112 protein-coding genes and 7 tRNA genes (1 of these 119 only partly in view) are annotated in these 110,235 nt (G+C 67.9%); 45 read left to right on the top strand and 74 right to left on the bottom strand.

Annotated features, from left to right (window positions below; translation table 11 throughout):
• Window positions 1-99: 99 nt before the first annotated feature.
• The 11 genes from Tfont_RS01980 to Tfont_RS01930 form a co-directional block, all read right to left on the bottom strand.
• Window positions 100-594 (bottom strand): JAB domain-containing protein, encoded by a 495-nt coding sequence (locus Tfont_RS01980; RefSeq protein WP_003821118.1) that lies wholly within the window; start codon window positions 592-594, stop codon window positions 100-102.
• A 182-nt stretch (window positions 595-776) separates the two neighbouring features.
• Window positions 777-1,562, bottom strand: a complete 786-nt coding sequence (locus Tfont_RS01975) for a DsbA family protein (RefSeq protein ID WP_012614069.1) — start codon at window positions 1,560-1,562, stop codon at window positions 777-779.
• Between the two features lie 13 nt (window positions 1,563-1,575).
• A complete protein-coding gene (locus Tfont_RS01970) occupies window positions 1,576-4,452 on the bottom strand; it encodes a conjugative transfer ATPase (RefSeq protein WP_003821116.1) in 2,877 nt (958 codons plus the stop codon).
• A complete protein-coding gene (locus tag Tfont_RS01965; protein ID WP_003821115.1) occupies window positions 4,452-4,892 on the bottom strand; it encodes a TIGR03751 family conjugal transfer lipoprotein in 441 nt (146 codons plus the stop codon). The genes Tfont_RS01970 and Tfont_RS01965 overlap by 1 nt, the downstream gene beginning before the upstream one ends.
• On the bottom strand, window positions 4,873-6,291 hold the full coding sequence (locus tag Tfont_RS01960) for a TIGR03752 family integrating conjugative element protein (protein WP_003821113.1): 1,419 nt from the start codon (window positions 6,289-6,291) through the stop codon (window positions 4,873-4,875). The genes Tfont_RS01965 and Tfont_RS01960 overlap by 20 nt, the downstream gene beginning before the upstream one ends.
• On the bottom strand, window positions 6,281-7,198 hold the full coding sequence (locus Tfont_RS01955; RefSeq protein ID WP_003821112.1) for a TIGR03749 family integrating conjugative element protein: 918 nt from the start codon (window positions 7,196-7,198) through the stop codon (window positions 6,281-6,283). The genes Tfont_RS01960 and Tfont_RS01955 overlap by 11 nt, the downstream gene beginning before the upstream one ends.
• Window positions 7,195-7,887, bottom strand: coding sequence for a PFL_4703 family integrating conjugative element protein (locus tag Tfont_RS01950; protein ID WP_003821110.1), 693 nt, complete (start codon window positions 7,885-7,887; stop codon window positions 7,195-7,197). The genes Tfont_RS01955 and Tfont_RS01950 overlap by 4 nt, the downstream gene beginning before the upstream one ends.
• The gene (locus Tfont_RS01945) at window positions 7,884-8,294 is read right to left on the bottom strand and encodes a TIGR03750 family conjugal transfer protein (RefSeq protein ID WP_003821108.1); all 411 of its coding nucleotides are present in this window, start codon (window positions 8,292-8,294) and stop codon (window positions 7,884-7,886) included. Before Tfont_RS01945 ends, Tfont_RS01950 begins: the two co-directional genes overlap by 4 nt.
• Window positions 8,295-8,306: 12 nt before the next feature.
• Window positions 8,307-8,666 carry a TIGR03745 family integrating conjugative element membrane protein gene (locus tag Tfont_RS01940; RefSeq protein ID WP_003821107.1) on the bottom strand — a complete coding sequence of 120 codons (360 nt, stop codon included), beginning with the start codon at window positions 8,664-8,666 and terminating at the stop codon, window positions 8,307-8,309.
• Between the two features lie 16 nt (window positions 8,667-8,682).
• On the bottom strand, window positions 8,683-8,916 hold the full coding sequence (locus Tfont_RS01935) for a TIGR03758 family integrating conjugative element protein (protein WP_003821106.1): 234 nt from the start codon (window positions 8,914-8,916) through the stop codon (window positions 8,683-8,685).
• Complete coding sequence (locus Tfont_RS01930) at window positions 8,913-9,293, bottom strand: integrative conjugative element protein, RAQPRD family (RefSeq protein WP_003821105.1); 381 nt, start codon at window positions 9,291-9,293, stop codon at window positions 8,913-8,915. Before Tfont_RS01930 ends, Tfont_RS01935 begins: the two co-directional genes overlap by 4 nt.
• Window positions 9,294-9,501: 208 nt before the next feature.
• Between Tfont_RS01930 and Tfont_RS01925 the strand changes: the two genes are divergently transcribed.
• Window positions 9,502-10,431, top strand: coding sequence for a hypothetical protein (locus tag Tfont_RS01925; protein WP_003821104.1), 930 nt, complete (start codon window positions 9,502-9,504; stop codon window positions 10,429-10,431).
• 46 nt (window positions 10,432-10,477) lie between these two features.
• Here the strand turns inward: Tfont_RS01925 and Tfont_RS01920 are convergent, their stop codons facing one another.
• The 37 genes from Tfont_RS01920 to Tfont_RS01735 all read right to left on the bottom strand — a co-directional run bounded on the left by Tfont_RS01920 (window position 10,478) and on the right by Tfont_RS01735 (window position 43,171).
• A complete protein-coding gene (locus tag Tfont_RS01920; RefSeq protein ID WP_003821103.1) occupies window positions 10,478-11,239 on the bottom strand; it encodes a TIGR03747 family integrating conjugative element membrane protein in 762 nt (253 codons plus the stop codon).
• Complete coding sequence (gene traD, locus Tfont_RS01915; RefSeq protein WP_003821101.1) at window positions 11,236-13,428, bottom strand: type IV conjugative transfer system coupling protein TraD; 2,193 nt, start codon at window positions 13,426-13,428, stop codon at window positions 11,236-11,238. Before traD ends, Tfont_RS01920 begins: the two co-directional genes overlap by 4 nt.
• Window positions 13,429-13,432: 4 nt before the next feature.
• A complete protein-coding gene (locus Tfont_RS01910) occupies window positions 13,433-13,972 on the bottom strand; it encodes an integrating conjugative element protein (protein WP_003821097.1) in 540 nt (179 codons plus the stop codon).
• Window positions 13,969-14,559, bottom strand: a complete 591-nt coding sequence (locus Tfont_RS01905) for a transglycosylase SLT domain-containing protein (protein WP_003821096.1) — start codon at window positions 14,557-14,559, stop codon at window positions 13,969-13,971. The genes Tfont_RS01910 and Tfont_RS01905 overlap by 4 nt, the downstream gene beginning before the upstream one ends.
• Window positions 14,541-15,266 carry a TIGR03759 family integrating conjugative element protein gene (locus Tfont_RS01900; protein ID WP_003821095.1) on the bottom strand — a complete coding sequence of 242 codons (726 nt, stop codon included), beginning with the start codon at window positions 15,264-15,266 and terminating at the stop codon, window positions 14,541-14,543. Before Tfont_RS01900 ends, Tfont_RS01905 begins: the two co-directional genes overlap by 19 nt.
• A 14-nt stretch (window positions 15,267-15,280) precedes the next feature.
• A complete protein-coding gene (locus Tfont_RS01895) occupies window positions 15,281-15,922 on the bottom strand; it encodes a hypothetical protein (RefSeq protein WP_003821094.1) in 642 nt (213 codons plus the stop codon).
• Complete coding sequence (gene pilL2, locus Tfont_RS01890) at window positions 15,919-16,518, bottom strand: PFGI-1 class ICE element type IV pilus protein PilL2 (RefSeq protein WP_003821093.1); 600 nt, start codon at window positions 16,516-16,518, stop codon at window positions 15,919-15,921. The genes Tfont_RS01895 and pilL2 overlap by 4 nt, the downstream gene beginning before the upstream one ends.
• A 158-nt stretch (window positions 16,519-16,676) precedes the next feature.
• Complete coding sequence (locus tag Tfont_RS01885) at window positions 16,677-17,546, bottom strand: hypothetical protein (protein WP_003821092.1); 870 nt, start codon at window positions 17,544-17,546, stop codon at window positions 16,677-16,679.
• A gap of 113 nt (window positions 17,547-17,659) precedes the next feature.
• Window positions 17,660-19,939, bottom strand: coding sequence for a helicase-related protein (locus Tfont_RS01880; protein WP_021205692.1), 2,280 nt, complete (start codon window positions 19,937-19,939; stop codon window positions 17,660-17,662).
• Window positions 19,940-20,041: 102 nt separating this feature from the next.
• The gene (locus Tfont_RS01875) at window positions 20,042-20,353 is read right to left on the bottom strand and encodes a hypothetical protein (protein WP_003821089.1); all 312 of its coding nucleotides are present in this window, start codon (window positions 20,351-20,353) and stop codon (window positions 20,042-20,044) included.
• A 103-nt stretch (window positions 20,354-20,456) separates the two neighbouring features.
• Window positions 20,457-21,590, bottom strand: a complete 1,134-nt coding sequence (locus Tfont_RS01870) for a DUF6094 domain-containing protein (RefSeq protein WP_255632234.1) — start codon at window positions 21,588-21,590, stop codon at window positions 20,457-20,459.
• 40 nt (window positions 21,591-21,630) lie between these two features.
• On the bottom strand, window positions 21,631-22,281 hold the full coding sequence (locus Tfont_RS01865; RefSeq protein ID WP_003821087.1) for a hypothetical protein: 651 nt from the start codon (window positions 22,279-22,281) through the stop codon (window positions 21,631-21,633).
• Between the two features lie 76 nt (window positions 22,282-22,357).
• A complete protein-coding gene (locus Tfont_RS01860) occupies window positions 22,358-22,618 on the bottom strand; it encodes a hypothetical protein (RefSeq protein ID WP_003821086.1) in 261 nt (86 codons plus the stop codon).
• Window positions 22,619-22,634: 16 nt separating this feature from the next.
• On the bottom strand, window positions 22,635-23,042 hold the full coding sequence (locus tag Tfont_RS01855; RefSeq protein WP_003821084.1) for a hypothetical protein: 408 nt from the start codon (window positions 23,040-23,042) through the stop codon (window positions 22,635-22,637).
• 100 nt (window positions 23,043-23,142) lie between these two features.
• Entirely contained in the window at window positions 23,143-23,466 is a 324-nt protein-coding gene (locus Tfont_RS01850; protein ID WP_003821078.1) for a hypothetical protein, read from the bottom strand.
• A 94-nt stretch (window positions 23,467-23,560) separates the two neighbouring features.
• Window positions 23,561-24,250, bottom strand: coding sequence for a DUF3275 family protein (locus tag Tfont_RS01845; protein ID WP_003821074.1), 690 nt, complete (start codon window positions 24,248-24,250; stop codon window positions 23,561-23,563).
• Between the two features lie 57 nt (window positions 24,251-24,307).
• Window positions 24,308-25,225, bottom strand: a complete 918-nt coding sequence (locus Tfont_RS01840; RefSeq protein ID WP_031692692.1) for a DUF3577 domain-containing protein — start codon at window positions 25,223-25,225, stop codon at window positions 24,308-24,310.
• A 361-nt stretch (window positions 25,226-25,586) separates the two neighbouring features.
• Window positions 25,587-25,940 carry a DUF3085 domain-containing protein gene (locus tag Tfont_RS01830; protein WP_003821070.1) on the bottom strand — a complete coding sequence of 118 codons (354 nt, stop codon included), beginning with the start codon at window positions 25,938-25,940 and terminating at the stop codon, window positions 25,587-25,589.
• Window positions 25,941-26,018: 78 nt separating this feature from the next.
• Entirely contained in the window at window positions 26,019-26,822 is an 804-nt protein-coding gene (locus Tfont_RS01825) for a hypothetical protein (protein WP_003821069.1), read from the bottom strand.
• Window positions 26,823-27,106: 284 nt separating this feature from the next.
• Entirely contained in the window at window positions 27,107-27,385 is a 279-nt protein-coding gene (locus Tfont_RS01820; RefSeq protein ID WP_003821068.1) for a hypothetical protein, read from the bottom strand.
• A 94-nt stretch (window positions 27,386-27,479) separates the two neighbouring features.
• On the bottom strand, window positions 27,480-28,217 hold the full coding sequence (locus tag Tfont_RS01815; protein ID WP_003821067.1) for a DUF5983 family protein: 738 nt from the start codon (window positions 28,215-28,217) through the stop codon (window positions 27,480-27,482).
• A gap of 80 nt (window positions 28,218-28,297) precedes the next feature.
• Window positions 28,298-29,065 carry a hypothetical protein gene (locus tag Tfont_RS01810; RefSeq protein WP_425517689.1) on the bottom strand — a complete coding sequence of 256 codons (768 nt, stop codon included), beginning with the start codon at window positions 29,063-29,065 and terminating at the stop codon, window positions 28,298-28,300.
• 62 nt (window positions 29,066-29,127) lie between these two features.
• Window positions 29,128-29,520: a hypothetical protein gene (locus Tfont_RS01805; protein WP_003821065.1), complete on the bottom strand. Its 393-nt coding sequence runs from the start codon at window positions 29,518-29,520 to the stop codon at window positions 29,128-29,130.
• A gap of 22 nt (window positions 29,521-29,542) precedes the next feature.
• Window positions 29,543-29,767: a hypothetical protein gene (locus tag Tfont_RS01800; protein WP_033470933.1), complete on the bottom strand. Its 225-nt coding sequence runs from the start codon at window positions 29,765-29,767 to the stop codon at window positions 29,543-29,545.
• A gap of 330 nt (window positions 29,768-30,097) precedes the next feature.
• Window positions 30,098-30,655 (bottom strand): hypothetical protein, encoded by a 558-nt coding sequence (locus tag Tfont_RS01795; protein WP_033470935.1) that lies wholly within the window; start codon window positions 30,653-30,655, stop codon window positions 30,098-30,100.
• A gap of 243 nt (window positions 30,656-30,898) precedes the next feature.
• A complete protein-coding gene (locus Tfont_RS01790) occupies window positions 30,899-32,497 on the bottom strand; it encodes a DNA cytosine methyltransferase (protein ID WP_003821062.1) in 1,599 nt (532 codons plus the stop codon).
• Window positions 32,498-33,034: 537 nt separating this feature from the next.
• Window positions 33,035-35,059, bottom strand: a complete 2,025-nt coding sequence (locus Tfont_RS01785) for a DNA topoisomerase III (protein ID WP_003821061.1) — start codon at window positions 35,057-35,059, stop codon at window positions 33,035-33,037.
• A 274-nt stretch (window positions 35,060-35,333) separates the two neighbouring features.
• Window positions 35,334-35,786, bottom strand: coding sequence for a single-stranded DNA-binding protein (locus Tfont_RS01780; protein ID WP_003821059.1), 453 nt, complete (start codon window positions 35,784-35,786; stop codon window positions 35,334-35,336).
• Window positions 35,787-35,859: 73 nt separating this feature from the next.
• Window positions 35,860-36,387 carry a DUF3158 family protein gene (locus tag Tfont_RS01775; RefSeq protein ID WP_003821057.1) on the bottom strand — a complete coding sequence of 176 codons (528 nt, stop codon included), beginning with the start codon at window positions 36,385-36,387 and terminating at the stop codon, window positions 35,860-35,862.
• Window positions 36,384-37,157 (bottom strand): PFL_4669 family integrating conjugative element protein, encoded by a 774-nt coding sequence (locus Tfont_RS01770; RefSeq protein ID WP_003821056.1) that lies wholly within the window; start codon window positions 37,155-37,157, stop codon window positions 36,384-36,386. Before Tfont_RS01770 ends, Tfont_RS01775 begins: the two co-directional genes overlap by 4 nt.
• Window positions 37,158-37,472: 315 nt before the next feature.
• Window positions 37,473-38,735, bottom strand: a complete 1,263-nt coding sequence (locus Tfont_RS01765; RefSeq protein WP_003821055.1) for an STY4528 family pathogenicity island replication protein — start codon at window positions 38,733-38,735, stop codon at window positions 37,473-37,475.
• A gap of 2 nt (window positions 38,736-38,737) precedes the next feature.
• Window positions 38,738-39,298: a DUF2857 domain-containing protein gene (locus Tfont_RS01760; RefSeq protein ID WP_003821054.1), complete on the bottom strand. Its 561-nt coding sequence runs from the start codon at window positions 39,296-39,298 to the stop codon at window positions 38,738-38,740.
• A gap of 15 nt (window positions 39,299-39,313) precedes the next feature.
• Window positions 39,314-40,951, bottom strand: coding sequence for a ParB family protein (locus Tfont_RS01755; protein WP_033470938.1), 1,638 nt, complete (start codon window positions 40,949-40,951; stop codon window positions 39,314-39,316).
• Window positions 40,944-41,192 (bottom strand): hypothetical protein, encoded by a 249-nt coding sequence (locus Tfont_RS01750; protein WP_003821044.1) that lies wholly within the window; start codon window positions 41,190-41,192, stop codon window positions 40,944-40,946. The genes Tfont_RS01755 and Tfont_RS01750 overlap by 8 nt, the downstream gene beginning before the upstream one ends.
• Window positions 41,176-42,051, bottom strand: coding sequence for a ParA family protein (locus tag Tfont_RS01745; protein WP_003821043.1), 876 nt, complete (start codon window positions 42,049-42,051; stop codon window positions 41,176-41,178). Before Tfont_RS01745 ends, Tfont_RS01750 begins: the two co-directional genes overlap by 17 nt.
• A gap of 42 nt (window positions 42,052-42,093) precedes the next feature.
• Window positions 42,094-42,306, bottom strand: a complete 213-nt coding sequence (locus tag Tfont_RS01740; protein WP_003821041.1) for an AlpA family transcriptional regulator — start codon at window positions 42,304-42,306, stop codon at window positions 42,094-42,096.
• Between the two features lie 118 nt (window positions 42,307-42,424).
• On the bottom strand, window positions 42,425-43,171 hold the full coding sequence (locus tag Tfont_RS01735; RefSeq protein WP_003821040.1) for a hypothetical protein: 747 nt from the start codon (window positions 43,169-43,171) through the stop codon (window positions 42,425-42,427).
• Window positions 43,172-43,198: 27 nt separating this feature from the next.
• On the opposite strand from Tfont_RS01735, the gene Tfont_RS14455 reads away from it, so the two are divergent.
• A complete protein-coding gene (locus Tfont_RS14455; protein WP_153573857.1) occupies window positions 43,199-43,339 on the top strand; it encodes a hypothetical protein in 141 nt (46 codons plus the stop codon).
• Between the two features lie 300 nt (window positions 43,340-43,639).
• A complete protein-coding gene (locus Tfont_RS01730; RefSeq protein WP_074167576.1) occupies window positions 43,640-43,960 on the top strand; it encodes an IS66 family transposase in 321 nt (106 codons plus the stop codon).
• 259 nt (window positions 43,961-44,219) lie between these two features.
• On the opposite strand, the gene Tfont_RS01725 is transcribed toward Tfont_RS01730, so the two are convergent.
• Window positions 44,220-45,776, bottom strand: a complete 1,557-nt coding sequence (locus Tfont_RS01725) for a transglycosylase SLT domain-containing protein (RefSeq protein WP_143968208.1) — start codon at window positions 45,774-45,776, stop codon at window positions 44,220-44,222.
• A 47-nt stretch (window positions 45,777-45,823) separates the two neighbouring features.
• On the bottom strand, window positions 45,824-46,633 hold the full coding sequence (gene gloB, locus Tfont_RS01720) for a hydroxyacylglutathione hydrolase (RefSeq protein WP_143968220.1): 810 nt from the start codon (window positions 46,631-46,633) through the stop codon (window positions 45,824-45,826).
• A 12-nt stretch (window positions 46,634-46,645) separates the two neighbouring features.
• On the opposite strand from gloB, the gene xerD reads away from it, so the two are divergent.
• Window positions 46,646-47,548, top strand: coding sequence for a site-specific tyrosine recombinase XerD (xerD, locus tag Tfont_RS01715; RefSeq protein WP_143968219.1), 903 nt, complete (start codon window positions 46,646-46,648; stop codon window positions 47,546-47,548).
• A 117-nt stretch (window positions 47,549-47,665) separates the two neighbouring features.
• Window positions 47,666-49,246 carry a methyl-accepting chemotaxis protein gene (locus Tfont_RS01710; protein ID WP_185974449.1) on the top strand — a complete coding sequence of 527 codons (1,581 nt, stop codon included), beginning with the start codon at window positions 47,666-47,668 and terminating at the stop codon, window positions 49,244-49,246.
• Here Tfont_RS01710 and Tfont_RS01705 read toward each other — a convergent pair.
• Window positions 49,230-50,120 (bottom strand): ferritin-like domain-containing protein, encoded by an 891-nt coding sequence (locus Tfont_RS01705; protein WP_143968206.1) that lies wholly within the window; start codon window positions 50,118-50,120, stop codon window positions 49,230-49,232. The genes Tfont_RS01710 and Tfont_RS01705 overlap by 17 nt on opposite strands.
• A gap of 16 nt (window positions 50,121-50,136) precedes the next feature.
• Here Tfont_RS01705 and Tfont_RS01700 point away from each other — a divergent pair, with 16 nt between their 5' ends.
• Together Tfont_RS01700 and hslO are read left to right on the top strand one after the other, a co-directional pair.
• Window positions 50,137-50,661, top strand: a complete 525-nt coding sequence (locus Tfont_RS01700; protein WP_068609082.1) for a gamma carbonic anhydrase family protein — start codon at window positions 50,137-50,139, stop codon at window positions 50,659-50,661.
• 9 nt (window positions 50,662-50,670) lie between these two features.
• Window positions 50,671-51,654, top strand: coding sequence for an Hsp33 family molecular chaperone HslO (gene hslO / locus Tfont_RS01695; protein ID WP_068609083.1), 984 nt, complete (start codon window positions 50,671-50,673; stop codon window positions 51,652-51,654).
• Between the two features lie 45 nt (window positions 51,655-51,699).
• Here the strand turns inward: hslO and ftsB are convergent, their stop codons facing one another.
• The 6 genes from ftsB to Tfont_RS01665 all read right to left on the bottom strand — a co-directional run bounded on the left by ftsB (window position 51,700) and on the right by Tfont_RS01665 (window position 56,475).
• Complete coding sequence (ftsB, locus tag Tfont_RS01690) at window positions 51,700-52,017, bottom strand: cell division protein FtsB (protein WP_068609085.1); 318 nt, start codon at window positions 52,015-52,017, stop codon at window positions 51,700-51,702.
• Window positions 52,018-52,028: 11 nt separating this feature from the next.
• On the bottom strand, window positions 52,029-53,327 hold the full coding sequence (gene eno / locus Tfont_RS01685) for a phosphopyruvate hydratase (RefSeq protein WP_143968205.1): 1,299 nt from the start codon (window positions 53,325-53,327) through the stop codon (window positions 52,029-52,031).
• 68 nt (window positions 53,328-53,395) lie between these two features.
• Window positions 53,396-53,689, bottom strand: a complete 294-nt coding sequence (locus tag Tfont_RS01680; RefSeq protein ID WP_143968204.1) for a DUF1330 domain-containing protein — start codon at window positions 53,687-53,689, stop codon at window positions 53,396-53,398.
• Between the two features lie 73 nt (window positions 53,690-53,762).
• Window positions 53,763-53,978 (bottom strand): hypothetical protein, encoded by a 216-nt coding sequence (locus tag Tfont_RS01675; protein WP_143968203.1) that lies wholly within the window; start codon window positions 53,976-53,978, stop codon window positions 53,763-53,765.
• Entirely contained in the window at window positions 53,975-54,835 is an 861-nt protein-coding gene (kdsA, locus tag Tfont_RS01670; protein WP_143968202.1) for a 3-deoxy-8-phosphooctulonate synthase, read from the bottom strand. Before kdsA ends, Tfont_RS01675 begins: the two co-directional genes overlap by 4 nt.
• The gene (locus Tfont_RS01665; RefSeq protein ID WP_143968201.1) at window positions 54,832-56,475 is read right to left on the bottom strand and encodes a CTP synthase; all 1,644 of its coding nucleotides are present in this window, start codon (window positions 56,473-56,475) and stop codon (window positions 54,832-54,834) included. Before Tfont_RS01665 ends, kdsA begins: the two co-directional genes overlap by 4 nt.
• 96 nt (window positions 56,476-56,571) lie before the next feature.
• On the opposite strand from Tfont_RS01665, the gene coaBC reads away from it, so the two are divergent.
• Together coaBC and Tfont_RS01655 are read left to right on the top strand one after the other, a co-directional pair.
• On the top strand, window positions 56,572-57,789 hold the full coding sequence (coaBC, locus tag Tfont_RS01660; protein ID WP_143968200.1) for a bifunctional phosphopantothenoylcysteine decarboxylase/phosphopantothenate--cysteine ligase CoaBC: 1,218 nt from the start codon (window positions 56,572-56,574) through the stop codon (window positions 57,787-57,789).
• 71 nt (window positions 57,790-57,860) lie between these two features.
• The gene (locus Tfont_RS01655; protein WP_143968199.1) at window positions 57,861-58,433 is read left to right on the top strand and encodes a type II toxin-antitoxin system HicA family toxin; all 573 of its coding nucleotides are present in this window, start codon (window positions 57,861-57,863) and stop codon (window positions 58,431-58,433) included.
• A gap of 1 nt (window position 58,434) precedes the next feature.
• On the opposite strand, the gene Tfont_RS01650 is transcribed toward Tfont_RS01655, so the two are convergent.
• Both Tfont_RS01650 and Tfont_RS01645 read right to left on the bottom strand, forming a co-directional pair.
• A complete protein-coding gene (locus Tfont_RS01650) occupies window positions 58,435-61,497 on the bottom strand; it encodes an efflux RND transporter permease subunit (protein ID WP_143968198.1) in 3,063 nt (1,020 codons plus the stop codon).
• Window positions 61,494-62,591: an efflux RND transporter periplasmic adaptor subunit gene (locus Tfont_RS01645; protein WP_221934255.1), complete on the bottom strand. Its 1,098-nt coding sequence runs from the start codon at window positions 62,589-62,591 to the stop codon at window positions 61,494-61,496. The genes Tfont_RS01650 and Tfont_RS01645 overlap by 4 nt, the downstream gene beginning before the upstream one ends.
• A gap of 57 nt (window positions 62,592-62,648) precedes the next feature.
• On the opposite strand from Tfont_RS01645, the gene Tfont_RS01640 reads away from it, so the two are divergent.
• On the top strand, window positions 62,649-63,326 hold the full coding sequence (locus Tfont_RS01640) for a TetR/AcrR family transcriptional regulator (protein ID WP_143968197.1): 678 nt from the start codon (window positions 62,649-62,651) through the stop codon (window positions 63,324-63,326).
• 3 nt (window positions 63,327-63,329) lie between these two features.
• On the opposite strand, the gene Tfont_RS01635 is transcribed toward Tfont_RS01640, so the two are convergent.
• Window positions 63,330-63,593 (bottom strand): DUF167 domain-containing protein, encoded by a 264-nt coding sequence (locus Tfont_RS01635; RefSeq protein ID WP_068609103.1) that lies wholly within the window; start codon window positions 63,591-63,593, stop codon window positions 63,330-63,332.
• Between the two features lie 32 nt (window positions 63,594-63,625).
• Between Tfont_RS01635 and Tfont_RS01630 the strand changes: the two genes are divergently transcribed.
• Window positions 63,626-64,801 (top strand): GGDEF domain-containing protein, encoded by a 1,176-nt coding sequence (locus Tfont_RS01630; RefSeq protein WP_143968196.1) that lies wholly within the window; start codon window positions 63,626-63,628, stop codon window positions 64,799-64,801.
• A 56-nt stretch (window positions 64,802-64,857) separates the two neighbouring features.
• On the opposite strand, the gene Tfont_RS01625 is transcribed toward Tfont_RS01630, so the two are convergent.
• The 6 genes from Tfont_RS01625 to Tfont_RS01600 form a co-directional block, all read right to left on the bottom strand.
• Window positions 64,858-64,933 (bottom strand) — tRNA-Thr (locus Tfont_RS01625).
• Between the two features lie 47 nt (window positions 64,934-64,980).
• Window positions 64,981-66,033: a class 1 fructose-bisphosphatase gene (locus Tfont_RS01620; RefSeq protein WP_143968195.1), complete on the bottom strand. Its 1,053-nt coding sequence runs from the start codon at window positions 66,031-66,033 to the stop codon at window positions 64,981-64,983.
• Between the two features lie 18 nt (window positions 66,034-66,051).
• Window positions 66,052-68,706 carry an aminopeptidase N gene (pepN, locus tag Tfont_RS01615; protein ID WP_143968217.1) on the bottom strand — a complete coding sequence of 885 codons (2,655 nt, stop codon included), beginning with the start codon at window positions 68,704-68,706 and terminating at the stop codon, window positions 66,052-66,054.
• A gap of 35 nt (window positions 68,707-68,741) precedes the next feature.
• Window positions 68,742-69,846, bottom strand: a protein-coding gene (gene prfB / locus Tfont_RS01610) for a peptide chain release factor 2 (RefSeq protein ID WP_132961292.1) whose coding sequence is annotated in 2 segments (ribosomal slippage) — window positions 68,742-69,764 and window positions 69,766-69,846 — 1,104 coding nt in all. Because the reading frame shifts where the segments join, the coding sequence is not laid out codon by codon here.
• Between the two features lie 87 nt (window positions 69,847-69,933).
• A complete protein-coding gene (locus Tfont_RS01605) occupies window positions 69,934-70,812 on the bottom strand; it encodes a DMT family transporter (protein WP_068609111.1) in 879 nt (292 codons plus the stop codon).
• Window position 70,813: 1 nt separating this feature from the next.
• On the bottom strand, window positions 70,814-71,830 hold the full coding sequence (locus Tfont_RS01600; protein ID WP_068609113.1) for an alpha/beta fold hydrolase: 1,017 nt from the start codon (window positions 71,828-71,830) through the stop codon (window positions 70,814-70,816).
• A gap of 29 nt (window positions 71,831-71,859) precedes the next feature.
• Here Tfont_RS01600 and Tfont_RS01595 point away from each other — a divergent pair, with 29 nt between their 5' ends.
• The 3 genes from Tfont_RS01595 (at window position 71,860) to plsY (ending at window position 74,413) form a co-directional block, all read left to right on the top strand.
• Window positions 71,860-72,564 (top strand): AMP-binding protein, encoded by a 705-nt coding sequence (locus tag Tfont_RS01595; protein ID WP_143968194.1) that lies wholly within the window; start codon window positions 71,860-71,862, stop codon window positions 72,562-72,564.
• 48 nt (window positions 72,565-72,612) lie between these two features.
• On the top strand, window positions 72,613-73,674 hold the full coding sequence (locus tag Tfont_RS01590) for an aldo/keto reductase (protein ID WP_143968193.1): 1,062 nt from the start codon (window positions 72,613-72,615) through the stop codon (window positions 73,672-73,674).
• A 97-nt stretch (window positions 73,675-73,771) separates the two neighbouring features.
• A complete protein-coding gene (plsY, locus tag Tfont_RS01585; RefSeq protein ID WP_068609874.1) occupies window positions 73,772-74,413 on the top strand; it encodes a glycerol-3-phosphate 1-O-acyltransferase PlsY in 642 nt (213 codons plus the stop codon).
• Window positions 74,414-74,422: 9 nt separating this feature from the next.
• Here plsY and Tfont_RS01580 read toward each other — a convergent pair whose 3' ends face one another.
• Both Tfont_RS01580 and Tfont_RS01575 read right to left on the bottom strand, forming a co-directional pair.
• Window positions 74,423-75,364: an HD-GYP domain-containing protein gene (locus Tfont_RS01580; RefSeq protein ID WP_068609121.1), complete on the bottom strand. Its 942-nt coding sequence runs from the start codon at window positions 75,362-75,364 to the stop codon at window positions 74,423-74,425.
• 57 nt (window positions 75,365-75,421) lie between these two features.
• On the bottom strand, window positions 75,422-75,907 hold the full coding sequence (locus Tfont_RS01575; protein WP_068609123.1) for a YajQ family cyclic di-GMP-binding protein: 486 nt from the start codon (window positions 75,905-75,907) through the stop codon (window positions 75,422-75,424).
• A gap of 44 nt (window positions 75,908-75,951) precedes the next feature.
• On the opposite strand from Tfont_RS01575, the gene murB reads away from it, so the two are divergent.
• Window positions 75,952-77,004, top strand: coding sequence for a UDP-N-acetylmuramate dehydrogenase (gene murB, locus Tfont_RS01570; protein WP_068609126.1), 1,053 nt, complete (start codon window positions 75,952-75,954; stop codon window positions 77,002-77,004).
• Window positions 77,005-77,067: 63 nt separating this feature from the next.
• Here murB and Tfont_RS01565 read toward each other — a convergent pair whose 3' ends face one another.
• Window positions 77,068-77,520, bottom strand: a complete 453-nt coding sequence (locus tag Tfont_RS01565; RefSeq protein WP_068609128.1) for a hypothetical protein — start codon at window positions 77,518-77,520, stop codon at window positions 77,068-77,070.
• Window positions 77,521-77,697: 177 nt separating this feature from the next.
• Between Tfont_RS01565 and Tfont_RS01560 the strand changes: the two genes are divergently transcribed.
• The gene (locus Tfont_RS01560) at window positions 77,698-78,747 is read left to right on the top strand and encodes an alpha/beta hydrolase (RefSeq protein ID WP_082955452.1); all 1,050 of its coding nucleotides are present in this window, start codon (window positions 77,698-77,700) and stop codon (window positions 78,745-78,747) included.
• Between the two features lie 33 nt (window positions 78,748-78,780).
• On the opposite strand, the gene argG is transcribed toward Tfont_RS01560, so the two are convergent.
• The 3 genes from argG to Tfont_RS01545 all read right to left on the bottom strand — a co-directional run bounded on the left by argG (window position 78,781) and on the right by Tfont_RS01545 (window position 80,892).
• Window positions 78,781-80,106, bottom strand: a complete 1,326-nt coding sequence (gene argG, locus Tfont_RS01555) for an argininosuccinate synthase (RefSeq protein ID WP_143968191.1) — start codon at window positions 80,104-80,106, stop codon at window positions 78,781-78,783.
• 32 nt (window positions 80,107-80,138) lie between these two features.
• The gene (ppnP, locus tag Tfont_RS01550) at window positions 80,139-80,465 is read right to left on the bottom strand and encodes a pyrimidine/purine nucleoside phosphorylase (protein WP_068609132.1); all 327 of its coding nucleotides are present in this window, start codon (window positions 80,463-80,465) and stop codon (window positions 80,139-80,141) included.
• Between the two features lie 82 nt (window positions 80,466-80,547).
• Window positions 80,548-80,892, bottom strand: coding sequence for an ArsC family reductase (locus tag Tfont_RS01545; protein ID WP_143968190.1), 345 nt, complete (start codon window positions 80,890-80,892; stop codon window positions 80,548-80,550).
• 129 nt (window positions 80,893-81,021) lie between these two features.
• Here Tfont_RS01545 and folC point away from each other — a divergent pair, with 129 nt between their 5' ends.
• The 11 genes from folC to Tfont_RS01490 all read left to right on the top strand — a co-directional run bounded on the left by folC (window position 81,022) and on the right by Tfont_RS01490 (window position 88,318).
• Window positions 81,022-82,371: a bifunctional tetrahydrofolate synthase/dihydrofolate synthase gene (gene folC, locus Tfont_RS01540; protein WP_143968215.1), complete on the top strand. Its 1,350-nt coding sequence runs from the start codon at window positions 81,022-81,024 to the stop codon at window positions 82,369-82,371.
• Window positions 82,372-82,374: 3 nt separating this feature from the next.
• Window positions 82,375-83,082 (top strand): SPOR domain-containing protein, encoded by a 708-nt coding sequence (locus Tfont_RS01535; RefSeq protein ID WP_143968189.1) that lies wholly within the window; start codon window positions 82,375-82,377, stop codon window positions 83,080-83,082.
• A 3-nt stretch (window positions 83,083-83,085) separates the two neighbouring features.
• Window positions 83,086-83,574: a CvpA family protein gene (locus Tfont_RS01530; RefSeq protein WP_143968188.1), complete on the top strand. Its 489-nt coding sequence runs from the start codon at window positions 83,086-83,088 to the stop codon at window positions 83,572-83,574.
• Window positions 83,575-83,589: 15 nt separating this feature from the next.
• Window positions 83,590-85,131 carry an amidophosphoribosyltransferase gene (gene purF / locus Tfont_RS01525; protein WP_143968187.1) on the top strand — a complete coding sequence of 514 codons (1,542 nt, stop codon included), beginning with the start codon at window positions 83,590-83,592 and terminating at the stop codon, window positions 85,129-85,131.
• The gene (locus Tfont_RS01520; protein ID WP_068609142.1) at window positions 85,115-86,329 is read left to right on the top strand and encodes an O-succinylhomoserine sulfhydrylase; all 1,215 of its coding nucleotides are present in this window, start codon (window positions 85,115-85,117) and stop codon (window positions 86,327-86,329) included. The genes purF and Tfont_RS01520 overlap by 17 nt, the downstream gene beginning before the upstream one ends.
• 33 nt (window positions 86,330-86,362) lie before the next feature.
• On the top strand, window positions 86,363-87,766 hold the full coding sequence (gltX, locus tag Tfont_RS01515) for a glutamate--tRNA ligase (RefSeq protein WP_143968186.1): 1,404 nt from the start codon (window positions 86,363-86,365) through the stop codon (window positions 87,764-87,766).
• Window positions 87,767-87,893: 127 nt separating this feature from the next.
• Window positions 87,894-87,969, top strand: a tRNA-Ala gene (locus Tfont_RS01510).
• A gap of 8 nt (window positions 87,970-87,977) precedes the next feature.
• Window positions 87,978-88,053, top strand: a tRNA-Glu gene (locus tag Tfont_RS01505).
• A gap of 4 nt (window positions 88,054-88,057) precedes the next feature.
• Window positions 88,058-88,134: transfer RNA gene (locus Tfont_RS01500), tRNA-Asp, on the top strand.
• Window positions 88,135-88,151: 17 nt separating this feature from the next.
• A tRNA-Glu gene (locus Tfont_RS01495) sits at window positions 88,152-88,227 on the top strand.
• Between the two features lie 14 nt (window positions 88,228-88,241).
• Window positions 88,242-88,318, top strand: a tRNA-Asp gene (locus Tfont_RS01490).
• Between the two features lie 53 nt (window positions 88,319-88,371).
• Here the strand turns inward: Tfont_RS01490 and Tfont_RS01485 are convergent.
• Both Tfont_RS01485 and Tfont_RS01480 read right to left on the bottom strand, forming a co-directional pair.
• The gene (locus tag Tfont_RS01485) at window positions 88,372-91,992 is read right to left on the bottom strand and encodes an EAL domain-containing protein (protein ID WP_185974447.1); all 3,621 of its coding nucleotides are present in this window, start codon (window positions 91,990-91,992) and stop codon (window positions 88,372-88,374) included.
• Window positions 91,880-92,923, bottom strand: coding sequence for a chemotaxis protein CheB (locus Tfont_RS01480; RefSeq protein WP_143968184.1), 1,044 nt, complete (start codon window positions 92,921-92,923; stop codon window positions 91,880-91,882). Before Tfont_RS01480 ends, Tfont_RS01485 begins: the two co-directional genes overlap by 113 nt.
• 52 nt (window positions 92,924-92,975) lie before the next feature.
• Between Tfont_RS01480 and tsaD the strand changes: the two genes are divergently transcribed.
• From tsaD to nuoI, 18 genes are all read left to right on the top strand, one after another.
• Entirely contained in the window at window positions 92,976-94,034 is a 1,059-nt protein-coding gene (tsaD, locus tag Tfont_RS01475) for a tRNA (adenosine(37)-N6)-threonylcarbamoyltransferase complex transferase subunit TsaD (protein ID WP_143968183.1), read from the top strand.
• A 202-nt stretch (window positions 94,035-94,236) separates the two neighbouring features.
• A complete protein-coding gene (locus tag Tfont_RS01470) occupies window positions 94,237-95,571 on the top strand; it encodes a branched-chain amino acid ABC transporter substrate-binding protein (protein ID WP_390612162.1) in 1,335 nt (444 codons plus the stop codon).
• 37 nt (window positions 95,572-95,608) lie between these two features.
• A complete protein-coding gene (locus Tfont_RS01465) occupies window positions 95,609-96,799 on the top strand; it encodes a pyridoxal phosphate-dependent aminotransferase (RefSeq protein ID WP_143968182.1) in 1,191 nt (396 codons plus the stop codon).
• A 127-nt stretch (window positions 96,800-96,926) separates the two neighbouring features.
• The gene (rpsO, locus tag Tfont_RS01460; RefSeq protein ID WP_068609165.1) at window positions 96,927-97,193 is read left to right on the top strand and encodes a 30S ribosomal protein S15; all 267 of its coding nucleotides are present in this window, start codon (window positions 96,927-96,929) and stop codon (window positions 97,191-97,193) included.
• A gap of 255 nt (window positions 97,194-97,448) precedes the next feature.
• Window positions 97,449-99,575, top strand: a complete 2,127-nt coding sequence (gene pnp / locus Tfont_RS01455) for a polyribonucleotide nucleotidyltransferase (protein WP_068609166.1) — start codon at window positions 97,449-97,451, stop codon at window positions 99,573-99,575.
• Between the two features lie 40 nt (window positions 99,576-99,615).
• Window positions 99,616-100,617, top strand: coding sequence for an NAD(P)H-quinone oxidoreductase (locus Tfont_RS01450; protein ID WP_068609886.1), 1,002 nt, complete (start codon window positions 99,616-99,618; stop codon window positions 100,615-100,617).
• Between the two features lie 14 nt (window positions 100,618-100,631).
• Window positions 100,632-101,381, top strand: a complete 750-nt coding sequence (gene tpiA / locus Tfont_RS01445) for a triose-phosphate isomerase (RefSeq protein WP_082955455.1) — start codon at window positions 100,632-100,634, stop codon at window positions 101,379-101,381.
• A gap of 45 nt (window positions 101,382-101,426) precedes the next feature.
• Window positions 101,427-101,810 (top strand): preprotein translocase subunit SecG, encoded by a 384-nt coding sequence (gene secG / locus Tfont_RS01440; RefSeq protein WP_068609168.1) that lies wholly within the window; start codon window positions 101,427-101,429, stop codon window positions 101,808-101,810.
• Between the two features lie 134 nt (window positions 101,811-101,944).
• Window positions 101,945-102,029: transfer RNA gene (locus tag Tfont_RS01435), tRNA-Leu, on the top strand.
• A 50-nt stretch (window positions 102,030-102,079) separates the two neighbouring features.
• On the top strand, window positions 102,080-102,439 hold the full coding sequence (locus Tfont_RS01430) for an NADH-quinone oxidoreductase subunit A (protein WP_143968181.1): 360 nt from the start codon (window positions 102,080-102,082) through the stop codon (window positions 102,437-102,439).
• A 57-nt stretch (window positions 102,440-102,496) separates the two neighbouring features.
• Complete coding sequence (locus Tfont_RS01425; RefSeq protein ID WP_068609170.1) at window positions 102,497-102,976, top strand: NuoB/complex I 20 kDa subunit family protein; 480 nt, start codon at window positions 102,497-102,499, stop codon at window positions 102,974-102,976.
• A 49-nt stretch (window positions 102,977-103,025) separates the two neighbouring features.
• Complete coding sequence (locus Tfont_RS01420; RefSeq protein WP_068609172.1) at window positions 103,026-103,664, top strand: NADH-quinone oxidoreductase subunit C; 639 nt, start codon at window positions 103,026-103,028, stop codon at window positions 103,662-103,664.
• 30 nt (window positions 103,665-103,694) lie between these two features.
• On the top strand, window positions 103,695-104,948 hold the full coding sequence (locus tag Tfont_RS01415) for an NADH-quinone oxidoreductase subunit D (protein WP_068609174.1): 1,254 nt from the start codon (window positions 103,695-103,697) through the stop codon (window positions 104,946-104,948).
• Window positions 104,945-105,475, top strand: coding sequence for an NADH-quinone oxidoreductase subunit NuoE (gene nuoE / locus Tfont_RS01410; protein WP_068609176.1), 531 nt, complete (start codon window positions 104,945-104,947; stop codon window positions 105,473-105,475). The genes Tfont_RS01415 and nuoE overlap by 4 nt, the downstream gene beginning before the upstream one ends.
• The gene (gene nuoF / locus Tfont_RS01405; RefSeq protein ID WP_143968180.1) at window positions 105,472-106,824 is read left to right on the top strand and encodes an NADH-quinone oxidoreductase subunit NuoF; all 1,353 of its coding nucleotides are present in this window, start codon (window positions 105,472-105,474) and stop codon (window positions 106,822-106,824) included. The genes nuoE and nuoF overlap by 4 nt, the downstream gene beginning before the upstream one ends.
• A gap of 13 nt (window positions 106,825-106,837) precedes the next feature.
• Window positions 106,838-108,985, top strand: a complete 2,148-nt coding sequence (nuoG, locus tag Tfont_RS01400; protein WP_143968179.1) for an NADH-quinone oxidoreductase subunit NuoG — start codon at window positions 106,838-106,840, stop codon at window positions 108,983-108,985.
• Window positions 108,982-110,064 (top strand): NADH-quinone oxidoreductase subunit NuoH, encoded by a 1,083-nt coding sequence (nuoH, locus tag Tfont_RS01395; protein ID WP_068609892.1) that lies wholly within the window; start codon window positions 108,982-108,984, stop codon window positions 110,062-110,064. Before nuoG ends, nuoH begins: the two co-directional genes overlap by 4 nt.
• A 14-nt stretch (window positions 110,065-110,078) precedes the next feature.
• Window positions 110,079-110,235: the beginning of an NADH-quinone oxidoreductase subunit NuoI gene (gene nuoI / locus Tfont_RS01390; protein ID WP_068609894.1), read on the top strand. 353 nt of this gene lie beyond the right edge of the window; 157 of the gene's 510 nt are visible here — the first part of the coding sequence; its start codon is at window positions 110,079-110,081; the stop codon falls past the right edge of the window.

Below are 110,235 nucleotides of genomic sequence, written 5' to 3'. Positions count from 1 at the left end.
ACAATGCGCATCGCGCACTGCCCGCATACCTGCTTGTCTCGCGCCCATGAAAAAGCGGAGGCCGAAGCCTCCGCGTGGATCAGGGAGCCGATGCCGTCGCTACAGCAGGCCGGATTCCGCGAACGAGTACGGCGTGCCCTGGCCGACGATGAGGTGATCCAGCACCCTCACGTCGATCAGCGACAACGCGGCCCTCAGCGTTTGGGTCAACGCACGGTCCGCGCTCGACGGCTCCGTGCAGCCCGAAGGGTGTTGGTGAGAAAAAATGACCGCTGCCGCATTCAGTTCCAAGGCACGCTGCACGATCGGACGCGCATGCACCGAGGTCGAATGGATCGTGCCTCTGAACATCGGCTCGTAGGCCAGCACCTCGTGCATGCTGTTGAGGAACACGATGGCGAAGACTTCATTGGGCTCGGCGGCCAGTTTCAGGCGCAGGTAGTCCTTGACGGCGGCAGGCCTCTCCAGGGATGGCCCCTTCTTGAAGACCCGCTGCTCCAGCAGCGCGATGGCTTGCCGGATGATCCAGTCATCGGATTGGGACATGGGGGCAAAACGTGGCTCCACGCAGGAGTCGTTGGCGACGAGAGACATGGCGGACCTCCAGAAAGTGAGCGGAGGGCGCCACCCTGGGAGGGCAAGCCCTCCTGGGGATGGAAACAGCGGAACAAGGTGCATCCATCACCGCGCGGCGGTGATTGTTCGCGGCCAGGATGCGAAAGCGAACGGGTAGCGGTCAGCGCGGCGAGCCGCGCCGTAGCCTTCAAGACCGAGGGCTACCTGGGCATGTCGCCGACAACGTCGGCAGGCATTTCGGATGTGGGGGTGGCGGGCGAACCCGGCGCGTCGCTGGCCATTTCCCCGGCCGCCAGCAGGTCCATGGCCGAGAGCAAGGCATCGCCCTCGATCGGCCCCTGCAACAGGATGGCCTGGCCCGTCTGGCGATCGAGCAGTCGCAGCGACGGCGTGGCGGTCACGCCGCTCTTGGTGGCTTCCGCGGCCTGCGCGCGGATGGCCACGTTGGGGCGCTCGCTAGCCATGCACTGTTCGATGGCTGACGTTGTTTCGGGGTAACGCAAGCCATCGGGCAAGCCCTGGCCGTCGCTGCGCGTGTGGGCATAGACCCATTCGACCGCCTGCCAGAACGCCGCATGCCCGCCCGCTTCGGCGGCGCACTCGGCCAGACGTGCCTCGGCCGACGCGGCAGGCTCGTGCGCGGCCAGCGGCTGGTGATGCCATTGCAGCGCCACGTCGGTGTTGTTGCCGACCCAGCGCTTGAGCTGCGGGAAATACTCCCGGCAGAACGGGCATTCCAGGTCGGCATAGAGCGTCAGCGTGAAACGGCCTTCCGGGTTGCCCATCTGCCAGGGTGGCCCAGCGACCTGCGCCGTGCTGACCGGCGCGCGCGACGGCGCTGAGGATTCGCCGGGCGTCCGGGACACCAGCCAGATCAGCAGCAGCGCGACCAGCGCAGCAGCCAATACCCAGGGCCAGCGAGGCCGCCAGCGGCGACGGCGGAACGCCTGGACCTGCATCGGAATGGAAGGACGTTTCTGTTCCATGGCGTTCTCCGGTTTACGACAGTTCCAGGGCCGGCGACTCGATGCCGCGGGCCTGGTCGATCTTCTCGGCCACCTTGAAAGCCGCTTCCAGTTCGGTGCAGCCGTACTGCTGCATGAGCTGGTAGCGTTCGGCCTTCTCCTCGGGTTCTGTCTGCGCGAGGGCGAGGTACAGGGACGGCGGCACGGCGCGGAACAGCACTTCCATGCTCTTGGAGAGGATGACGCCTTCGGTGAATTTCCCCGCTTCCTTGCGCGCCGAAAGCATCAGCGCCTTCTGCGCGGGCGAGAGTTCGCGGAACCGCGCGATCTTCTCAACTTCATCGGGCGGCATGCTGAGACAGATCCACCACTCGATCATGTTGAGCATGGGCTCCGCGGCGCGCGGCAGGTCGTCGATGTTCTGCGTCGCGAGCCAGAACCAGGCCCCCAATTTCCTCCACATCTTTGTAATTTTCACGACGTAGGGCGCGAGCAGCGGGTTCTTCGTGATGATGTGGCCTTCGTCGGTGACGTTGATGATCGGGCGTCCCAGGTATTGGTCGCGCTCGGCGATGTTGTTCACCGTGCTGATCAGGCTGATGTAAGCGATGGAGAGCTGCGCGTTGTAGCCCTCGCGGGCGTATGTCGCGAGGTCAACCAAGGTGATGTCGGCTTCGGGCCACGGCGTGCCGTCGCGGTCGAACATTTCGCCGTCCGTGCCTTGACAGAACATGTCCATCGCATCCGCCATCTCCAGCAGCCGCACGCGGCGCATTTCGGGCAGCGTCGGGTCCTGGCCGCGGGCGCGCAACGCGTTGCGCACGTCGCGCGTAAGCACCGTGCGTTTGTCGGCCACGCAGTGCTCGGCGGCGTCGAGGATGCACTGACGGATCAGCGAGCGGTCAGCCCGCGTCATCCGGGCTTCCTCCTTGTCCTCTCCGCCCGTGATCATCAGCCGCGCCGTGATCTCCAGTTCGCCGAGCACGTCGCGCTGCTCGTCCGCCTCCATGGCCGAGGCATCTGGTGGCGGGTCTTCATCCAGCGCGTCGGCGTCGAGCGTCTGCACGTCGCTGGGCGTCTCGATCAGCCGACGCGCGTCTGCGAATGGCGCGAGGCTGATGCCCGAACCTGGGGCCAGCTTGACCCGGTTTACCGTCAGCCCGAGCATGCGTGCGAAGTCGCTGAACAGGCCGAAGCTGTTGCCAGCCTCCACGATGAACAGCCGCGGTCGGTAGATGGCCGTGACCTGATTCAAGAGGTTGTTGAGCGTGGCGCTCTTGCCGGAGCCGGTGGGGCCGAACAGGAACAGATGGGCGTTCATCTGCCGATCCAGGCGGCTGAGCGGGTCGAAGGTGATCGGCCCGCCACCGCGGTTGAACATCGTGATGCCCGGGTGCCCCGTACCTTGAGCGCGGCCCCACACCGGCGACAGGTTCGCCGCGTGCTGAGCGAACATCAGTTGGGTGTACCACTTGCGCCGATCCTGGCCGGGGTTGTAGCAGCATGGCAGCCACCGCAAGTAGCTGTTGAGCGGCGCCACCTCGTCGTCCTCGCGCACCGGCTGCAAGCCAGCATTGAGCATCACGTTCGCCAGGTCCAGGCCGCGCCGGTCCAGTTCCGCTTCGTCGCGTCCGCGCAGGTAGAATGCCAGCGTCCCCCGGTAGAGCTTGTGTGCGCTGCCGATGAGGGAGCGGGCTTCCTGCACGTCCTTCAACGTCTGCTCCGACGCCAGCGTCTCGCCCACGGCCTTCTTCGCCAGGTGGTTGAGATCCGCTTCCAGGACATCCTGCGGCGTGGCGACCATCGTGAGACACAGCAAGGTGTCTTCCGGCATCTGGTCGAACAGCGTGTTGATGGCATCCCCTTTGCGGGTCTCGCCGGTCAGGTGTCCGGTGCCGGGCGGCATGCGCAGCCGGTCGGTGATCAGCACGCGGTGCGGCATGCCGTCGAAATACCAGGTGCCGTGCTCCACGTCGGAGCGTGGCTGGCCGAAGAACAGCCGCTGGCTGAAATCCCGCCCGCTCGCCAGCTCGATTTCGCCGGCCTCGCTTTCTTCGGTGCTGTCGGGGTAGCGCGCCAGCGCGTAGAAGCGCTCCCGGTCCTCTGCACTCGGTCCAAGCATCGCCGGGCGCGGATTGAACCACCGCAGCAGCCAGTCGTGGACGTCGGCTGCGACCATGCGCCGTGCCTGGATGCCGGCGTTCGCCAGGCCGCCGCACAGGCGGTCGCAGACGATGTTCAGCATCTGCTCGGGCGTCTGGCCGCGGCGGCTTGCCTGCCCAGTTGCACGGCGATAGATCACCATGCGCACCCGCCGCGTCTGGCCGCGCCAGCGCAGCCGCGTGACCACCGTGTCCTCGAACAGGCCGCCCGGCTTGGCGACCGCGCGCAGGTGGTGGCCGAAGAAGCGCAAGTAGAACTCGGTGAAAGCGGTGCCGCGGGCACGCGGCTGCACGTAGTCGCGCAGGGTCTGCATGTACTGGTCGAAGCTGGGCTCGTCCTGGGCATAGAGCTGGAGTACCCAGGGGTTTTCGTCCAGCTCATCGAACGAGTCCTGGAGCGCGTTCTCCAAGGCATCGCGGGCATGCGCGAGCCAGCCGGGCTCCCGCCCCTCGGTGCCCAGCGGCACCAGCTCGTAGAAGGCAGCGACCGACTGCCCATCCTCCAGCAGCATGGACTTCGACTGCGGCAAGAACTCCACCCAAGGCAGCAGTTCCGCGAACGACGGCGCGACGTCGTACAGCGCCTGCTCGTCGGCTACCGTCGCCGGCCTGCGGCCCTGGACCGCTGCGCCGGGTTCAGGGACGCCGGCCTGGCGCAAGGCCTCGACGTGGCGCTGCCAGCCGTCCGGCTTCTCTTCGTCGCCGGTGCCGGATGCGGCCAGCTTCGGCCAGGGAAGTTCCCAGCGCATCAATAGTCCTCCAGCCGTTCACCGGGCATGGCGTACTGCACGCGCTGGTACAGGGGGAAGACCGTCGTGTAGCCCGGAACCGGCACGGGGTCCGTGCCCGCCAGGTGCGGGTACACATACATGACGAGATCGGGGTTGGGCAGGCGCTGGAACTGGCGATAAACCTCGTTGCGCGCCGTGCGCGTGTAGCGCATCTGCTCGACGGGCGCAGCCTGCACATCGGCGTCGGTCAGCGGCCGGCGCAGGCTCTGGCGCGCGTCGAGCAACTGCCGGCGCGCGACCTGGCCGGTGCCACTGCCGCCGCCACCCGTTTCCTGCTGCCAGATGTCCATCATGGTGCGGTCGCTATGGGTCAGCAGTTCTTCCTTGCTGGTGGCGCAACCGCTGAGCACGGCGACGGCCGCGGCCAGCGCGAGGCCCTTAATCGAGTTCGAGCGCATGGCTTTCTCCTGCACGGTGATCGACGCGCCGGCCTTCGGGGTCGTGATCGATGGCCAGCGGCTTTTCGAGGTGGACGGCGACCTTGGCGCCTGGCTGCACATAGACGGCGGCGAAAGCCTGTCCGTAGAGCTTGTTGACCCAGGTCGACATGTCCCGGACGCCGCCCGCGAGGATCTGGCCGACTGCTTCCTTGCCGCTGATGCCCACGGTGCCGATGGCGCCGTCCGAGCCGACGTAGGACATGCGGCCGCTGTCGCTCTCGATGAGCGAGGCCACGCCGGCTCCGGCCGCGGTGATCAGAGCTTGCGACCCGAGGTACTGCTGGGCGTTGCTGCGCCGTTCGCCGCTGACGCACGGGATGCCGTGCGGGTCGCTGATCCAGCCCAGGCCGTCGCGCTGCTGGTTGTTCTGCTGGTTGCCTTCGCGGTCTTCGGGAATCGTGCGGATCGTGCCGTCGTTGAAGACGAAGGTGATGCTGCGAACCTGGCCGCGCACGCACGAGAGCGTCCAGTCGCCCGATGCGGTTCCGGAGAACACCGCGCCGGCCACGTCGGGAATGTCGATGCCGTTGGCAGTCAGATTGTCCGGCCCGACCAGCACCTTGAAGGGGTACGGATCGTTCACCGTCCCGTCGATCGGCACGCGCCCAATCAGCGCCGTCATCGCCACGGAGCCCATCAGTGTCGAGTTGGTCGGCACGGTATAGACCGGCTTGGCGCTCTTGACGCCTGCCGCACCTGCGCCGGCGTTCGCCACGGTTTCCGCGGTGGTTTCCAGTGTGCTTTGTGCCGGGCCGAAGCTCGTCGGGAAGCTCATGCCGCTGCCTGCGCCACGACTGCCATTGCGGCCCTCGGCCTTCTTCGCGTCGTCCGGTTCGACCCAGCGCATGCCGCCTTCCATGCCGGCCTCGTCGCCGCCGCGCAGCCCCAGGCCCACCGGCAGATCAGCGTGACCGCCGCCGCGCCCGCCAATGCTGTCCAGGCGCCGCTGCAGGTCGGCGAGCAGCCCCTCGGTCTGCTGGCGCGCGCTGGCCGCCTGTTCCTGGTCGCGGCGCAGGTTGGAGCGCTCGGATTCGAGGGCCGAATTGATGCGCTGATCAATGGAGTTCTCCCGCTGGCGCAGCCGCTGGTTTTCCTCGCGCTGCGACTTGTTGTCGGTCAGCGCGGTCTGAAGCTCGGTGCGCAACTGTTTCACCTGGGCGACGAGCGTTGCCACGGTATCGCGCGGGGTATCGCCTTCGATGCCCAACGCCTTCATTTCCTCGGGCGTGAGCTTGGAGCCAGCATCCGCGGCGGGCGGTGCCGACGTGCTTCCACCGGAGAACAGCCGGATAGCAACGAACAGCACCAGCAAGGCGACCGGGATCATCAGCCACTTGAGCAAGCCGTTACTGCGCATGGCGGGCCTCCTTGCCATCGTCGGCTTCAGCTTCCCGCTGCGGCAGATGCACGGCCGGGTCGAAGCGGTGGATCGCCGGCAGCAGCGATTGCGCGAGGCCGTGCCCGCGCGTCACCAGGTACAGGACGGTCGTGTCCTCGGGCGTCCCGCGCGGTCCGAGCGCTTCGTGCTGGAAGGTGGCGGTGAGGAAATCGCCTTGCAGCACGCGCGGGTCGAGCGTGACCCAGCCGCTGCTGCTGTTGGTCAGGCGCACGGCCGTGACCCACTGGTCTTCCAGACGCCACGACGCGAGCGCGACCGCGCGCACCGGCAGCGTCGGCATCAGCGTGCCGAGGTCGAGGTCACGGCGCAGGTTCACCCGCATGACGCCAGGCAGCGACTCCACAGTGCGCAGCGGCGCGTAGAGGTTCTGCGCGGCGAAGCGCGTCAGGACGACCGGAACCGGGGTTTCGCGCCGGGTCGCCCGCGTACCTGCTTGGTCCTGGGCGCGTGCCGGGGCCTCATCGGCACCGCCTGGCTGATCGCCGTAGCGCGCAGGGGTGCTGCTGCCCTCGACGATGCGCACCGGCTCCAGCTCGGCTTCGCCGTCTTTGGGCGGCTCGGCCGCAATGTCGAGCAGGATCAGCGCGCCCGTGTCGGCGTCCTGCAATTGCAGCCGCGTGGGCTCGATCGGCTCGCTGGCGCGCAGGTACACCGCGCCACCTGCGCTCTGCACGCGCAGGCGTTCGCCCACGCCTGCGGGCACGCCCACGCGGACGTTCCGGTCGATGAACACGATGCGCTCCTGGCCGACCTTCAGCGGCACCGCCAGCGGCATGCGTTCCCACCGCAGAATCTCCACAGCATGGGAGACGGGTGCCGCGGCCACGGCCAGCAGCCCCAGCAGCACGAGTACAGGATGCTTCATGGGGTGTTTCCTCCTTGGGGCGCTTGCGGAGACAGGCCGCCAGGTGCCGGGCGAGTCGGCTCCGGTGCGCTGATGCGCTGGGGCGCGCCGTCGTAGCAGTCCAGCGCCAGGCCGAAGGGGTTGCGGGCGGGATCGACGTCCACCCGCGTGACCTTCACCGGGTAGCGCACGAGCGCGCGCTTGACCTGCTCGGCGCCGTAGTACTCGTCGGCGGTGATGTCGAGCGTCACCACCCAGTCGCGGTCGGAGACCACGCGCACGCGCGCCGTGGGGTCGTCGCCGTAGCCGCGGCCGGGGATCTCATAAATCCCGCGCACGCGCTGGCGCAGCTCGCCCGTGGAACGGCGGTAGTCGTAGTCCGCGCGCAGGAAGGCCTGGCAGGACGGGGTAAGGTACGGCGAGAGCGTGTGGAGGTTGCGCGGATAGTCCTCTTCGCCGTTCGTCGGCCAGCGGTTGAGGGTCTGGAACACGTAGAACGTGAACGCATAGACCGATTCGGGCGGCACTTCCCACCACTTGCGGGTACTGCCCGAGCGCAGGTCGGGCGGGACGTGGATGGTCAGGTCGCGCGGCGCGCTCCACCAGCCACCGCCCATGACCAGGGCGACGATGACCAGCGCACCAGCACCCAGGCGAAGCGTCTTGATGTGCGCCTGCAGGTGGGTGATCTCGTTCTTGAAGCGGCTCATCGTGCCCCCCTTGCAACGGACCTTCGGGTGGACCAGAAGCCGGAGCGCGAGATCAGCACGTGGCCGCCTACCCATCCCGCCATCAGTGGATGGCGCGTGGCGATGCGCCATTGCAGTTGCCGGTACAGCCAGGTGTCGGGGCGCCCGCGCTTGAGCCGGCGCAGGATGCCGCCGCCGATGAAGACGCCCAGGGCCACGCCCAGGACGACGAACGTCGGCGCGATGGCGATCGTGCGGAACACCCAGGACAGCGGCGCGCCGACCAGCAGGCCGGCGGCGCCGGACAGGCCGCAGCAGATCCACAGTTCGTCGGCGGTGAGGCCGCGCACGACAACAGGGTGGCGGTTGAGCCGATGCGGAAGGAACGTGACCGTCCCGTCCGCACGGACGTGCTGCTGCTCGGACATACCGGCCTCGCCTTACAGGATGCCGGTGGCTTCGGTGAGCAGCCAGATGCCGATCACGAGCAGCACGGCACCGATCGCGACGGTGAGGCCAAACTGGCCCCAGGTCTTGCGGCCGGTGTGGATTTCCGCGTAGGTGCCGTAGGCGTGGTAGCAGACGCCGATGAACATCGACGCCACGACCAGGAGGGCTACGAGCATGATGATGTCGTAGCCGTAGTTCCTGATCGTTTCCATGATGCCGTTGCCGGTGCCGCGGGTCGGGTTTTCCAACTGCGGCAAGCCTTGCGCGAACGACAGCGCGGGCAGCGCGGCGGAGCCCAGTGCCACAGCGGCGCGCTGGGCAAGGCGGGAATGGAGGATGCGGTTTTGCATGGTCGTGCCTTTCAGGTCAGGAGAGGAGGAAGAAGCTCAGGACGAGGTACATCGCGACGAAGCGGATGCAGACGCCGAGGAACTGGCGCTGGTTGAGGCGGCTCTCGGACCACCCCACGTAGGCCGTTCGGATGGCCCAGACGCCCCAGACGAGGAGCACCGCGAACACGGCGCCGACCAGGACGGTCGCCATCGCCGAAGGCGCGATGCCGCTGTTGGCTTGAAATGCCGAGACCTGGGCGCCGTTCATGGCTTGGCTTCCGTAGTCGTCGGCGATGGCGAAGCGGACCGCTCGGTGCGGTAGTCGCTGGCCAGTTCGGAGGGGTCGCGCGGCTGGGCACGCGACGGTGTGAGATGGGCCTGGATGCCGGCGCGCACGCGCGCCAAGTCAGCCAGCAACCGCGGGTAATCGAAGTGGTAGCGCTCGCCCGGCTGGATGGGGGCACGCGCGGCGCTGTCGGCGACGGTGCGCTCCAGCGCGTCGAGTTGGCGCAGCGCGGCGACCAGCTCCTGGCGCTGTGCGGGGGACTCGGCCAACGCCATCGGGGACTGACCCAGCAGCAGGGCCGTCACGAGAAAAATGGGCACGCCGCGATGCGCGGCGCGCTGCCAGATCGGAGCCAACATCGCGCCATTCCTGTGTGATCAGAATAGTGCGATGGTGGAGTTCAGGGTGACTGCAGGCAGCAAACAATAGGAAACTGCGCTGATCGGTTTGATTGGCAGCGTGCGTCCAGTTCGCTCAGGGAGTGGTCGTCAGGCCAGAATTCAAGAAGGGAATTTCCACCGGCCGCGTGGCAAAATATCAACGCTCTTACAAAGATCCAGGATAAAAATGCAAGGACTGACCTTTAGAACTGATCAAGATTTTGAGGAAATTTGCTGCTACCTCATGAGGGACTGGGTCGCGCGGAATATGAGGTATGACGTGCAATTCAGAAGATACGGCGGAAATGGGCAAAGGCAGCATGGCATTGACATTTTTCCTGCCGTTGGCGGCTACTCAGTGTTTGGGCAGGCAAAATTTGTTAATCAACTAAACTCTACAGACGTTACGGCTGAGTTGAGTAAGACCGATTCCTTCCCTGAGCCGATTGGTTGTTATGTGATTTTCACAACGGCAAATCGCCATACCAGCATAAATCATCATCAGTTCCATGGCACTCAACACAAAAGGCTGGATGGATCGATTTTTCCGGTTCACGTGGTCTATTGGGGTGAAATTTCTGATATTAGTTTTATCCCACAAGATGTCTGTAAGAGAATTTTCCCATCAGCATTTCAAGTTGCCAGGAGCGCATTAACGCCTCAGCAGATGGCGGATTCCATAGCCACACTTCAAAATATTGTTCCTTCATATTTCAGGTCTGACTTTCTCGACTGGCTCGAAACATGGGACTTTTCATGTGGTTACATTCCATCTGTGCATTATGACGCCGTGGACAATCTTTACATTGAGTTGGATCGGGTAGGATGGGGAATGAAGGGTGTCAATGATTTTTTATATGCCCAAGGTCGCATTGACTTATCTCGTGCGCTTCCGGCTGGCGATGCCTTCTTTTATGCTCTCACTGAATTTCGAGATTCAATATATAACTACATAGCTTTTGTACGCGGACAGGATGGGCAGGGCTACGTTACATTGCAAGGAATGGATGGGCGCGGCGCAACAGATTTCCCAAAGATTACAGAGCAGTGGAGCATGAGGGCGCGCCATTTGGCCAATATGTATCGCGAGAAAATCCTTGGTCAGCAAATTCAATAAATAAGAAATACTGAATGAGTTGCCTAATGATCTGGTTTCTCTGTCATCACAAGTATTTTTTGAAGCTGCCCGCAGTCAGGCTCACGGCCAGTCCCAGCAAGGCTGCGCTGGGCAGCAGGATCAGCAGTGGATGCACAGAGATCGGCAAGGCCAGGTACGTGACCCACGGCAGCACGGCCAGCGGCATCAGGCTCGCCTTCGCGCGGTGGTAGATGAAGCCGGATTCCCGGCCTGCGCCGAACCGGCGCACGTCCCGCCGCACAAGACCGTCGATCAGGCCGACGAACGCCGCGGTGCAGATCAGCGGCAACGTGAGCACCAGAACCAGCAGGCGCACCAGAAACGTGAGGGTGGTGAAGGCCGCGGCAATCAGGTAGTTCTCGGTCCAGACATAGACCTGGCTGATGTAGTAGCGAAAGTTGCGCCCCCCGTCCTGGATCCTCCCGTGGCTCGGCGCGCGGGCGCGCTCGGCGGTCTGGCTCATGCGCTCCAGCAGCCCGGAGCGAACGAATACCCATTCGTAGCCGGTATCCACCAGTTCGTGCGCGGTGCGCCCCGGCTCCTGCACGACGACGCTGCGCGTGAAGTGGCTGGACAGGTGCCCCAGTTCGTACTGCAACATCTGCTGCGAGTGCCGCCAGCCCTGGTCCTTCCAGAACAGGTGCATGCCGACGCACTCCACGACGATCGAGAACAGCAGCGAGCCGATCAGCACCCCGAGCAGCCGGAACGGCAAGGTGATGGTGCCGACGATCAGGCCCTGGCGCTGGTTCTGCTCCCGTTGTGCAGTCGAGGCGGCGTCCTTCATGGCGAGGCCTTGTTGCCGGTGTCCTCGTCGGTGGCAATGGCCACCGCGGGAGGTTCGGCCGCAGCGGCGTCATCCAGCAGGTCGTCGGGCAGGCCCGTGTCCTGCAAGGCGGGGGAACTGGTGAACTCCCACCACTGCGTCGCTTCGCTGTAGCTCTGGCGCATGTACCCGGCCAGTTGCTGCAAGTCTGCCGGCATCACTTCGTCCGGGTCCGGCGCCGGCAGCGGCATGCGCACTTTCCAAAGCTGGCCGCCCTGCAGCAACGCGAAGCACTGGCCTTTCGGCAGGCCGACGACGTGCGACGGCTCGATCATCGGCACGCTGGACATGCTGATGCGGTCCTGAGTGTTCGACGTGAAATCCGTCGCCCCGCGAATGTCCGAGCTGTCGGTCGCGCCGCTGACGATGGTGGTCGTATAGACCTCGACCTTCGGCAATTGCCGGGTCAGCAGTTCGGCGGTCGCGGTCTCGCGCACGCGCAGCATGAACAGGTTGTTGAAATTCCCGATCACCTGGCCTGCCTTCGCGCGGTTGCCGATGCGGGCCTCGATGTCCGACAGGGTCTGCGTGTACGCAGTGACTTGCAGGCCGGCACCGCCGCCCTTGTTGATCAGCGGGATGAACTCGTCGCCCATCAATTCGTTGAACTCGTCGGCATGGACGTTGATCGGCACGCGCGCACCGGCCGATGCGCCCGGCAGGCCATCGTCGATCCCATGCTTGTAGATATGCCCGGCGACCGACACGAGATCGCTGAACATCGAGTTGCCGACCGCGGTGGCGACCTCGGCGTCGGAGAGCGCATCCAGGCCCACATAGACGATGGCCCTCTTACGGATGATCTGCATCCAGTCGAAGATCGGGCGCGGGTCGGCCAGGTCGGAGTAGTTCGGGGCCAGGAGCTGCGCGATCTTGCCGCTAGTGAGCTTCTCCAGCAGCGGCAGCAGCGATGCGACGATCTTGTCGAAGTACGTCTTGTCGTAGCGAACCGCCGAGCGCAGGCCATCCAGCACCGGGTCGTAGTTGCGCGCCTGCGAGAGGTACTGCTCCAGCGCCACCACGCGCTTCTCGCGCCCGATCATGTTGCGCGGGATGTTCTTCTCGTTGAGCTTGGCCTCGATCTGGACGATCACCTCCCAGGCCCTGGGCTCGGTCTTGGCGAAGTAATGCTGGGCGTACTCGATGAACAGCGCGTCGATGTTGATGACGTGCCGTTGGATCAGCATGTAGTCGGGCCGCTGTCCCAGCTCCACCAGGGCGCGGGCAATGATGTTGACGAACCGCCACGCAAACTCTCGGAAGGCGGCCGAGTTGCCTTCACCGGAAAGCTGCCCCGCAACGCGGGTGGCGACTTCCGATATACGCCCGAATCGCCCCACGGCGTTGTAGCGCGCGGAGATGTCCGGCCATCCCAGGTGGAAGACGTAGAACTCGCCTTCGCGGCCGGCGCGCTTAGCCTCGACGTACATCCGCTTCAGGAGATCGGCATCGCCCTTGGGGTCAATGACGATCACCACCTCGTGCTCGCCCGCGGCGTTCACGCGCCGGATGTCCTGGGTCACGAATAGTTCGGCCAGCCGGGTCTTGCCGACGCGCGTCGTGCCCAGCACCAGCGAGTGGCCGACGCGCTCGCCCAGCGGCAGGCTGACGTCCATCTCCTCGGGTTCGATGCCGTGCAGGCGCGGCAGGCCGCCCACAGGCGGCAACGGCCGCACCGGGTTGAAAGGTACGTCCCAGCCGGTGAGTTTCGACAGCCGGGACAGCGGGAACGGCGCGTACTCCAGCCGTTCTTCCAGCCGTCGCGCCAGCCGGTAGGCTGGTGTGGGCTCGACGTAGCGGCGGAACTCCGGCCGGTACGTTTGCATGAGCCTATGGGTGTGCTTCTGCTCCCACAGGAACCCGCGCCCCACGAACAGCCGCTGCTGGCTGACCGGCACGTCCTTGCTGGTCATCACGTAGCGCGGCAGGCGGCGGATGTTGCGCCGGTAGCGCAGGATGACGCGGGCATCGCGGTAGCGGATGGCACCGTAGGCGCCGAACGCCAGCGCGCTGCCGACGCCCATGGACGGGCTCAGCGCGAGCGACCATGGGGCCACCAGGGACAGAAACGCGGCGCCCGCGCATGCGGCAACGGTGTATAGCTCCACCGCTGGGCGAAGCAGTACCTCGACCGGCTGTTTCCCCGACATGGCTTCATTGCTCGATGCCGGTGGCTGTGATCAGCACCGGGTAGTGCCGCAGGCCCAGGCGCTCGGCCAGGTCGTCGCCGGACATGGGCGCGAGGGGTACGCCGGGCACCAGGGTGCGCAGCCGCGCCAGGCCCTGCACGGTCTCGACGTTGACCACCAGACCGACCGCGCCGCGCTCGCGCAGCGCGGCTGCCTGGCTGCGCAGCCAGGCCCGAGATGCCTCGTCGTCGCCGACGACAACGAAAGGCCGCAGACCCGGAGCCTCGATGACACGCCGCGGGACGGTGCCGGGGGTGAGCTTGGCGCTGCGCACCGGCAGCATCGCGGCCTCGTCCGCCGGCGTGGCGGGAACCTGGGGCGTCGGGATCGGCGGCCGGGCCGGTGCGTTGGTGCGCGGCTGGAGGTTCAGGGCTTCGTAGTACGGCAGCGCCGACGCGCCGCCGCGGTCTTCGACCACGATCAGCGGCTCGCCGGCAAGCGAGGCCAGCGGCAGACCCGCCAGCAGTACGAGCAGGCCACGCAAGGCCAGATGGGATGTCGTCATGGGGATGTCTCCTTGCGTGCGGCGAGAACCGCGGCGGTTGGGCGTGCGCCCTGCACCCGGGCGAGGTGGCGCGACACGCTGCGCCGGTAGCGGGCGGCGGGCTCGCCACCCGCGGGGCGGTGGTAGCGGCCCATCGCCAGCAACCAGTCCTCGCCGGGGGCGTGTTGCTCGCGCAGGATCTCGGCAGCGATGGCGAGATTCCGGTACGGGTCGAGCAGGTCGCAGGCGCTGGCGTAGCGCTGCTGGTGGTAGCCGAGGTTGATCTGGCCCAGGCCCGCGTCGATGCGCGTGTGCGGCGTGGAGCGCATCGCCTGCTGCAAACCCGCGCAGGCATCGGCGCGGGTCGCATAGCGGCGTGATTGGCCGGCGACGTTGAGGGACCACGGCCACGGGACGATGCGTCCGTTACGGCGGATGCCACTCTCCTGCAAGGCCACGGCGTAGAGCACCGTCGAGGGGATGCCTGCGCGCTGCGCGGCGAGCTGGTAGGCCGGTGGCGGAACCTCCTGGGCTTGGGCGACGCAGGCGCATAGGCCAGCGGCGAGCACCAGTGTGCGCAGGGGGGCGGCTATGGCTGGCGCTGCCATTGGCCGTTCACCTCGCGCACGACCGCCGGCAGGTCGCCGGGTACCCCCAAGGTCAACCAGCGGCCGCCGTCGTGGTTGAGCGTGATGCTGCCGCTGCGCACGCGCGCCGGATCGACGTTCGCGCGCTTGGCCCAATCGCGGATGCGCGCGTCGTCCTGGCGGCTGCCGACCATGTACAGGTCGAATTCGGCGCCCGAGGATTGCAGGCGCTGCACGAGCTGGCCGCAGGCCACGCAGTTATCTTTCACGAACACTGCCGTGCGGCCGGAGCCGCGCGTGGCCCCGGCGACCGGCTTGTCGTCCGGCAGGTTCACCCGCTGCATCCCGGGGTTCAGGCGCTGCCAGGCCTCGTCATAGGCCCGCTGATAAGCGAGCAGTTTCTCCACGCGGCGCGCTTCGACCTGCACCTGCAGCTCGGCGTAGCGTCGCCGTTCCTCTTCGGTACGCGCCTCGATGCCCAGGGCCGACAGCGGGTCCAGGTTGGGCGAATAGATGCCCAGTGGACCGTCCATCAGTTCGCGATAGCGCGCCCACTCCTGAGGTTGAAGGCCCCAGTCGCTCGCCACCCGGTCGTCCAGAATGCGGGCGACCAGCGGGCGTTCCTGACTCTGCGCATTGCGGGCGGGAGCCGTGGCGGATTGCTGCGCCCACGCGGGCAACTGGGTGGACGCCAGCAGAAGCGCGGAAAGGATGATCGACGGCTTCATGTGGTGTGCTCCGTTCAGGGGATCGCCACGTGGCGGGTCTGGTCGCCGGCCTGGAACACCGCAGTGCTGCCCTCGACGGCCTGCAAGCGCCACGGGCCGACCGCATCGCCGGGTAGCAGCACCTGAAGCTGGTCGGGCGTGAAGTCGCCATTGCTCGGCGCGACGGACACGCTGCGCTCGCCGGCACGCAGTTCGGCACCGACGATGCGGAACGGGAGCGGCGTCGGTTCGGGCTTGGCGGTGGGCTTGTTCCTGGTGCGCGGCTGGGCGGGTGCAGCGGCGCGCGCAGCGGTCTGCCGCGCCTTGATTTGCTCGACTTCGGCGCGCAGTGCCTGAAGGTCGTCGGCGGAGGCATAGGCGCTCAGCGATTTCTCGACCTGGGCCGCGCGTGCTTCCAGGATTTGGCGGGTGTCTTTGAGGTCTGCCGCCGTGGCGACGGCTGGACGCTGCTGGATGGCCTCGACGGTCTCGGCCAGGCCTGTTGCCTGCGCTTCGAGGCGTTGCAGGCGGGAATCGAGGCGCTCCTGGTCGGCCTGGTCGTTCATCGTCTGGTAGCCGAGGGCAACGAGGACACTGAGGCCGATCAGCCAGAGCCACATCAGGCTCTGCACCACCACGGCGGCCGTTGAACGATGGGCGGGCTGCGGGGCGTTCATGGCTGGCCTCCCGATGCCGCGGGCGCCAGCGGGAACGTCTGCACCGCCTCGGTGGCAGGCGGCGCGGGTACGTTGTCGGCGGTCATGCTGTCGCCGGGCCGCTCGAAGCAGATTTGCCGCGCGCGGTCATCCGCGTGCAGTTCCCAGGCCGAACCAGCCAGGGTGAGCAGCGCATCCCGCAGGGTCATGGGGCCGAGGTGCAGGTGGGCCGCCGGCAGCGGCAGTGCGTACAGCTCGATCACCGCGTGCGTCGTCTGGCACAAGCCGTAACCGCTGCGCTTGAGCACATGCCGTAGCCCGTCGCCGACCGTAGCGCGTGCATCCTCGGGCATCGACACGTCGATGGTCTGCAACAGCAGGTCGCGCTGCGCTGCTGTCGGTGCCAGTTCCACGAGGGTGTAGCGGCCGTAGCGCACAACGGGGATGTATTCGGGCGCCTCGGGTACGGGTGCGGCCGAGACTTCCTCGATGGTGTCGGGCGCGACCGGCGCGCTCGTCGTCGCGCAGCCGCCAGCCAGCACCGACCAAAGCAGGCCGAGAAAACCCGCCAGCAGACGGCGTTCGGGATGGTGAAACCAAGGTGGAGAGGGGCACATGGCGCGTCGTCCTGAAACATCGAGCCCTCACCATCGCCGCTCGGGCCACGAGCGGCAGCAAACAATGCGAACCAGGCAGCGCCCGATTTCCCGGCAGCCTCCCTCCAAAGGAAAAGGCCCCCGAAGGGGCCTGTGAAAACGCATCGGGCTTCGCCCGATCAATCCCGAGCCAGCTTCAGGCCGGGATCGACCCGTGCCAGTTGGGTGTGCGACCAGCAGCGCACGAACTGCCCGTTCTCGCCGAGCGGCCGGTTCGCCACCGCCGCCGAATACTCGTCAGTGTCGCTGGTGTCGTAGCAGATGACCTTGATCTCGCCGCTGTCGCAGCGGATGGAGTGGATCTGGCCGTCGGTCATATCGACCACGACGACCTGCGGAACGAGGCCAAGTTCGCGGGCGGCCGACAGGATGGGGCCATATTCGGCGGCGTCGAAGCAGATGAACGGCCCTTCGTACCGGGCCTCTTCGGCCAGGTCCCTGGCCTTGTCGTAGTGGATACCCAGGTCGTATTCCTCCTGGGTGATCCTGACCTTGAAGACCGGCACGTTGGGGCTACCGGAGGCACCGATGCAGACGACCGCGACTTGCATCTCGATCTCACCGCCGTCGGCAGGTTCGGTCGAGGGGATGACGGCTCGGCCCGTGGGGGCGTCGTCTTCCATGCCCATGCGCTCGCGCATTTCGTCGATGAAATCCTCGGGGGCCATCAGGCCATAGCTCGCCAGGCGCAAGGGAATGTCCTCTGCACAGAGGTTGCCGTCCCCGATGCGTTGCTGCATGAAGGCGGCGATCTCGGCTTCGAGCGCATCGCTGTTAGTCGCCGAGGGCAACTCGGTCACCTCGATCGACCAAACATCCACCTTCGCGGCGGTCTCATCGATTAGCAACCTCTCGCCGATGGCGCGGACCCACATGCGTTGCAGCCGTGCCAGTATTTCCGACGCGGCCTCGCCGTTGAGCAAACAGGTCACGTCCAGCGTCAGGCGGGCCTTCACGTTTTCGGGCGTGGATTGGGTATGGGTGTTCATGGAAATCTCCTTGGAATGAAAAATGCGCAGCCACGTCCACGGAGACCGTGGGCGTGGCTGCAAGGTGGGAACAATGGAAAGCCGGCGGCGCGAGGCCGGCGTTGGCGTGGGGATCAGGCGGCGACCAGTTGCCGGGCCAGCGCGACCTCGACGGAATCACCGTCCTGGTTGAGCACATCCAGGCCCGATTCGGGCACGTCGCCCGAGGTGGACTGCGAGACCATGATCTTCTTGGCCATCAGCTCCAGGCAGGTCATCTGCGAGGAACCGGCGTAGCCGAGGTAGATCACGCGCACCGGCTGTTTCTGTCCGATGCGCCAGGAGCGGCGTGCCGCCTGCTGGAGCGAGTACACGTTGTAGCCCGACTGCATGAAAACGATCGTCGGGAAGTCCAACAGGTCCAAGCCCGTCTTGACCAGCTCGGGGTTGGTGATGAGCACGTCGATGCCACGGTCCAGTTGCTCGGCGATCCAGTCCTCGCGGCGGCTGGCGTCCACGCTTGCGCGCAGCACCGCCACCCGAAAACCTTCCTGCTCCAGCAGCACCTTCAAGCGCGACGTGGTGTCGCGCGTGCCGGTATAGACCGTGTAGGCCAGGACCTTGCGGCCCTGCGCCTTCTCTTCTTTGCAGATGTCGATCAGCTCGCGCTCTTTCGGCGTCACCTCAAACTCGTTGAACTGAGCCGGGACGAACGCCAAGGTGTTGCGCGTGCGCGGATGCACCACGGTTTCCGACCGGAAGCAGCAGTCCGGCCAGGCCAGCAGCACGTTGAGCACCACACCCAGCAGCGTCGTATCGCGTCGCGCCAGAGCCTGTTTCAGCTCCGCGGTCAGCCGACCCGCCAGGTCGCGGTAGGCCGCGGCTTGCGCCGTGTCCATTGCGACTTCACGGAACTCCTCGTCATACGGCGGCAGGACGTTGCCGCCGATGTCCTTGAGCTTGAGGAAGATCGTGAACGGCAGGATGCACCGCAAGACCCCTTTCGGCCCGAAGCCGGGAGCCTTGACCGTGCGCACCGATACCTTGGTGCCCCTGGCCGTCTTGTGCGCCGTGCCGGTGCTTTCGGAGTAGATGTCCTTGAGGACCCCGTGGTCCCTCATGAACGCCATGGCCGCCGAGGTCATGCTGCCGCTCGTGGTCGGGCGGTAGCCGTCTTCGATCATCCGCCCAGGCAGGGCTCGGAACAGCAGGTAGAACAGGTCGTCCCCGTAGCCGCCCATCAGCGTGCCTGTCAGCAGCAAGGTCTTGCGAGCCTTCGCCGCCAGCACGCCCATGGCCTGGCCCTGGGCACTGCCACCGTTCTTGTACTCGTGGGCCTCGTCCGCGATGCACAGGTCGAACGTGCCTTGAGGCAGGTAGCGCTTGATGAACTCGGACGGCTGGTAGCCGCCTTCGCCGAAGCCGAACTCCATGTTCGCCATCGCTCTTTCCATGCGATGCGCCTGGCGGTCAGAGAAGACCAGTTCGCCGTTGCCGTCCATGAGGTTGATGAACTCATGGATGTTGTCGCCCAGCATCGACGCGAGGAAGCCTTCGCCGAACTTCTGCATCAGCTTCTGCGCGGTGACTTCCCCGATCGTCGGGATGCGCTTGAGGGCTTTCAGCACGGCCGAGGACTGGTCGCTGCCGGACAGGCTGCGCGGGCGGATCAGCGTCCACAGGGGGGCGGCGCAATGGCTGCACTTCCTGCGGTATTCCTCGGCTTGGAGCGCGACCGGATTGACCGGCTCGCCGTCGAGGTCGGTGATGACCGTGCCGCAGTCCGGGCACGCCGCCACGTTGCCGTGACGGGTGCGCCGCTGGGTGAAGACGGGCTTCCAGTGGAACCCCATCCGCATCCTGACCCGGCCCAAGACGAAGAACTCCTGGCCCGTGGGCTGGACATTCAACTGCTCGCGCAGCTTGATGAGCTTGATGAGCGTGTCCGGCCCGTTGAGCACCCACACCTTGGCGCCTGCCACCGTCTCCTGGATCTCGCGCCGCCACTTGTAAACAAGGTGCGGCGGCGAAAGAACCAGGGTGCGGCGATAGCCTTCGGCGTTGAGCACGGCGGCCGTGGCGATGCCGACGGTCGTCTTGCCGCAGCCCATTTCGCCATTGACGATCGCGGCGCGTTCGCCACGGTCGATCAGCAGCTCGGCGGCGGCGTGGACGACTTCGGCCTGGGCCGGAAACAGCTTGCGCTTGAGGCTGGCGACGACGAGTTGCCGGTGCGCCTGCGGCTGGCCGTTATAGACCGGCGGGTTCGCGCTGTTGAGGGCGTCGAGCAGTTCGTCGCCGAACTCGCCGACGAAATCCTGAAGGCTCAGGGTCAGAGGGGAAGATTCCGCATCGAGCAGTTCGCCCTGTACGGGCGCGGCTTCAGCGGCAGTGGTTTCGAGATCGAGGGACATGGTGATGCTCCAAAGAAAATGGGGCATGCACCACCCCCGCGGGGCGATGGCATGCCCCGTGGTGGGATGAAGAGACGGCAGGCGGCCGTCGTCTGGGAGAGATCAGTACTCGCTGGGCAGTAGCAGCGTGGTCACGCTGCGATCCCATTCGGTGATAATCCAAAGCTGCAGGCCGGGTGCGACCTGGTAGGAAGAGAAAAGGCGGTCCTCGCCGGACTCCAGCGCGGCATCGTTCTGCCGCTTGTCGTAGTCGTCGAGGTCGCCCCAGTCGCCATTGAGGTGGCGGTGCAGATACGGCACCGGGTTGAGCCGGCCCTGCTGGACCAGGGCGTCAACGCCACAGGTCACGACGGTCTCGCCAGGGAAGAAGCGCCGGCTCGATGCTTGGCCGATGGGAAGTGCTTGGGCTGCCATGGAAAGGCTCCTTGAAGATGAAGGGGCCACGGCGCCCCCTCGGGGCGACTGGACCCCGGTGGGTGGAGGAAGCCGACGGTGACCGTCAGCGGTAGAGAAGCGATCAGCGGATGGTCAACACCTCGCCCCGCGTGGCGGAGCCGGGCGTCATGTCCCACGCGCGGATGACGGGCACGAACTTGTCGGTGAGGATGCGGGTCTCGGCGATGGAGCCGTCTTCGCGTTCGGTGAATTCCCGCTGGAGCGTCTTGTCCTTGTGGGTGTCACCTTTGACGACGAGCACGCGCCCGGTCTTGGAGCGCACAACCCCCGAGATCGCGCCCGCGGCCAGAGCCAGGGCGAGATGCCAGTGGGACAAGGCACGCGCCGGTGGACGCAGCGACTGCTGCGCGGCCCCCAGGTGCGTGTCCTGCGACGGCCAGAGGCCTTGCAGCCGGCCGACTTCATCGGCGAACTGCTCTGGCTCCATCGTCACGCGGAAGAAATGCTCCGGCTCGGCCGGACTGGCGGGGACGATGTACGGCAGGAACGGCCATTCGCTCGGCAGTTCCTCGGCTTCGACTTCACCAAGCCCGATCTGCAGCAGCAGATTGCGCACGGCCTTGAGACCATCGGGTGCCAGCTCGCGCTGGCGCACCCTGCGGCCGAAGATCACCACCTGCTTGAACTGCGTTTCCACCGCTCGGTAGATGCGTAGGTCCGTGTAGTGGCGTGTCAGCCAGCCGACCAGCTCGGCGTCGAGCACGTAGCCAGGGACGATGAAGACCAGCACGCCGCCATACTGCAATAGCGAGAGGCTGCGCTGATAGAAGAGCTTCTCGAAGCGGGCACGGCCCTGGCCCTGATAGCCGATGTTGCCGTTGACGTCCTTGGACAGATCGCCATACGGTGGGTTGAGCCAGAGCAGCCCGAACGACTGCTTTGAGATCATCGTGTCCATCAGGTCCGCGTGCAGGCAATGATCGACCAGGCCGCGGGCATGGCGTGCCCGCTCCGCGTCGAACTCGACGGCGAACGCCTTGGCTTGCTCGCGCCCGAGAGCATGAGCGGCTTCGGCGATCGCCACGCCTTCGCCGGCGCAGGGATCGAGGATGCACATCGGGCCATCGCTGGGCATCAGTGCGTTGAGGGCTCTTTCGAGCGTGGGTTCGTCGGTCGGGTAGTACCCGTTCTTGGAGAAATTGCGGGCGAGCCGCGGGAACATGAGGGCCATGGAAGTCTCCTGGTTGGCGGGGATGAAGTGCGAAAGCACGCCTTGGCGTGCTCTCGCGGGCGGGTCAAGCCGCTACCGCTTCCGGCGTCCAAATCTTGGCCGGATACGGATAGGCGGTGAGCACGTCACTGCGGATCAGGGAGCCCAGCGCCAGGGTCAGCGCCGGCACGTCGATGGCGAGCCGATGGCCTTCCAGCGACCCGAGGGCGAACGGAAGACGGGCCAGCATCTCGCGGGTCTGTAGCAGCTCCAGCACGGTTTCGCGCCAGTGGTCGAGCAGCGGCAGTGGGCAGGTGTCCCGCACCAGCATCCACAGGCGGTCAAGCCGGTGGGCGCTGCCCTTGGGCAGCAATGCCAGTGCGCTGGCGTTGGCCTTGTCGGGCTTGACGCAGCGGCGGTCGAACAGCCACACGTTGGACAGCGAACCGAACAGCGTTCGCCGGTAGGCGCGGGTCATGCGCTTTTCCAGACGATCGACGTTGCTGACGAACACCGGGACGCTGCCGCCCTGGTCGGTGATGACGTGGAACTGGTCCAGGCCCTGTTCGTCGCGCCCGAGGGTCAGACGAGCGAGGAACTGCTGGACGGCGGTGTCGCGCGCCCAGATCGACAGGAAGATCAGATTGCCCTGGTCATCGCCGACGCAAGCATCGGCCATCACGTCGGAGCATTCGTCGATGCGATACAGCGTGGTGGAAGAAGTGTTTTCGGGCATGGTGGTGTCCTCGGATGAACGGGAACAGCACCGCCCGCTGGGGCAAGTACTGCCCCAGGGGGTGGAAGAAAGCCGCTCAGTCCGGCTCGAACTGCCGGGTGTGCGGGTTGAAGTGAAGCGCCTCATCTACCGAAGTGATTGGCGTGAAGCCCTCCAGGTAGATGTTGTTGAGGTACTGGTCGCGGTGGGTCAGTGCCTGCCGTGCCTGTGCCTCGGTGAGGCCGTTGCTGATGAAGTACTCCAGCATTTCCTCGTCGGAAGAAACTTCGTCGTTGGACAAACTCCCTTCAACGAGCTTCAACAGCGAGGGCGGAAGCGCAGCCAGGATCGGGTCCATGTCGGTTCCTCCTGGCTCAGGCCATCAGCGCTGCGGTGGGTGCCGCAGGTGCCGTGGGTGTGCGCCGCCGCGCGTGGTAGGCGCGAACGCCTGCACGCCAGTCGGCGGACTGCTCTGGTGCGAGGTCCAGATAGGACAGCGGGCACGTGTAGTAGTACGGGTGCATGGACTCGTCCAGTGGCTTGTAGCCCCACTGGTCGCCGCTGCGTTCGAGAAGATCGCAGCGGATGTAGCGCAGGGATTGGCCTGGCGCCAGATGACGATGCACGCCTTCGACCTTGGCCGTCACTTCCGTGACGGACCACAGGACGTTGCCGCGCAGCGCGTGGGCGATGACCTTGACGCTGGCGCGCTCGGTCTCTTGCGGTGCGATCAGTTCCGCGATCAGTTCAGACCGCGATTGGGGGGAGAAATACCAGCCCATGAAAGGCCTCCTGAAGAATCGAGCCGGAGGCCTCCCCGTGGGGGAGAGCCCCCAGCGGGTGATGGAATGCCGCGCGTGCGGCGATGGAGTCCGGTGCGGACTAGGAGCCGCAACCGGCTGGGCAGTAGCCCAGTTCGATGCCATGGGAGCAGTAGCCGTTCGCAGCGTTCCACTCCTGCGTTTCCTGCCGTTCGGCAGGGGTTGCGTAGTCCCATTCCTGGGTCGCGATTTCCAGGGCCTGAGCCCGCTGGGTTTCCGGCAACCGACTGGCTTGCGCGTCGATCTCCGAACTGAAAAGCGTGACCCAGTGATCCCAGGACAGGCCGCAACCACGCTGGGCGTGCTCGGCGGCCGTCTTGCAGACAGCGCGCCACGCGGGTTCGTCCAGCGTGCAATGAGGTGCATCGCAAGCGATGGTGGACATGATGGAGACCTCCAGAAGAAAGTCGGAGCCTCCCCCGCATGGGGAAGGAACCCCGGCGGATGGATCAAGAACACCGCGGATGCGGCGTCTGCGATCACGCAGGTTGCAGTTCGGCCTGGCGGCTCCACTCCTGCGTCTTGAAGTCCAGCGCGTAGCCCAGTTCACCCAGGCGGGCGATCTGCGCGCGCAGGGTGCGGCGGTCGATGGTCGAATCCAGTTTCACGGACTCTCCCAGCGGCCAGAGCAGCCCGAACAGCGCGGCGTCGCCATCTTCGGTGCTGCCGGGGGCAGCAGCCGCAGCGGGCGGCGGGGCATCCACACCAAAAGGCGTGGTATCGATCAGCGGGTCCGCGGACGCCTGCACGGATGCGGGCTTGGCGGGTCTGGATGCCTTGGCGGGCTTGGCCGGCGTTGACGCAGGCTGCGCGCCCAGTTCTTCATCGAGCGGATCGACTTCCTGGGTGGTGAAGCTGCGTGCCTCGTCACGGCTCAGTTTGTCGATGCCGTTGAGCGTCATCCCGTCCAGGTTGGCACGGATCTCGAACCGCATGCCGTCGCCGACGGGATAGGACTTCGGGAAGATGTAGCGGATGACGAACTCCCCGTCGTACTTGCCTTCGGGGTACTGCTCCAGCTCCGCATCCTTCACCGCGAACTTGCCGATGGGGGTGACAAGTCGGCCGACGTTGAAAGGGCCGTTTCTTCCGCGGATCGTGCGCAGCGTGAGTTGGCCTGGGACGGTGATGGGCGAACCCGATTGGTCGGGCGCCGATGTGACTGCCATGATGGTTCTCCTTGGGGAATAGGAAAAAGGCAAGGCCCCGTGAGGGGCCATGCCGGATCAGAACGAAGCAGCCAATGCCGGCTCCTGCTCCTCGACTTCACCTGCGGGCTCGCGCACGGCGGGCTCGACAGGCTGGTCGGCAGCGGTGTCGGCGGCAACCTCGGCTTCGGGCGCGGGTGCGTCCTCGGCTTGCGGCGCCTCGGCTTGCGCCTGGCTCGTCGGATAGACCTGGGTGCCGTCGATCTTGATGAGACCGATGTGGACCAGCGTCGATTCCAGGCTCGCTCCCGGTTCCCCGGCGCGCTCGCCCTTGGTGCGGATGTACGGATCGATCTTCATGTCGTTCAGACGGAAGGCGATCAGCACCTTGCGGTCCCCTTCGATGGCCTGCACGCACCGGCGAACCAGGTGCTCGGCTTCAGGGGTGGCGACGATGGTGTCGAAGTACCGATATTCCGGTTCACCGACAGGTCCGGCCAGCGCCGCGACGCAGCACGACAGGAACGGATCGCCATCCTTGGGGGAGACGTCCTTCGGGCGGCTGAGGTAGCCGATGCCGCGGGTGATCAGCTCGTGCAGCTTGATCGAAGCCAGTTCGGCCCGGTCAAGCGGCTCGGCCTTCAGCAGTCGCGCCTTCAGAGACGCGGCGGCCTGGCCCTTGTGCTCACCCTTGTCGCGGATGTACGCATCGCCCCAGAGGTCGCCGAGGCGGAAGCGCACCAGCGGCCGCTGCTTGGGATCGTCAACGCCGATGTAGCGCTCGACCAGTTTCTTGGCCTCGGCACCCGAGACCTTGACGTCGAAGTAGCGGTAGCTGGGGTCCTTGGCGGAGCCGACCAGCGCGGCGATGGTGCATGCCAGGAAGGGCTGCGCACGGCGGCCGCCCCGGACGGGAACCTCGCGGACACGCTGGATGTAGCCGATGCCCGAGGTGTGGAGGTCGAAATACGATTTCTCGTTGGACGTGGTGCTCATGGTGAATCTCCATTGGGATGAAGCGGAGACACACCGGCCCCACGCATGCGGGGAAAGGTGCGTAACCCCGCGGTGGGTTGATAAGGCGAAAGCATCCGCCACCAGGACTGGTGGCCGCTCGCGGATGGATGCGGTGCGAGCTGGCTCGGTCACGCAGTGGAAACTGCGCGGCAACCTCGAAGACCGATGGTTGCCTGGCATGTCGCTGACAACGTCAGCAGGCATGGGGGCAGCATGGACGGGCTTCGCGCGCGCGGCAGTAATCAATCGGCATCCGGACGCTTCCCTTTGTCCATGCCGCCAGCGCCGCAAAAAAAGAAGCCCCCATGAAGGGGGCCGTGAGGGGACAGTGGTATTCGCACTACATCGATGGCACCACCTCCAGCGACAGGTGCGTCGTGGTGGCGGATAGCATCAGATCGTCCATGCCGCGCAGGATGCGGGCGAAGACGCCTTCCTTCGGATCGAAGAACTCGCCGAAGTCGTCGCCACCCAGCTCGGCACGCGCCAGTTCCCACCAGCCGTCAAACGGGTCGGTATCCGGGTTGCAGCCGACGGCATAGGCCAGCAGCTTCACGCGGCCATCGGGACGGCGCTCTCCCTGCTCGGCGAGGAAGTACACGCCCTGGTCCTTGGCGAGGACGACGCGGCATTGGTTGGCAACGGCCTCGGCCAGCACGGGGCGCAGGTCGGAACCTTTGAATCGCAGTGACATGGTTGATCTCCTGAAGAAAAAGGCCCTCCACCCGAATGGATGGAAGGCCTATGGGGGCAAGTCGCCGGTAGGCTGCGGTCAGCCGTAGCGCCGCTTGGTTGCCTTGGCGTCGATGACGCTCACGTCGATCAGACGCCAGTGCCCGTCGTCGATAAGCCGCTCCAGCACTTCACCGAGCATGTCGAAATACACCTCGTCGTGCCGATCGACCAGTTCGCCGTCGCGGCTCAGTTCCACCGCGTAGGTGTCGCCGCCGCGGTCGTAGAGGATCGTCACCTGGCCCTCGAACTTCGAGGTCGAAACCGAGAAGCTGATCGCCGGGGGTGTCTCGATGATCTTGGACGGCTTCGGATCGACCCAGGTGAAGTCGCGGGCACCCGCATCGACCAGCATGTGGGTGATGCGCCGGAACCCATCGGGAGCCGGCATTTCCTCCAACTGCTGGATGAGCTGTCCCAGTTCCATGCACTGCGGCTCGGGGATGGGCAGCTTGGCAGGCGCGGAGCCGAGGATGTGCCTGGTGATGGTGTAGGGAACACCGTCCGCGGTCTTCTCGGTGATTACTTCCGGGGTGTCCGCGCGCAGGCCGTCGAAGCGGCGGCGGGCATACGGTTGGACATGCACCTTGGCGCCTTCGCTGGGAAGGGTGGTCACCAGGTGGGGGTCGAGCACCGCGAACTCGCTGGGCTTGAGCTTGACGACGATGGCGTCGTCGCTGGCCGCGACCACCTTGCCGTCGAAGGGCTGGGGGTCGATGGCGAAGCCCAGCGTCGAGGACTGCGGCTGATCATCGAACACGCGATACTTGAACGACCGCACGTTGCGGGGCACATGGCCTGCGACAAGCGAAGGCATCATGGATTTGATGAGGGAACGGTCCATGGGAATCTCCTTGAGGAAGAACAAGGGATTCCCCGCCCGCAAGGGAGAGGTCCCTTGTGGGTGGATGGACGCGGTGCGTCCGTAGGAAGAAACAACCAGCGCGGTTTCCCGTGCTTGCAGCCTCGAAGGTCTCGGCTGCCTGGGCATGTGTCGGCAACGCCGACGAACATGGGGGCAAGGATGGCCCTGGGCCGGGCTACCCGCCCGCATGAAACGGCACTGCGCCGCACCCGGTTTCCCGCGCTGGGGACAAGAAAAAGGCCCCTCGAAAGGGGCTGGTTGGATCAGGCTTGGTACACGAAGTAGTGTTCGCGCTGACGCGGGAAGAACACATGCTTCCACGTGTCGCCGCCGGTGTTGCCACCGTCGAAGACGACCATCTCGTAGTCGTCAATGTCGGTGTCCACCAAGTCGGCGCCGGCGATATGGCGCATGTGCAGCGTGCCGTGCGTGCGCTCGAATACCAGGATCTGGCCGATGGCGTCGTCCTGGCTCATGGCGTTGACGCAGGCTCCGAGCTGGTGCTCGAAGTCCGGTGCGCGCGAAATGAGGTTGGGGAACATGAGGTTGCTCCTATGAAAATGGACCAGCCCGACTCTTGGGGGAGACGGGCTGGCATGAGGGGACAAAGAGGAAGACCCGCGTGTCGCGCGGCTGCTAGCCCTCGGCCAGCGGCAGGCCCAGCAACGCGGGTGCGTCTGCATCGAGGATGAGGATGCGCACATCGGCCTGGCCAGCCAGTTCAAGGATGTTCGCCAGGTCGTCCGGCATGCCCTTGTTCCGGTGCTCCTGTCGAAGCTGCTCGGCGGTGATGCCCTCGGCGTGCTCCAGGTTCTGGTCCGTCCAGGGCGTGGAAATCAGCTTGACGCCGATCGCCGGGCTGTACGGCACACGGAAGGCGATGAACAACATGGCCTCCGGCGTGGCGATGTCCGCCAGGCCGGCGAGGTAGTGCCAGCTATCGACCGTGATGTGCTCACGGCTGATTTCCCAGCACCGGCTGTAGTAGCCGGTCTCGAAACTCAGGCGCTGCATCGCTTCCCGCGCGGCCTCGGCCGAATAGGCGTCACCGACGTGGACTGGGCGGCCGTCGAAGTCCTCGCCATGGATGGCATAGACCACGGCACCGATCACACCTTCGCCGCTGACGCCTTCACCGGCATCGCATTCGGCCAGTACCTCGGCGTTCACGGCTTCGCGGCCATCGCTGACCACGGCGAAATCGTTGGCGACGATGCAGGACGATGAAACCAGTTCCTCGTCGGAGAGGTGTTGCTGGCTCGCGTGGATGTTGCGCCAGACATGCGGGCTTCCGTCCTCGTAGCTGATGCACAGCGTGCGGACGATTTTCAGATTCCAGTAGCCACGGTGAAAGGGATTGGGTTTCTGGGACATTGGGAACTCTCCAGATTGAATAATGGAGCCAATTCCCGCCACCGGGAATTGGACCCGGTGGGTTGAAAATGGAAAATGCGTCAGGCGGCGCTGATCGTTGGCATCTGGGCCAGTCGGTCGGCGACGCGACGGCGCACATTCAGGCGGAACTGCTCGTCGTTGATGCCTGCGAGCAGGTTGGCGGCCTCCAGCGCGATCAATGCCGAGGCCTCTTCGATGTCGGCGGACAGGATCGTCTTGCGCAGTTGGTCGCCGAGTTGGAGCGCCTGCGAGGACGTTCTGAAGACCTGGACCTCGCGGCTCAGGTAGCAGCCGTTGCCGCCGAACTCGAACAGCCTCGGCCTGCTGCAATGCCAGCAGCCTTCGAACTGGATGGCGGTCAGGCGATGGCCGTCATCGAAGCAGGAAGCGATCAGAAGCAAGGCTTCCAGGTCGGCGCTGTCCTCGAACTTGTGGTGCTCGATCAGGTTCTCCAGCTCCGCGTCCTGCTCGGCACCGAAGTGCGCGGCCAGCCGTTCGAGCAGAGGTGGAATCGACAACTCTTCGTCGTCGGGCATGGGGATGCCGAGTTGTGCGGCCAGGTCTTCCAGGCCGTCCAGCACATCCGTCCAGCGCGGATCATTGGTCTCGGCGATCTGGGCGATGTAGGCCTGCCCGTTGCCGGGATGGCCTTCGTTCAGCGCGAAGGCGCCGAACAGCGCCTTGATGACGGGGGTGACACGCTCCAGCACGAGAACGCCCGTGCCTTCGTAGTAGTTGTTCGCCATGGTGGCTCCTTTCGAGAAAGCGGAGCCAGCCCATGCGGACGATGGCATCCGCAGGGTGATGGAGAAGAAATTGAGGGACATGGCCTTTTGGGCGCATGTCCCTCTCGGGGGGAACGAAAGACAGTGGTGTGCCGGAGACCGGCTCACCAACCGTTGTAGTTCACGAGCAGGTCGGCGATGACCTTGCGGCGTTGCAGGTCGAGACCGTCGAAGTCCGACAGCCCGTGGAAGTGGCAGCGCTTGAGCATGGCACCGCCCTCACGCGCGTTGTAGAAGCTGACCATGGCAGACAGGAACATGCGTTCGCCGCTGCTCAGGACGCCGAGGGCGTCGTTGAGCCGCAGCATGTTGGGACGCAGATCCCACTTGCTCTTGGCCTGGTTCAGACCTTCACGGGTGCCGTCGCCGAACCACTCGGGGCCAGCAATCTCGACGCCACGCTTCCATGCCTCGAAAAAGGCTTGAGGCGCGGCGGCGAAATGCTGTTCTTCCCGCATGATCTGATCGACGACTTCCCGCGGCAGTAGCTGGTTCATGACGTGATTCCTCCAGTTTGGATCAAGGAACGGCGAGCTGGGACCAGCCGCCTCTTTCGAGGGCACGTTGAGCCGCGGCATAGCTGCGGAAGTACTCGCGGGATTCCCGCGAAACGGGGCCTTCGGTATCGCGCGTGCCGATGTAGTGGCCGGCGGCGCTTTGCAGGACTTCGAGCGGCAGGAACTTGCCGCAGTAGGTCGAGGCCAATTGCCCGAAGGTTTGGCCGAAAGAGGCTTGCTGGGACATGGATAGGCTCCTTGGAAAAGCGGGGCCTCGTCCCTCACGGGATGGCGGCTCCCGCACGCGGTTGATAAAAGGCATCGACGTCACGAGGACGCGCGTCCGCAGACTTGATGCGATGCGGACTGGTGGGTAACGCGGGAGAGACCCGCGACAGCCTAAAACCCTGGCTGCTGGCATGTGCTGACGAATCAGCGAACATGCGGGCAGCTTCGTGCGCGGACCGCGCTGCGTCAGTTGGAAAATGGCATCCAGCCCAGACCCGATTGATGGGGACCGAAAGAAAGAAGCCCCGCATCGAGTGCGGGGCTGTCAGGAGGGTGCGGTGACGCTGGGTCAGTCGGGCTTGTCGCCCAGGACATACTGCTTCCACAAATCGAATGCCTGCTCGGGTGGAAGCTCGGCCAGGATGACGATGGGCTGGGCCTGCCGGGCGCGCAGCGAAGCGAAGTACGCCTTCCGGTCGGCGATGGCCTTGAGCTTGATGCCCTTGATAAACAGCAGTTTGCCTTCCTTGATGAACAGCACCTTGTTGCCGATGTCGCGGTTGAATGCGGCTCGCACCTTGCGTTCCGCGTGCATGGCGTCGGCCAGCTCATCGACCAGGAAGTCGAGCGTCATGTCGATGTAGTGAGGGTCTTCACTCTCGTGGCCGAGGTCAAGCGGCGCAGGCGGCAGGCCCTTGGCGAAGGCTTCGGCCTGCGCCAGTAGCCCCGCCTTGCCGTTGAGCGCGTGGAGGAACGTCGAGCCACCGTGGCCGTCGTTGCGGGCCTCGGCGATGGGAGTACCGTCGAACACGACGGTTGCGTTGAAGCACAGTGTTTCCTCGCTGGCGAAGTCGGCCACCTTGAGGTTCTTCAGCGTAATGCGGTCTTGCTTGGTGATGTTGTCCATGGGGAAGTCCTGAGATCGACCGGGTGGCGACATGCTCCTGACGGGACGTGGCGGCCATCCCGTGGGTTGGAGAAATGAGGCATCGATGCCCAGTGGGCAGCGTTCGCCGGTGAGATGCCGAGGCGAACTGGCGGGTGGCGTGGGTGAAACCCGCGGCAGCCTTGACACCCTGGCTACGGGCTGTTGCCGAACCATCGGCAATGCAAGAGGGAGAATGGAGTGGCCCGCAGGCTGCGTCGCCGATCAATCCGAAGCGGTCGAGCCCGTCTTGTGCAGGTACTGCACCAGGCGCTGGCCCAGCCACGCCATGCACGGGACGGCCATGGAGTTGCCGATCGCCTTGTAGCGCGGAGCATCTGCAGCGGGCTTGCCGCGGTACGGGATCAGCGTGTAGTCGTCGGGCATGCCTTGCAGCCGCTCGCACTCCACGGGCATCAGCCGCCGCACCCGCCAATGCGACCAGTCGCCGGGGCCAGGGTCGTTCCAGTCGTAGCGGAAATGCGCCTCGAAGTCGGGAGCCAGGACATAGGGCTTGTCCGCGCCGCCGCCGCTGGTGCGCAGTGCGCCCGCTACGCTGCCGCCCAGCTCGGCGGCAAGACCCTGCTCGCGGCCGTGCAGAGACACGCAGGCCACCATAGGTACGCCGTAGCCCGGCTTGCCGTTGGACAGCACGGTGCAAGCGACCTGGCCATGGCCCGACTCGAAGCGCACTTCACCGCGGTTGTTCTGCGCGAACGCGATGGCGGGCACGACCCCGGCGTTCGCATGGCTGTTGCAATGGCCGCCAGCGCGCAACGTCGGTGTCAGGTCGAGCGTGGCATCGGCGCCGCTGCCCTGCGCGATGAAGGCGATGATCGGAACACCCTTGCCGGTGCCGTCCTCGCTGCTGCCCTTGCCGTTGTTGGCGGTGTCGAGGGTGTGGCTGATGTTGCCTGCGACGGATTGCACCAAGTAGGTCTCGGTGCAGATGTCGTGCTTCGGGCCGCCAGCCATCAAACTGGCTGCAAGATCGGTCGGGCCACGCCCATTGCTGAACCCAAACGTCGTCGTGACCTTGCCGCAGGGCTGCTTCAGTCCTGCATATCCGTCTGCTGGGTCAACACTAGGTTCAGCAGTGCAGGCAGCTTCTTGCCACGGCGCGCTGCCCGCACAAGAATCCCCGAGCAGGCCTGCGCGCTCAAAAAGTACTTCTGCGGGATCGAGGTCATCTCCACCACTTGCCACAAGAAACACACGCTTGCGGCGTTGGGCGACACCGAAATATTGAGCATCGAGCACGCGCCAGGCGATGCGGCGGCGGGGTCCAGACACACAACCAGCGTACGCCCATTTTTCCCCTGGCGGCTGGAGCGCACGGCTTTCTCCGGCCAGTGCGCCCAGGAAATGCCCGAAGGCATTGCTGCGGTCGTTGAGTACGCCTGGGACGTTTTCCCAGACGAGCGTGGCCGCCGGGCGGCTGTCTTGTTGGCGGGTTTGGTCGATGGCATTGGCAAGCTCCACATAGGCAAGGGAAAGGGCACCGCGCGGGTCATCCAGCCCGCGACGGCTACCTGCAACGCTGAACGACTGGCACGGCGTGCCGCCGACCAGGATGTCGGGCGCTGGCACAGTGCCGGCACGCACCTGGCGGGCGATCGCGGTCATGTCGCCCAGATTGGGCACGCGGGGGTAACGGTGGGCGAGCACGGCGCTCGGGAACGGCTCGATCTCGGCGAACCATGCGGCTTCGAGGCCGAGAGGTTGCCAGGCGAGGCTCACGGCCTCAATGCCGCTGCACACGCTGCCGTACAGCAGTGGCGCGGTTTGGGGCACACCGCGTGGGGGGCGAGGTTGCGGGTTCATGTCGGGTCTCCTGTTTGTGTGGCCTTGGACTGTGTGGCCGGGCCGGGACGTTGATCGGCAGGAGAAAGGCGCCGAAGGCCCAGTGGCCTCCGGCTCGGGATGACAGAACCACCCGTGGGCTGTTGCAGGCCCGGTTGTCGCTAGAACCGGCTGCTCATCAAGCAATCGCACCCGGCGCATGTCGTGGTTGGCGCCGGCATCTTCTGGCGCACATCCGCGCACAAAAGGAGCCCAGTTTTTCGCCGTTGGGCACGGCATCGAATACCGCTGACCACGAAGGGTCTCCGGGTGGCTCGCAGGCGGGCAAGCCATCGGGGGACCCTTCGCAGAAGCGGAAAAATGCAGATCAGTAGAACGCGCCGGGAAACCCCGGACATGGTTCGTGGAGAAGCTACCTTCAGGTCCCGCGGCCGGGGACGGCCGGGCGGGACGCGCACACGGACAAGAGAAGGCGTTGCGCGCTGGGCGTCCCGCAGGGCGTGCGGGACATGGGCCACGCCGCCGATGGCGGACACGGCTCTCGGGGAACGGGGTCGGTCAAGAGCCTTTGCGGCCGCTACTGCCATAAAGGCGTAGAGATCGCGAGGCTCCGCGTTTGGACGCGCCGGATTCGACCGGCAGCGTACCTTTGCAGTCGGGGTAGCGACTGCACGACCAGAAGGGGCCGGTCTTGCCGGTGCGCTGGCGCGTGGGTGCGCCGCACTGCGGGCAAGCGGGTCCCTGGGGAACCTTGATGGACAGCGAGGTGCTGCCGTACTGCGCGATCAGTTGCGAAATCCATGCGGCCTGCTTGCCGATAAACACATCCAGGGTGAGCTGACCAGCCTCGATCATGTCGAGCGCCTGTTCCCACACTGCCGTCGTGCCGGGGTCTGCAATCGCCGCGGGTACGGCGTCGATCAGGGTGAACGCTGCATCCGATGCGCGAATGGAGCGTCCTTTCTTCACAAGGTAGCTGCGGGCGATCAACCCGCTGATGATGTTGGCCCGCGTGGCCTCTGTGCCGATGCCGACCGTATCCTTGAGCTTCTGCTTCAGGCGCGGGTCCGTCACCAGCTTGGCGACCCCCTTCATGGATTTGACCAGCTCGCCCTGCGTGTAAGGCTTGGGCGGCATCGTCTTGAGCGCCTTGATCTCGGCCTCGGTCACCTGACACGCCATGCCTTCGCGCAGCACGGGGAGTACCTGGCTGCGTGCCGTGGCTTCACCGTCCTCGTCCGCTTGCGGCTCGGCCAGCACCAGGCGCCAGCCCTTGACGATCACCTGTTTTCCGGTGGCCACCAGCTTCTGCTGGTCGCAGGACAGCTTGGCGACAGTGCGGTCGAACTCGTGGTGAGGGAGGAACTGCGCCAGGTAGTGCGCGCGGATCAGCCGGTACACCGCCAGTTCCTTCTCGCTCATGGCCGAGAGGTTCGCGGGTTCCAAGGTGGGAATGATGCCATGGTGCGCCGTCACTTTGCCGTCGTTCCAGGCGCGCGAGCGCTGGGAGCGGTCGAGCTGGCCCATGATCGGGCGCAGCGAGGGATCGGTCTTGAGCAGGCTGTCCAGAACAGTGGGCACCTCGGCAAACATGCTTTCGGGCAGGTAGCCTGAATCGGAACGCGGGTACGTAGTGGCCTTGTGGGTCTCGTACAGGGACTGGGCGATCTCCAGGGTTTCTTGAACATCCAGCCCAAGCTGTTTGGAACAGACCTCCTGCAAGGTGCCCAGGTCGAACAGCAGCGGCGGGCCTTCACGCATGTGTTCGGTCTCGACAAACACCACCTGAGCGCTACCCGCAGCGCGGATCTGTTGCGCGGCTTGCTGGGCAACCGGCTGTTGCAGGCAGCGGCCAGCGTCGTCGGTGCAGCCATCGGGCGGAACCCACTGCGCGCTGAAAGCCTGTCCACCCGCAGACAGGGACACGTCGATGGCCCAGAACGGCACCGACTTGAAGGCCGCGATCTCGCGGTCGCGGTCCACGACGAGCTTCAGGGTCGGCGTCTGCACGCGCCCGACGGACAGCACGCCGTCGTAGCCGGCCTGACGCCCGAGCACCGTGAACAACCGGCTGAGGTTCATGCCCACGAGCCAGTCGGCGCGTGAGCGCGCAAGCGCCGAGTAGTACATCGGCAGCGTGTCGGATGAGGGCCGCAACTTGCCGAGCGCGGTGCGGATCGACGCATCGTTGAGCGCCGACAACCACAGCCGTTCGATGGGGCCGCGGTAACCGCACAGGTCGATGATCTCGCGGGCGATCAGCTCTCCCTCGCGGTCGGCATCGGTGGCGATGACCAAATGGGTCGCCTTCGCCAGAAGCGCTTTGACGACCTTGAATTGCGTGGCGGTCTTCGGTTTGACCTCGACCCGCCACTGCTGGGGAACGATGGGCAACTGCTCCAGCGACCAGCGCTTGAGCGCCGCGTCATAGACCTCGGGAGCTGCTGCTTCTACGAGATGGCCAATGCACCAGGTGACGGTGACGCCGGAGCCGCTGAGACAGCCTTCACCGCGCTGCGTCGCGCCGAGAATCCGGCCAATGTCTTTGCCCTGGGAGGGCTTCTCGCACAAGAACAGCCGCATGTCAGTCCATCCGATTTCCATGGTTCATTGAGTTGCGGGAATCGAGGATGCCGAACACCACCAAGGGCAGCAGCAAACAAGCCGCATGCGGTGGCGACCACTTTTACGGGATGGGATGGCGGGGACGGGAGTGGCGTTCGGCCGGGGATGTGCGGGCCGGGAGCCGCGATTTTTTGGAGCGCACGGACGCCGGTGGACGTTGATGGAGCTATCCCCTGGGGATAGCTCGCGAGGGCATGGGGGCGACGGACGACTGCCACCGCCCCATGCCGGATCACTTCCTGCGCTTCGGCTCCTTCGGCGCGGTCGGTTCCTGGGCGGCCGGGGGTTTCGGCTGCGCATCCTGCGCGGCCTCTTGCTGCCTGGGGCTGAGGGCTACGGACTCGATGCGGAACGGCAGGATGCCGACGCTGCGCGCGTTGATCTGCCAGGTCTCGCGCGGCTGATCCTCGTTGTCCGTCCAAGGTTCGCGCTCCATCCGGCCGACGACCAGCACGCGCATGCCCTTCTGGTAGAGGTCCTTCCAGTGCGCGGCGTCGCGGTGCCAGATTTCCACCGGCGCCCAGAAGCCGCCGCGATCCTCGAAGGTGCCATCCTTCTTGGGAATGGGGTTGTCGAAATAGACGTTCAGGCGCAGAAGGCGGCTGGGCTCGTCGTTGCCGTTGGGGAACTCCCGGTACTCGGGGGGCGAGCCGATGTTGCCCTCGCCAGAAAAATGCGTACTCATGTTGCAATCTCCGTGGTGGTTGAAATACCCGCACCTGGTCGGTGACGAGCGCGTGCTGGGTTGCCCGGCGCGATCACTGATCGCGCAGTGCGGGTGGGATGGACTTGAGCCGACGCAGGTAAGCGTCTTCCGCCTCGGTGGCCTTGCTGGCACACTCCTGGGCCAGCCTGCCCAAGGTGTGCAACAGGCTGATCTGCATGTTCAGCGTGATGCGCTGCAGCTCGATGGCGTGCAAGTCGGCCAGCAGGTTGACCGGCGTGCTGGTACTCGCCATCAGCTCCTGCCACAGTGCCACGCCCATGGCCGAGCGGTCGTGCTTGCGCCAGCGAAGAAACGCCGTGCCTGCGCCAGTTGTCTGCTGGGCCAGTTCGATGGGGAGCAGGTGGAAGGGATGCCCGAGGGCTTGTTGCAGCACCTGTCGCTGCGCCAAGCCAATCAACTCGTCGCGCATGGCGAAGCACTGGCTGGCCCAGGCCTCCAAGTCCCCTTTACCCTTAAAGGGCTTTAAAAGGCCTTTTTGAGAGGCTGCGTGTTCCAACTGCATGAAGGCTGTCTGTTGCAGAGGGCGGAAGTAGCGGGTGTCGCGGTTTGGGTCGCTCATGCCTGCGCGTCCTCGCCGGCCGTCGCTTCGGGGGCGGCGGCCTCGTCGCTGGGCGATGCGGCTGCGGCAGGACCGTCACCGCGCTGCTGCAGGCCACGGCGCATGATGGGCGGCGCGAACTTCGAGCGGCGCGTGCCCTCCAGCACGTCCGGCGGCATCTCGCCGAACTTTTCCAACGCCGCCCGCGCTGCGGCATTCTTGGCGGCGAAGTCGTCGCGGGTGCAGCCCGAGTAGCGGTACTGCTGGGCCAGCGAGAACAGGCTGCGCAGTGCATGCGCGCCTTCGTTGAGCCAGCGTTCGAGCGTCGAGCGATCGATCAGCGCGGTGTGGTGCGCGAGGATCAGCTTGCGGGCGATATCGTCGTAGTCGGCGAGCAGGTACACGGCGGCAAAGCCGAGCTGCGCATTGACGAACAGCGGCAGCTTGACCGGCTGGACGTTGAGGTTTTCGCCCAGGGTGAGTGCCGGCGGCACGCTCGCCAGGGCCTGGTCCACCTGTTCGCGCAGCGATTGCAGCGTGGCCTTGGTCTGGTCGAGCTTGTCCTCGATGCGGAGCATCCAGAAGTCGCTGTACGGGTCGTCCTGCTCCGAGCCGCGCCGCATCTTGTTCATCTGGGCGATGTAGCCGTTCAGGCCGACGATGCCCGGTCGCCCTTCGGCGGCGGCGCGGCCGTGCCAGATGCGCGAGGCGTGGTGCGTGTGCAGCGTCAGCGACATCGCGCTGCGCAAGGAGCCGAGATTCAGTTGCAGGGGTTCGTTGGTGGTTGCCATGGTGTCCGCTCGTTGTTGGAAAAGAGCGGACAGCTTCGGCAGGTAGCGGAAGGCAGTCAGTCAACAAACCGAAACCCGCCCGTCCCCGGTTCACGGCGCGGTGGGTGCATGCGTCGCGATCTATCCCCTGGGGATAGCGCCATGGAGCGCCAAGGAACGCTGCACACCCGGATCAGCGCGAACAAGGCCGATCCCGCTGCAGGCGATCGAGGCCTGGCGTGCAGCGGTTCGACGTGTAGCCGTCAGTGGAACTATCCCCAGGGGATAGCTCTACTGGAAGCCACCGGCATCCACTTCACCACCTTGCAGGCCCGCTCACTTGCTGGCGAGCAGGTTGCGCAGCCGCTCGATGTGCTGCCTGGCGACTTCTGGCGGCACAGGCTTGCCCTGCGGCTGGGATGGTGGCGGTGCTGGTGGTGGCGGCCGCTCGTTCGGCGCAACGGGCGCCGATGGCGCGTCCTTCTTGGCCCAGGCGTTGAACTCGCCATGGATGGCCCGCTGGATGATGCCGAACAGATACCCTGCAGGATTGCGGATGCCATGGTTGCTGCATCGTGCAGCCCATTCGTCCAGCACGGCCTGCCTCAGCGCAGCATCGACCTGCTGTAGTGCCACCCTCGCACCTGTCTGCTGCTCTGCCTTCAGTTCCGCGAAGCGTTTGGGCCATTGCAGGTCGCCCAGCGCGCGCGCATGCGCTTGTGCCTGCGCGGTAGTACGTACTTCATTAATACGACTACTACGTACTGTACGGGCCTGCTTCGGATTCCGAAGAGAGGCGTCTGGCGCGGGTTTCGACCCTGCTTCGGATTCCGAAGTGGGATCGTCAGGATTCCGAAGAAGGCTCGTCGCCCCTTCTTCGGATTCGTGCGTGGCGTCCTCCTGTGGATAACTTTCGTGCGCCCCGACGCCCTGGCTGGCGAGGCGTTCGGCCAGGACTTGCAGCCTCGATGGCAGGGTGCGCCCGGCCAGCATCGGGTCTTCGCCGATTTCCTTGAGGGTGTGCAGGCCTACGATCTGCACGGCTTTGGCCGAATGGCCGAGCGCTTGGCTGACGAGTTGCAGGTAGTCCGGGTCGAGCTGCATCGCTTCAAAGGGGGTCAGCGGCTCGTCGTGCAGGACATAGAGGTTGCCGAGGATGCGGCCGGTCTTGGCGTCGCGCCGTCGCCGCACCAGGCTCAGCCATCGAGTCAGCCGCAGCAGCGTCAGTGCTCGCGCCACGGTTTCGTGCGAGGCTTGCCCGGCGCAGGGCATCGACGCCAGCCAGGGCCGAAGCTGTTCATACGTCGGGAACGCCGTCACGCCATCGTCGTTGAGCATCAGCCGGAAGACCTGCCAGGCATTGCGCTCCAGCGGCGTCAGGCGGCGGTCGAGGAACAGCCGTCGCGGTACGGTCTCGTGCCGGTTGCCGCTGAACAGGAAGGCATCGCCAGACGCCGGACCAGTGGGCATCGCGACAGGTGTAGGTGTGGGCGGGGGCGCGTCGGCGTTGGGCTTGGGCACAAGGTCTTTCAGCGCAGCGTCGAACAGGTCTGCGAGTGCGATGGGGCCACGACGTGGTGCGGTGTCGTCCACGGCCATGGTTAACCCAATCCTTGATCGACCCAGCTCTTGATCGAAGCCCAGACCACCGACAGAGGCAGCGACATGCCTTCGGCGAGGTCCATGGCGGCATCGAGGATGGAGGTTTCGTCTTCGAGATCGACGTTCCTGCTGCTGGTCACGGCCTTCCATTGCCGCCACAGCTCCGTGTCCTGCTTCTCGTCCAGCACGGGATGGCGACCCTTGCGCTTGGGCAGGCCGAGGATTTCGCGGCGAAGCGCCACTTCCTGGTGGGTCAGGCCGTAGAAGCGGCTGACCATTTCGGTGCTCGCGCCGAGGCGCAGCATGCGATCGACCGTGGCGATCTCCTTCTCCACATCCTGCGCCTGCCTGAGCAGACGCCGGAGCACTTCGCGGTTGACCGTCACCGAGCACCACGAGACGTTGGCGTTGGCCAGCACGCTGATCAGCGCGGGATGCTTGAGGGCGTCCAGCTCTTCCTCGCCAAACCCCATCAGCTTGCAGCGGCGCAGTTGCCCATTGCGCAGGTCATAGAGGGCCTGGGCGATGACGGCCTGGTTGAGTGGGTGTGGTGCGGACATGCTGGTCTCCCTCGGTCACGTTCCAGGGTCCGCAGCGCCGGCGTCCAGGTCGAGCAGACGGCGGGCCAGCCGCAGCAGCCGGAACAGCTTGACCAGTGCGGTGTCGCTCAGTCGCCGGGTTGCGTCGCCTTGTCCGTGCAGCAACGCCGACAGGTCGATGACGAATTGCCTGTTATCCAAGCCGACGTCGGCGGGCTGCTGACCGGCCATGCATGCCAGCAGCGCCAGGACGGCACGGCCCAGCGGCTCCAGGTCTTGGGCGTGGGCACGGCAGGCGAAACCGATGCCGTCTGGACGGTCATCGATGCACTCGTCCAGGCGAGCCTCGCCCGCGATCTCGCGGGCGAACTGCGCGACGTGGATGCGCAGGCGCTCGGGCGTGTCCAGGCTCGCGTCGATGTGCCAGACGTCGGAAATCGGGTAGAGACCGCCTGCTTGGACGGGAATGGACTGCAAGACGTTGGCCGAGAAATCGGGCAGCGCATCCCCCAGCTCGTCGGCGACCATCCGCTGAATGGATTGCAGCCGCTCCGTCGTCGGTGCAGGCGAAACGATGTGCCCCTGCAGCCGATCACCAGGAGCAGCCATGGGGCTTCCTGCGGGTGAGCCGTCCGACCCTGAGCCGCCCTCGCGCTCGCGCGACCCAGGTGTGGTTGCCGGCGTCGGGGCCGATGGGGCCGGCGCCGCGGGCGGGCGTGCCATGGTGTCAGGCTCAGGCAGCGTGGGGGGTGCCGTTGGTGGGGTCGGATCGCTGACCAGGGCGCGATGGCGGCTTTCGGATTCGGTGAGGTCGAGCGCCAGTACGTCGTAGTCGATGCCGAGCAGTTCGGACATTTGGCCGATCAGCTCGTCCTGCACGCGCTGGGGGGCGAACTCGTCGGCCTGCGTGTCGAACTGCGACAGCACCTCCTGAAAGAAGTCATCGAAGTCCTGTACCAGTAGTGTGCGGCCTTTGGCGTAGCGCTCCCACGCGAGCATGCAGGCCTTGCGCATGACCGACAGGCGTTCGACCTGGTGGCGGCCGAGCCCGCCATAGAGCACGGTCGGGATCGCCGGCAGGAGGTAGCGCACCGCGTCGTTCATCCGGCTGATGTGCGACTGCTGGACCGGGAAACCATCGGCGGCGAGGCGGCGTGCCAGTTCGGACTGGCTCAGGGCGGCGCCGCTTTCCTGCTCGTAGAACTCGCGCGCCTTCTCGACGCCGAGGGCGCGCTCGATGAACGTCAGGCCTCCACGCAATTCGTTCTCGGCCAGGTGGCCGGTCAGCATGACGACTTCGCCGCGGCTGGGCCACGGCCGGAACAGGCACGATATGCGAAAGAACCGCTCGTCCTTGGTCTCCGACCACAGTTCGCGCAGGATCGCCAGGCGCGTGTTGCCGCCGTTGCGAATGATGTAGTGGTCCTCGCCCGGGCGCCGGGTGATCGCCGGGGCTGCGTCCAGGCCGCGCTCGCGGATGGACGCCTTGATGTCCTCGTAGGCCGGGTTGCGCTTCTTCCTGGGATCGTGGTCGTAGGGGCGCAACTGGTCCAGGGTCACGACCATGGGCGTGTCGGCGATCGGGTCGCTCAAGGCCGAGGTGGACGGGCCGCTGCGCTCGAACCCGGCCGCGAGCAGCTTGCCGGCCATCTGCTGGGAGGTCATTTCAGCCATGGCGGCCTCCCTGCACTGGGGACCGGGCCTCGCGCTCGGCGCGGCGGATCTGCGCGCGGGCGTTGAGGGCGGCCCGGTGGTCACTGGCCGTCGAACTGGTGTAGATCGCGGCGCAGCCGGCCTTGGTGAATTTGAGGTGGCCGCCCGGCGTGCGCTTGACGTGCCAGCCCTCGCCGACGGCGAATTCGATCAGGGCGCGCAGCCGCTTATGGCCTCGGGCCAGTTCATGTGCGCTCGCCATGGGGCCTCCCGGTATCCAGAGGAAATGGCGGGCGGCCGGACACCGTGGCAAATCGGTGCTGCCATTGCGGGAACAGTTCGCCGGCGAGGCCGCGGATGGTGTCGAGCGCGGCGGGGGCGACTCTGCCCGGTGGCTGGCGGTATTCGACCCGATGCACTGGCAGGCCGCGCGTCGCGGCGCGCGGATAGGCTTCGATGGCCGGCACGTCGGTGGTCAGCACGCGGATGCCGGCGTGGTCCTGGAACAGGTCGCGCAAGGCCTGTTGGATCAGCCGGGCGTTCGCCGACACCGGGTGGACCCTGTTGATGAGCAGATGCAGCGGCGGCGGCTCAATGCCCAGGTGCCGGTACGGAGCGATGTCCTCCAGCAACTGCATGGTGCCGCGCCGCAGTTCGCGGGCGGCGAGGATTTCCGGGGTCACGGGTGACAGCGCGAGATCGGAAGCGAGCACCGCCATCTCCAGCGTCACCGAACGCGCGCCCTGGGTGTCGATCAGCACCAGGTCGTAGAGAGGAGCCAGCATGGGCAGCAGGTGCCGCAGCCGCAGGCGCCCATCCGGCGCGTGCAGCAACAAGGTGCTCAGCTCGCCCCGGTGGTCGTTGGACAGCACCAGGTCCAGACCCGTAATGATCGTGCGGGACACGAGCTGGCCGAGGTCGCGCTCGTTGAAGGCCAGCAGCTCATAGATGCCACCAGGCGCACGGTGTCCCAGTTCGTAGTAGGACGACAAGGTGGGCTGCACGTCGAGATCGAGCAGCAGCACGCGCAGCCCCGCGTCGGCGACGAGCCCGCCCAGGTTCGCGGCAGTGGTGGTCTTGCCGACGCCACCTTTCGTTGAAATGATGGATACAACCTGCATGGCGTTCTCCGTGTGAGGATGGAAGGTCCGCGGGAGAATGGGTCAGGCCCGGTTGTTGACGCGCTCGGCGATCCACTGATCGATTTCGATGGAATCCCAGCCGACGGCGCGCACACCCAGGCGCAGCGCCTTGGGGAACTTGCCCGCGCGCATCAGGTTGTAGAGGTGGGCGCGCTTGAAGCCGGACTTCGATTCGACTTCTTCCAAGCGCAGGATGCGGCGCTCGTTGGGCGGCAGAACAGGTGTTTGCGACATGGTGGTCACTCCTGAACGCTCAGTGGCGTTTGTTGGCGTGACCTCTATTCAATAGACATGGCTACGGAAAGACATTGCAAATGCAATCTCCGCGACTGCACATACAAGCTGGCAATCCTCAGAGGGTGGCGCTATGCAGCCGGCGTCTGGCCGTGGCGAACTTGCCGTTCAACGTCCGCTCGGCGATCCCCATGACGCCGTGGTGATGGGCGACCAATGCGCTTACGACAGCCTCTTGCGTTTTGAAGCTGGAGTACGGTGTGCCCGAGGGCGATTGGCCGAGCATCAGCTCCAATATGCCGCCGATGATGTTCAGGTAGGTGGCTTCGGCCCGATCACTGATTGGGTACTGCGCGCAGGCCGGGATGATTTTGGACTGTTTGAGCAGTGCGTCGTGCTTGTCTTGCAGCTCGCGGAGTTGGCGCTTGGACTGCTCCAGGGCAGATTTGAGGGCCAAGCGCTCGACCAGCATGGCCTGCCCGGTTTCCAGAGAGATGGAGGGATGGGCGATGCGCTCGCTGCGCGAGAAGAGAAAGCCGGGGCGCTGTTCGGGGTAGTGCTGGCGCATCCAACGCTTCAGATCGACGTGACGGACAGTGAGATCAGGGGAGTCGATCAGCGCGGTGTCGTGCGTCGTGATGCCGTTCCTCCCGAAAGGAAGTTCCGCATTGAGGATGCCATCGTAGATGCGTTCGGTATACAGCCTCAGCTCACCCCAACGTGGGCAATCCAACGACTGTGGCAGGTTCCTTGACGACGAGACCGAAGTGAGGATGACATGCTCAAACCGCAGAAGCCCAGCCCACCGGAGGGAGGCTTCGATCGGACGATAGAACACCTTCGATGCTGGTGCATTGTGGTTCATGCTCCCATCTCCTTCCAGGAGAACTACATGGCCGACTCCTTTGGCGCCAACCTCATGGCCGGGCAGTTGTCTGTGGATGAAGCGAGTCCCGAGTCTCGCTTCTTCATGAGCCCTGAGCACTTTTCAGTAGCTCAAGTCAGTGGTAGCCGCCATGTGCTCAATGTGTAAGAATCCGTGAGTGGTAGGTTGATCGGTCCTGTCGCTGATCAACACGAAGAATGGCGCTCACACTGGCAGCGTCATGCGTTACCGCAATCTCATCAAGAGCAATTTGTCATGGTGTGATACCCCTGCGGTTTCACAGGGCGCAATAGGCGCGCAGTGGCTTCTAGATGCCAAGGCAGGCGTACTGATCCCGAGCCTGTCATGCGTTCCCAGGTATCCTGATATACCGATAAAGAATCGCGCATCCAGTCCCAGTGACAAGCGTATGGGTTCTTCCCGCGCAACTTGCGCAGACGGGTATGGGTGGTCGCTTCTGCAGCGAGCCGGTGTGCCGAACAGCTCAGGCACGGCGAGAGCCATGCAGTCCAACCTTGGTCGCCGGGAGGCGCTAACGACGACAGGCGTCTGCCGCCAGACAACAACCGCGTCGAGAGGCAAATTCGTCCAGTGGCACTTCAAAGGGCGAACCAGTTGTTCGTCGGTAGCTTGCGTGCCGGTCAGCGCGCTGTTTCGGTGATGAGCCTGGTGCGCTCGGCTCGGCCCAACGGGCATGACCTCTATGCGGACTTGCGTGACGTGCTCGAATGCCTTTCGACGCAGCTAGCCAAGCATATGGAAAGGTGATCATTGGTGAGTTCGAGACCACCGTAGCCGGCGATGAACGAGGTGTGGGGACGATGCGCTGAGGAGGTGTCCTTGGACCTTACTGGAAGTTTCTGGACGAACTTGTTGCCGAGGGTGAAAAATGAGGCTACAATTAAGGTCTTCGCTAGTCAAGCCAGCGAAGAAAGTGATTGGGAAACAACGGCTTACGGTCTTAGTAAACGTCTCGTTTCCCGCTCCAAACAGCACACGGGCAAGTCGCAAGACTTGCCCGTTTTGCTTAGGGCTTGCGGGCCTGGGCGGTGCGCACCGCCCCCGGCTTGCGGGGGCTGGCGGCTTTGGCCGTGGCCTTGCGCGGTGCGGCGGCCTTGGCCGGTTTGCCACCGGCGTGGGCAGTGCGCGTGGCCGGCACGTGAATCTGCAGCGTCTGGCCGGCGCGCAGCCGGGCGCCCACGCTCAGTTTGTTCCACGCGGCCAGCTCGGCGACGCCGACGCGGTGGCGCCGCGCGATGGCGGCCAGGGTGTCGCCGGCGCGCGCTTTGACCCGCACTGTCCGGGTCGGCGGCACATCGGGCGTGAGCAGCAGTTGCGCGTTGTCCGCCAGGTGCTCCGGCACATCGCGGTCCAGCTTGCCCTCCCGCGGCACCAGGATGGTGGATCCGGCCTTCAGGCGCATGCGCGGGGGGACGCGATTGATCTCCCGCAGCGCGCGTTCGTCCCAGCCCAGTTGGCGGGCGGCCTGTGCGGTCGTCATGTCCTGCGGCACGCGCCAAGCCGTCCAACTGGCGACGGGGCCGCCATGCTCGCGCAGCCGCTGGGTGAACAGCAGCGCATTGTCCCAGGGCAGCAGGATCTCCGGGGTGCCGGAGGCCATGATGACGGGTTTGTTGTGCGACGGGTTCAGGGTGCGGAAGTCCGCTTCGCTGACGCCGGCCAGACGGGCGACCACGGCCACGTCGATGTCCCGGTCGATGCGCACGGTATCGAAAAACGGGTGGTTGCCGATCACCGGCAGCTTCACGCCACGGTGCTGCGGAGCGGTGACCAGATTCTTGACGGCCTGCAGCTTGGGCACATAGTTGCGCGTCTCGTCCGGCATGCGCAGATCGGGGTAGCCGGTTGGCAGCCCTGCGGCCTGGTTGCGCTTGATCGCGCGCTGCACGTTGCCCTCGCCCCAGTTGTAGGCGGCCAGCGCCAGGTGCCAGTCGCCAAACATGCGGTGCAGGCGCTCCAGATAGTCCAGGGCCGCGCGGGTCGAGGCGAGCACATCCCGCCGGTCGTCGCGGAAGGCGTTTTGCTTCAGGTCGTAATGCTTGCCCGTGGCGGGCATGAACTGCCACATGCCGGCCGCTTTGGCGTGGGACACCGCCTGCGGGTTGAAGGCGCTCTCGATGAAGGGCAGCAGGGCCAGCTCCAGCGGCAGGTTGCGGCGCTCGATTTCTTCCACGACGTGGAAGAGGTATTTGCTGGCCCGGTCGGCCATGCGCTGCAGATAGTCCGGCCGGCTCGCGTACCAGCGTTCCCATTGCTGCACGAGCTCGTTGTCCAGGTCCGGCATGGCAAAGCCGCGTTCCATGCGCTCCCACAGGTCGGCCGGCGCGACGACGGACGCGACGGGATGCACGCTGGGCAGGGGGGGCGCCGTCGCGATGGCGGCGGATGCCGGGGCGGGCGGGGCAGCGCTCGGCGTGGACGGGGTCGATTCACCGGCAGCCGCGGCGGCAGGACGTGCGGGCGGGGTCGGGCTGTCGTCGGCCGAGCGAGGGGCCGGCAGGGTGGAACAGGCGGCCAGTGCCCATGGGCACAGCAGCAGTGCCAGTCGTTGGAAAGCGGTCATCGAGTCGGACAGTTACGGGTCGGGCTGGGGGGCGTGGGCGGCTGCGGTCAGCGAAAGCCGTCTTTCCAGCGGCGCAGCGCAGCGAAAACCTCCACGTCGCTGCGGGCCGCCGGGTCTTGTTGCTGGACCGCGTGCCGCACCGTCGGTTCCCGGCTGCGCAGAAAAGGGTTGATGCGGCGTTCGGTGGCGATGGTGCTGGGCAAGGTGGGCTCGCCCGCGGCGCGTCGGGCGTCACAGGCGCGGGTGTAGCCGGCCAGGTCCGGGTTGTCCGGCTCGACCGCCCGGGCAAAGCGCAGATTGGACAGCGTGTATTCGTGCGCGCAGCACACCTGGGTCTCGTCCGGCAGGGCCGCCAGACGATCCAGCGAAGCCAGCATCTGCGCCGGCGTCCCTTCGAACAGGCGGCCGCATCCCCCGGAAAACAGGGTGTCGCCACAAAACAGCCAACGGGGGCCCTCCGGTGGCGCGTCGTTGACATACGCGATGTGCCCCGCCGTGTGGCCGGGCACCTCCAGCACGCGCCAGCGCTGCCCCAGCGCCTCGATGGTGTCGCCCTCGGCCACGGGCTCGACCGGTTCCGGCAGGGGCTCGCCAGCAGGGCCGACGACCCGGCAGCCCGTCGCCGCGCGCAAGGCCGCGACGCCGCCGACGTGGTCGGCATGGTGGTGGGTGAGCAAAATGCCCTGCAGGCGCAGGCCCCGCCGTTGCAGCGCATGCCGCACGGGGGCGTCGTCGCCAGGATCGACCACCCAGGCGTCAGCGCCCCGGTGCAGCAGCCAGATGTAGTTGTCGCTGAAGGCGGGCAGCGGCTCCACGGTCGGCGCGGACCCCTGTGCGGTCGCGTCAGACGGTACCATCGTCATATGGCGATGATAGCCGGCGATGATGCCGTGGTCGACCGTTTCATCGATGCCCTGTGGCTGGAGGACGGGCTGGCAGCGCGCACCCTGGCCGCTTACCGCAGCGATTTGCAGGGGTTTCGCGGCTGGCTGGCGTCGACGGGCAAAGGGCTGCTGCAGGCCGGCGCGGCCGAGCTGCAGGCCTACATGGCGCAGCGGCTGCCGGGCAGCCGGGTCAGTTCCAGCAACCGACGGTTGGCGGTCTTTCGGCGCTTTTACCGCTGGGCGCTGCGCGAGGGCTTGCTGCAGGCCGACCCCACGCTCGCGCTGCTGTCCGCCAAGCGCTTGTTGCGCGTGCCCAAGACGCTGACCGAGGCCCAGGTCGAAGCCCTGCTGGCGGCCCCGGATACCGCCCAGCCGCTGGGCCTGCGCGACCGCGCGATGCTGGAGCTGATGTATGCCAGCGGGTTGCGCGTCAGCGAGCTGGTGGCGCTGCGGCTGTTCGAGGTGAGCTTGCCCGACCAGGTGGTGCGCGTCACGGGCAAGGGGGACAAGCAGCGGCTGGTGCCGTTTGGCGATGTGGCGGCGGACTGGCTGCGGCGCTACCTGACCCAGGGGCGCCCGGTGCTGATGGCAGGCCGCACGGGCGATGACGTGTTCGTCACCGAACGCCACGGCGAGGCCATGACCCGGGTCATGTTTTGGATGCTGGTCAAGCGCTATGCCCGCCAGGCTGGCATCGCCGCACCGCTGTCACCGCACACCCTGCGCCACGCTTTTGCCACCCACCTGCTCAACCACGGCGCCGATCTGCGCGCGGTGCAGTTGTTGCTGGGGCATGCGGACATCTCCACCACCACCATCTACACGTATGTGGCCCGCGAGCGGCTCAAGGCCCTGCATGCGCGGCACCATCCGCGCGGTGGGGGGTGAGCAGCTCCTATCCGGGTAAACACCGACAGGGCGTGCAGATCCTGCGGGCTAAACTTCTCCATCGAACGAACGGTCGTGCTTTTTTGGAGAGGTATGCGAAAAATCCGGGATTGGCCCATGGCGACCAAGCTGTGGGTCGGGGTGGCGGTGCTGCTGTTGACGTTGACCACGGTGGTCGCCGCCGTGATCGTGCGCTCGGTGCGGTCGACGCACACGGCGCAGACACAAGTGGCAGAGCAGACCGATCGCGTGTTTGCCGCCGCCCAATGGGCAGCACTCAGTGAGGCGCGACTGTTGGCAGAGGTGGGGGCGGCCATGGCCGGCGATCCGGTTGCCGCGGCCTTGCAGCGCGCCACGGCATGGCAGGCAGCCGAGCAGGCCATGCACTGGCAGCAGCGGGTACAGGCCCTGGCCGAAGAAACGCAGCAGCGCGAGGCCGTCGAGCGCATCCTGGCGCTACAGCAGCAGGCGCAAAGCGAATTGGCTGGCGTGTTGCGCCTGTACCGTGACGGCTCCACCGAAGGGGCGCTGCTGGCGGCCGAGCAACGCTATGCGCCCGTGGTGCGTGCCATGCTCCAGGCGCTGGATCAGCATGCCCGGGCGCAACGCAGGTTGTTGGACGACATCCAGCTCGACATTCGCGCCCAGCGCATGGTGACACTGTTTTTCGGGGCCACGATGATCGCGCTGTTGATGGGGGCGATCGTGGCGGGAGCGTTCTTTCTCATTCGACACATTCGGCTGCCGTTGCAGCGTTCGCTGCAGTGCGCGCACGAAATCGCCAGTGGTGATCTGTCTCAGGCGCTACGGGCGACACGGCAAGACGAGTTTGGGACGTTGTTGCGTGCGCTGGAGGCGATGCGCGAGCAGTTGGCGCGGGTGGTTCGCCAGGTCCGGGATGGGGCTATGCGGGTTCATGGGGCTGCTGCCGAGATTGCTGCGGGCAATCAAGACCTATCGGGGCGCACCGAGCGCACGGCCGCGCGCCTGCAACAGACAGCGGCCCGCATGCAACAAACCACCCATGAGTGGCAGGCGCTGTCTGAGGCTGCGCAGCAGGCGCTGGCCGCAGCACAGCGCGCAGCTGCCTCGGCTGAGGAGGGCGGTCAGCAAACCCGGCAGGCGGTGCAGTCGATCCAGGCGGCGGCGCACGCCAGCGAGCGCATCGCCGACATCACGGGCGTGATCGACAGTTTAGCGTTTCAAACCAACATTCTGGCCCTGAATGCAGCGGTGGAGGCGGCGCGTGCGGGCGAGGCAGGACGAGGTTTTGCAGTGGTGGCCGGAGAAGTTCGCCAACTCGCACAACGCAGTGCCCAGGCGGCCAGCGAGATCAAGCGCCTCATCGAGGCCAGTGTCCAGGCAGTCAATCAAGGAACGGCCCAGGTGGGGTTGGCTGGTCAAGTGATCGAGCGCCTGCGGAACGATGTGCTGCTGCTGCACGAGGCCATGAACCACATGCACGGGGTGAGTCAGCGACAGGCGGCGTCGGTTGCCGACATCAACGGTACGCTGTCGATCCTTGATCAGGACACCCAACACAATGCGGCGTTGGTGGAACAGACGGCGGTAGCAGCCACCGCTTTGTCGCAGGAGGCTGCGCGGCTGGGCGAGGCGGTGCAGGGCTTCGTTCTGGGTGCCGAACCCAACGAACCGTCCAACGCGGCTCAGCTCCCCATCCTCAGACTGCCTGGTTGAGATAAGCCAGCTCGGCGGCGCTGAAGCCGGCGCGCAGCCGGGCTTCGGTGTTGTACGGCGGCTTGAGGCGTGGGGCGCGGTAACGGCGCGCCAACTGCCGGTAATGCTCCACCGGATCCAGCCCCGCCCGTTCGCACAGCCAGCGGTACCACCGGTTGCCGATGGCCACGTGGCCCACCTCGTCGCGCAGGATGATGTCGAGGATCGCGCACGCCTGCAAGGCCGTGGGCGTGCCGGCGCGGCGCAGCTTGGCCTGGATGAGCGGGGTGGCGTCCAGCCCTCGGGCCTCCAGCGTGCGGGGTACGAGCGCCATGCGCGCGACGATGTCGTCCGCGGTCTTGTCGCACATGGTCCACAGGCCGTCGTGCGCCTCGAAGTCGCCGTAGTCCCAGCGGCGCCCGTCGGGGCCGTTCAGGCCGCGCAGGTGGTCGCGCAACAGGGTGAAGTGCTCCGCCTCTTCGGCGGCGACGCGCAACCAGTCGCGGTAAAACGCCTCGGGCATGCCGGGAAAGCGCCACACCGCGTCCAGTGCCAGGTTGATGGCGTTGAATTCGATGTGGCAGATGGCGTGGATCAGGGCGGCGTGCCCCTCCACGGTGAACGGTGAGCGTGGCGGCACCGCGCCGGGCTCGATCAACGGCGGGCGGGCCGGCCGACCCGGCAGGGGGCGGTCTGTGGGCGGGCTCCAGATGGTGCCGGGATCGGCACACGGCCGGCTGGCCTCGGCATCGGCCTGGACGCGCTGCCAGAGGGCTTGCACGCCGCGGACTTTGGCGTCGGGGTCGGATTCCGTGAGCCAGTGCAGGGCTTGGGCGCGGGCGTCCTCCGCCAGTGTCGGGGCAGCGGCGGGCACGGTGGACGTGGGGGGATGCATCCGTACAATTCTATAAATGAGCATCTACCAACTCGACGACATCGTCCCCGACGTGCACCCGTCGGTGTTCGTGGCCGACACGGCCCGCGTGATGGGCCGCGTCACCCTGGCGGAGGACGCCAGCGTCTGGTTCGGCGCGGTTCTGCGCGGCGACACCGACCCCATCACGGTCGGTCGCGGCAGCAACATCCAGGATGGCAGCGTGCTGCATGCGGACGTGGGCTATCCGCTGACTATCGGCGAGCATGTCACGGTGGGGCACCAGGTCATGCTGCACGGCTGCACCATCGGTGACGAGTCGCTCATCGGCATCGGCGCGGTGGTGCTCAACGGCGCGCGCATCGGGCGGCATTGTCTGGTGGGCGCTGGCGCGCTGGTGACCGAGGGCAAGGAATTCCCCGATGGGTCGATGATCCTGGGTAGCCCGGCGAAGGTGGTGCGCCAGCTCACGCCGGAGCAGATCGAGGGGCTGCGTTGGAGTGCGCGCCACTACATCGAAAACGCGCGGCGTTTTCGGACCGGCCTCAAGCGCATCGGTTGAGGGGCGCGCGTGTCCGAACTGCACAAATTTCTGTTCGACGGCGTGCCCGTGCGCGGGGCCCTGGTGCGCCTGACCGATGGCTGGCAGGAGTTGTTGCGCCGGCGCCAGGCTGCGGGCGGCTACCCCCCTGCCGTGACCGAACTGCTGGGCGAGATGACGGCCGCGGCGGTGCTGCTGCACAGCAACATCAAGTTCGCCGGGGCGCTGGTGTTGCAGATCTTTGGCGATGGGCCGGTCAAGGTGGCCGTGGCCGAGGTGCAGCCCGACCTGTCGTTTCGCGCGACGGCCTCGGTGCGGGGGGAGGTGGCGCCCGGGGTGCCGCTGTCGCACATGGTGAATGTGCTGGGGCAGGGGCGCTGCGCGATCACGCTGGATCCGCGCGAACGCCTGCCGGGGCAGCAGCCCTATCAGGGCGTCGTGCCCCTGAGCGATGCGGCCGGGCGCCCGCTGGAGCGCTTGAGCGACGTCATCGGCCACTACATGCAGCAGAGCGAGCAGTTGGACACCCGGCTGGTGCTGGCCGCGGATGCGTCGATCGCGGCGGGCTTGCTGATTCAGCGCATGCCGGCCATGGGGCAAGCCAACCTGTCCGGCACGGCGGCCGTGGCGCACGAGTCCGATGCGCTCGGGGCGAACGAGGACTTTCACCGCATCGCGACGCTGGCCAGCAGCCTGACGCGCCAGGAGTTGCTCGGGCTGGATGCCGACGCCATCCTGCATCGCCTGTTTTGGCAGGAGAACCTGCTGCGTCTGGCGCCGTCCTCGGCGGCCCAGGCGCATCCGCGCTTTGGCTGCACCTGCTCGCGCGAGCGGGTGGGGGCCATGCTGCGCGGCCTGGGCGTGGAGGAGGTCGAGGCCATCCTGGCCGAGCAGGGGGAAGTCGATGTGGGGTGCGATTTTTGCGGGTTGCACTACCGCTTCGACCCCGTCGATGCCGCCCGCCTGTTCCTGACGCAGGACCAGCAGCCGCCGGGCTCCGACCGCATGCAGTGACGCCGGCGCACAGGCGTTAGCGCGGCGCGGCGTTTACCGGGGCGTTCACCGCGGGGGGGCCGAGCCACCCGTCGGCCGGGCGCTCCCCGGTCCCTGAATCTGCACGAAGATTTCGTTGGGCTTGAGCATGCCCAACTCCTGCCGGGCAATTTCCTCGACCGTCTCGACGCCCTCGTGCAGGTCCTGAACCTCGGCCGCCAGGCGTTCGTTGCGCAGCCGGGCGGCTTCGTTGGCCTGTTCCTGCTCAGCCAGCTCGCGGCGCAGCGCATCCACCTGCGCCACGCTGCCCCGGCCAAACCAGATTTGCACGTGGATCACGGCCAGCAGTCCGAGCAACAAGGCCGTGACCCAGCGGGCACGCATGGTCGGGGGGATCAGCGCAGGTTGTAGAACGCGTCGCGACCCGGGTAGACCGCCACGTCGCCCAAGTCCTCCTCGATGCGCAGCAGCTGATTGTACTTGGCCATGCGGTCGCTGCGGCTCATCGAGCCGGTCTTGATCTGGCCGGCGTTGGTGCCCACCGCGATGTCGGCGATGGTGCTGTCCTCGGTCTCGCCGGAGCGGTGGCTGATGACGGCGGTGTAGCCGGCGCGCTTGGCCATCTCGATGGCGGCAAACGTCTCGGTGAGTGTGCCGATCTGGTTGATCTTGATGAGGATGGAGTTGGCGATGCCTTTGGTGATGCCTTCCTTCAAGATCTTGGTGTTGGTGACGAACAGGTCGTCGCCCACCAGCTGCACTTGTTTGCCCAAGCGCTGGGTGAGCTGTGCCCAACCGGCCCAGTCGCCTTCACCCATGCCGTCCTCGATGCTGATGATCGGGTACTTGTCGCACCAAGTGGCCAGGATGTGGGTCCACTCGGCGGCATTGAGCACCAAGCCTTCGCCCTCCAGGTGGTAGACCTTGGAGCCATCCGGGCCGTCCTTGCAGAATTCGCTGGCCGCGCAGTCCAGGCCCAGCGCGATCTGCTCGCCCGCGGTGTAGCCCGCCTTGTCGATGGCTTCCAGGATCAGCTGGATGGCCGCCTCGTGGTTGGCCACGCTGGGCGCAAAACCCCCTTCGTCGCCGACGGCCGTGCTCATGCCGCGGTCGTGGATGATTTTTTTCAGCGCATGGAACACCTCGGCGCCCCAGCGAATCGCCTCGCGGAAGGAGGGGGCGCCCACCGGCAGGATCATGAACTCCTGGATGTCCAGGTTGTTGTTGGCATGCGCGCCGCCGTTGATGACGTTCATCATCGGCACCGGCATTTGCACCGCCGAGCTGCCACCAAAGTAGCGGTACAGCGGCAGGCCCGCTTCTTCGGCCGCGGCGCGTGCCACGGCCATGCTGACCGCCAGCATCGCGTTGGCACCCAGGCGGCTCTTGTTCTCGGTGCTGTCCAGCTCGATCAGCGTCTTGTCCAGGAAGGCCTGCTCGCTCGCGTCCAGCCCCAGCACCGCTTCGCTGATCTCGGTGTTGATGTGCTCGACGGCTTTCAGCACCCCCTTGCCGAGGTAGCGGCTGGGGTCACCGTCGCGCAGCTCGATGGCTTCGCGGCTGCCGGTGGAGGCGCCGGACGGCACGGCCGCGCGGCCCATGACGCCCGACTCCAGCAGGACGTCGCACTCGACGGTTGGGTTGCCGCGGCTGTCCAGGATCTCGCGGCCGACGATATCGACGATGGCGCTCATTGCGTGGGTTCCTTCGTTGCTTGGGATGGTGGGAATCAGGGTCAATCGATGGGCCGGGTGGCGGGCCGTCAGGCCACGCCCTCGACGGCGATCATGCGCATCACGGCGGCGCCGGCGCGCGCCTCGCGCGCGCGGCGGTACTCGGGCGAGTCGTGGAAGGCGCGCGCCGCCTCCACCGACGGGAAGCGCAGCACGACGATGCGGCTGGGCTGCCAGTCGCCTTCGAGCACGGTGACCGCGCCGCCGCGCACCAGCACCTCGGCGCCGTGGGCCTGGATGGCGGCGCTGGACCAGCGCTTGTAGGCCTCGTACTGCTGGGGATCGGTAACGTCGACGTCGGCGATGATGTAGGCGCTCATGATGGTTCGGTGGGGGTGTCGAGGGCGTGCTGCAGCCGCTGGGCCTTCTGGGCCAGCACCTCACGCAGCGTCGGCGTCACGCGGCGGCCTCCTGCAGCTCGGTGGCGAGCGCGCGCAGCGCGGCGCGGCGGGCCGGCTGCAGGTCCTGCCAGTCGCGCAGCACGCGCGCCCACAGGCGCCAGGCGTCGCGCGCCGCGCTGCCGTGCAGCCAGGCCAGCGTCGCCTCCGGCAGCGCGTCGCGCAGGGCCGTGCGCAGCGCCTCGTCGAGCGGGTGGGCCTGCGGCGGCGTCATGCGGCGGCGAACTCCGCTTCCAGCAGCGGCTGGCGCTTGACGACGGCGTCCAGCTCGCGCAGCGATCCCAGCAGCGGCCGCATGAACTTCAGCGGCACGGCGTTGGGGCCGTCGGACAGCGCCCGCGCCGGGTCGGGGTGCGTCTCCATGAACAGCCCGGCCACCCCCACCGCCACCGCGGCACGCGCCAGCGGCGGCACGAATTCGCGCTGGCCGCCGGAGCTGGAGCCTTGGCCGCCGGGCAGCTGCACGCTGTGGGTGGCGTCGAACACCACCGGCGCGCCGCTCGCGCGCATGATGACCAGGCTCCTCATGTCCGACACCAGGTTGTGGTAGCCGAAGCTGAAGCCGCGCTCGCAGGCCAGGAAGTTGTCCTCGGGCAGGCCCTTTTCGCGCGCGGCGGCACGGGCCTTGTCGATGACGTTCTTCATGTCCTGCGGCGCGAGGAACTGGCCCTTCTTGATGTTGACCGGCTTGCCGGACTGCGCCACGGCGCGGATGAAGTCGGTCTGGCGGCACAGGAAGGCCGGCGTCTGCAGCACGTCCACCACCGCCGCCACCGCCGGCACCTCGGCCTCGGTGTGCACGTCGGTCAGCACCGGCACGCCGATCTCGCGCCTCACCTTGGCCAGGATCTCCAGCCCGCGCTCCATGCCGGGGCCGCGGAACGACGCGCCGCTGGAGCGGTTGGCCTTGTCGTAGCTGCTCTTGAAGATGAACGGGATGCCGAGTGCCGCCGTGAGCTCCTTGAGCTGGCCGGCCACGTCCATCTGGAGCTGCTCGCTCTCGACCACGCACGGGCCGGCGATGAGGAAGAACGGCCGGTCGAGTCCGACCTCGAAGCCGCACAGCTTCATCCTTGAGCCTCCTGCCGCTGGTGCTGCAGCGCCGCGGCGACGTAGGCGTTGAACAGTGGGTGACCATCCCACGGGGTGGACTTGAACTCGGGGTGGAACTGCACACCCATGTACCACGGGTGCACATCCTGCGGCAGCTCGACGATCTCGGTGAGCTGCTCGCGCTGCGTCAGCGCCGAGATGACCAGCCCCGCCTGGCGCAGCCGGTCCAGGTACTGCGTGTTGGCCTCGTAACGGTGACGATGCCGTTCGGTGACCACCGGGCCGTAGATGCGGTAGGCCAGCGTCCCGGGCAGCACGTCGGCGCTCTGCGCGCCCAGGCGCATCGTACCGCCCAGGTCGGTGCTGGCGTCGCGCTTCTGGACCGTGCCATCGGCGTCCAGCCATTCGTCGATCAGGGCGATGACCGGATGCGGCGTGTGCGGGTCGAATTCCGTCGAGTTGGCACCCTCCAGCCCCGCCGCGTGGCGCGCGAACTCGATCGTGGCCACCTGCATGCCGAGGCAAATGCCCAGGTAGGGCACCTTGTGCTCGCGCGCAAACTGGGCGGCGAGGATCTTGCCCTCGATGCCGCGCTTGCCGAAGCCGCCGGGTACGAGGATGGCGTCGAAGCCGCCGAGACGCTCGGCGACGTCGTGGCCTTCCAGCGTCTCGGAATCGATGTAGGTGATGGCCACGCGCACGTGGTTTTTCAGCCCGGCGTGACGCAGCGCCTCGTTGAGCGATTTGTAGCTGTCGGACAGGTCGACGTACTTGCCGACCATGGCGATGCGCACCTCGCCGCGCGGGTGCTCGACCTCGTAGACCAGGTCGTCCCAGCGCTTGAGGTTGGCCGGCGGGGTGTGCAGGCGCAGCTTGTCGCAGATCAGGCCATCGAGCCCCTGCTCGTGCAGCACGCGCGGCACCTTGTAGATCGTGTCCACGTCGGGCATGGAGATCACGCCCCACAGCGGCACGTTGGTGAACAGGCTGATCTTCTCGCGCTCCTCGTCGGGGATGACGCGGTCGGCGCGGCACAGCAGCGCATCGGGCTGGATGCCGATTTCGCGCAGCTTCTGCACCGTGTGCTGGGTCGGCTTGGTCTTGAGCTCGCCGGCAGCGGCGATCCACGGCACGTAGGTCAGGTGCACGAAGGCCGAGTTGTTCGGCCCCAGGCGCAGGCTCATTTGCCGCGCCGCCTCGAGGAACGGCAGCGACTCGATGTCGCCGACCGTGCCGCCGATCTCGGCGATCGCCACGTCCACGCCTTCGGCACCGCGCTGGATGAACGCCTGGATCTCGTTGGTGACGTGCGGGATGACCTGCACCGTCTTGCCGAGGTAGTCGCCGCGGCGCTCCTTCTCCAGCACCGACTTGTAGATCTGCCCGGTGGTGAAGTTGTTGCTGCGCTTCATCCGCGTGGTGATGAAGCGCTCGTAGTGGCCCAGGTCCAGGTCGGTCTCGGCGCCGTCGTCGGTGACGAACACCTCACCGTGCTGGAATGGGCTCATCGTGCCCGGATCGACGTTGAGGTAGGGGTCGAGCTTGATCAGCGTGACCTTGAGGCCGCGCGACTCCAGCAGCGCGGCCAGCGACGCGGAGGCGATCCCCTTGCCCAGGGACGACACCACGCCGCCGGTGACGAACACATATTTGGTCATGACGTTGGGCGGGCCGATGCGGGCCCGTCTGTGGAAAGGCCGATTATAAAAGCCGGCCCCGTCCGGTGCGGGTGCCGGGCGGTATAGTGCGGTCGCATGAAAGAACTCGACGGCAAGCACATCGTCCTGGGGCTGACGGGTGGGATCGCCTGCTACAAGGCGGCCGAGCTGTGCCGGTTGCTGGTGCAGGCCGGCGCCGATGTGCAGGTGGTTCTGACCGAGGCGGCGGCGCAGTTCATCACGCCGGTGACGATGCAGGCGCTGAGCGGCCACCCGGTCGTCACCAGCCAGTGGGACGCGCGCGAGCCCAACGCGATGGCGCACATCAACCTCGGCCGCTGGGCCGACGCGATCGTGGTGGCGCCGGCGAGCGCCGACTTCATCGCGCAGCTGGCGCAGGGCCGCGCCGGCGAGCTGCTGGCGCTGCTGTGCCTGGCGCGGCCGGCGCAGCGCGTGCCGCTGCTGCTGGCCCCGGCGATGAACCGCGAGATGTGGGCGCATCCGGCCACGCGGCGCAACGTCGCCCAGGCGGCCGCCGACGGCGCCGTGGTGCTGGGCGTGGGGCAGGGCGAGCAGGCGTGCGGCGAGGTCGGCGACGGTCGCATGCTGGAGCCGCAGGAGATCGTCGAGGAGCTGATCACCCACCTGCAGCCCAAGGTGCTGCGCGGCCAGCGCGTGCTGGTGACGGCGGGGCCGACCTTCGAGCCGATCGACCCGGTGCGCGGCATCACCAACCACAGCAGCGGCAAAATGGGCTTTGCGGTGGCGCGCGCGGCGCGCGAGGCCGGTGCCCAGGTGACGCTGGTGGCGGGTCCGGTGCACCTGCGCACGCCGCGCGGCGTGCGCCGCGTGGACGTGCAGACCGCGCAGCAGATGCTGGAGGCGGTGCTGGCGGAAGTCGAGGCTGCCAGCGTCTTCATCGCCGCCGCCGCCGTGGCCGACTGGCGCCCGGCGCAGGCGGCCGAGCGCAAGCTGAAGAAGGACGCCGGCGGCCCGCCGCCGGCGCTCGCCTTCGTCGAAAACCCGGACATCCTGGCCACCGTGGCGACGCTGCCGCGCGCGCGCCGCGGCGAGCTCTACTGCGTCGGCTTTGCCGCCGAGAGCCACGATCTGCTGGCGCACGCGCAGGCCAAGCGCGCGCGCAAGGGCGTGCCGCTGCTGGTCGGCAACATCGGCCCGGACACCTTCGGCCGCGACGACAACGCGCTGCTGCTGGTGGACGAGCGCGAGGCGGTGGAGCTGCCGCCGGCGCCGAAGATCACGCTGGCGCGCCAGCTCGTCGGCGAGATCGCGCGCCGGCTTGGCCATGTTTAGGGCCACAACCCCCGCAGTTCTGGATCAGCGGACGGGGTCGCGCACTACCTTTGGTGATCTATCATTCAAAGATGGGCGGCAAGGAGGTCATCCGGCGGCTGGGGCAAGCCGGATGGCGCGTGGCGCGCATCCAGGGAAGCCACCACATCCTCGTCAAGCTGGGCGCGCCGCGCAGCGTGCCTGTGCCCGTGCGCGGCAGCCGCGGCCTCTCATCCGGTCTCGTCAAGGCCATCGAACGGCAAAGCGGAGTCAAGCCCTTGAAGCCGCAGCCCGAAGGCGGCTTTCTCGTTCAGTTCGTCGATCTGGAGGAAGCCTTCACCGAGGGCGACACCGAAGAGCAGGCAGCCTTCAACGCCGCCGAGGTGCTCACCGGCGTGCTGGCGGTCCGCCTGGAGCAGGGTGAGGACATCCCGCCGCCGTCGCCAGCCGATGGCCGCCCGGTGGCGCTGCCCGACGCGCCGGTGCAGGCCGCGCTCTTGATCCACTTTGCCCGGCAGGGGCACAGCCTGTCGGAGCTGGCCCGCGCCATGGGCGCCTCCTGGCCGGCGGCGCAGCGGCTGACCCGCCCCGGCAACCCCACCCTCAAGCAGTTGGAGCGCGCCGCCGCCGCGCTGGGAAAGCGGCTGGTCCTCAGCCTGGAGTGAGTCAGGCCGCCGCCGGCCGGATGCGGAACCACAGCGCGTACAGCGCCGGCACGAACAGCAGGGTGATCACCGTGCCGACGGCCACACCGCCGATCAGCACGTAGGCCAGCGGCCCCCAGAAGCTGTCGTGCGTCAGCGGCACGAAGGCCAGCACCGCAGCCAGGGCGGTCAGCACCACCGGCCGCGCGCGCTGCACCGCCGCTTCGACCACGGCGTCGAAGGCGGCCATGCCGGCTCCGAAGTTGTCGGCCACCTGCTGCGTCAGGATCAGCGTGTTGCGCATCAGGATGCCCGCCAGGCCCGTCAGCCCCAGCAGCGCCACGAAGCCGAACGGCTGCCAGAACACCAGCAGCGCCAGCACCGCGCCGATCAGCCCCAGCGGTGCGGTGGCCACGACCATGAAGGTGCCGGCGAACGAGCGCATCTGCAGCATGATGAAGACCAGCATCGCCGCCACCATCAGCGGCTGCAGCTTCTGGATCGAGAGGTTGGCCTTCTCGGACTGCTCCACCGAGCCGCCGATGGCCACGCGGTAGCCCGGCGGGAGTTCGGCGCGCAGCGGCTCGAGCGCCTGCCAGACCGCCGCCGTGACGTCGTTGGGCTGGGCGCCGCGCACCTCGGCCTGCACGGCCACGAACGGCTCGCGGTTGTAGCGCTTGATGACGGGCTCTTCGTAGCGCACCTCGAGCGTGCCCAATTGCGCCACCGGGATTTTGCGGCCGTCACGGTTGAGCACTTCCAGCGCCCCCAAGGTGTCGGCGCTGACGCGGCCGCCCTGCAGCGCGCCGCGCGCGGTCAGCTCTACCGTGCGGTTGCCCACGCGCAGTTGCGTCACCGGCGCGCCCTCCAGCAGGGTTTGCAGTTGTTGCGCCACGTCCTGGGGCGTCAGGCCCATCAGCCGCAAGCGGTCGGGGTCGGTGCGCAGCGCCAGCACCGGGACGCGCTCGTCCCACTCCAGGTGCGCATCGACCACATGCGGGTTGGCGGCCATGATCTCGCGCACACGGTGCCCGATGGCGCGCAGCTGCACCGGGTCGGGGCCAAAGACGCGGAACTGCACCGGCCAGGCCACCGGCGGCCCGTACAACAGCCGCGCCACGCGGATGCGCGCCTCGGCGAATTCGCCGTTGCGGATGTGTTCTTCGAGCGTCGCGATGATACGGTCGCGCGCCGCTTCGTCGTGGGCGACGACGATGAGCTTGCCAAACGCCGGGTTTGGCGGCTCGGGGTTGGCCGAGATGAAAAAGCGCGGTGCCCCCGCTCCGACGTAGGCCGACAGCGTCTTGACCTCCGGCATCGGCGCCAGGATCGCCTCCAGCCGCCGCACGGTCTGATCGGTGACGCGCACGCTCGTGCCCTGCGGCAAATAGACGCTGACCAGCACTTCGGAACGGTCGCTGCTGGGAAAGAACTGCTTGGGCACCACCTTGGCCATGCCCACGGCGGCCAGCACCAGCAGCGCCACGGTGGTGGCCACCACGGTCTTGCGCTGCGTCACGCACCAGGCCACCACGCGGCGCAGCCGCTGGTACGCCGGCGTCTGGTACAGCTGGTCATGGCCGTGGCGCGCTTCGGGCGGGACGTCGCGCAACATCTTCACGCCCAGGTAGGGCGTGAAGGTGACCGCCACCAGCCACGACACCAGCAGGCTCACGCCCAACACCCAGAAGATGTTGCCGGCGTATTCGCCCACGCCCGAGCGCGCAAAGCCGATGGGCAAAAAGCCCGCCACCGTCACCAGCGTGCCAAACAGCATCGGCGTGGCGGTCACGTTCCAGGCGTGGGCGGCGGCGCGGATGCGGTCCCAGCCTTCTTCCATCTTCACCAGCATCATCTCGACGGCGATGATGGCGTCGTCCACCAGCAGACCCAGCGAGATGATCAGCGCCCCCAGCGTGATGCGGTCCAGGTTGATGCCCATGGCCTTGAAGACCACGAAGCTCAGGCCCAGCGTCACCGGCACCGCGATGCCGACGATCAGGCCAGCGCGCAGCCCGATGGCCAGCATGCTCACGCCCATCACCACCGCCACCGCCACCAGGAACTTGATCTGGAACAGGTTCACCGCCTTGGCGATGGCGTCGGCCTGGTTGGTCAGCTGCGTCAGCTCCAGCCCCAGCGGCAGCTCGGCCTTCTCGCGCTCCAGATAGGCGTGCAGGCGCTCGCCGAGCTGCAAGCCGTTTTCCCCTTTGTTCATGACAACGCCGATCAGCACCGCGTCCTGCCCGCGCGCGCGCACCAGGTAGCCGGGCGGATCCTCGTAGCCGCGGCGGATGGTGGCGATGTCGCCCAGGCGTATCACCTTGCCGCCGGCGCGGATCGGCAGTTGCGCCAGTGCTTCGGGGTCCGAGAGGTCGGCGTCGAGCCGGATGTGCAGGCGCGGGCCATGGGTCTCTAGCCGGCCGGTGGGCACCAGCCGGTTGCTGGCGTCGATGGCCTCGAAGATGGCCTGCGGCGACAGGCCCAGGTTGACCAGCCGCGCGTTGTCGAATTCCACGTACATGCGTTGGGTTCGCTCGCCCAGCAGCAGCGCCTTGTGCACGCCTTCGATGCGCTGGATCTCGTCGCGCAGCCGCTCGGCCTCGCGCACCAGTTCGTCGTGCGGCAGCTTGGGCGCGGTCAGCGCCAGCAGGCTGAAATAGACATCGGCGAAGTCGTCGTTGGCCACCGGGCCGATCACGCCGGCGGGCATTTCGCGCTGTGCGTCCCACATGCGCTTGCGCACCTGGTAGAACAGCTCCGGCACGCGCGCCTGCGGCGTGTAGTCGTGGAACTCCACCTGCAGCGTGGCCTGCCCGGGGCGGATCGTCGTCTCGATGCGGTAGAGGAATTCGACCTCCTGGATCTTCTTCTCCAGCCGGTCCACCACCTGCTCCTGCAGCTGTTGCGGCGTGGCCCCGGGCCAGGCCACGTGGACCTGCATCACGCGCACGGTGAAGGCCGGGTCTTCCGCGCGGCCCAGCGTCGCGAAGGCGTAGATGCCGCCCAGCACCGACAGGATCAGGAAGAACAGCGTCACGGCGCGCTCGCGCACCGCAAGTGCCGACAGGTTCGGAAAGCTCATCGTGCGCGCTCCTGCACCGCCATGCCGGGCTGCAGCAGGTGCGTGCCCAGCGCCACGACGCGCTCGCCGGCTTGCAGCGGTGCGGCCACCACCGCGTGGCGGTCGTCCACCCGCAGCACGCGCACCGGCACCGCTTCCAGCTTGCCGTCGCGCACGCGCCAGACGCGCGGGCCCTCGGCGCGTTCATCCAGCGCGCCCACCGGCACGCGCCAGGTCGCCACCGAGCTGGCACCATCGGCCGGCGCGGTGGTGCCCGGGCCCGGCAGCGCGAACTGCGTCGTCACGACGCTGCCCAGCGGCAGCTCGGGCGGCAGGCCATCGGCGCGGTAACGCGCGCGGCGTGTGCGTGCGAGCGTATCCACCATCGGTGCGGCCTCGCGCAGCGCGAGCGCCACCGTGCGCCCATCCGGCAGCCGCGCCTGCCCCGCCGCAGGGGGCGCCACCGTATCCGGGAAAAACACCTCCACCTCGCGTGCGCCGGCCTGGGCGAGGGTAGCCACCGGCTGGCCCGCCGCCACCACCTGGCCGGGCTGGCCGGTGACGTCGGTCACGACGCCGGCAGCGGGCGCGCGCAGCTGCGCGTAGGCGCGGCCGTTGCGCACCTGGGCCAGCCGCGCCTGCGCCGCATCGCGCCGTGCTGTGGCTTCGCGCGTGGCGAGTTGCGCGCGGTCGGTGGCCTGAGTGCTGACGAAGCCCTGAGCAGCCAGCGCCCGCACGCGCTCCAGGTCGGCCTGCGCGGTGCGCAGCGCAGCCTCGGCGGCCGCCGCATCGGCCTCGGCGGCGCGCACCGCCTGCTCCAGATCGGACGGGTCCAGCTCGAACAGCACCTGGCCGGCCTGCACGCTCTGGCCCGCGTCCACGCGGCGTGCGGCGATGCGCCCGCCCACCTGAAAGGCCAGCGGCGCTTCCACCCGCGCGCGCACCGTGCCCGACAGCCCGAGGCCCGCAGCGCCCAACGGCTCCACCGGGGCGGTGGCCACTACGGCGGGAGCGGCCTCGCCGCGGGGGGCTTCGGCGCGCTGGCAGCCGGCCAGCAGCAACGCGATCGACATCGACAGGGCCATCGAACCCAATCGCAGGGGCGCAACGTTCACGGGGGTGTCCTCCGGCTCGGCTTGGCAATAAGTGAACGGTATCGTACAGTAAACCCCATGACCCCACCGACCGCCGGCGCGCGCAGCGGCGCGCCGGGCCGCCCCCCCGACACCCGCAAGGATGAGCAGATCCTGGCCGCCGGCCGCGCGCTGCTGCTGACCGGCGGGCCGGCGGCGCTGACAATGGAGGCGGTGGCGCGCTCAAGTGGCGTCTCGAAGGCGACGCTGTACCGCCGCTGGCCGCACCGCGATGCCTTACTGGAAGCGCTCGTGCTGCGCGAGGCCCAGCCGCTGCTGGACGCCCTGGATGCCGCCCCAGCGGATGCGGCAGCCCTGGCCGAGGTGCTGGAGCGCTTCCTCGACTCGATGCTGGCCTTCGTCACCGAGCCGGCCTACCAGGCCTATTTGCAGGCCATCGCGGCCTTACCGCAGCCGCAGGCCGACCTGCAGCGCATCTGGCGCCTCGGGCCGCAGCAGGCCATCGACGCGGTGGCCGCCCTGCTGCGCCGCCACGCCGCCGCACAGGGCCGCGCATGGCCCGCGGCCGAGCGCGACGCCGAGATGCTCCTCGGCATGGCGATGGGGCTGGAACTCGCGCGCATCCTCTACCGCCAGCCATTGCGCCTCGCCGACGAGGGCCGCCGCCGGCGGCATGTGCGGGGGGTGGTGCGGCGGTTTCTCAGCGGGGCCGCCCCCGGCGCTGCTGGCGACGATCCAGGCAGAGCGGAACCGTGAGGGTCATCCGTCCATCAGCGCCGACAGGGCGGCCGCATCGTCCAGCCCGTCGATGGCCAGCCGTTTGAGCCGGCTCGTGTGACCGTGGGTGATGCGCACCTGCGAGCGCGGCACCCCGCAGCGCCGGGCGACGAATGCGATCAGGGCTTCGTTGGCGGCCCCGTCCACTGGCGGGGCCTGCAGTTGCACTTTGGGCTTACCGTCGTGCAGACCGGCGATGCGGGTCTGCCGCGCGCCGGGCTGGCAGTAGACGACGAGAACGGCCATCGGGGTCAGGGGCTGCTTATGATGGGTGAACCATGACGATACGCGAAACGTGGCGCCGCTGGGCCGACGAGGACCGACAGGTGCAGGACAGCGCCGTGCGGCGCAATCTGCAGGTGTTGTCCCTCGCCGCTTGGGTGCTGGTGGCGCTGAATGCGGTGCACATCGCCGTGTTTGGTCTCTTGACCTTTGACGAGCCCGTGCGCGACGGCTGGGCGCGACAGATCGCGACAGCCCATGGCGCTATGGCTGTCGTCATGGCCTTGACGGGGTGGCTTGCGCGTCGCCTGCACGCCCGGCCGGTGTTGCCCATCGTGGGTCGAATCCTGCCATTGGCCGTCTCGGCGGTGGTGCTCGCCTGGGCGATTGTGTTGACCGTGATGGATCAGGCGGTCAGCAGCAGCGTCAACCCCTATGTCAACGCGGCGGTCGGCGTGGCCATCGTGTTGCTGCTGCGGCCGTCCACCATGGTGGGGCTGATGGGGATGGCGTGGGTGGCGCTGGCGTGGGTATTGGGTGGCACCACCGACGACCCCGCTGTGCTCGCCACCAACCGCATGAATGCCGCCTCGGCCACGGCACTGGCCATTCTGGTCAGCATTCTATTTTGGCGCCACTACGCGCGCACCGAGCTGCTGCAGCGTGCGCTCGCCGAATCCAACCGGCAGTTGGAGGCCCAGCGCGCCGAGCTCGAGGCCCTGGCCACGCGCGATCCGCTCACGGGCCTGCTCAATCGTCGCGAGTTCGTGCGGCAGGCCGAGCACGAATTGGCTCGCGCCCGGCGGTTGGGGGCGCCGCTGACGCTGATCATGCTCGACTTGGATCACTTCAAGGCCATCAACGACCGTCATGGGCATGCCGTGGGGGATGAGGTGCTGCGGCAGACGGCGCGGTACATGGCGGGCTCGACGCGGCAGACCGATCGCGTGGCCCGTTTCGGCGGTGAAGAGTTCGTGTTGCTGCTGCCCGACACATCGGCCGAGCAGGCATGGCATCTGGCGGATAAGCTGCGGGAAGGTCTGGCACGCGTGTGTATTCCCACGTTGGGGGTTCCGGTGACGGCCAGTTTGGGTGTTGCCAGTGTCTTGGGCACGGAATCGGTCACGCTGGAGGCCGTGCTGCACCGGGCAGACCAAGCGATGTACGAGGCCAAGCGGAGTGGCCGCAATCGCACAGTGGTTGCCGCGGACGCGGGGACTGGGGCCGCCTGACGTCCGGGCGCCCACAAAAAAGCCCGCTCGGATGCGGGCTAAGTTGTTGATTTTTCTGGTGCCGCAAAGAGGAGTCGAACCTCCGACCTACTGATTACGAATCAGTTGCTCTACCAACTGAGCTATTGCGGCATGGCGACTTGCCGACCGGTGGCTGGCAGTATCGCGGAAAGCCAAAATTATAGCGCGTTCGTCGGGGTTTCGGCGGTCTGCGCTTCCTGGTGGTAGCGCGTCACGCGCTCGACCTCGTTCTTCGAGCCGAGGATCACCGCCACGCGGTCGTGCAGGCCCTTCGGCTCGATGTCGAGGATGCGGCAGCGTCCGTCGGTGGCGGCACCGCCCGCCTGCTCGACGATCCAGCCCATCGGGTTGGCCTCGTACATCAGGCGCAGCTTGCCGGGCTTGTGGGGCTCGCGTTTGTCCCACGGGTACATGAAGATGCCGCCGCGCGTCAGGATGCGGTGCACATCGGCCACCATGCTGGCGATCCAGCGCATGTTGAAGTCCTTGCCGCGCGGGCCTTCCGCGCCGGCCAGGCACTCCTCGATGTAGCGGCGCACCGGTGCGGCCCAGTGGCGCCAGTTGCTCATGTTGATGGCGAACTCGCGCGTGTCTTCGGGGATGCGCACCTGGTCCTGGATCAGCACCCAGGCGCCCTGTTCGCGGTCGAGCGTGAACATCGCCACGCCGTTGCCGACGGTGAGCACCAGCGTCGTCTGCGGACCGTAGATGCAGTAGCCAGCGGCGACCTGCTCGCGGCCGGGCTGCAGGAAGTCGGTCTCGCTGACCGGCTCGATGACGGTGGGGTCGTCGTGCTGGCGCTTGAGCACCGAGAAGATGGTGCCGATGCTGACGTTGCAGTCGATGTTGCTGGAGCCGTCCAGCGGGTCGAACAGCAGCAGGTATTCGCCCTGCGGGTAGCGGTTCGGGATCGGGTGGATGCCATCCAGCTCCTCGGAGGCCATCGCCGCCAGGTGGCCGCCCCATTCGTTGGCCTCGATCAGCACCTCGTTGGCGATGACGTCGAGCTTCTTCTGCACCTCGCCCTGGATATTCTCGGTGCCGGCGTTGCCCAACACCCCGCCCAGCGCGCCTTTGCCAACGGCGATGGCGATGCGCTTGCAGGCGCGCGCGACGACTTCCAGCAGCAGCCGCAGCTGCGGCGTGATGGCGCCGTGCACGCGCTGCTGCTCGATCAGGTAGCGGGTCAGGGACACAGAGCTGGGGGTCATCGTGAGGCTCCTGGGGTGTCAATCGGCCAAGGCGCGGCTGACAACTTCGCGCACGTCGGTGCTGAGGCCCTCGTGCGCGGCCACCGCTTCGATGGCGGCGCGCGCCGCGCTGCGGTAAGGCTCGGCCAGTTTGCGCCAGCGGTCCAACGCACGCGCCAGGCGCGCGGCGACCTGCGGGTTGAACGCGTCGATCTCCAGCACCCGGTCGCGCCAAAACGCGTAGCCCGCACCGTCGGCGCGATGCAAGCCCGCCGGGTTGGCGTGACAGAAGGTGCTGATGAGGCTGCGCGCGCGGTTGGGGTTGCGCAGGTTGAAGTCCGGGTGCTGCAGCAGCGCCTGCACGCGTGGCAGCGCGTCGCCGTCGCGGTCGGGGGCGCCGGCTTGCAGCGCAAACCACTTGTCCAGCACCAGCTCCTCGTCGCGGAAGCGGGCGTGGAACTGCTCCAGCGCGCGCGCCGCCAGCTCGTGCCCGGCCGTGACCAGGGCGCTGAGCGCCGCGTAGCGGTCGGTCATGTTGGTGGCGTCCTTGAAGCGCTGGTAGGTCTTGCCGGGCCAGACCGGGTTGCCGTTGTCGCGCGCGGCCAGGCACAGCATCTGCAGGGCCAGCCCCGCGAGCGCCCGCCGCCCGGCGCTGACCGGGTCGGGCCGGTAGGCGCCGTTGTCCCTGTGCTGCTCGTAGGCCCAGACCCAGTCTTCGTGCAGCGCGTGCGCGAGCTGGCGGCGCATCGCCTCGCGCACCGCGTGGATGCGCTGCGGATCGACGGCGTCGAGCTGCTCGGCGATGTAGGTCTCGGCCGGCAGCGTCAGCACCAGCTCCTTGAACGCCGCATCCAGCGTGGGGTGGCGCAGCACCGCGCGCATCGCCTCGAGGAACGGCGCATCGAGCGGCTCGTGCACCGGGCCGTCGGCGCGCACCGCCGCCAGCGCCCGCCGCAGCGCGAGTTGCTGGCCGGCCTCCCAGCGATTGAAGGCGTCGGTGTCGTGTGCCAGCAGCGTGCGCAGCTCGTCATCCGTCAGCTCGTGCTCCAGGATCACCGGAGCGCTGAAACCGCGCAGCAGCGACGGCACCGGGGCGGCGTCCATCCCCTCGAAGACGACGGTGGTCTCGGGCTCATGCAGCACCACCAGCCGCTCGGTGTGCGGCAGCGCGTGGCCCTGGGCGTCCAGCAGCCCCAGCGCCACCGGGATGACGAACGGCTCCTTGACCGGCTGGCCCGGCGTCGGCGGGCAGCTCTGCCGCAGCGTCAGCGTGTAGGTGCGCGCCTCGGGGTCGTAGTGGCCGCGGGCGTGCACGCGCGGCGTGCCGGCCTGCGAATACCAGCGCTTGAACTGCGGCAGCCGGCGCGCCAGTTCGCTGTCGGGGTTGGCGTCCGCCATGGCCTGCGCGAAGTCGTCGCAGGTGACGGCCTGGCCGTCGTGACGCTCGAAGTAGAGCTTCAAGCCCCGCGCGAAGCCGTCGCGGCCGACCAGGGTCTGCATCATCCGCACGACCTCGGCGCCCTTCTCGTACACCGTGACGGTGTAGAAATTGTTGATCTCGGCGTACTGATCGGGGCGCACCGGGTGCGCCATCGGGCCGGCGTCCTCCGGGAACTGCACGGTGCGCAGCACGCGCACGTCCTCGATGCGCTTGACGGCGCGCGCCGAGGGGCTGCCGGCCATGTCCTGGCTGAATTCCTGGTCGCGGAAGACCGTCAGCCCCTCCTTGAGGCTCAGCTGGAACCAGTCGCGGCAGGTGACGCGGTTGCCGGTCCAGTTGTGGAAATACTCGTGCGCCACCACCGACTCGATGTTGGCGTAGTCGGTGTCGGTGGCGGTGGCCGGGTTGGCCAGCACGTACTTGGTGTTGAAGATGTTGAGGCCCTTGTTCTCCATCGCGCCCATGTTGAAGTCGCCGGTGGCGACCACCATGAAGCGCTCCAGATCCAGCGGCAGGCCGAAGCGCGTCTCGTCCCAGGCGATGGCCGCCATCAGCGACTGCAGCGCGTGCTCGGTCTTGTCCAGGTCCGCCTGGCGCACGTAGATCTGCAGCAGGTGCTCGGTGCCGTGGCGGCTGACGATCGGCTGGCTGCGGCAGACCAGGTCGCCGGCCACCAGCGCGAACAGGTAGCACGGCTTGCGGTGCGGATCGACCCACTTGGCGTAGTGGCGGCCGCCGTCCAGGTCGCCACTTTCGACCAGGTTGCCGTTGGACAGCAGGACGGGATAACGCTTCTTGTCGGCGCGCAGCGTCACGGTGTAGGTGGCCATGACGTCGGGCCGGTCCAGGAAGTAGGTGATGCGCCGGAACCCCTCGGCCTCGCACTGCGTGAAGAAGGTGCCCTGGCTGACGTAGAGGCCCATCAGCTGGGTGTTCTTCTCCGGCGCGCAGGTGGTGAAGATCTCCAGCTCGAACGGCTCGGGGCCTTCGGGCAGGGCCTCCAGCACGAGCTGGTTGCCGTCCAGCCGGAAGCTGGTGCCCTGGCCGTTGACCAGCACGCGCGCGAGGTTGAGCTCCTCGCCGTCCAGCCGCAGCGGCTGCGCCGGCACGTCCGGGTTGCGGCGCACGCGCATGCGGTTGAGCACGCGCGTCTTGGCCGGGTCGAGGTCGAAGGTCAGATCGACGGTGTCGATCCAGTACGCCGGCGGCGCGTAATCCTCGCGGCGCACGATGCGGGGGCTGCCTTCACGCATGGCGGTCATGGGTGCGGTCCTGGTGGGGGAGGGGGTCAGACGCCCTGCTTGAGCGAGGCTTCGATGAACACGTCGAGATCGCCATCCAGCACTTTTTGCGTATTGGAGACTTCGACGTTGGTGCGCAGGTCCTTGATGCGGCTTTGGTCCAGCACGTAGCTGCGGATCTGGTGGCCCCAGCCGACGTCGGTCTTGGTGGCTTCGAGCTGCTGCTGCGTTTCCATGCGCTTGCGCATCTCCAGCTCGTACAGCTTGGAGCGCAGACGCTGCCACGCCAAGTCGCGGTTGGAGTGCTGGCTGCGGCTGTCCTGCGCGGTGACGACGATGCCGGTGGGGATGTGCGTCAGGCGCACCGCCGAGTCGGTTTTGTTGATGTGCTGACCGCCGGCGCCGCTGGCGCGGTAGGTGTCGACGCGCACGTCGGCGGGGTTGATCTCGACCTCGATCGAGTCGTCGATTTCAGGGTAGACGAACACCGAGGCGAACGAGGTGTGGCGCCCGCCGGAAGAATCGAACGGGGACTTGCGCACCAGGCGGTGCACGCCGGTTTCGGTGCGCAGCAACCCGAAGGCGTAGTCGCCCTCGACCTTGATGGTGGCGCTTTTGATGCCGGCGGTGTCGCCGGGCTGCTCGTCTTCGACCGTGGCCTTGAAGCCCTTGCGCTCGGCGTAGCGCAGGTACTGGCGCAGCAGCATCTGCGCCCAGTCGCACGCTTCGGTCCCGCCCGCACCGGCCTGGATGTCGATGAAGCAGTTGTTGGGGTCGGCGGGGTTGTTGAACATGCGCCGGAATTCGAGCTTTTCGACCTCCGGCGCGATGCGCGCCACGTCGGCCTCGATGGTTTCCAGCCCGGCGTCGTCACCCTCGGCGCGCGACATCTCGAACAGTTCGGTGTTGTCGGCCAGCTCCTGTGCCAGCCGGTCCAGCACCAGCACCACGTCTTCGAGCGACTTCTTTTCTTTGGCCAGTTCCTGCGCGCGCTTGGGGTCGTTCCACACGCCCGGGTCTTCCAGCGCGGCGTTGACCTCGGACAGCTTCAGCGCCTTGGCATCGTAGTCAAAGAAACCTCCGCAAGTCGGCGACGCGCTGCGTCAGGTCTTGCAATCGGTTGGCAAGGGCGTTGAGGCGTTCGGCTTCCATGGCGATCTTTCGGGTGACGGACGTTCGAAAACCCCGCATTTTCGCATGTAGGCGCCTACGCCGGGCGTGCGCGGGCGGCCGCGCCGCTCAGGATCGGCGGCCCAATTGCGCAAGCAGCATGCCGGCCAGGATCAGGGCCGCACCGCCCCATCCGCGCCAGCCGATGGCCTCACCCAGGATCCACCAGCCGCCGATGGCGGCAAACACGCCCTCGCTGCTGTAGATGACCGCAGCATGCGACGCCTTGGCGGTGCGCTGGGCCACGACCTGCAGCGTGTAGGCGATGCCGATCGACAGGATGCCACCCCAGGCGATGGCGCCCGCCGCGCCGGTCAGGGCGTCGGCGGTGATCGCCTCGTTCCGCCACAGGGCCGCCACCCAGGACAGCGCCCCGGCGACCGCATACTGCACGATGGACAGTCGGATGGCGTCATGGCGCCGCGCCCAATGTCCGACCAGCAGCACATGGACGGCCCACAAGCCGGCCCCGCCCAACTGCAGCCAATCGCCCGGCGCGATGGTGGCGTCGGGCTTGACGCTCAAAAAGTACAGCCCCACAGCCGCCAGCGCCACCGCCAGCCACACGGGCAGGCCCACCGGCTGACCCAGCAGGCGCATCAGGATCGGCACCAGCACCACGTACAGCCCGGTGATAAAGCCGGCGTTGGACACACTGGTGCCCAGCAGGCCCACCTGCTGCAGGTTGATGGCCGAAAACAGCACCAGCCCCAGCAGCGTGCCGTCGCGCCATAGCCCGCGGCTGTCCACGCGCGGCACGGCGGCGAACGGGCCGCCCCGCCACCACCACAGCGGCGCGATGAGCAGCACACCCAGCACCATGCGTGCCGCTGTGTAGGTGAACGGCCCGACGCTGTCCATGCCCATTTGCTGGGCGACGAAGGTGGAGCCCCAGATGGCTGCCACGCCGACCATGAGCAGGTCGGTCTTCCAGGTTGCGCCCGCCATGTCAGTCGGCCCCTCCGTGCAGGGGGGCGTCGGCACCGTCGGGCGCGTCCAGGTGTGCCTCGATCAGGGCGGCCACCCGTTGCGGCTGGTCGTGGTGCAGCATGTGGCCGGCATCCTCGACGCGCGCGATGCGGCAGCGGGGCACCGCCTGCAGCCGTCGGTGGTATTCGGCCAGCGAATGCTCCCCGCGCGGGAACCACTGCGCCAAGCTGTCATCGCTGGCCTCCACCGCCAGCACCGGGGCGGCGATGGCGCCATAGACGGCCAGGACCTCGTCCAGCCGGTAGAGCTGGCTGCTGCGCACCTTGTGCGCCGGATCCCCCAGAATCCGCCACTCGCCGTCCGGCGCGCCGGGGTCCACCGGCCGCGCCCAGTGCTGGGCCAGCCAACGGGCGCGGTCCTCGGGCAGGCGGCGGTTGGTCTTCATCAGCCGCTGCGCCACGCCTTCCTGGCCGGGGTAGGTCTTGAGCGTCAGCTCACCCTGGGCCAGTTGGTGGAGTTCGTCCAGCCAGGCGGCGTAGCGGCGCGGGGCCTGCTCTGGCCGTGTGGCGGGCATGCCAAACCCTTCCAGATTGACCAGTCGCCGCACGCGTGTCGGCCGCACGCCGGCGTACAGCATCGCGACATTGCCCCCCATGCTGTGGCCGACCAGGTCGATGGGCGCGTCCGGCGCGCGGCCCAAGCGCTGGTTGAGGCGCACCAACAGAAAGTCCAGATCGCCCAGGTAATCGGCAAACAGATAGTGATCGGCCTCGCCGTAGGGCGGCGGGCCATGGGGGTCGTCGTCCAGATGGGCGGAGCGCGTCAGACCAAACCCGCGCCAGTCGGGGGCGATGCAGTGGCGCTCTTGGGCCAAGGCATCGACCACGAACTGCCAGGACGCGGACACGTCCATCCACCCGTGCAACAGCCACAGCGGCGGTTGGTCAGGGTGGGGCGTGCCCCACTCCCGCAGGTGATAGCGCTGGCCGCGCACGGTCTCGAAGGTGCTGCGCGAAGGTCGTCGGACTTGATACATTCTTGTAATTATTCAGGAGACAAACGGGGATGCCCTCCATGCCCAGTCATGCGCACGACAACCGCGCCGCGGCGCCCGGCCTGCACGCCCACCTCTACGACGCCGTGTACGGCGCCTTTCGCTGGCAGGTGCCGGCGCGCTTCAACATGGCACAGGTCTGTCTGCGCCGCTGGGCGGACGGCCCCGACCAGGCGCAGGCGCTGGCCGTCATCGAGGACGGGCCGACCCTGACCCGCCCGCGCCGACACAGCTACGGCGACCTGGCCGCCGAGGCCAACCGCCTGTCGAACGCGCTGCGGCTGCTGGGCGTGCAGCGCGGCGACCGGGTGGCTATTCAGTTGCCGCAGCGCTTCGAGACCGCCGTGGCCTACATGGCCGTGCTGCAGATGGGGGCGGTGGCGGTGCCGCTGTCGCAGCTGTTTGGGCCGGAGGCGCTGGAGTACCGCCTGCAGGACAGCGCCGCCGTCGTCGCGCTGGTGGACGAGGCCACCGGCCCCGGCGTGCAGGCGGTGCGCGCGCGCTGCGCCGACCCGGCCGCCGAGTTCGACCCGGCGCTGGTGGCCGAGCTGCAGCAGCACGTGCGCGGCCGGCTGGCGCCGTACGAGTACCCGAAGGAAATCGAGTTCATCGACGCGCTGCCGATGACCACCACCGGCAAGGTGCAGCGGCGCGTGCTGCGGCTGCAGGAGGAGGCGCGCGCCCGCGAGCGCGCCTCGGCTGCCGCCAGTGCGTGAACGCGATTCCGCCCGTTTCCCTTTTCCCCGTCCAAGGAGGCCCCACCCATGCAACCCGTCACCCTGGCCGCTGGCGGCCTGTCCGTCTCCCCGATCTGCCTGGGGACGATGACGTTCGGCGAGCAGGTCGCCGAGCGCGACGCCCACGCCATCCTCGACCGCGCGCTGGAGCGCGGCGTCAACTTCCTCGACACTGCCGAGATGTACGCGGTGCCAGCGCGCGCGGAGACCTACGGCGCCACCGAGACGATCCTGGGCCACTGGTTCGCCAGCCGCCCCGGCGTGCGCCAGCGCGTGGTGCTCGCCACCAAGGTGGCCGGCCCGTCGCGCGGCATGCCGTGGATCCGCGGCGAGTCCTCGGGCCTGACCAAGGCCGAGATCCTGGCCGCCTGCGACGGCAGCCTGCGCCGGCTGCGCACCGACGTCATCGACCTGTACCAGATCCACTGGCCGGCGCGCAACGTGCCGATGTTCGGCGCGATCACCTTCGACCCGGCCAAGGACCGCCCGTGCGCCAGTATCGCCGAGCAGCTGGAGGCGCTGGACATCCTGGTGCGCGCCGGCAAGGTGCGCTACGTCGGCCTGTCCAACGAGACGCCGTATGGCGTGCACGAGTTCGTGCGCGTGGCCGAGCAGGCCGGCCTGCCGCGCGTGGTGACGGTGCAAAACCCGTACTGCCTGATCAACCGCAGCTACGAGAATGGCCTGGACGAGACCTGCCATCGCCTTGGCGTGGCGCTGTTGGCGTACTCGCCGCTGGGCTTCGGGCTGCTGACCGGCAAGTACGACGACACCGGCTTGGAGCACGCCGGGCCGCCGCAGGGCCGCATGGCGCTGTTCGAGAGCATGCGCAAGCAGCGCTGGGGCCGGCCGGAGGCGCTGGCCGCGGCGCGCCGCTACAACGCGCTGGCGCGCGAGCATGGCCTCACGCCGCTGCAGCTGGCGCTGGCGTTCTGCTACCGCAACTGGCGCGTGGCCAGCACGATCATCGGCGTGACGTCGCGGGCGCAGCTGGACGCCTGCCTGGACGCGTGGGACGTGCAGCTGACGTCCGAGCTGCTGGAGGCCGTCGACCGCATCCGCTGGGAGCTGCGCGACCCGGCCCAGTGAGCGGGGGGGCGGCGCTGGCACGCGTGGCGCCTCGGGTAAGCTTGCGGCCCCGGCGTGCGGCCGGGGCCTCGAATGATTTCTAGGAGCCAGGTGGATGATGCAGTGGTGGATGCCCATGGGCGCGGTGGCGCTGGCCTATGCCGTGGGGTCGCTGTCGTTTGCGGTGTTGGTCAGCCGCGTGATGGGGTTGAGTGACCCGCGCACCTACGGCAGCAAGAACCCCGGCGCCACGAACGTGCTGCGCTCGGGCAACAAGGTGGCGGCGGCGCTGACACTGCTGCTCGATGCGGTCAAGGGCTGGCTGCCGGTGTGGGTGGTCGGCCACTGGGGCGCGGGCTGGGGGCTGGGCGACGGTACGCTGGCGGCCGTCGGGCTGGCGGCTTTTTTGGGGCACCTGTTTCCGGTGTTTTTCCGCTTTCAGGGGGGCAAAGGGGTGGCCACGGCCGCCGGTGTGCTGCTGGCGTTCGAGCCGTGGCTGGGTGTTGCCGTGCTCGCGAGCTGGATTCTGATCGCCGTGTTTTTCCGCTATTCCTCGCTGGCAGCCATCGTGGCTGCGGTGTTTGCGCCGTTCTATTACTGGTTTGGCGACGGCGCCGCGTGGGATGTGCGCGGCCCGGTGGGGCTGGCAGTCGCGGCCATGAGCCTGCTGCTGCTGTGGCGCCATGCGGGCAATATCCAGCGCCTGCTGGCCGGGCAGGAGAGCAAGATCGGCAGCAAAAAAGGCGGTGCCGCCCGCTGAGGCCGCAGGTCAGCGCTGCAACGCCAGGCGCGAAAGCTGGAGCAGCCGCGGGTGGTTGAGCCGCACCCGCACCGTGGCGGTCTGTAGTGCGGCTTCGATCGCGGTGGCCTCGTCGCCGGTGTCGATCAGCGCCGGCTCCAGCACCGGGTGGCCGTCGGCGTCGAGCACCGCGCTTACCCACGGCTCGCCAGGGCGGCCCGAGCGGCGCAGCACCACCGCCACCTGTCCGTCGGCCAGCCGCACGAAGGTGCCCGGTGGGCAGATGCCCAGCGTCTGCAGCAGCGCGCGTCCGATGTCGTCCAGTCGCCCGCCGGGCCGCACCAACAGGGTGCGGGCGGAGTCGGTCAGGTTGCGCCCCGGGCGTGTCTCGCGCGGGCTGATCAGGGCGGTGTAGCGGTCCATGCGCTGCAGCAGCCGCACCGCCGTGTCGTGGCTGTCCGCCTCGTGGTGCTGCTCGACGATGTCCAGCCAGCGCGCATCGCGCACGCCGCATTCGCGCAGGCACTGGGCGCCGCGCGCCGCGTGGGTGTCGATCAGGGCGCGCTGCTCCTCGGTGGGCGGGTGCGCCTGCGCGGCCAGGGTGTCCTGCAGCCGCGTCATGCCGATGTTCATGGTCAGCGCCGCCCGCTCCAGCGCTGCGGCGTCCGGGGCCGACACGCCCACCGCCGGGCCGACCAGCCGGCACATGGCCCAGCACGCCATCGCGTGCGAGGTGCTGTAGCCCACCGAGGTGGACGCCGCGAGCTGGAACAGCCAGTACAGCGTGGCGTCCTCGTCCGTGGCCAGCAAGGCCTCGGCGTCGGCCCGCAGCCGCTCCAGACGGGGCAGAAAGTCGGCGTACTGCCGCGGGGCGGACAGCAGCGCCGCCAGCTGGGCCTCCAGCTCCGTCCAGCGGGCCATCCAGTCCTGCATCGCGCCGTAGGCGGGGTCGGGTTGGGCGGTAAAGGCCATGGTGGGGTCCGGTGGGCCGGCGGGTGGGGGCAGGGGTGTCCTTGGGGCGGCGCCCGCTCAGTCGCGGAAGTTCTCGAAACTCAGGGGCAACTGCGCCATCTCCTTGCGGATCAGCGCAATCGCCGTTTGCAGATCGTCGCGCTTGGCCCCGCTGACGCGCACCGCATCGCCCTGGATGGCGGCCTGCACCTTGAGCTTGCTGCCTTTGATCAGCTGCTGGATCTTTTTGGCGTCCTCGCTGCCGATGCCGCTGCGCACGCGAAACACCTGCTTGACCTTGTCGCCGCCGATCTTCTCGACCTTGCCCGGGTCCAGAAAGCGCACATCGACTTGGCGTTTGGTGAGCTTGTTGCGCAGGATGTCCTCCACCTGCTGGAGCTGGAACTCGCTGTCGGCGTGCGCGATGATGTCGTGGTCTTTGAGCTCCACCGCGGCGGACGAGCCCTTGAAGTCGAAGCGGGTGCCGATCTCGCGCTGCGTCTGCTCGACGGCGTTCTTCACTTCGACCAGGTTGGGTTCGAGCACGGTATCGAACGATGGCATGCGGGATTCCTCGGGAGCATGAAGGGGTTTGCGACAATCCGCGCATGGTAGTCGAGAACCATGTGCCCTTGCAGCCCCTCAACACGTTCGGCATCGCGGCGCGCGCGCACCGTTTGGCGCGCATCCGCCGCGAGGACGATGTGGCTGCCCTCGTGCGCCACCCGGACTGGCGCTGGCAGGACACCTTCATTCTGGGCGGTGGCAGCAACATCGTGCTGACCGGCGATGTGCGCCAACTGGTGCTGAAGGTGGAAATCCCTGGGCGGCGTCTGCTGCGCGAGGACGAGCGCGGCTGGTTGGTGGAGGCGGGCGCCGGCGAGCGTTGGCACGCGTTCGTGGATTGGACGCTGCAGCAGGGCTGGCCCGGTCTGGAGAACCTCGCCCTCATCCCCGGCACGGTCGGGGCGGCCCCGGTGCAAAACATCGGCGCCTATGGCGTCGAACTGCAGGACCGTTTTCATTCGCTGGACGCGATCGATCTGGAGACGGGCGAGCCCCTGACCCTGCGGCACGAACACTGTGCCTTCGGCTACCGCGATTCGGTGTTCAAGCACGAGCGCGCGGGCGAGCGCGGCATGGGGCTCAAGGGCCGCGCGCTGATCACCCGCGTGCGCTTTTGGCTGCCGCGGCAGTGGCGCCCGCAGTTGGGGTATCACGACCTGGAGCGCAAGGTGGCCGAAACCGGCATCGCCCACCCGACGCCGCGCCAGGTGTTCGACTGGGTGTGCGAGATCCGCCGCGCCAAGCTGCCCGACCCCGCCCTGATTGGTAACGCTGGCAGCTTTTTCAAGAACCCCACGGTTACCCCGGAGCAGTGCGCCGACATCATCGGCCGCGATCCCAAGGTGGTGCACTACCCCATGCCCGACGGCACGGTCAAACTGGCCGCGGGTTGGCTGATCGACGCCTGCGGCTGGAAGGGCAAAACCGTCGGCCACGCGGGCGTGTACGACAAGCAGGCGCTGGTGCTGGTCAACCGCGGCGACGCCGAACACCCCTGCACGGGCGGGGAAGTGATGACGTTGGCGCGGCTGATTCAGACCAGCGTTTATGAGCGCTTTGGCATCCGGCTGGAGCCGGAGCCAGTGGTGATCTGAAACCCTCGGCCCAAGGGGTGCCGGTGGGCAGGGCTGCGTGGGCTGGTCCGATCGGCGGACGACTCAGGCCGCCAGCGGCTCGGGCAGCGCGGTCGAGTGGTCGGGCACGGCAGCGGCCTCGGCGCGGCTGGCGCGGCGGTCCACCGCTGCCTGTAACGAATCGACCATGGCCTGCGCCTGGGGATGCCCTTCGCGCACCAGCCGGGCGAAATCGTCCAGCGCGCGCTGACGCGCTTTTTCCATGCGCTGCGATGGGTTGCCCATGGCAGCGCTGCTCTCGCGCTCGGCGCAGGCCACGGTGGTGCGGCTCAGCCAGTCCTGCGTGTGTCCGCACGAGGGGCAAACCAGGCCTTGACGCTGCGCCACCAGCACGCCCAGGTAACCGCCGGCAAAGGCGTGTTGGCCATCTTTCGCGTTCGGGCAGGTCAGCGGGTGGATGGGCGACGGGATCACCCCCGCCTGCATGCGATTGATCTGGTCGATCAGTGGCGGGTCGAAGGGGGCGTGCAGCCACATGGCGAATCTCCTGTGAGAATGGCCCGGCGTCGAGCCGGGTGACCGCATTCTTCGAAACAAGCCGCGCGCTGCCAAGGGGTTCTTGCAATGAGAGACGGTTGTTACGGCCGGTTACAGTCACGGGCCAGGGGCACGGCCCCGCGTCAGCGTCATCGATTCGTCATTTCGGGAGTTGCCATGTCCGTACCATCGTCATCCCAGCCCGGTGCGCCGGGGGCTGCGCGCCCGACGGCCCCGACGGGACGCCTGCGCCGCTGGGCGACGGGCCTGCTGGCCGTGGTGGGGGTGTTGGCGGTGCTGTGGTTTGCCGGCCCCCGGTACGCCTATGGCCCCGACGAGCCCGCGCCCCGGGCGCGTCCGCCGGCCGCGTTGGCCGAGCTGGACGGCTGGCTGGCCGCGCAGGAGGCGGCCTACCCGGGTCTGCGCCCCGGCACGGCCAAAGGCATCGTTTGGCATGGCGCCCCCGGCACGCGCACCCCTTGGGCCGTCGTGTACCTGCATGGGTTTACCGCCAGCCGGGTGGAGACGGCGCCCCTGGCCGAGCGGGTGGCTCAGGCCCTCGGGGCCAACCTGTTCCACACGCGGTTGGCTGGTCACGGGCTGCCTCCGGCGGCCCTGGCGGCCGTTACCCCGCAGGACTGGCTGGCCGACGCGGTCGAGGCGGTGCGCATCGGTCACGCGATTGGCGAGCGGGTGTTGGTGATTGGCACCTCCACCGGCGGGACGCTGGGCGCCTGGCTGGCCTTGCGGCCGGATGCGGCTGGTGTGCCGGTGGCGCGGCAGGTGTGGATATCGCCCAACTTCGGGCCGGCGGACAAGCGCACCGAGCTGCTCAACGGCCCCTGGGGGGCGCAGCTGGCGCAGGCCATCACGGGCGGTACGGTCGGCGCGCCCAGCGATGACCCGCGCATCGAGGCGGGGTGGACCCGCGTCTACCCGGTGCAGGCGCTGTTGCCGATGATGGCGCTGGTGCAGCGCGTGCGCGAGGCGGATGCGTCCACCGTGCAGACGCCCGTGTTGGTGCTGTACAGCCCGCGCGACCGCACGGTGGATCCGGGCCTGACCGAGGCGCTGTTCGCGCGCCTGGGCAGCCCCGTCAAGCGGCTGGAGCGGGTGGAGGACAGCACCGACCGCGACCAGCATGTGATCGCCGGTGACCTGCGCTCGCCCGGCACGACGGAGCGCCTGGCGGCGCGCATCGTGCGCTGGGCGCGCGAGGGGACGTGACCGCGCGCAAGGTGGCGCGAAGGGTGGCGTGTATCAGCCGCCCAGCTTGAGCAGATCGCCGTCCTTGCCGATCGCCAACAGGCCGGCCTGCGTGTAGATGGACAGCTTGTCGCGCGTGTCGGTGATGTCCAGGTTGCGCATCGTCAGTTGGCCGATGCGGTCGCGCGGCGTGAACACCGAGGCGCCCTTTTCCATCGTCAGCCGTTCGGGGTGGTAGGTCAGGTTGGGGCTTTCGGTGTTGAGGATGGAGTAGTCGTTGCCGCGGCGCAGCTCCAGCGTCACCTCGCCGGTGATGGCGCGCGCCACCCAGCGCTGCGCGGCCTCGCGCAGCATGATGGCCTGCGGGTCGAACCAGCGCCCCTGGTAGAGCAGGCGGCCGAGCTTGCGGCCGTTGTCGCGGTACTGCTCGATCGTGTCCTCGTTGTGGATGCCGGTGACCAGCCGCTCGTAGGCGATGAACAGCAGCGCCATGCCGGGGGCCTCGTAGATGCCGCGGCTCTTGGCCTCGATGATGCGGTTCTCGATCTGGTCGCTCATGCCCAGGCCGTGGCGCCCGCCGATGCGGTTGGCTTCCAGGAACAACTCGACCAGATCCGGATATTCGCGGCCGTTGAGGGCCACCGGGCGGCCTTCCTCGAAGCGCACCGTGACCTCTTCGGGCTGGACGTCGACTTCGGGCTTCCAGAACGCCACGCCCATGATGGGGTTGACGATGCGGATGCCGGAGTTCAGGTGCTCCAGGTCCTTGGCCTCGTGCGTGGCGCCCAGCATGTTGCTGTCGGTGCTGTAGGCCTTCTCCACCGACATCTTGTAGTCGAAGCCGTTGCGGATCAGGAACTCCGACATCTCCTTGCGGCCACCCAGCTCATCGATGAAAGTCTGGTCCAGCCACGGCTTGTAGATTTGCAGCGCGGGGTTGGTGACGAGGCCGTAGCGGTAGAAGCGCTCAATGTCGTTGCCCTTGTACGTGGAGCCGTCGCCCCAGATGTGGACGTCGTCCTCCTTCATGGCCGCGACCAGCATGGTGCCGGTGACCGCACGGCCGATCGGCGTGGTGTTGAAGTAGGTCACGCCCGCGGTGCTGATGTGGAAGGCCCCGCACTGCAGCGCCGCCAGCCCTTCGGAGGCGAGCTGTGGGCGGCAGTCCACCAGGCGCGCCTTCTCGGCCCCATAGGCCAGGGCGCGTTTCGGGATCGCGTCGTAGTCCGGCTCGTCCGGCTGGCCCAGGTTGGCGGTGTAGGCGTAGGGGATGGCGCCCTTTTGGCGCATCCACAGCAGGGCCGCGCTGGTGTCGAGGCCGCCGGAAAATGCGATGCCGACCTTCTGGCCGACGGGCAGGCTTTGCAAGATGGTGGACATGGCCGTGCAACGTTGGGGTAGGGGGGAGGGCGTCAGCCGAAATGGCAAATGTAGTGGTAGGGCTCGCCGTCGACGCGGATCTGGAAGCTGGACTGGCCCGGCACGGCAAAGCGCTCGCCGGGGCCGAAGCGCCGCCACGCGCTGTCGCCGGGCAGCAGCACCGCGCAGTGTCCGCCCACGCCTTCCATGATTTCCGGCGCGCCGGTGTTGAAGGTGAGGGTGGACGGCAGAATGACCCCGACCGACTTGCGGGTGCCGTCGGCGAGCGTCAGGCTGTGGCTGACGCACTTGCCGTCGAAATAGACATTGGCGCGCGTAGAGACGGCCGCGCCGCTGAGGGTGTCGGTGATGGCGTTCATGGTGCGCCGATTGTAGGCGCTGCATTCCCGCGCCCTGGCGGACTGGGGGCGTGGCGCGGTGCCGGCCGCGTGCGCAGGCGGGTCAGCAGCGGCCTTGCCAGTCGTCGGGGTCGAAGCCCGCCGTGACGGCGTTGCCCCACTCCACGACCGGCCGGCGGATCACGCTGGGCTTGGCCAGCATCAGCGCCCGGGCGCTGGCCGCATCGGTCACGCCGGCCCGGGTGGCGTCGTCGAGCTGGCGCCAGGTGGTGCCGCGGCGGTTGAGCAGCGCCTCCCACCCCAGGGCCGCCAGCCAGGCATCGAGCCGCTCCGTGGGCACTCCCTGCTTTTTGAAGTCGTGGAACGTGTGGTCGACGCCCTGCGCCGCGAGCCAGGCGCGGGCTTTCTTCACGGTTTCGCAATTGGGGATGCCGTAGACATGGATCATGGTCCGCATCGTAGCGCAAGGGCCCGCGCGCGGTGGGGCGTTGGGTGGGGCGTCTGTTCGGCCGCATGGCCGGCCTGGAATGGGCGGGCTTGGCACAATGCGGGTTTTCCCCTGCACATGGCCGACCCGATGACCACGCCCCCCGTTGATTCCGCGCTGCCGCCCCCCGATGCGACTGCGCCGCTCGCCCGCTGGCTGGCCCATTTGGAGCGGCTGCATGGGCAGCGCATCACCCTGGGGCTGGAGCGGGTGCAGGCCGTCGCGCGCCGGCTGGGCGATGCCGTGCAGCCGCGCTGTCCGGTGATCACCGTGGCGGGCACCAACGGCAAGGGGTCCACCTGCGCGATGCTCGAGGCCATCTACCGCCAAGCGGGCTACCGAACGGGGCTCTACACCTCGCCGCATCTGGTCGATTTCGAAGAGCGCGCCCGACTGGATGGCGTACCAATGGCGGCGGGCGATCTGGTGCCGTCCTTCGCGGCGGTGGAGGCGGCCCGCACCGCTGGCGAGGCCATCGCGCTCAGCTACTTCGAGTTCACCACCCTGGCGCTGGTGCATGCGCTGCTGGCGCGTCGCCCCGACGTGCTGATCCTGGAGGTGGGCATGGGCGGCCGGCTCGATGCCGTCAACCTGTGGGACGCGGACTGCGCCGTCATCACCAGCGTCGATCTGGACCACATGGAGTACCTGGGGCCGGACCGCGAGGCGATCGGCTACGAGAAGGCGGGCATCGTGCGCACCGGCCGGCCGGTCGTGGTGTCCGATCCGGCGCCGCCGCGCAGCGTGATCGACCGCGCCGTCGAGGTGGGCGCGGACCTGTGGCTGGCCGGGCGCGACTTCCGCCACACCGGCGACCGCCAGCAATGGAACTGGCAGGGCAGGGCGCGCCGCTACGGCGGGCTGGCCTATCCGGCGCTGCGCGGGGTCAACCAGCTCGTCAACGCCTCCGGCGCGCTGGCCGTGCTGGAGGCACTGCACCCGCGCCTGCCGGTGGCGGCGCAGGCCGTGCGGCAAGGGCTGGCCCTGGTGGAGTGGGTGGGGCGCTTCCAGATCGTGCCCGGGCAGCCGGTGCTGGTGCTGGACGTGGCGCACAACCCGCACGCGGCGGCGGCGTTGGCCGAGAACCTGGATGCCATGGGCTTTTACCCGCAGACGCAGGCGGTGTTCGGCGCCATGGCCGACAAGGACGTGCGGCCGATGCTCGAGCGGTTGGACCCCCTGATCGACGCCTGGCATTTCTGCGATCTGCCCACGCCGCGCGCCGCCCGCGCCGTCGATCTGCGGGGGGTGTGGCAGGCCGGCACACGGCGCCGGGACGGCCGCGCCGCCGTCCATCCGGACCCCGCCGCGGCCCTGCAGGCCGCGATCGCCGACGCGGACCCCGCTGGTAGAATCGTGGTTTTCGGATCCTTCTACACGGTGGGCGGCGTGCTGCAACACGGGTTGCCGCGCCTGGGCGCCAAGCACCTGCAGGCCTGACGCATGTTCCAACTCCGCTCCGGCTCCGGCCCATCGTCCGCCTCGCCGGGGGGCGGGCGACAGCAGCCGCCGCCGTCGATCGAGACGCTGCGCCGGCGCGCCCGCCAGCGGCTGATCGGGGCGGCCGTGCTGGTCGCCGCGGCCGTGATCACCCTGCCGTTGCTGCTGGAGTCGCAGCCCAGGCCCATTCCCGTCGATATCGCGATCGACATCCCCGCGCGGCAGTCCGCCGCGCCGCTGGAGCCGCCGTCCGGCCATACGGTCGCCCTGCCGCGGCCCGCCGAGGCGCCTGCGGCGGAGCCGGCGCCCCCCGCGGCTGCGACACCCGCGGCGCCGGCAGCGGCCCCGCAGCCGGCAGCCGCTGCCGAGCGGGATACCGCACCATCGGCGCCCGCCCCGGCCTCTGTTACCACCCCGGCCCCAGCTCCGACCGCCGCCGCGACGCCAACGCCCCCCGCCGCGCGGGCCGATGCCGAGGCCAAGGTCCGCGTGGTCGTGCAGGTGGGGGCCTTTGCCGAGGCCGCGCGCGCGCAGGAGGTGCGCCGCCGCCTCGAGCGCGCGGGGCTCAAGACCTACACCCATGTGGCGGACACCCCCGAAGGCAAGCGCATCCGGGTACGCGTCGGGCCGTTCGACACGCGGGCCGAGGCGGAAAAGGTGGCGGAGAAGGTCAAGGGCCTGGGCTTGCCGGCCGCGGTGCTGACGCTTTGAGCCATGGCCGCGGTGGATGTCATCCTGCTGGCGGTGCTTGCGGCATCGGTCGTGCTCGGCTGGTGGCGCGGGCTGCTGTACGAGGTGCTGTCCGTGCTGGCCTGGGTGGCGGCCTTCGTCGTCGCCCAGCGCTGGGCGCTGGAGGCGGCGGCGTGGTTGCCGTCGTCGGCCGAATGGAGCGATCCCCTGCGGTATGCCACCGGGTTTGCCGTGCTGTTCGTCGCCACGGCGTTTGCCGGGGGGCTGGCGGCCTGGCTCGTGCGGCAGGGGACGCAGGCGGTCGGCTTGCGGCCCATCGACCGTGTGCTGGGCGGGGTGTTCGGGGTATTGCGCGGCGTGCTGCTGCTGATGGCGGCCACGCTGCTGGTGCAACTGACCCCCTGGGTGGACAGCCCCGCTTGGCGCGAAGCGTGGGGGCCGCGCTGGCTGGGGCAGGGGCTGCAGGCGGTGAAAGTGCTGGTGCCGGCCCCGGTGGCCGTGTATTTTCCGTAGTTCGAGGACAACGACATGTGTGGCATCGTTGGCGTGGTCAGCGCCCAGCCGGTCAATCAGCTCATCTATGACGCCTTGCTGCTGCTGCAGCACCGGGGTCAGGATGCGGCGGGCATCGTGACGCAGCTGGGGCACAAGTTCTTCATGCACAAGGCCAAGGGCATGGTGCGCGACGTGTTCCGCACGCGCAACATGCGGGCCTTGCCGGGCAACTGTGGGCTGGGTCAGGTGCGCTACCCCACCGCCGGCAATGCCGCCAGCGAGGAGGAGGCGCAACCCTTCTACGTCAACGCGCCGTTCGGCCTGGTGCTGGCGCACAACGGCAACCTCACCAACGCCCATGCGCTCAAGGAGGAGCTGGCCCGCCTGGATCACCGGCACATCAACACCGAGAGCGACTCCGAGGTGCTGCTCAACGTGCTGGCGCACGAGCTGGAGCGCGCCACCCGGGGCGTGCCGCTGCAGATCGACGACGTGTTTGCCGCCGTCTCGGCGGTGCACCGGCGACTGCGGGGGTCGTATGCCGTCGTGGCGCTGATCGCCGGCCACGGCATGCTGGTGTTCCGCGACCCGTTCGGCATCCGGCCGCTGTGCATCGGCCGCGGCCCGGACGGCACGGTGATGGCGGCCAGCGAGTCGGTGGCGCTGGAGGGCACCGGCCACCGCTTCGAGCGCGACGTCGCGCCGGGCGAGGCGATCTTCGTCACGCTGGACGGCCAGATCCACGCGCGCCAGTGCGCCGAGGCGCCGCGCCACCACCCCTGCATCTTCGAGTTCGTCTATCTGGCGCGGCCCGATTCGGTGATCGACGGCATCTCGGTCTATCAGGCGCGGCTCAACATGGGCGAGACGCTGGCCACCCGTGTCATCTCCACCGTGCCGCCGACGGACATCGATGTCGTCATTCCGATTCCCGAATCCAGCCGCCCTGCGGCAATGGAGGTCGCGCGGCTGATCGGCCGCCCGTACCGCGAGGGCTTCGTGAAGAACCGCTACGTCGGACGCACCTTCATCATGCCCGGGCAGGCGGTGCGCAAGAAGTCGGTGCGGCAAAAGCTCAACGTGATTGCCAGCGAGTTCGCGGGCCGCAACGTGCTGCTGGTGGACGACTCCATCGTGCGCGGCACCACCAGCCGCGAGATCGTGCAGATGGCGCGCGAGGCCGGCGCGCGCAAGGTGTACCTGGCCAGCGCCGCGCCGCCGGTGCGCTACCCCAATGTGTATGGCATCGACATGCCGACGCAGGAGGAGCTGGTGGCGCACGGCCGCACGGTGGAGGAGGTGCGCCAGATCATCGGCTGCGACGCGCTCATCTACCAGGACGTGGAGGCAATGAAGCGCGCCGTGGCGGCGCTCAACCCCTCGCTGTGCGGCTTCGAGGCCTCGCTGTGCGGCTTCGAGGCGTCGTGCTTCGACGGGGTGTATGTGACGGGCGATGTGACCCTGGAGACGGTCACGGCGATGAATGCCCCGCGCCAGGCCGCCGCCAAGGCCGACCCCGCCGACGAGGACGGCGGCGGCTCGCGCTTGACGCTGCCCAATGCGCAGGAGGTTTGACCCCGTGGCGCTGCACCCCGAGACTGCCGCGGTGCGCGTGGCCGTGCCGCGCTCGCCGTACGGCGAGAACGCCGAGGCGCTGTACCTGACCAGCGGCTACGTGCAGCCCAGCGCCGAGGCCGCCGCGGCGCGCTTCGCCGGCGACGAGGACGGCTACACCTACGGCCGCTACGGCAACCCCACCACGGCCAGCTTCGAGCAGCGGCTCGCGGCGCTGGAGGGGACGGAAGCGGCGATTGCCACGTCGTCCGGCATGGCGGCGATCCTGATGCTGGCGCTGGGCTTGCTGCAGGCCGGCGACCACGTGGTCTGCTCGCGCTCAATGTTCGGCGCGACGATCAAGCTGATCGGCAGCGACTTGGCCAAGTTCGGCGTGCAGGCCACCTTCGTGCCGCAGACGGACCTGGACGCCTGGCGCGCGGCGGTGACGCCGCGCACGCGGCTGCTGCTGGCCGAAACCCCCACCAACCCGCTGACCGAGGTCTGCGACATCGCGGCGCTGGCCGACATCGCCCACGCCGCCGGCGCCTGGCTGGCGGTGGACAACTGCTTTGCCACGCCGGCGCTGCAGCGCCCGGCCGAATTCGGCGCCGACGTCGTCATCCACTCCGGCACCAAGTTCCTCGACGGGCAGGGGCGGGTGATGGCCGGCGCGCTGTGCGCCCCCCGCGCGCTGGTGGAGGAGAAGTTCCTGCCGGTGCTGCGCAGCGCCGGCATGACGCTGGCGCCGTTCAACGCCTGGGTGGTGCTGAAAGGTCTGGAGACGCTGCACCTGCGCCTGCGCGCGCAGAGCGCCACGGCGCTGGCGCTGGCGCAGTGGCTGCAGGCCCACCCGGCGGTGGCGCGCGTGCATTACCCCGGGCTGCCCGGCCACCCGCAGCACGCGCTGGCGATGCGCCAGCAGGGCGGCTGCGGCGGCGCCATCGTCGCCTTCGAGGTCAAGGCCACGAGCCCCGAGGAGGGGCGCGCGCGGGCGTTCGCGGTGCTGGATGCGCTGCGGCTGGCGTCGCTGTCCACCAACCTCGGCGACACCAAGACGCTGTGCTCGCACCCGGCCAGCACCTCGCACGGGCGCCTGACCGAGGCGCAGCGCCAGGCCGCCGGCATCTCGCAGGCGCTGATCCGCGTCTCGGTCGGGCTGGAGCACCTGGACGACCTGACCGCCGATCTGGCGCGCGGCCTGGACGCGCTCGTCTGAAGCGCCGGCGCCACCCACCGATCCCGATCCATCATGACGCAAAGAGTCCGCACCCGCTTCGCCCCGTCGCCGACGGGCTTCATCCACCTGGGCAACATCCGCTCGGCCCTCTACCCGTGGGCGTTTGCGCGCGCGCACGGCGGCGACTTCATCCTGCGCATCGAGGACACCGACCAGGAGCGCTCCACCGACGAGGCGGTGCGCGTGATCCTGGAGGCGATGGACTGGCTCGGCCTCACCCCCGACGAGGGACCGTACTACCAGATGCAGCGCATGGACCGCTACCGCGAGGTCATCGCGCAGATGTTGCAGGCGGGGCTGGCCTACCACTGCTACATGACGCCGGAAGAACTCGACGCCTTGCGCGAGCGCCAGATGGCCGCCAAGCTCAAGCCGCGCTACGACGGCACCTGGCGCCCGGAGCCGGGCAAGGTGCTGCCCACACCCCCCAGCGGCGTGCTGCCGGTGATCCGCTTCAAGAATCCGCTTTCGGGCAGCGTGGCGTGGGACGACAAGGTCAAGGGCCGCATCGAGATCCGCAACGACGAGCTGGACGACCTCGTCATCGCGCGCCAGGCGCCGGTCGGCCAGATCGGCGTGCCGACCTACAACTTCTGCGTCGTGGTGGACGACATCGACATGCGCATCACGCACGTCATCCGCGGCGACGACCACGTCAACAACACCCCGCGCCAGATCAACATCATCCGCGCGCTCGGCCACGAGCCGCCGGTGTACGCCCACCTGCCCACCGTGCTCAACGAGCAGGGCGAGAAGATGAGCAAGCGCCACGGCGCCAAGCCGGTGACGTGGTACCGCGACGCGGGCTTCCTGCCCGATGCGATGATCAACTACCTGGCGCGGCTGGGCTGGAGCCACGGCGACGACGAGATCTTCACGCGCGAGCAGTTCCTGCAGTGGTTCGACCTCGACCACCTGGGCCGCAGCGCTGCGCAGTTCGACGAGGCCAAGCTGCGCTGGGTCAACGCGCAGCACATGAAGATGACGCCGGACGATCGGCTGGCGCCGCTGGTGGCCGAGCAGCTGGCGCGCCGCGGCCTGCAGGCCGATGAGCGGCTCCCGTCGATCTGCGGCCTGTTCAAGGACCGCTGCGACACCACGGTGGCGCTGGCGGACTGGGCGCAGCCGTACTACCTGGCGCCGACCCCGCGCGACGAGGATCTGGCGCAGCACGTCACCGACGCGGTGCGCCCGGCGCTGGCGGAACTGTGCCAGCGTTTGAGCGACGTGCCGTGGACCGCCGCCGACATCGCCGCCGCGCTGAAGGCGACGCTTGCCGCCCACGGCCTGAAGATGCCGCAGCTGGCCATGCCGGTGCGCGTGCTGGTGATGGGCGTGGCGCAGACGCCGTCGGTGGACGCGGTGCTGGCGCTGCACCGGCGCGAGGACGTGCTGGCGCGGTTGGCCGTGGCCTGAAGCGGTGGGCGCAAAAAAATCGTCTTCGTCTTCAAAACGACTCGAAAATGTGTCTATAATGCAGGTCTTGCTGATGCACGACGGATTTCGAAAACAACAACGAAATCATCGACAGCAGCAGGCCCGTGGGGGTATAGCTCAGCTGGGAGAGCGCTTGCATGGCATGCAAGAGGTCAGCGGTTCGATCCCGCTTACCTCCACCACGAACAAAGACCCTATCGTCTAGAGGCCTAGGACATCACCCTTTCACGGTGAGTACCGGGGTTCGAATCCCCGTAGGGTCGCCACATTGGAGCGGTAGTTCAGTTGGTTAGAATACCGGCCTGTCACGCCGGGGGTCGCGGGTTCGAGCCCCGTCCGCTCCGCCAACCGTTTGTTCATCGACGACCCTATCGTCTAGAGGCCTAGGACATCACCCTTTCACGGTGAGTACCGGGGTTCGAATCCCCGTAGGGTCGCCAAGCTTGTTTTTGCTGGAGCGGTAGTTCAGTTGGTCAGAATACCGGCCTGTCACGCCGGGGGTCGCGGGTTCGAGCCCCGTCCGCTCCGCCACACACCACAGCCCATGCGCCCCGTGCCCATGGGCTGTTTGCTTTCGTATGCCGTCAAGGGTTGGCGGCCTGCGAGGCGTCCACGAAGCGGGCAAACGCCTCCCACGGCATTGGGCGCGCGAAGTGAAAGCCTTGCACGTCCAGCGGGGCGTGCGGCTCCAAAAAGGCCAGTTGGGCGGCGGTTTCCACCCCTTCCACGACCACCCGCGCGTTTAGGGCCGCCGCAATCTCGAGCACGGCCGTCACGATGCGCTCGCTTGGGCCGCCGGTGCCGACGTGGTCGGTAAAGCGCTTGTCGATCTTGAGCTCGTCCACCGGCGTGCGCAGCAGGTAGGCCAGGCTTGAATACCCGGTGCCGAAGTCGTCCAGCGCCACCAGAGCGCCGCGTTCGCGCACCCGCTGCAGCCAGCTCAGGGTCGAGGGGCTGTCGGCCATCCAGACGGATTCGGTCACCTCGATGGTCAGGTGGGGCAGGGCCGCGCCGTGCTCGTCCAACCATTCGCGCAAGGCGCTGTCACCAAACTGCGTGGCCGAGACGTTGACCGACAACCGAAAATCATCGCCCCAACGCGCCGCGGCCTCCAACGCGGCGCGGGCCGTTTCGCGCAGCACCCAGGCGCCGATGCGGCGGATCTGGCCGCTGGATTCGGCCACACCGATGAACTCGGCCGGGGACACGAGGCCCCGCTCCGGGTGGCGCCAGCGCAGCAGCACCTCGGCCCCCCGCACCTGGCGCTGCGGCAGGGTGACCATGGGCTGGTAGTGCAGTTCGAACTGGCCCTGGGCCAGCGCCTGCTCCAGGCCTGCCTTGGTTTCCGCCAGGCGCCGGGTGCGGCTCTCCATCTGCGGCGAGTAAAACCGCATCCGGTCGCGGCCGCCGTTCTTGGCCGCGTACATGGCCGTGTCGGCCATGCGCAGCAGCTCTTCGGGCGTTTCGCCGTCGGAGGGGTGGGCGGCGATGCCGACACTGCCGCTCAGCCGCAGGGTCTGGTCGCCCACATGGAAAGGCTGGCGCAGCGACTGCAGCACGGTGTCGGCGATTCGCTCGACCACCAGGGGCGACTCCGCCCCGTCGATCAGCATCACGAACTCGTCGCCGCCAAAGCGCGCGATGGTGTCGTTCGGCCGCAGGGTCCGGCGGATGCGCGACGCCGTCTCGACGAGGACGGCGTCGCCCATCTCGTGCCCATGCACATCGTTGACCTCTTTGAAGCCGTCCAGGTCGCAGAACATGACGTAGACCGGATGGCCGTCGCGTTGCGCCCGCAGCAGCGCCTGCTCCAGCCGGTCCCGGTACAGGCTGCGGTTGGGCAGCCCGGTCAGGGCGTCGTAGTTGGCCTGGCGAAAGATGGTCTGCTCGCGCAGCTTGGCTTCTTCGATGTTTTCCAGCAAGACCACCACCAGATCGCCCGTTCCCAGCGCGGATCGGGCCAGCGACAGGTGTTGCCGCGTCCAGCGCTGGGCGCCTTCGCGGGTGTGCAGGCGTTGCTCCAGCGGCGGCGGCGAGCGCCCGCTGAGCAGCGAGCGCCATTGCACCTGCATGCTGCCCCGGTCGTCGACGTCCACCCAGTCGATCCAGCGGGTGCCGCGCAGCTCGGCATCGGTGGCGCCCAGCCGCAGGGTCAGCGCGCCGTTGCATTCGATGACCACGCCGCTGCCGTCGCACACGGCGATGCCGACGCTGGGGTTGTCCCAAACGGCCTGCAGCCGCGCGTGGGCGCTGCGCTCGCGTTGCTCGAGCTGGACCATCTCCGTCACATCCAGCAGCGACGCGGCAATCAGTGTGGTTTCGCCGTCGCTGGCGGTGATGCGGCTGGCGCGCTCCTGCAGGTGGCGCCAGCCGCCATCGCGCGTTTGCACGCGGTAGCGCTGCGTCCATTGCGGGACCGTGCCGTCGCGCCATCGGTCGATGACACGGGCGCGTTCGTCGCTGGCGATGGCGTCGATCCACGCCCCGAGCTTGGGCGGCGTCGGGGTGGCGTCGGCCGGGCCGAACCAGTCCTGATAGCGGTGGGAGGCGTAGATCAACCGCTCGTTGCGGGGATCGAACAGCAGGACCGCCTCGTGCAGTGCCTCGGTCAGGGCGCTGAGCCGGGTCTGGAGTTCCAGTCGGGCTTTCTCGGCGCTTTGCAGCTCCGTCAGGTCGGTGACGGAGAGGACGTAGCCGGTGCGTGCGTCGTGGGTTTGCCACGGCACCAACTGCACCAGATAGCGCGCCTGGGCCAGCTCGATCTGGCCCTGCCAGGGGCCGGGCGCCCCCTTGGCCACATGCTCCACCAGTTCCCCCGGCCAGGGAAAGTGCCGGTCGTCGAAGGTCCAGGGCAGGCCCAGTTGCGCCTCGCGCAGCACGAGCATGTCCTGCGCCGGCCGGTTGTAGCGCAGCAAGCGCCGCTCGTGGTCCAGCACGGCGAGGGCGGTGCCGGCGCTTTCCTGCACGGCGTGCAGCAGGTCGTTGAGCTGTTGCTGCTCGCGCAACGAGCGGTCCAGCTCTTCGTTGAGGGTGCGCAGCTCCTCGTTGGAGGCTTCCAGCTCTTCGTTGGAGGCCTCCAGCTCCTCGTTGGCGGCTTCCAGCTCTTCGGAGGTGACGCTCAACGCCTCGTTGACCTGCTGCAACTGGCGCTGGCTGTGCTCCAGCGCCTCGATCAGGCTTTGCAGGCGTTCCTCGTGCAGTCCATGCGGTTCGTCGGGTGCGGGCGGCGGCCGCCCAGACCCGTCGGTGTCCGCGCTGGGCGGGCGGCCGAAACTGACGATCAGATACGTGTCCTGCCCCTGGTCGAGCCGGGCGGCTTCGAGCACGTAGGCCGGCCGCTCCGCGATGGGTGGCAGGGGCACGCGCACGGCGGCCTCCTGCGTGATCAGCAGGCGGTGCTGCGCCAACTGCACATCGCGCCGCCACGCGGCCGGCACCAGGTTGGGCAGGGTCAATTCCGCCGTCGGGCCGGCCGGCCAATGCATCAGGCCTTCCATGGGGCCGACCACGTGCAGGGGGTGGCCCTCGCGGTCGACCAGCACGGTAGGCGCGGCATAGCGGCCGATCAGGTAGCTCAGCAGGCGCTCGCGCAGGTCGTTTTCCAGCCGGTCCACTGGGCGCAACTGCGGCGGCGTCGCGGGGGGCAGGGGGGCAACCATGCCGCGCCTGGGGTGGCGCCGCCCCAGCCCCGGCAGCGGCTGGCGGGCACCGGCATCGCTGCGCTTGCGCCACAGGTGCTCCTGGACGGAGACAGCCTGGAACCAGGGGTGGACGCGGCAGGACAAGCCCTCGGAGCGCCCCAGCATCAGCAAGCCATCGGGCACCAGGGCGTAGTGCAAACGGCTCAGAACCTCGTCCTTGGCTTGGCCCTTGAAGTAGATCAGCACATTGCGGCAGGCCACCAAGTCCATGCGCATGAATGGCAGATCCTGCACGACGTCGTGGTGGGCGAACACGCAGCGCCGGCGCAACTCCTGCTGCACCCGCAGCGTGTGCCCGATGCGGGTGAAGTACCGCTCGCGCCATGCCGGCGGCAGGCCATGGACGCTGTCCTCGTCGAACGCCCCGTTGCGCGCCTGTTCCAGGGCCGGGTCACTGACGTCCGAGCCCAGCACCACCCAGTCCATGGTGTAGCCCAGCTCGGCAAGGACATCGTCGGTCAGCATGGCCAGGCCATAGACTTCCTCGCCGGTCGAGCACCCCACCGACCACAGGCGCAGCGTTGTCGCGCCCGCGGCGTGGCGGGCCCGGATGTAGGATGTATTCCCGCCACGCCAGGCGCAGCGCGTTGAACGCCGACGGATTGCGCAGCCATTCGGTCACGCCGATGGTCAGCGATTGCAGCAACGCTTGCACGAGCTGGGGGTCGTTCTGCGCGTCCTGGGCGAGTTGGGCCAGGCTGGACGCGCCATGCTGGCGCATCACGCGCTCGAACTGGCGGCGCAGCGTGGCTTCCTGGTATTGGCCCAGATCCAGGCCAGAGCGGCTGCCCAGGCGCTCGACCAGTGCGTGAAAGGCCGCCCGCTCGCCCGCCATGTCGGCCGTGCCGTGCACGGCCACGGGGCCGTCGATCCAGTTACCCAGGCGCCGGCCCAGCGCCACGGCGCTGGCGACGTGGTCTGCCAGTCCCCGGTCGATCAGGGCTTGCGGCATGCTGGCAAACGGGGCCTCGCTGGGCTGTTCGGTCCAGACCGCGCCACCGGCTTCGCGCACGACGCGCGCGCCCACCGCCCCGTCCTGGCCCGTGCCGGACAGAACGATGGCCAGCGCATGCCGCCCGAGCGCCCGCGCGGCGGAGCTGAACAGGCGGTCCAGCGAGGGCACGGGCGCCGGGCCGGACTTGGCGGCATACAGCCGCAGCACGCGGCCGTCGATTTCGACGTGGTGCCCAGGCGGGGTGACGTACAGCAGGCCGCCGCGCAGGGGCATGCCGTCTGCGATGGGCTGAACGGGGATGCGCGTGACCGCCTGCAGCAGCCGCACCAGGGCCGACGGTTCGCTACCGGCGAGGTGCTGGGCCACGATGGCCGCCATGCGCGGGTCGTGCGGCATCGCGGCCACCAGCTCGCGCAGCGGCTCCAATCCTCCGGCGGAAGCGCCGATCAGGGCGACAAGGCGCGGCGACGCTGCATTCAATTGGTGATCCCTTCGACCGGATCATTGTAGGAGGAATGCGTACACTGCGTCCATGAAAATCTTGGGGATCGAATCGTCGTGTGACGAAACCGGTGTCGCCCTGGTCGAGGCGGCGCCGCAGGGCGTGCCGCGCCTGCTGGGGGCCGCGCTGCACAGCCAGGTGGCCATGCACCGGGACTACGGCGGGGTCGTGCCGGAGCTGGCCAGTCGCGACCACATTCGCCGCGTGCTGCCGCTGACCGAGGCCGCGATGGCCCAGGCCGGGGTGGCGCTGCACGCCATCGATGCCGTCGCCTACACCCGTGGCCCGGGGCTGGCTGGTGCGCTGCTGGTGGGGGCGGGTGTGGCTTGCGCCTTGGCGGCCGCGTTGGGCGTGCCCGCGGTCGGTGTGCACCATTTGGAAGGGCATCTGCTGTCGCCCTTTCTGAGTGCCGATCCACCGGCCTTTCCCTTCGTCGCCTTGCTCGTGTCGGGCGGGCACACGCAGCTGATGCGCGTGGACGGCGTGGGGCGCTACCACCTGCTGGGCGAGACCATCGACGACGCCGCCGGGGAGGCGTTCGACAAATCGGCCAAGGTGCTGGGGCTGGGCTACCCGGGCGGCCCGGCCTTGTCGCGCCTCGCCGAGCAGGGCGACCCCGCCGCCTTTGCGCTGCCCCGGCCGCTGCTGCACAGCGGCGATCTGGATTTTTCGTTCGCCGGGCTCAAGACGGCGGTGCTGACCCAGGCGCGCAAGCTGGGCCCGGCGCTCGAGGCGCGCAAGGCGGACCTGGCTGCGGCGACCGAGGCGGCCATCGTGGATGTGCTGGTGCACAAGGCGCGTGCGGCGCTGAAGGCCACGGGCTTGAACCGTCTGGTCGTTGCCGGCGGGGTGGGCGCCAACCGCCGTCTACGCGCCCAACTGGGCGAAGCGGCCACGCGCCACGGCTGGCGGCTGCATTACCCCGAGGTTGCCTTGTGCACCGACAACGGGGCCATGATCGCGCTGGCCGCCGCGATGCGCTGGCAAGTGGGTGCGTGGTCGGCCGCGGATCGGGCGTGGGCTTTCGACGTCCTGCCTCGCTGGCCGCTGGAGGCCGTGGCCCTCGCCCCCGACGCGGTGGCCGAGTAGCCGCCCCGGGGGCAGCTCGCTCGCGGCAGGCGCCGTCCGACGGGCGGCGCGACCCGACGATGACCGCTGTCGGCAATGCTTCGTAATTATGAATTACGACCGGGTTTTCCCGCTAGAATCCGCCCCGTACCGGAGAGCGATGCGCGGGGGCAAGCCCGCGCCGCGATCCGGCGAATACGGCACAAAGAAAGGAATCGAACGTATGACGCAGGCATGGGACGCGGGACGGCGGCAATGGTTGGTGCGCGCCGGCGCACTGGGGTTGGCGGGGTGGATGGGGGCAGTGTCCGCCCAGTCCGCGGCGGGGCGCGGGGACGGGGCCATCCGGCTGGCGCTGATCGAAACGCTGTCCGGCCCGTTCGGCAACACCGGCGAGGCGGTGTTTCGCAACCTGGTCTGGGCGGCCGAGCGCGTCAACGCCCGGGGCGGCATCGAAGTCGCCCCCGGGGTGCGCCGGCCGCTGCAGATCGTGCGCTACGACAGCAAGGGGCAGCCGCAGGAGGCGCTGTCCGCGCTGCAAGCCGCGCTCGACGATGGCATCACCCTGATTGCCCAGGGCAACTCGTCCGCGGTGGCGGCGGCCTTGATCGAGGCCATCAACCGCCACAACGAGCGCGAGCCGCAGCGGCAGGTGCTGTTCCTCAACTACTCGGCGGTGGACCCCATTCTGACCAACGAGCGCTGCAGCTACTGGCACTTCCGCTTCGACGCGCACGCGGACATGCGCATGGCGGCGCTGATGAGCGTGCTCAAGGCCGACGCCGAGGTGCGCAGCGTCTACCTGATCGGGCAGGACTACAGCTTTGGCCAGGCGGTGCTGCGCGAGGCCCGGCGCCAGCTCGCCCTGCAGCGCCCCGATGTGCGCATCGCGGGGGAGGAGCTGCACCCGATGGCGCGCATCAAGGATTTTTTGCCCTATGTCACCAAGATCAAGGCCAGCGGTGCCCAGGCGGTCATCACGGGCAACTGGGGCAATGACCTGACGCTGCTGGTGCGCGCCGCGCGCGAGGTGGGCTTCGAAGGCAAGTTCTACACCTTCTACGGCAATGCGCTGGGGGCACCCGCCGCCATCGGCGACGCGGGCATCGGCAAGGTGATTGCGGTGGCGGACTGGTTCCCCAACGCGCCGGGCGCGGAGTCGCGCCGTTTCTACGAGGCTTTTCGCCAGCGCTTCCCCAACCCCGCGGACGACTATTTGCACATGCGCATGCAGCTCATGGTCGAGGCGCTGGCCCAGGCCATCGAATCCGCTGCTCGCACGGGGGGCGCAGCGGGCGGTGCGGCTACACTGCCGGGGGCGGCGCGCATCGCGCGGGCGCTGGAGCAGGCGGACGTCGCCTTGGCCGGGCAGCGCCTGCGCATGCGGGCGGCCGACCACCAGGCCCAGCAGCCGTTGATGGTCGCCGTCATGGACCGGCAGGGCGCCCCCGGCGTGCCGTTCGACGTCGAGGGGTCGGGGTATGGTTTTCGGGTGCTGCAGCGGCTGGACGCCGCCGCGGCCGAGCAACCCCACACCTGCCGGATGACCCGTCCCTGAAGCCGGGCCGCGCGCGGCCCGAAGGAGTTTGTTCGCCATGCGTTCCGTCGTCGCCGCGCTCGAAGAATCCCGCATCCGGGAAGTAGCCAACGCCGGCTTGGGCCGCCCCGATGTGCTGCGCTTCTGGTTTGGCGAGAGCGACGAGGTCACGCCCGAGGTCGTGCGCGCCGCGGCCATCGCGTCGTTGCAGGCGGGCGAGACCTTCTATGCCCACAACCTGGGGTTGCCGGAACTGCGCGAAGCGATTGCCGCCTATATGGCGCACACCCATCCGGCCCAGTCGCGTCAGGCCGCCGATTGGTTTGGCCGGATCGCGGTCACGTCCGGCGGCGTCAACGGGCTGATGCTGGCGGCCCAGGCGCTGGTCGATGCGGGTGACGAGGTGGTCGTCGTCGAGCCGGCCTGGCCCAATCTGGTCGCCCAGCCGCGCATTCTGGGGGCGCGGGTGCGCACCGTGTCGCTGGCGCCGGACGCGTACGGCCACTGGCGGCTGGACCTGTCCGCGCTGCTGGGCGCCATCACCCCGGCGACCCGGCTGCTGGTCGTCAACTCGCCCAACAACCCCACGGGCTGGACGCTCGATGCCCGCGAGCAGGCGGCGATTCTGGCCCACTGTCGCGGCACCGGGACATGGATCGTGGCCGACGAGGTGTACGAGCGTTTGTACTACCCCGATGGCGAAGGCGCCGGCGACGCCGCCTGTGCGCCGAGCTTTCTCGATCTGGCCCAACCCGAGGATCGGCTGATCGTCGCGCACAGCTTCTCCAAGAGCTTTTTGATGACCGGCTGGCGCCTGGGCTGGCTGGTGCTGCCGCCCTCGTTGACCCACGCGCTGGGCAAGCTGGTCGAGTACAACACGAGCTGCGCGCCGGTGTTCGTCCAGCGGGGGGCGCTGGCGGCCTTGCAACAGGCGCACGAGCGGGTGCCGCCGCTGGTGGCGCGCTTTCGACAGGGGCGCGACACCCTGCTGGCGGCGTTGACGGCGCTGCCCGGCGTGCAGGCGCCGCCGCCCCCGGGGGGCATGTATGTGGTCTTCCGCTTGTCCGGGCGGGGCGACGACGACCTGGCCCTGGCCAAGCAGCTCGTGCGGGAGGCGGGCCTGGGTCTGGCGCCCGGCAGCGCCTTCGGCGACGCCGGCCGGGGGTGGCTGCGCTGGTGCTTTGCCAGCCGCGATCCGGCGCGCTTGCAGCAGGGCGTCGACCGCCTGCGGGAGTGGTTGCGGCTATAATGCGCGGCTGCCCTGCGTCGTGCGGGGCACACCACGCCCGCTGCGGCAACGCGCCGTCCCATGGTTGCCATCCCATGGTCGGATCAGCGCTCACCTGCGGCAGGTCGCATGTTTATTCGAGGTATCCATGATTGCTTCCGACGTCAAAGCCAAAGTCATCGCCGACAACGCCCGCGGCCCCAACGACACGGGCAGCCCCGAGGTCCAAGTCGCGCTGCTGACGGCCCGCATCAACGAGCTGACCCCCCACTTCAAGACCCACGCCAAGGACCACCACGGCCGCCGCGGCCTGCTCAAGCTGGTGAGCCGCCGCCGCAAGCTGCTCGACTACCTGAAGGCCAAGGACGCCGACCGCTACGTCGCGCTGATCCAGAAGCTGGGCCTGCGCAAGTAATCGGCGATCGGCCACGTCATCGGGTGTATGCCCGCCGTGCACGCCAAGCGCCCCGGGCCGGCCGTCGGTCCAGGGCGCTTTTTGTTGCATCATGACCGTTTTTCCCGCCTGACGGCCGATCCGGCCTGAGGGCTTTGCGGCCTCAGCGGCCCAGAGCGAAGCTGTGTCATTCCACTGCCGTCCCGTCGTTCGGGGCCGCGCTGGAATGGCATCGTGTTCTGACGCTGGCGGCCATCCTCTCCAGGAGTTGCATCCATGAGCCTGTTTCAGAAACACACCAAGACCTTCCAATGGGGCCGCCACACGGTCACGATGGAAACCGGCGAGATCGCCCGCCAGGCCACCGGCGCCGTGCTGCTCGACATGGACGGCACCGTCGTGCTGGCCACCGTCGTCGCCCGTCCCGAGGCCAAGCCGGGCCAGGACTTCTTCCCGCTGACGGTGGACTACGTCGAGAAGGCCTACGCCGCCGGCAAGATCCCCGGCAGCTTCTTCAAGCGCGAGGGCCGCCCGAGCGAGTACGAGACGCTGACCAGCCGCCTGATCGACCGCCCCATCCGGCCGCTGTTTCCGGACGGCTTCTTCAACGAGGTGCAGATCGTCGTCCACACGCTGTCGCTCAACCCGGACGTCGATGCCGACATCCCGGCGATGATCGCCTCCAGCGCCGCGCTGGCCATCAGCGGCATCCCGTTCAACGGCCCGATCGGCGCCGCGCGCGTCGGCTACATCAACGGCGAGTACGTGCTCAACCCCAGCCCGGCGGACAAGGCCAATTCGCGCCTGGATCTGGTCGTGGCGGGCACCGAGTCGGCGGTGCTGATGGTGGAGTCGGAAGCCGACCAGCTGACCGAAGAAGTGATGCTGGGCGCGGTCGTCTTCGGCCACGAGCAGGGCAACATCGCGATCGCCGCCATCAACGACCTGGTGCGCGCGGCCGGCAAGCCGGCCTGGAACTGGCAGCCGCCGGCGCGCGACGAGGCGCTGATCGCCAAGGTCACCGAGCTGGGCGAGGAGCGGCTGCGCGCCGCCTATCAGATCCGCAACAAGCAGGCGCGCACCCAGGCCTGCCGCGAGGCCTATGCCGCCGTCAAGGCGGGCCTGACGGAGCAGGGCATGGCGTTCGACGAGGTCAAGGTCGACGGCCTGCTGTTCGAGATCGAGGCGCGCATCGTGCGCCAGCAGATCCTGAACGGCGAGCCGCGCATCGACGGCCGCGACACGCGCACCGTGCGCCCGATCGAGATCCGCACCGGCGTGCTGCCGCGCACGCACGGCTCGGCGCTGTTCACGCGCGGCGAGACGCAGGCGCTGGTGATCGCCACCCTGGGCACCGAGCGCGACGCGCAGATCATCGACGCGCTGTCGGGCGAGTACCAGGACCGCTTCATGCTGCACTACAACATGCCGCCGTTCGCCACCGGCGAGACGGGGCGGGTCGGTGCGCCGAAGCGGCGCGAGATCGGCCACGGCCGTCTGGCCAAGCGGGCGCTGGTGGCCTGCCTGCCGAGCAAGGACGAGTTCCCGTACACCATCCGCGTCGTCTCCGAGGTGACCGAGTCGAACGGCTCCTCGTCGATGGCCACCGTCTGCGGCGGGTGTCTGGCGCTGATGGACGCCGGCGTGCCGATGAAGGCGCACGTGGCCGGCATCGCCATGGGCCTGATCAAGGAAGGCAACAAGTTCGCGGTGCTGACCGACATCCTGGGTGACGAGGACCACCTGGGCGACATGGACTTCAAGGTCGCCGGCACCACGCAGGGCGTCACGGCGCTGCAGATGGACATCAAGATCCAGGGCATCACCAAGGAGATCATGCAGGTGGCGCTGGCGCAGGCCAAGGAGGCGCGCCTGCACATCCTGGACAAGATGCAAGGCGCCATCGCCGGCGCGCGCGAGGACATTTCGGCCTACGCGCCGCGCCTGTACACCATGAAGATCAACCCGGAGAAGATCCGCGACGTGATCGGCAAGGGCGGCGCCACCATCCGCGCGCTGACCGAAGAGACCGGCACGACGATCGACATCGCCGAGGACGGCACCATCACCATCGCCTCCACCGACGCCGATCGCGCGGCCGAGGCGCGCCGCCGCATCGAGGAGATCACCGCCGAGGTGGAGGTCGGTCAGATCTACGAAGGCCCGGTGACCAAGATCCTGGACTTTGGCGCCCTGGTCAACATCCTGCCCGGCAAGGACGGTCTGCTGCATATCAGCCAGATCGCGCACCAGCGCGTCGAGAAGGTGTCGGACTTCCTGCAGGAAGGTCAGATCGTCAAGGTCAAGGTGCTGGAGACCGACGACAAGGGCCGCATCAAGCTGTCGATGAAGGCCCTGCTGGACCGTGGCGAGTCGGCCGCCCAGCAGCAGCAACAGCAGTGAGCCGGGTTTGGCCGGCAGGAGGTGTCCCGTGGCCCCGCTGATGCACGCGATCGAGATTTCCGCCTACGGGGCGCCGGACGTGCTGCGCCTGGTGCAGCGTCCGCGCCCGGAGGCAGGCGAGGGCGAGGTGCGCATCCGCGTCAGCGCCTCGGGCGTCAACCGGCCCGATGTGCTGCAGCGGCGTGGCCAGTACGCCCCGCCGCCCGGCGCGCCCGATCTGCCGGGGCTGGAGGTGGCGGGCGTCATCGACAGCGGCGATGTCGAGGCGATGGAGGCCGCGGGCCTGCGCATCGGCGATCGCGTTTGTGCGCTGGTGGCCGGCGGGGGCTACGCGGAGTATTGCGTCGCCCCGATCGGCCAGTGCCTGCCCGTCCCGCGCGGCTGGAGCGATGTCGAGGCCGCGGGCATTCCGGAAACCTTCTTCACCGTCTGGAGCAACGTCTTCGACCGTGGCCGCCTGCAGGCCGGTGAGACCCTGCTGGTGCAGGGGGGCTCCAGCGGTATCGGCGTGACCGCCATCCAGATGGCGCGCGCCATGGGCGCGCGCGTGCTGGTGACGGTCGGCTCGGCCGAAAAGGCCGAGGCCTGCGTGCGCCTGGGTGCCGACCACGCCATCCTCTACCGCAGCCAGGACTTCGTGGCCGAGGTGGCGCGGCTGACGGGCGGGCGGGGCGTCGATGTGATCCTCGACATGGTCGCGGGCCCCTACGTCGCGCGGGAGATCGACTGTCTGGCCGAGGACGGGCGGCTGGTCATCATCGCGGTGCAGGGCGGCACCGAGGCGGCCTTCGACGCGGGCAAGGTGCTGCGCCGGCGCCTGACCATCACCGGCTCCACCCTGCGTCCGCGGTCGGTCGCGTTCAAGGCCGCCATCGCGCGCGAACTGCGCCAGCACGTCTGGCCGCTCATCGAACGCGGGGCCATCCGCCCGGTGGTGCACCGCGTCTTTCCGGCCGGGCAGGCGGCGCACGCCCATGCCCTCATGGAGAGCAACCAGCACATCGGCAAGATCGTGCTCGACTGGTCGGGTGCCGCGGCCTGACGCCGCGCAGGAGGATTGGGGTGCGCAAGCTGATCGCGGGCAACTGGAAAATGCACGGCAACCTGGCCGACAACGACGCGCTGCTGCGCGCGTTGCGCGACGGGTTGGCGGCCGGTGCGCGCGCCGATGTGGCCGTGTGCGTGCCGGCGCCGTATCTGGCGCAGGCGCAGGCGTTGTGCGCCGGCGGCCCTGTGACCTGGGGAGCGCAGGACGTCTCCGCGCACGAGGCCGGCCCCTACACCGGCGAGGTGAGCGCGACGATGCTGCGCGACTTCGGCTGCCGCTGGGTCATCGTCGGCCATTCCGAGCGGCGCCAGTACCATGGCGAGACGGACGAGACCGTGGCCCGCAAGGCGCAGCGGGCGCTGGCCTGCGGCATCACCCCCATCGTGTGCGTCGGCGAGACCGAGGCCCAGCGCGCGCAGGGCGACACCGAACTGGTCGTCAAGCGCCAGCTCGCCGCGGTCATCCATGCCGTGGGCCATTGCGTCACCGAAATCGTGGTTGCCTACGAGCCGGTGTGGGCCATCGGCACGGGGCGCACCGCTACGCCGGAGCAGGCCCAGGCGGTGCACGCCGTGCTGCGCGCGCAGCTGCGGGCGGCGGCCTCCAGTGACCGGCGGGTGCGCATCCTCTACGGCGGCAGCATGAACGCGGGCAACGCGGCCGCGCTGCTGGCCCAGCCCGACATCGACGGGGGACTCATCGGCAGCGCCTCGCTCAAGGCCCATGAGTTCCTCCACATCATCGCGGCGGCGCCCTGAGCGGGGCGCACCGATCAGATTGCTTGTCAACTTTCAGGAGTGTTCATGAACGTGCTGTTCACGTTGTTGATGGTGGTGCAGGTGCTGTCCGCGCTGGCCATGATCGGTCTGGTGCTGGTGCAGCACGGCAAAGGCGCCGATGCTGGCGCGGCGTTCGGGGGCGGGGCGTCGGCCAGCCTGTTCGGTGCGTCGGGTGGCGCCAATTTCCTGTCGCGCAGCACGGCCGTGCTGGCGACGGTCTTCCTTGCCTCGACGCTGGCGCTGGCCTTCATGGGCTATCAGCGCCCCAAGGCTGCCGGCGCCGGCAGCGTGCTCGAAAGCGTGCCGGCCGTCCCGCTGGCACCGGCCGCGCCGGCCGCCCCCGGCGCTTCGGGTGCCGCCCCGGCGCAGCCGCCGGCAGGGGGCGCTGCGCAGATTCCCGGTCAGTGAGGCCGCAGTCGCGGGCCGCCGCGCCCCCGTGCCCCGGAAAGGGGAACTTTTCCGGGTACAATCCCTGACATCGTCGATGCACGGTTCGCAGCTGGAGTGGTGCAGCCAAATCCAGCGCTCGACGATGCCCCATTGCCGACGTGGTGGAATTGGTAGACACGCTATCTTGAGGGGGTAGTGGCGAAAGCTGTGCGAGTTCGAGTCTCGCCGTCGGCACCAATCCAGATACCGATGAAGCGCCCGCAGGGCGCTTTTTTCCGGAGACGCCCGTGAGCCTTGAGCAGTACCTTCCCGTATTTCTGTTCATTCTGGTGGGCTTGGGTGTCGGGGTACTCCCGCAGGTATTTGGCTACCTGCTCGGCCCCAATCGTCCGGATCCCGAGAAAAACTCCCCCTACGAATGCGGCTTCGAGGCCTTCGAGGACGCGCGCATGAAGTTCGATGTGCGCTATTACCTCGTGGCCATCCTGTTCATCCTGTTCGATCTGGAAATCGCCTTTTTGATTCCCTGGGCGGTGGCGTTTGCCGACATCGGCGTGACGGGCTTTTGGGCGGGCGTGATGTTCCTGATGATCCTCGTGGTGGGTTTCGTCTACGAGTGGAAGAAGGGCGCGCTCGACTGGGAGTGAGTCGGCGCGAAAGGCAGCACGGCGGGCGAAACGGCAGGCAATACCTGGGAGCGACAGATGATCGAAGGCGTGTTCAAAGAAGGCTTTTTCACCACCAGCTACGACGCCGTGGTGAATTGGGCCAAGACCGGATCGCTGTGGCCGATGACGTTCGGGCTGGCGTGCTGCGCGGTGGAGATGATGCACGCCGCGACGGCGCGCTACGACATCGCCCGCTTCGGCGCCGAGGTGTTTCGCGCCAGCCCCCGGCAGTCCGACCTGATGATCGTCGCCGGCACGCTGTGCAACAAGATGGCGCCTGCGCTGCGCAAGGTGTACGACCAGATGGCCGAGCCGCGCTGGGTGCTGTCCATGGGGTCGTGCGCCAATGGCGGCGGCTACTACCACTACAGCTACTCGGTGGTGCGCGGCTGCGACCGCATCGTGCCCGTCGATGTGTATGTGCCCGGCTGCCCCCCGACGGCCGAGGCGCTGCTGTACGGGATCATCCAGTTGCAGCACAAGATCCGCCGCACCAACACCATTGCCCGTGTCTGACGGGCAGGCCCCGCGCGGTGCCTGAGGAGGAGTATCGATGACCTCGACGATGCAAGCCGCCGGCTGGGCGGCGCTCGCTTCCCAAACCGTCCGCCCGGCGGACGAGGCGGTGCGCGATGCCGTGGCCGCCGCCCTGGGCGAGCGGGCCCAGAGCGTGACCCTGTCCCGCGGCGAGGTGACCGTGGTGGTGCCGGCGTCGCAGTACCTCGAGGCCATGCAGACCCTGCGCGATGCCCCGGGTTGCCGCTTCGAACAACTGCTCGACCTGTGCGGCGTGGATTATTCGACCTACCGCGACGGCGCGTGGGAAGGGCCGCGCTTTGCCGTCGTGTCCCACCTGCTGTCGGTCAGTCTGAACCAGCGCGTGCGGGTGCGCACCTTCTGCCCCGACGACGACTTTCCGGTCATCGACTCCGTCACGTCGGTCTGGCCCTCGGCCAACTGGTACGAGCGCGAGGCCTTTGACCTGTTCGGCATCGTGTTCGAGGGGCACGCGGATCTGCGCCGCATCCTCACCGACTACGGCTTCATCGGCCACCCGTTCCGCAAGGACTTCCCCCTGTCCGGCCACGTCGAGATGCGCTACGACCCCGAGCGGCGGCGCGTCATCTACGAGCCGGTCACGATCGAGCCGCGCGAGATCACCCCGCGCATCATCCGCGAAGACGCGTACGGGGGGCTGCACTGACGGGCCGCGCGCCCCGAGGGTAGATCCGTCATGGCTGACATCAAGAACTACACCCTGAACTTCGGTCCGCAGCACCCGGCCGCGCACGGCGTGCTGCGTCTGGTGCTGGAGCTCGACGGCGAGGTCGTGCAGCGCGCCGACCCGCACATCGGTTTGCTGCACCGCGCCACCGAAAAGCTCGCCGAGCACAAGACGTTCATCCAGTCGCTGCCGTACATGGATCGGTTGGACTACGTCTCGATGATGTGCAACGAGCACGCCTACTGCCTCGCGATCGAAAAGCTGCTGGGCATCGAGGTGCCGATCCGCGCGCAGTACATCCGCGTGATGTTCTCGGAGATCACCCGGTTGCTCAACCACCTGATGTGGCTGGGTTCGCATGGCAACGACTGCGGCAGCTCCACCATCCTGCTGTACTGCTTCCGTGAGCGCGAGGACCTGTTCGACATGTACGAGGCGGTGTCCGGCGCGCGCATGCACGCGGCCTATTTCCGCCCGGGCGGGGTCTACCGCGACCTGCCGGACACGATGCCGCAGTACAAGGTCAGCAAGATCCGCAACGCGCGGGCGCTGGAGGAGCTCAACCAGAACCGCCAGGGCTCGCTGCTGGACTTCATCGACGACTTCACGCAGCGCTTCCCCAAATATTTGGAGGAGTACCACACGCTGCTGACCGACAACCGCATCTGGAAGCAGCGCACCGTTGGCATCGGCGTGGTCCCGCCCGAGAAGGCGCTGGCCATGGGCATGACCGGCCCCATGTTGCGCGGCTCCGGCATCGCCTGGGATCTGCGCAAAAAGCAGCCCTACGAGGTGTACGACCGGCTGGACTTCGACATCCCCGTGGGCAAGACGGGCGACACCTACGACCGCTACCTCGTGCGCATGGAGGAGATGCGCCAGTCCAACCGCATCATCAAACAGTGTGTGGACTGGCTGCGCGCCAACCCGGGCCCGGTCATCACCGACAACACCAAGGTCGCGCCGCCCAAGCGCGAGGCGATGAAGACCCACATGGAAGAGCTGATCCACCACTTCAAGCTCTTCACCGAAGGCTTCCACGTCCCCGAAGGTGAAGCCTACGCGGCGGTCGAGCACCCCAAGGGCGAGTTCGGCATCTACCTGGTCAGCGACGGCGCCAACAAGCCTTACCGCCTGAAGATCCGCGCGCCGGGCTTTGCCCATCTGTCCTGCCTTGACGAGATGGCGCGCGGTCACATGCTGGCCGACGCCGTCGCCATCATCGGCACCATGGACATCGTGTTTGGAGAGATCGACCGATGAGCACCGAATCCCGCACCGTCGAGCCGATGGTGCTGTCCGAGGCGACGCTGGCCCGGTTCGCGCGCGAAGTCGCCAAATACCCGGCCGATCAGCGCCAGTCGGCGGTGATGGCGTGTCTGGCCATCGTGCAGCAGGAGCAGGGTTGGGTCAGCCCGGCCGCCGAGCGGGCCGTGGCCGACTACCTGGGCATGGCGCCGATCGCCGTGCACGAGGTCACGACCTTCTACAACATGTACAACCAGCAGCCGGTCGGGCGCTTCAAGCTCAACGTCTGCACCAATCTGCCGTGCCAGTTGCGCGACGGCGCCAAGGCACTGCAGTATCTGGCCGACAAGCTGGGCATCCGCCCGGGCGAGACCACCGCCGACGGCACCTTCACCCTGCAGCCCTGTGAGTGCCTGGGGGCCTGTGCCGATGCGCCGGTGATGCTGGTCAATGACCGCCACATGTGCAGCTTCATGACGACCGAGCGGCTCGACCAGCTGGTCGATGGTTTGCGCGCCACGGCTGCGGAGGGCCAGGCATGAACGTCCACCAACTCCTGCAGCAGTTTTCGGCGACCGGGGTGCAGACCTGTTTCCACGGCCGCCACATCCAGCCGCAGATCTACGCGGGCCTGGACGGCACCAACTGGCGCCTGAAGGATTACGAGGCGCGCGGCGGCTACCAGGCGCTGCGCCGCATCCTGGGCAAGGACGGCGGCGAGGGTTTGACGCCCGATCAGGTGATCGCCGAGGTCAAGGCCAGCGCCCTGCGCGGGCGCGGTGGCGCGGGCTTCCCCACCGGCCTGAAGTGGAGCTTCATGCCGCGCCAGTTTCCGGGCCAAAAGTACCTCGTGTGCAATTCGGACGAGGGTGAACCCGGCACCTGCAAGGACCGCGACATCCTGATGCACAACCCGCACATCGTCATCGAGGGCATGGCGATTGCGGCGTATGCCATGGGCATCTCGGTCGGCTACAACTACATCCACGGCGAGATCTTCCAGGTCTACGAGCGCTTCGAGGCCGCGCTGGAAGAGGCCCGTGCCGCCGGCTACCTGGGCGACAACATCCTGGGCAGCGGCTTCAGCTTCCAGCTCCACGCCCACCACGGATTCGGCGCCTACATCTGCGGCGAGGAGACCGCGCTGCTCGAGTCGCTGGAGGGCAAGAAAGGCCAGCCGCGCTTCAAGCCGCCGTTTCCGGCCAGCTTTGGCCTGTACGGCAAGCCGACCACCATCAACAACACCGAGACGTTCGCCGCGGTGCCCTGGATCATCCGCAACGGCGGTCAGGCCTACCTGGAGGTTGGCAAGCCCAACAACGGCGGCACCAAGATCTTCTCGGTCAGCGGGGACGTCGAGCGGCCCGGCAACTACGAAATCCCCCTGGGCACACCGTTTGCCAAGCTGCTGGAGCTGGCGGGCGGCGTGCGCGCGGGGCGTCAGCTCAAGGCGGTGATTCCGGGCGGGTCCTCGGCGCCGGTGCTGCCCGCTTCGATCATGATGGACTGCACGATGGACTACGACTCCATCGCCAAAGCGGGCTCCATGCTGGGGTCGGGCGCGGTCATCGTGATGGACGACACGCGCTGCATGGTCAAGTCGCTGCAGCGGCTGAGCTACTTCTACATGCACGAGTCCTGCGGCCAGTGCACGCCCTGCCGCGAGGGCACGGGCTGGCTGTGGCGGGTGGTCGATCGCATCGAGAACGGTCAGGGTCGCCCCAGCGATCTCGACCTGCTCGACAACGTGGCCGAAAACATCATGGGCCGCACGATCTGTGCGCTGGGCGACGCGGCGGCGATGCCGGTGCGCGGGATGATCAAACACTTCCGCCACGAGTTCGTCCACCACGTCGAACACAAGACCTGCATGGTCCCGGCCTACGTCTGAAGTGAGCGCCTCCATGGTTGAAATCGAACTCGACGGCAAGAAGGTGGAGGTCCCGCCCGGCAGCATGGTCATGCATGCGGCCGAAAAGGCGGGCGTCTACGTGCCGCACTTCTGCTACCACAAGAAGCTGTCCATCGCGGCCAACTGCCGCATGTGCCTGGTCGATGTGGAGAAGGCGCCCAAGCCCATGCCCGCCTGCGCCACGCCGGTGACCATGGGCATGGTCGTGCGCACCAAGAGCGAAAAGGCCATCAAGGCGCAGAAGGCGGTGATGGAGTTTTTGCTCATCAACCACCCGCTGGACTGCCCGATCTGTGACCAGGGCGGCGAGTGCCAGTTGCAGGACCTGGCGGTGGGCTACGGCGGCACGCACTCGCGTTACGAGGAAGAAAAGCGCATCGTCTTCCACAAGAACGTCGGGCCGCTGATCTCGATGGAGGAGATGAGCCGCTGCATCCACTGCACCCGCTGCGTGCGCTTCGGGCAGGAGATCGCCGGCGTCATGGAGCTCGGCATGAGCCACCGCGGCGAACACTCCGAGATCGAGACCTTCGTCGGCCAGACGGTGGACTCCGAGCTGTCGGGCAACATGATCGATCTGTGCCCGGTGGGTGCGCTGACCAGCAAGCCGTTCCGCTACGCCGCGCGTACCTGGGAGCTGTCGCGGCGCAAGAGCATCAGCCCGCACGACTCCACTGGTGCCAATCTGGTCGTGCAGGTCAAGGGTGACCGCGTGCTGCGCGTCGTGCCGCTGGAAAACGAAGCCGTCAACGAGTGCTGGATCGCCGACCGCGACCGCTTCAGCTACGAGGCGCTCAACGGGCCGGACCGTCTGACGCAGCCCATGATCAAACAGGGCGGCGAATGGCGCACGGTGGGCTGGCCGACCGCGCTGGAATACGTCGCCAACGGCCTGAAGGGCGTGCGTGAGCAGCACGGCGCGGGCGCGATCGGCCTGCTGGCCAGCCCCCACGCCACCGTCGAGGAACTGGCCCTGGCGCGTGCCCTGATGGCCGGGTTGGGCAGCCCCAACCTGGACCACCGGCTGCGCGCGGCCGCGTTCGACCACGCGGCGCCGGCGGGGCAGGCCCGCTGGCTGGGTCTGCCGATTGCCGATCTGTCCACGCTGGAGCGGGTGTTCGTCGTCGGCTCCAACCTGCGCAAGGACCATCCGCTGTTCGCGCAGCGCATTCGGCAGGCGGCCCGCAAAGGGGCCCAGGTGTCGGCGCTGGTGGCGGGGGCCGTCGATTGGGCGATGCCCGTGCACCGCGTGCTGACCGCACCGGCTGCCGACTGGGTCGCCGCCTTGGCCGGCGTCGCCGCTGCGGTGGCCGAAGCCAAGGGCGTCGCCGTCCCCGCGGGGGCGGAAGGCGTCGCCGTCGACGACGCCGCCCGGGCCGTCGCGCAGTCGCTGCTTGGCGGCGAGCGCAAGGCCGTGCTGTTGGGCAATGCCGCGGCACACCATGCCCGCGCGGCCTCGCTGCTGGCCCTGGCGCAGTGGGTGGCGGAGCAGACCGGTGCCCGCTGGGGCTACCTGACCGAGGCGGCCAACACCGTGGGGGCCCAGCTCGTCGGCGTGTTGCCGGGCGAGGGCGGGCTGGATGCGCAGCGCATGCTGGGCGGCGCGCTCAAGGCCGCCGTGCTGCTGGGCGTGGAGCCGGGCGCCGACACCGCGGGCGACGGTGCCGCGCTGGCCGACGCCGAGCTGGTCGTGACGCTCAGTCCGTTCAAAACCAACCTCGACATCAGCGATGTGCTGTTGCCGGTGGCGCCGTTCACCGAGACCTCCGGCTCGTTCGTCAATGCCGAGGGGCGGCTGCAAAGCTTCCAGGCCGTGGTCAAGCCGCTGGGCGAGACCCGCCCCGGTTGGAAGGTGCTGCGCGTGCTGGGCAATCTGCTGGGGCTGCCCGGCTTCGAGCAGACGTCCTCGCAGGAGGTGCTGGCGCAGGCGCTGCCCGGCGTGGCCCACGGCGAGTTCGTGCCGGCCGAACGGCTGAACAACCGCGTCACGGTTTCGGGCATCGACCTGACGCCGGCCGCGGGCGAGCCCTGTGTGGCCGCCATCTACCAGTTGGATGCGCTGGTGCGGCGCGCGCCCGCGCTGCAGGCGACGGCGGACGGCCGTGCGGCCCGGGCCGCCGCTGAAGGAGTGTGCGCATGATCGACGCGATCTACCAAGGAGGGCTCCACCTCAGCACGGCGGCGTGGTGGACGCAAGCCGGCTGGCCGGTGATCTGGATCCTGCTCAAGATCGTCGTGCTGCTGGCCCCGCTGATGCTGCTGGTGGCCTACCTGACGTGGTGGGAGCGGCGGCTGCTCGGTTTCATGCAGGTGCGCCTTGGGCCCAACCGCGTCGGGCCGTTCGGCTTGCTGCAGCCCATCGCCGACGCCCTCAAGCTGCTGACCAAGGAATTGATCCGCCCCACGGCGGCCAACGGTGGGTTGTTCCGCCTGGGGCCGATCATGGCCATCATGCCGGCGCTGGCCGCGTGGGTGGCCATTCCATTCGGGCCGGACGTCGTGCTGGCCAACGTCAACGCCGGCCTGCTGGTGATTCTGGCCATCACGTCCATCGAGGTCTATGGCGTCATCATCGCCGGCTGGGCGTCCAACTCCAAGTACGCCTTCCTGGGCGCGCTGCGCGCCTCGGCGCAGATGGTCAGCTACGAGATCGCGATCGGCTTTTGCTTCCTCGTCGTCGTGATGACCGCCGGCAGCCTGAATCTGTCGGAGATCGTCGCTTCGCAGTCGCGCGGCGTGGCCGCCGACATGGGGCTGAACTTCCTGTCGTGGAACTGGCTGCCGCTGCTGCCCATTTTCATGGTCTACCTGATCTCGGCGGTGGCCGAGACCAACCGCCACCCGTTCGACGTCGTCGAGGGCGAGGCCGAGATCGTGGCCGGTCACATGGTCGAGTACTCCGGCATGGGCTTCGCGATCTTCTTCCTGGCCGAGTACGCCAGTATGTGGCTGGTGTCGATCCTGGCGGTGCTGATGTTCCTGGGGGGGTGGCTGCCGCCCATCGACAGCGCCGTCTTCAACGCCATTCCGGGCTGGGTCTGGCTGGGCCTGAAGACCACCGTCGTCGTGTCCATGTTCATCTGGATCCGGGCCACGTTCCCGCGCTTCCGCTACGACCAGATCATGCGTCTGGGCTGGAAGATCTTCATCCCGGTGACGCTGATCTGGCTGCTGCTGGTGGGCGCCGTGATGCAGACGTCGTGGAATCCCTGGAAGTGAAGGAGGGCCGCCCCATGTCCGCCACCGCCGTCGCTCCGTTCTCGCTCAAAGATTTCTTCAAGAGTTTTTTGCTCGTCGAGCTGTTCAAGGGCATGGCCCTGACCGGCCGCTACGCGCTGCGCCGCAAGGTCACGGTGCAGTTCCCCGAGGAAAAAACCCCGCTGTCGCCGC

The organism is Tepidimonas fonticaldi (assembly GCF_007556755.1).
GTDB classification, from domain to species: Bacteria; Pseudomonadota; Gammaproteobacteria; order Burkholderiales; family Burkholderiaceae_C; genus Tepidimonas; species Tepidimonas fonticaldi.
The sequence above is the reverse complement of the archived record's forward strand: the minus strand, read 5'-3'. Positions and strand labels throughout refer to the sequence as shown.

Coding starts and splice junctions, on each gene's coding strand:
- Tfont_RS01980 (WP_003821118.1), bottom strand. CDS start 594: ATGTCTCTCGTCGCCAACGACTCCTGCGTGGAGCCACGTTTTGCCCCC.
- Tfont_RS01975 (WP_012614069.1), bottom strand. CDS start 1,562: ATGGAACAGAAACGTCCTTCCATTCCGATGCAGGTCCAGGCGTTCCGC.
- Tfont_RS01970 (WP_003821116.1), bottom strand. CDS start 4,452: ATGCGCTGGGAACTTCCCTGGCCGAAGCTGGCCGCATCCGGCACCGGC.
- Tfont_RS01965 (WP_003821115.1), bottom strand. CDS start 4,892: ATGCGCTCGAACTCGATTAAGGGCCTCGCGCTGGCCGCGGCCGTCGCC.
- Tfont_RS01960 (WP_003821113.1), bottom strand. CDS start 6,291: ATGCGCAGTAACGGCTTGCTCAAGTGGCTGATGATCCCGGTCGCCTTG.
- Tfont_RS01955 (WP_003821112.1), bottom strand. CDS start 7,198: ATGAAGCATCCTGTACTCGTGCTGCTGGGGCTGCTGGCCGTGGCCGCG.
- Tfont_RS01950 (WP_003821110.1), bottom strand. CDS start 7,887: ATGAGCCGCTTCAAGAACGAGATCACCCACCTGCAGGCGCACATCAAG.
- Tfont_RS01945 (WP_003821108.1), bottom strand. CDS start 8,294: ATGTCCGAGCAGCAGCACGTCCGTGCGGACGGGACGGTCACGTTCCTT.
- Tfont_RS01940 (WP_003821107.1), bottom strand. CDS start 8,666: ATGCAAAACCGCATCCTCCATTCCCGCCTTGCCCAGCGCGCCGCTGTG.
- Tfont_RS01935 (WP_003821106.1), bottom strand. CDS start 8,916: ATGAACGGCGCCCAGGTCTCGGCATTTCAAGCCAACAGCGGCATCGCG.
- Tfont_RS01930 (WP_003821105.1), bottom strand. CDS start 9,293: ATGTTGGCTCCGATCTGGCAGCGCGCCGCGCATCGCGGCGTGCCCATT.
- Tfont_RS01925 (WP_003821104.1), top strand. CDS start 9,502: ATGCAAGGACTGACCTTTAGAACTGATCAAGATTTTGAGGAAATTTGC.
- Tfont_RS01920 (WP_003821103.1), bottom strand. CDS start 11,239: ATGAAGGACGCCGCCTCGACTGCACAACGGGAGCAGAACCAGCGCCAG.
- traD (WP_003821101.1), bottom strand. CDS start 13,428: ATGTCGGGGAAACAGCCGGTCGAGGTACTGCTTCGCCCAGCGGTGGAG.
- Tfont_RS01910 (WP_003821097.1), bottom strand. CDS start 13,972: ATGACGACATCCCATCTGGCCTTGCGTGGCCTGCTCGTACTGCTGGCG.
- Tfont_RS01905 (WP_003821096.1), bottom strand. CDS start 14,559: ATGGCAGCGCCAGCCATAGCCGCCCCCCTGCGCACACTGGTGCTCGCC.
- Tfont_RS01900 (WP_003821095.1), bottom strand. CDS start 15,266: ATGAAGCCGTCGATCATCCTTTCCGCGCTTCTGCTGGCGTCCACCCAG.
- Tfont_RS01895 (WP_003821094.1), bottom strand. CDS start 15,922: ATGAACGCCCCGCAGCCCGCCCATCGTTCAACGGCCGCCGTGGTGGTG.
- pilL2 (WP_003821093.1), bottom strand. CDS start 16,518: ATGTGCCCCTCTCCACCTTGGTTTCACCATCCCGAACGCCGTCTGCTG.
- Tfont_RS01885 (WP_003821092.1), bottom strand. CDS start 17,546: ATGAACACCCATACCCAATCCACGCCCGAAAACGTGAAGGCCCGCCTG.
- Tfont_RS01880 (WP_021205692.1), bottom strand. CDS start 19,939: ATGTCCCTCGATCTCGAAACCACTGCCGCTGAAGCCGCGCCCGTACAG.
- Tfont_RS01875 (WP_003821089.1), bottom strand. CDS start 20,353: ATGGCAGCCCAAGCACTTCCCATCGGCCAAGCATCGAGCCGGCGCTTC.
- Tfont_RS01865 (WP_003821087.1), bottom strand. CDS start 22,281: ATGCCCGAAAACACTTCTTCCACCACGCTGTATCGCATCGACGAATGC.
- Tfont_RS01860 (WP_003821086.1), bottom strand. CDS start 22,618: ATGGACCCGATCCTGGCTGCGCTTCCGCCCTCGCTGTTGAAGCTCGTT.
- Tfont_RS01855 (WP_003821084.1), bottom strand. CDS start 23,042: ATGGGCTGGTATTTCTCCCCCCAATCGCGGTCTGAACTGATCGCGGAA.
- Tfont_RS01850 (WP_003821078.1), bottom strand. CDS start 23,466: ATGTCCACCATCGCTTGCGATGCACCTCATTGCACGCTGGACGAACCC.
- Tfont_RS01845 (WP_003821074.1), bottom strand. CDS start 24,250: ATGGCAGTCACATCGGCGCCCGACCAATCGGGTTCGCCCATCACCGTC.
- Tfont_RS01840 (WP_031692692.1), bottom strand. CDS start 25,225: ATGAGCACCACGTCCAACGAGAAATCGTATTTCGACCTCCACACCTCG.
- Tfont_RS01830 (WP_003821070.1), bottom strand. CDS start 25,940: ATGTCACTGCGATTCAAAGGTTCCGACCTGCGCCCCGTGCTGGCCGAG.
- Tfont_RS01825 (WP_003821069.1), bottom strand. CDS start 26,822: ATGGACCGTTCCCTCATCAAATCCATGATGCCTTCGCTTGTCGCAGGC.
- Tfont_RS01820 (WP_003821068.1), bottom strand. CDS start 27,385: ATGTTCCCCAACCTCATTTCGCGCGCACCGGACTTCGAGCACCAGCTC.
- Tfont_RS01815 (WP_003821067.1), bottom strand. CDS start 28,217: ATGTCCCAGAAACCCAATCCCTTTCACCGTGGCTACTGGAATCTGAAA.
- Tfont_RS01810 (WP_425517689.1), bottom strand. CDS start 29,065: ATGTCCCTCAATTTCTTCTCCATCACCCTGCGGATGCCATCGTCCGCA.
- Tfont_RS01805 (WP_003821065.1), bottom strand. CDS start 29,520: ATGAACCAGCTACTGCCGCGGGAAGTCGTCGATCAGATCATGCGGGAA.
- Tfont_RS01800 (WP_033470933.1), bottom strand. CDS start 29,767: ATGTCCCAGCAAGCCTCTTTCGGCCAAACCTTCGGGCAATTGGCCTCG.
- Tfont_RS01795 (WP_033470935.1), bottom strand. CDS start 30,655: ATGGACAACATCACCAAGCAAGACCGCATTACGCTGAAGAACCTCAAG.
- Tfont_RS01790 (WP_003821062.1), bottom strand. CDS start 32,497: ATGAACCCGCAACCTCGCCCCCCACGCGGTGTGCCCCAAACCGCGCCA.
- Tfont_RS01785 (WP_003821061.1), bottom strand. CDS start 35,059: ATGCGGCTGTTCTTGTGCGAGAAGCCCTCCCAGGGCAAAGACATTGGC.
- Tfont_RS01780 (WP_003821059.1), bottom strand. CDS start 35,786: ATGAGTACGCATTTTTCTGGCGAGGGCAACATCGGCTCGCCCCCCGAG.
- Tfont_RS01775 (WP_003821057.1), bottom strand. CDS start 36,387: ATGAGCGACCCAAACCGCGACACCCGCTACTTCCGCCCTCTGCAACAG.
- Tfont_RS01770 (WP_003821056.1), bottom strand. CDS start 37,157: ATGGCAACCACCAACGAACCCCTGCAACTGAATCTCGGCTCCTTGCGC.
- Tfont_RS01765 (WP_003821055.1), bottom strand. CDS start 38,735: ATGGCCGTGGACGACACCGCACCACGTCGTGGCCCCATCGCACTCGCA.
- Tfont_RS01760 (WP_003821054.1), bottom strand. CDS start 39,298: ATGTCCGCACCACACCCACTCAACCAGGCCGTCATCGCCCAGGCCCTC.
- Tfont_RS01755 (WP_033470938.1), bottom strand. CDS start 40,951: ATGGCTGAAATGACCTCCCAGCAGATGGCCGGCAAGCTGCTCGCGGCC.
- Tfont_RS01750 (WP_003821044.1), bottom strand. CDS start 41,192: ATGGCGAGCGCACATGAACTGGCCCGAGGCCATAAGCGGCTGCGCGCC.
- Tfont_RS01745 (WP_003821043.1), bottom strand. CDS start 42,051: ATGCAGGTTGTATCCATCATTTCAACGAAAGGTGGCGTCGGCAAGACC.
- Tfont_RS01740 (WP_003821041.1), bottom strand. CDS start 42,306: ATGTCGCAAACACCTGTTCTGCCGCCCAACGAGCGCCGCATCCTGCGC.
- Tfont_RS01735 (WP_003821040.1), bottom strand. CDS start 43,171: ATGAACCACAATGCACCAGCATCGAAGGTGTTCTATCGTCCGATCGAA.
- Tfont_RS14455 (WP_153573857.1), top strand. CDS start 43,199: ATGGCCGACTCCTTTGGCGCCAACCTCATGGCCGGGCAGTTGTCTGTG.
- Tfont_RS01725 (WP_143968208.1), bottom strand. CDS start 45,776: ATGACCGCTTTCCAACGACTGGCACTGCTGCTGTGCCCATGGGCACTG.
- gloB (WP_143968220.1), bottom strand. CDS start 46,633: ATGGTACCGTCTGACGCGACCGCACAGGGGTCCGCGCCGACCGTGGAG.
- xerD (WP_143968219.1), top strand. CDS start 46,646: ATGATAGCCGGCGATGATGCCGTGGTCGACCGTTTCATCGATGCCCTG.
- Tfont_RS01710 (WP_185974449.1), top strand. CDS start 47,666: ATGGCGACCAAGCTGTGGGTCGGGGTGGCGGTGCTGCTGTTGACGTTG.
- Tfont_RS01705 (WP_143968206.1), bottom strand. CDS start 50,120: ATGCATCCCCCCACGTCCACCGTGCCCGCCGCTGCCCCGACACTGGCG.
- Tfont_RS01700 (WP_068609082.1), top strand. CDS start 50,137: ATGAGCATCTACCAACTCGACGACATCGTCCCCGACGTGCACCCGTCG.
- ftsB (WP_068609085.1), bottom strand. CDS start 52,017: ATGCGTGCCCGCTGGGTCACGGCCTTGTTGCTCGGACTGCTGGCCGTG.
- eno (WP_143968205.1), bottom strand. CDS start 53,327: ATGAGCGCCATCGTCGATATCGTCGGCCGCGAGATCCTGGACAGCCGC.
- Tfont_RS01675 (WP_143968203.1), bottom strand. CDS start 53,978: ATGACGCCGCCGCAGGCCCACCCGCTCGACGAGGCGCTGCGCACGGCC.
- kdsA (WP_143968202.1), bottom strand. CDS start 54,835: ATGAAGCTGTGCGGCTTCGAGGTCGGACTCGACCGGCCGTTCTTCCTC.
- Tfont_RS01665 (WP_143968201.1), bottom strand. CDS start 56,475: ATGACCAAATATGTGTTCGTCACCGGCGGCGTGGTGTCGTCCCTGGGC.
- coaBC (WP_143968200.1), top strand. CDS start 56,572: ATGAAAGAACTCGACGGCAAGCACATCGTCCTGGGGCTGACGGGTGGG.
- Tfont_RS01655 (WP_143968199.1), top strand. CDS start 57,861: ATGGGCGGCAAGGAGGTCATCCGGCGGCTGGGGCAAGCCGGATGGCGC.
- Tfont_RS01650 (WP_143968198.1), bottom strand. CDS start 61,497: ATGAGCTTTCCGAACCTGTCGGCACTTGCGGTGCGCGAGCGCGCCGTG.
- Tfont_RS01640 (WP_143968197.1), top strand. CDS start 62,649: ATGACCCCACCGACCGCCGGCGCGCGCAGCGGCGCGCCGGGCCGCCCC.
- Tfont_RS01635 (WP_068609103.1), bottom strand. CDS start 63,593: ATGGCCGTTCTCGTCGTCTACTGCCAGCCCGGCGCGCGGCAGACCCGC.
- Tfont_RS01630 (WP_143968196.1), top strand. CDS start 63,626: ATGACGATACGCGAAACGTGGCGCCGCTGGGCCGACGAGGACCGACAG.
- Tfont_RS01620 (WP_143968195.1), bottom strand. CDS start 66,033: ATGACCCCCAGCTCTGTGTCCCTGACCCGCTACCTGATCGAGCAGCAG.
- pepN (WP_143968217.1), bottom strand. CDS start 68,706: ATGCGTGAAGGCAGCCCCCGCATCGTGCGCCGCGAGGATTACGCGCCG.
- Tfont_RS01605 (WP_068609111.1), bottom strand. CDS start 70,812: ATGGCGGGCGCAACCTGGAAGACCGACCTGCTCATGGTCGGCGTGGCA.
- Tfont_RS01600 (WP_068609113.1), bottom strand. CDS start 71,830: ATGTATCAAGTCCGACGACCTTCGCGCAGCACCTTCGAGACCGTGCGC.
- Tfont_RS01595 (WP_143968194.1), top strand. CDS start 71,860: ATGCCCTCCATGCCCAGTCATGCGCACGACAACCGCGCCGCGGCGCCC.
- Tfont_RS01590 (WP_143968193.1), top strand. CDS start 72,613: ATGCAACCCGTCACCCTGGCCGCTGGCGGCCTGTCCGTCTCCCCGATC.
- plsY (WP_068609874.1), top strand. CDS start 73,772: ATGCAGTGGTGGATGCCCATGGGCGCGGTGGCGCTGGCCTATGCCGTG.
- Tfont_RS01580 (WP_068609121.1), bottom strand. CDS start 75,364: ATGGCCTTTACCGCCCAACCCGACCCCGCCTACGGCGCGATGCAGGAC.
- Tfont_RS01575 (WP_068609123.1), bottom strand. CDS start 75,907: ATGCCATCGTTCGATACCGTGCTCGAACCCAACCTGGTCGAAGTGAAG.
- murB (WP_068609126.1), top strand. CDS start 75,952: ATGGTAGTCGAGAACCATGTGCCCTTGCAGCCCCTCAACACGTTCGGC.
- Tfont_RS01565 (WP_068609128.1), bottom strand. CDS start 77,520: ATGTGGCTGCACGCCCCCTTCGACCCGCCACTGATCGACCAGATCAAT.
- Tfont_RS01560 (WP_082955452.1), top strand. CDS start 77,698: ATGTCCGTACCATCGTCATCCCAGCCCGGTGCGCCGGGGGCTGCGCGC.
- argG (WP_143968191.1), bottom strand. CDS start 80,106: ATGTCCACCATCTTGCAAAGCCTGCCCGTCGGCCAGAAGGTCGGCATC.
- ppnP (WP_068609132.1), bottom strand. CDS start 80,465: ATGAACGCCATCACCGACACCCTCAGCGGCGCGGCCGTCTCTACGCGC.
- Tfont_RS01545 (WP_143968190.1), bottom strand. CDS start 80,892: ATGATCCATGTCTACGGCATCCCCAATTGCGAAACCGTGAAGAAAGCC.
- folC (WP_143968215.1), top strand. CDS start 81,022: ATGACCACGCCCCCCGTTGATTCCGCGCTGCCGCCCCCCGATGCGACT.
- Tfont_RS01535 (WP_143968189.1), top strand. CDS start 82,375: ATGTTCCAACTCCGCTCCGGCTCCGGCCCATCGTCCGCCTCGCCGGGG.
- Tfont_RS01530 (WP_143968188.1), top strand. CDS start 83,086: ATGGCCGCGGTGGATGTCATCCTGCTGGCGGTGCTTGCGGCATCGGTC.
- purF (WP_143968187.1), top strand. CDS start 83,590: ATGTGTGGCATCGTTGGCGTGGTCAGCGCCCAGCCGGTCAATCAGCTC.
- Tfont_RS01520 (WP_068609142.1), top strand. CDS start 85,115: ATGCGCAGGAGGTTTGACCCCGTGGCGCTGCACCCCGAGACTGCCGCG.
- gltX (WP_143968186.1), top strand. CDS start 86,363: ATGACGCAAAGAGTCCGCACCCGCTTCGCCCCGTCGCCGACGGGCTTC.
- tsaD (WP_143968183.1), top strand. CDS start 92,976: ATGAAAATCTTGGGGATCGAATCGTCGTGTGACGAAACCGGTGTCGCC.
- Tfont_RS01470 (WP_390612162.1), top strand. CDS start 94,237: ATGACGCAGGCATGGGACGCGGGACGGCGGCAATGGTTGGTGCGCGCC.
- Tfont_RS01465 (WP_143968182.1), top strand. CDS start 95,609: ATGCGTTCCGTCGTCGCCGCGCTCGAAGAATCCCGCATCCGGGAAGTA.
- rpsO (WP_068609165.1), top strand. CDS start 96,927: ATGATTGCTTCCGACGTCAAAGCCAAAGTCATCGCCGACAACGCCCGC.
- pnp (WP_068609166.1), top strand. CDS start 97,449: ATGAGCCTGTTTCAGAAACACACCAAGACCTTCCAATGGGGCCGCCAC.
- Tfont_RS01450 (WP_068609886.1), top strand. CDS start 99,616: ATGCACGCGATCGAGATTTCCGCCTACGGGGCGCCGGACGTGCTGCGC.
- secG (WP_068609168.1), top strand. CDS start 101,427: ATGAACGTGCTGTTCACGTTGTTGATGGTGGTGCAGGTGCTGTCCGCG.
- Tfont_RS01425 (WP_068609170.1), top strand. CDS start 102,497: ATGATCGAAGGCGTGTTCAAAGAAGGCTTTTTCACCACCAGCTACGAC.
- Tfont_RS01420 (WP_068609172.1), top strand. CDS start 103,026: ATGCAAGCCGCCGGCTGGGCGGCGCTCGCTTCCCAAACCGTCCGCCCG.
- Tfont_RS01415 (WP_068609174.1), top strand. CDS start 103,695: ATGGCTGACATCAAGAACTACACCCTGAACTTCGGTCCGCAGCACCCG.
- nuoE (WP_068609176.1), top strand. CDS start 104,945: ATGAGCACCGAATCCCGCACCGTCGAGCCGATGGTGCTGTCCGAGGCG.
- nuoF (WP_143968180.1), top strand. CDS start 105,472: ATGAACGTCCACCAACTCCTGCAGCAGTTTTCGGCGACCGGGGTGCAG.
- nuoG (WP_143968179.1), top strand. CDS start 106,838: ATGGTTGAAATCGAACTCGACGGCAAGAAGGTGGAGGTCCCGCCCGGC.
- nuoH (WP_068609892.1), top strand. CDS start 108,982: ATGATCGACGCGATCTACCAAGGAGGGCTCCACCTCAGCACGGCGGCG.